Origin of the sequence: Pseudoalteromonas sp. Z1A2 (genome assembly GCF_011378755.1) — a bacterium.
GTDB lineage: Bacteria > Pseudomonadota > Gammaproteobacteria > Enterobacterales > Alteromonadaceae > Pseudoalteromonas > Pseudoalteromonas distincta.
Genome location: NZ_WTKX01000001.1, coordinates 230686 through 331947 on the forward strand (window position 1 = coordinate 230686; position 101262 = coordinate 331947).

Genomic DNA, 101262 nt, shown 5'->3' on the forward strand with positions numbered 1-101262 from the left:
CTAACACTTACGTTTTCGCCTGATTTATGATTAATTAAAATGCTCATAATTAGTTACTCTTTTGATCAAGTACAGCCTGCATAATGGCTTTAATTTTACTATTAGGTGCATACAACGCAGCAATCGACTTTTTATATTCAGCAGTAAACGTTTCGTTATGCTCAAGCTTACCAAACAAGCTCGTTAACTTTAAAAATGCAATTGGGCTAGTTTGAGTCTCTTGCGCGTAAGAATTAAGCTCTTTGTGCATCGCATCTTGAATTTCAAGTTGCTCGCCGTTTTCACTTAAACCTTTATCGCTGTACAAACACCAAGTAGCAATAACAAGCGTTGCCAGTGATACATCTCGACCTTGTACTAGGTTTTCGTTAATTGTGGCAATTAAAAACTTAGGCAGTTTAGCTGAGCTTTCACTACAGATACGCGCTAGGCTGTCTTTAATATTAGGATTAGCAAAACGCTCTATTAACGTATCTTTGTAGCTTTCAAGGTCAATGCCTTCAAGTGGTTCAAGATTTGGCGTTACTTCTTTATCCATAAAAGCACGTAGGTATGTGGCAAATAATTCATCCGATACCGTTTCGTCAATAGTGCCATAGCCATGGATTGAACCTAATAAACCAAGCACAGAATGCCCTGCATTAAGTAAACGTATTTTCATGGTTTCATAAGGCGTTACATCAGTAACAAACTGAGCACCAACAACATCCCAATTTGGACGAGAGTCACTAAATGTGTCCTCTATTACCCATTGTGTAAACGACTCACAGGTAATTGGCCACTCGTCGCTAACACCATATGCATCAACCACGTAATCAATATCACTCTTTTTAGATACCGGTGTAATACGGTCAACCATCGCATTTGGAAACGATACGTTTTGCTCAATCCACTCACTTAGGTCTTTGTCTTGCTCTGTAGCAAAGGCTAAAAGCATTTTGCGTGTTACGTTACCGTTGTGCTGAATGTTATCGCACGACTGTACTGTAAACGCGCCTAGGCCTTGATCTTTACGAAGTTTTAACGCAGCAGTAATGTAGCCAAACGCTGTAATTGGGTCGTTCGGGTTATTAATGTCGTTAATAATATCTGGATTACTGTAATCAAACTCGCCCGTTGCAGGGTTAAAGTTGTAACCGCCTTCAGTAATAGTAAGCGACACAATTTTAGTATCGCTGTGCGCTAGCTTATTAATTACCGCTTGTTTGTCCTCTGGAGCAAACAAAAAGTCGATCATTGAGCCAATTACTTTGTTATCTATTGTACCGTCTGGGTGTCTAACAGTAAGCGTGTAAAGGTAATCTTGCTGCTTTAAAATATCACGCAGACCACGGTTACCCTCTAAAAGACCAACACCACATATACCCCATTGCTCAGAGCCCGGAGTTTTTAAAAGCTCGTTGACATACACTGCTTGGTGAGCACGATGAAAACCGCCCACACCAATATGTACAATACCGGCTTTAACTGCGCTACGGTCGTAGGTTGGTGTATCAACATGGCTTGGTAATTGAGCCAAGCTCTGTTGGTTTAGCCCTGTAACTAGAGCGTCAGTGTGTTGGTATTGTGTCATGGTGTGACCTTACTAAACAAAGATAAAATATAAATTACGATACTGTATTACGATAAGTAATTACGATGCTGTATTGAGTACTTTATGGCGTTTTAACGACCAGTACGCAGTAACAAAATAAATAACAGTACAAATAAAACAGGCTATTTCGAATTGCGATTTATTAGCGCTGTACATACTCATAGTTTCACTGAAAAACATCACTTGGCTGGCAAATATAAAAATAATAACCAACGAAACAGTAGAAACCGCGTTAAGTACTTTGGTAAATACAGAGCTGTCAATTACTGGCTTTGGAATGTCTTTAGCCTCAGCTGCTTGATATTCTTTAATATCACGTTGCTCTTGCTTTTCTGCTGCAATCTCTTGTGTGTAATCGTCACCAGCGCCGTATTTTTTAGCTAAAAGCGTGTAAACAGCAATGGTGAAAATCCATGTAGGAATAAATAAGTAGTAAAACGACATTACATCAATTGCGTTTAAGCCAAAGCCAAACACAAGTGCTAACGCCCAAGATGCTATAGCCGGTACGCTGCGGGTAATATTTTTATATTTAGCCCAGTAACGTGTTAGGCCAATTTTAGGAAATAACACATGCTCAGCAAACACAATACCGCCCACAGGCACAACTAATAAGCCGGCGTAAGTAAGTAGCGGTAGCATTTGTGAAAATACAAACGGGAAACACGCAATAATCACGGTTACAACACCTACAATAGCGGTTGTACGCTCACGTGACTGATTTACAAATATAGATTGTGCAGCAAGACCTGCGCGGTAAAGGTTTGCGTTAGCTGTAGTCCAGCCCGCTATAATTACAATAACAAATCCAGTCCAACCTAATGCATGGTATGCAACATCGCCCGGATCAAGTGATGAAATAGTTGTTTTAAGTAATACCGCAACACCTGCGCCCATAATACCGGCAGAGATCCACGCTAAGTAATGACCAAAAAACATGCCCACACCAGAAAACAAACCATAGCTTTTGCGTTTAGCAAATCTAAAAATAGCCATGTCGATTAAACCAAAGTGAGTTATTGAGTTAGCAGCCCATGCAAAGCCAATCACTTCTAATAGGCCAATGCCCTTTTCACCATCGGCATTGGTGCCCGTCCATATGGAGGAGTCACCTATGGTCATAAAGTCGCTAAAGCTAGTTAAAGAGGTAGAACCTAATACGTGATTTGAAAGCTCAGGGAATAACGCAAACGAGCCTGCAATAAATATAACAAATAGCCACGGCGCACACAGCTTTGAAAAGTCAGCAACCGTAGAAAAGCCATACATCGCAACAAATACAACAATGGAGCCAACAGCTAAAACAATGGCTACAAACCAAAAGCTATTTGGATACCAATCAAGTTGCGCAGGTATATCAAACAAAAACCGCACGGCGGTGGAGGATACCGTGATCATCGCGGCCGATATAACACTAAAAATAACCACGTTAGCCCAGTTATAGAGCTTGGTCATTGAGTTACCAGCAATTTTGTTTAAGTAGTTATATAAACTTAAGCGGGTTTCTACTGCAATGGGTGCAGTAATCAGCCACCAAGAACACATTGCTAACAGGTTACCTATTAATAAACCCAGTAGAATGTCGATGGTTGAAGCGCCTAATGCAACAAACGTTGCACCAATAACAAATTCAGTAGCCGCAACATGTTCGCCGGCGTATAGCCCTGCAAAATGCTTCCAGCCGTGAAGCTTATTATTAGCAACAGGAAGTTGCTCTTCGTTTACATCTTTAAATGTTTGTGTGTGTGGACTCGTTGCCATGGTATTTCCTATTGTTAACAGCAAAGCATTTGATACCAATCTGCATAACTATTTGAATAATTTAACGAGTTAAATTACCCCATAACGTCGTTAAAAATTTTATATTTAGAACAACTAGATATAAAAATTTTTGCCTAGTTACAGTGCAATTTTCTTATCGTTAAATAAACCCCATATTCAAGCAGATTGGTATAGTACCTAAATACTTTGCCTTTTATAATTTGGCTTATAAACGCATGATGTTTTGCCATGTTTTGTTTTATTTTTAGTAAAGCAAAACCATCTACATTTATATTTTGCGTTTGCTTGCCTGTCAGTGTGTAAGGCGAGCAAATCGCGTTTAAAACTTTGTTTATTTAAAAAGCTGCGTGTTTACTGCTTTTTAAGTGCAGGGTATGCACTTAAAAAATCTTGCCAATGCGTTAAATGATCAACATTTGGGTAAGCACTGTGTACATGATTAACAGAGCCTTGCATATGTTGCCCACCGCTGTAATGCAGTACTTGCATATTGGCGTCAATTCCTGCATTTACGCCGGCTTTACTGTCTTCAATTACTAAGCAATGCTCTGGCTTTACACCCATTTGCTTAGCTGCATGTAAAAATAAATCAGGCGCCGGTTTACCACGCTTAACTTCGCTGCTGGTAAAAACCGTATCGCTAAAGTACTTACTTAAACTCACTACGCTCAACGCTTTTGCGGTGCGTGCTGGGCTACTGCTTGTAGCTATACAAATAGGCACAGCTAAATTGTTAAGTACGTCTTCTATACCATCAGTCGTGGTTAGTCCGGTTTCAAATTCGTTTAATAGTGCCTCGCGGTAGTCACCTTCAAAGCTTTCAGGAAGAGTGACATTAAATGCATCCGCTATTTTTTGGCTTACTGTTTTAAAGTTGCAGCCTAAAAAGTGTTGCTGTACATAAGCGCGGTCAATCTCAACGCCTTTTTCAACAAGCATATTAATGAGTACTTGTGCGCTTAAAATTTCGCTATCAATAACAACGCCATCACAATCAAATATCACTAGCTCAATATTAGTATTCATCTTGTCACCTTATTAACACTGTTTGGTTTAGCTAATTTAAGTATAACGAGTTAAGCGCGATTAATATTGTGCAACTTTTTAGTGCAACTCAGTAATGGGCATAAGCTCACTGGTTGAGCATATTCCCTTTATTGTGCGAATATGTCAACACACTGTAAGTATAAAACGCACCAGCTTGGTGAAAATACCGCCAGATAAAACTAAAAACCTTTGTATTTAATAAATTTTATAAAAGCATATTGCGACTAAGGTCGTAGTAAAAAAAATTACATTAATGTAAAAAGTGTATCTGCAAATTCATCTCATCTGTTTTACAAATCACATCAATCTAATTAATCAGTTTTACCGAAGTTAATAAAATTAATACTATCGTTAACAGATTAACAGCCTGCACCACTGCCGGCACTTTTAAATAGATGAGGTCGACAATGAATACTCAAATAAACAAAACAAAATTAACACTAACTGCACTGGCACTTGCAATGGCATTATCGGCAAGCGCAGCAACAACTCTTACTAAAGATAACGGCGCAGCTGTTGGCGACAACCAAAATTCAATTACTGCTGGCGAACGTGGCAGTGTATTACTAGAAGACGTGCAACTAATTCAAAAACTGCAACGCTTTGCACGTGAGCGTATTCCTGAGCGTGTTGTGCATGCTCGTGGTACCGGCGCACACGGTGTGTTTGTAGCATCAAAAGAGCTAGACGATTTAACAATTGCAGCACCGTTTGCACAAGCTGGTAAAGAAACAGACGTATTTGTTCGTTTTTCATCGGTAATTCACTCAAAAGGCAGCCCAGAAACACTGCGTGACCCACGTGGCTTTGCAACTAAGTTTTACACAGACCAAGGTAACTGGGATTTAGTAGGTAACAACTTACCGGTGTTCTTTATTCGCGATGCGATTAAATTTCCAGACATGGTTCACTCGTTAAAGCCATCACCGGTTGATAACATTCAAGATCCTAACCGCGTATTTGACTTTTTCTCGCACGAACCAGGTTCTACACAAATGCTAACGTGGGTTTACAGCGACTACGGTACACCAGCAAGTCTTCGTAAAATGGACGGTTGGGGTGTACATGCATACAAAATGATTAACAAATCGGGCGATGTTAAATACGTTAAGTTTCATTGGGTAAGCCAACAAGGTATTGATAACCTTGACGCAAAAGAAGTAGCTAAAGTGCAAAGCCAAGACTTCCAACACTTAACACGCGACCTTTACAGCGAAATTGGCAAAGGCAATTTCCCTAAATGGGATCTGTACATTAAAACGCTTGATCCATCGCAGCTTGATGACTTTGATTACAACCCGTTAGATGCAACAAAAATGTGGTTAGACATTAAAGAAACTAAAGTAGGAACAATGACCCTAAACCGTATGCCAACTAACTTCTTCCAATCTACGGAACAAGTAGCAATGGCACCGGCAAACATTATTCCAGGTATTGAGCCATCAGAAGACAGACTATTACAAGGTCGTATGTTTTCTTACGCTGATACACAAATGTACCGCCTAGGTGCTAACCACCAGCAACTGCCAATTAACCGTGCAAAAGTTGAAGTGGTTAACTACAACCAAGACGGCGCAATGAATATTGGTAACACTACAAGCAATGTGAACTACCAGCCAAGCCAAGAAAACGTAGCTGAAAACCCAATTGCACGTAGAAGTAACACAGAGCTAAAAGGCTTTGTACAACAAGCTGCGATTAAAAAACAGCAAAACTTCGCGCAAGCTGGTGTTATATACCGTGGTTTTAGCAAGCAAGAACGTACAAACCTAATTAATAACCTAGCAGGCGATTTAGGCAAAGTGCAAAACAGCAGTGTTAAACACAAAATGCTTAGCCACTTTTACAAAGCTGATAGTGAGTACGGTACACGCTTAACTAAAGCTGTAAACGGCGACCTTAAAATGGTTAAACAACTAGCCGCTAACTTATAAGCAACTAGTTAAAAGCAATTAGTCCCAACTAAATAGCTATTTAAACCACAATCATGAGGAAGGAATAAACCCTTCCTCTTTTATAAGAGACAATTATTATGCGTAATTTATTAATTATAGTCGCTCTATTTCTGAGCTTTACCAGTAGCGTTTACGCTCAAAATACATCAGATACACAAACACCCAGTACGCAATCTGAAACCCAACATTCTGCAAAAACTCAATACGATAGTTTATTTGCTTATTACTTTGCCGCAGCACGCACAAACGACACAGCTGTAATAGAGCAATTTGTAGATGCCGGTATTCCTATCGACAGCTACAACAATAAAGGCTACACCGCGTTAATGATTGCTACTTACCATGGTAATAAAAACACGGTTAACACACTTTTACACTTAGGCGCTAATGCCTGTCTAGAAGATAACCGTGGCAACACAGCGCTAATGGCCGCTATTTTTAGAGGTGAATTTAGTATAGCTAAAACACTCGTATCACTTGATTGCGACAACGCGCATCAAAACAAAGCCGGTCAAACAGCAGAGCAATTTGCACAAACATTTGGTCAACAAAAAGTTATAGAGTTACTAGCGCAGGTAAATAATGCAAAATAATCTGCACGCAACAAAAAGCCCTAAAATAATAGGGCTTATTTTTAATAAAATTAGTCTTATGTTGCAGACGCTATTTGAGGTTGTTTAGGCTTTTCTCGCGTTACAAAGTAGCAAATTAGCGAGCCCACTGTTACCAGTACAACCCCCTGCCAAAACGAAGCACTCAGCGTAATAGATAAATACAACGCCGAAATAATAGTAGAAAACACCGGTGTAAAGTACGAAAGTGTTCCCAAAAGCATTAAGTTACCGCCAATAATAGCTTGATTCCACAGTGCATAACCGCTCCCCACTACTACACCAGCTAATAGCAACGTTATGCTTGAGCTGAGTGAAAACGTTAATGGTGCTTCATTACTAAAACCATATTGCGCCCACAAACTCATTGCCGTGACAGTAAAAAATAACGTAATAGCATTTTTACCATTACTCAGCTTTTGCGTAACTACGCAATAAATAGCCCATATAAACGCTGCAGCTAATGCCATTAAGTAAGTAGCAGGATTATCAGCAAAGTTAGTAACAAGCGTATCGAGTGACATTTTTTGATCGCCTGTAATACACCAAGCAACGCCTAAAAAAGCAATGATCATGCTTGGGTAAACCCAGAAACTTACTTTTTTACGACCAATAATAATAGAGAGCAGTATAGTCAGCGTGGGCCATAAATAATTAATAACCGCCATTTCCATTGCCTGATGACGGCTATTTGCCATACCAATAGAAAGCGCCAAGCAAATTTCGTACGATACAAATAATAAAGTACCTATTACCAAGTAACGTTTCGAAAAACCACTAAACTTGGGCACTCCCATAACCAAAATTAAAAATATCGCACTGACAGAATACATAGCCGCCGCACCACCAATGGGGCTAAACAACTCAGAAATATCCCGTAGTAATGCAACTAAGCAACTCCACAGTAATATGGCCGCGACTCCATAAAGCGTGTATTTATTTTTGCTTATAAAATCCATTTGCCAATCCAAAAGTACTACTCGTAAATTTGAAACTAAACTAACAGTAATTATTTAATTAAACAATAAGGGTCTGTTGTTCTTTCAAGGTTGAATTTGCAGCAGTCTGTTTGGTATTTAGGCAAGGCAGAGCCTATATAGTGTGGTTATTCCCCATTAATGGGCGATAACGTAGCATTAATGCCAAACAGGCGCTGCCCAAAGGGTTCTTCCTAGGGGCTACTTACTCTTTGTTGCTCGGTTTTTACTTAGCCCACTAGGTTACAAATCTCGCGCCGCGATTAAATAGCCCCTAGTTTGAACAAATTTTAATCCGCAAAGATCAACAGACCCTAAAGTTAATAGCTTAAACCTCTCATTTGTTTTGAGCATTCACCCTTTTTAGTAATTGACCTTTTGGTCAGTAAAGCTACAATCAATCAATACGTTAAACACGCAAACTTTATAATGACCACACAAATAAAGCCAAATAAAAAAGAAGTCACACGCGAGAAAAACCAAAAACTAATTTTAGATGCCGCCGAGCAATTGTTTTCGCAATTAGGTTACGACGGAGCAAGTATGAGCATGGTTGCTAAAGAAGCGCAGGTGCCAAAAGCTAATATTTTGTATTACTTTAAAAGTAAGGATGGTCTGTACGAGTCTGTGATTGACCGCATAATAGCTAATTGGAACTTAGGGCTCGATAACGTCACAATTAACGACGATCCAGCTACCGTGCTTTATAACTATATTAAAAGCAAAGTAATACTGGCCGTAAATCAGCCAATGCAATCTCGCTTATTTGCCAGTGAAATACTGCGCGGTGCACCCTATTTACAAAACTACTTTAGAACCAATACCCGCCCTTGGGTTAAACAAAAGGTTGATGTACTTCAAGCATGGATGGACGCTGATAAAATGGATAAGGTTGATCCCTACCATTTGCTCTTTACTATTTGGTCTACCACGCAATATTACGCCGACTTTCAGGCTGAGGTTTTACTCGTAATGAACAAATTAGAGTACGACGAAACCGATGTGGCACAAATTACGCAATCAATTGCCCACATAATTTTAAAAGGTATTGGTCTTAAAATACCTGAGCAAAGTGAGACTTAACCCATGACATCCTTTACTACACCCGATTTATTTGACGATCATCGCGATAACGTGCAAGTAGCAGACAGCGGCCTTTATCACTTTGGTAAAAAAACCACGTTTTATGGCAAAGTAGTTACCGTTACCTGCCCAGAAGACAACTCTTTTGCCGCCGATATATTGCATGAAAATGGTGAAGGTAAAGTATTGGTTATAAACGGGTTTGCGAGCAAACGCTTTGCGTTTATAGGCGATATTATGGCTGAGCGTGCCCTAAATAATGGCTGGGAAGGCGTAATAATAAATGGCTGTTGCCGAGATATAGAAATACTCGCCACGATGAACTTACCTGTAATGGCGCTAGGCTCTACACCGCGTAGTACCTTAAAGCGCGGCTTTGGTGATAAAAACCAAGCAGTTACTATGCTTAGCACTACTATTGAACCTAACGATTGGGTTTTCGCCGATATTAACGGTTTAATCATCAGTAAAACGCCCCTTATTTAGCACTCAAAACCATATAAATAGAGACCAACTTGGTGCATCTGCGCACCAAGTTGGTTTGTTTTAGCTCATTTTAATCTCACTATTTCTACAGCCCACATTTACAAATCTCATACAACCCAACAAAACCTGACCAGTTGGACAGGATTTTAATTTATGGCATTCCTCTTGCTTAGTCTAAGCACTATAAAATCAAAACTACCGATTAAAAAGCGGAGCCTTAGCAATTGCATTAAATTAGTGATCTATTATAACGCGAAGAAAATGACGCAGTGAGTGCGCTATTTAATCCGATAAAATGATCATGTTTTTAATAAAATTGGTATTCATAATAATAATAACCAGCCCGCTTTTTAATCACTCTTAACTTAATAAGTAAGTACTTGGTCAGTTTTATAATAATGAGCTGCAAATGAGTGATAAAAAAAACAACAAAGGTATATTTTGCAATCACGGTCCTACCCTGTGGCAAACAAACCACTCTGGAGTGCTTGCAAACAATCGCTTAGCTGTAAAAGATGTATTTGCAGTAAAGGGCGAGCGTAACAGCGCAGGCAACCCACACTGGTTTAAAACAGCTAAACCGGCTCAAAATACGGCAAGCTCGGTTAATAAGCTCATGACCGCTGGTTGTAACTTTATAGGCTTTACCCATACTGACGAGCTGGCTTATAGCTTAGAGGGTAATAACATACATTATGGCGCTGCGCAAAATCCTAAATTAAAAGGGCATGCTTGCGGTGGTTCGAGTATGGGGTCTGCTGCTGCAGTTGCTGCTAACTTAGCTGATATTGGCTTAGGCACCGACACCGGCGGCTCAATTAGAATACCCGCCAGCTACTGTGGTTTATATGGCATAAGGCCAAGCCATAACGTGATTGAAAAAGACGGCCTAATACCGTTGGCTCCGCCTTTTGATACCATAGGTTGGCTTACCCAAAGCGCCGAGCTATTAAGCGATGTAGGTAATGTACTGCTACCAAATCAAGCTATTAATAACGTTGATACCTTAGTTATTTGCGAGCCGTTATTTGAACTCGTTGACCCTGTTTTACAAGCCCCACTTAAACAATTGCTTGAAAAAACCAAGCCTAATTTTAAGCACCATAAAGAATTTGAACTACCTAACAGCAGCTTATTAAATGAACTTGCTGATAGTTTTAGAGTACTGCAAGGGCGAGCAATCGCAAAAACGCATAAAGACTGGCTTCAATTGCCGGGGCAACTTCCCCAGTTTGCTCCAGCAATTGCGGCACGTTTTAATATGGCGCTTGCCCTAACTGTTCAAGAAGAACAAGAAGCACTAAAAGTACAAACCCAATGGCAAACACTAATAGCTAAAAACCTAAATACAAACAGCTGTTTATTTTTGCCAACCACCCCCACAACCGCACCTAAATTAGGCGCCGACACAAGCGCCTTACGCATGCAAATTATTACGCTTTCGGCAATTGCAGGGCTTAGTGGCTCAGCGCAAGTGCATTTACCGCTGGCTGATTTAGCAAATGATCATCCGTATGGTTTTTCATTAATGATGAGCCACGGTAACGATAAAAGCCTACTTGCTTGCGTTAAGCACCTAGCTGCACACTTTAAACAGGACACACCGGCATGACCACACACAACATTGCATTTACCGCGTCTCATTTTTCGGCCACTGAGGCGGGTATAAATATACTAAAACAAGGCGGTACAGCTACCGAGGCTATGGTAGCGGCTGCCGCTGCTATTAGCGTTGTATATCCACATATGAACTCAATTGGTGGCGACAGCTTTTGGCTTATCGATAACCCAAACCAAAAAACGCCTACCGCTATTGACGCCTGCGGCCGTGCAGCAACTAATACAACGCCCTATAACTCGCTCGCGCAAATACCAGAGCGCGGCGGGTTAAGCGCACTGACTCAAGCGGGTACAATTCGCGGTTGGCAAAAGGCGCTTGAACTAGATGAGCACGCAGCACTACCACTGTCACAAATTTTAGCACCCGCTATTGAGCTTGCGCGCGAGGGCTTTACCGTTACAAAAAGCTTGCAAGCAGGCTGCGAAAAACTAGCCATTGCTAACAATACCAATGAGGCGTTTAAAAGCCTCTACATACCCAATGGCAAGCCCTTACAAGCAGGCCAGCATTTTAAAAACCCTAAACTTGCAGCAACGTTTGAATACCTAGCAAAACATGGCTTAAACGCATTTTATGAAGGCGCACTTGCCAACTCATTTGCCGCCGACTTAGCAAAAGCAGGCAGCTCAATTACCGCAGGTGACATTGCAAATACTAAAGCCGAGGTAGTTACTGCGCTAAATGCAAACCTCAGTGGTATTGATTGCTACAACTTACCCGCGCCAACACAGGGCGTGCATTCACTACAAATAATTGGTGCCGTAAATAAGTTAAAGCATTTAGCTAAAACCGATGCCGACTGGACACATTTAATTGTTGAGGCAACTAAACAAAGCTTTACCCATCGCCCTACCCTTTGGGCTGACCCTGAAGCATTAGGAGACGATTATAAAAACGCACTAACCGATAATCGCTTAAGCGAACTTGCTAACAATATTGATATGGCCAAAGCCAAAAAATGGCCATTTAACGCAGAGCCTGGCGATACTGTGTGGATGGCAGCCAGAGATAAAAACGGGCAATTAGTCAGCTTTATTCAAAGCATTTACTGGGAATTTGGCAGCGGAATATTAATGAGTGAAGGCGGCTTTGTGTGGAATAACCGTGGTTTAAGCTTTAGTTTAAACAATGAAGATATTGATGCGAGTAATAATACCAACGCCCTTGCCCCAAATAAAAAGCCCGCTCATACACTTAACCCAGCACTGGCAAAGTTTAGCGATGGTCGTCGACTTGCTTACGGAACAATGGGCGGTGAAGGGCAGCCACAAACTCAAGCCGCTGTTTTTGCAGGCTACGCGTGGCGAAATAAATCTATAAAACAAGCAATTAGCGACCCTCGTTGGTTACTTGGACGAACATGGGGCGATACGAGTACAAATTTAAAAATTGAAAAAGAGTTAGTTTTTCATATAGAACATGAATTAAATCAACGTGACCACGATTGGGTAAGCGTTGATAATAATAACGAAATGATGGGGCACGCTGGGGCTATTTTAGATACACCTACAAGCCTTGAAGCTGCAACAGATCCTCGTTCAGATGGACGTGCAACAGTAACTACAGCAGGAACACAATGTCAGAAATAATAAATCAATGGCCAATTATAGTAGCCTTAATAGCAACCGGTATTTTTGCCGGTATTTTAGCAGGACTTTTTGGTGTAGGCGGCGGTATTGTTATCGTCCCTGTGCTGTATTTTTTACTGCAAGGTTTTGGCGTAAGCCCAGAGTCGGCAATGATGATAGCCACCGCTACATCACTTGCAACCATAGTACCTACTTCGCTTTCATCTATTCGCTCGCATCATAGCAAAGGGAATATTGACCTTGCGCTAATAAAATACTGGGCACCATTTATTTTAGTTATGGCCGTTGTAGGCAGCTACTTAGCGCACTCAATACGCGGTAATGCACTGGTACTTATGTTTGCCTGTATTGCTATTTTAGTCAGTTTAAACATGCTATTTAGAGCCGGCGCACCCGCGCTTGTAAAACAACTGCCAGGAAAATTTGGTCAAGGGGTTATGGCAAGTATTGTAGGTGGTTTGTCGGTAATGATTGGCATAGGTGGCGGCACTATTGGCGTACCTATGCTAAACGCATTTAATGTACGCGCCCATGTTGCAGTAGGTACTGCGGCCGTTTTTGGTTTATTGATTGCACTACCAGGCGTTATTACCTTATTAAGTATTAGCACAACGCCAACCGATGCTCCCCTAGGTACGTGGGGGTTGGTTAACCTCCCTGCCTTTTTTCTTATTATTCCGTTGACTATTTTATTTGCGCCTATTGGCGTAAAAATTGGTAGCAAGCTGGATCAAAAACAACTAAAACGCGCCTTTGCCGTTGTCTTAATGATAACCGGCATACGCATGCTTATTCAGACTCTGGGAGCCTAAAATATGTTTAATAACACGCAAGTTCAAACCTTAAACCCACCACAGCGTTTATTAATGGGACCAGGCCCAATTAATGCCGACCCTCGTGTTTTACGTGCTATGTCGGCGCAGCTTATAGGCCAATACGACCCAGTAATGACCGGTTTTATGAACGAAACCATGGCACGTTACCGCGAAATTTTTAAAACCAAAAACGAATGGACCATGCTAATAGATGGCACATCGCGCGCAGGGATTGAAGCCGTATTATGCTCAATTTTACGCCCAGGCGATAAAGTCCTTGTGCCAATTATGGGGCGCTTTGGCCACCTACTTGCTGAAATAGCAGAACGCGTTGGCGCAAAGGTGCACACAATAGAAGTACCGTGGGGCGAAGTGTTTACGCCAGAACAAATCGAAAAAGCCATTGTTGATGTAAAACCCCATGTACTTGCTATGGTACAAGGCGATACATCCACCACCATGAACCAACCTCTTGAGCATATTGGCGATATTTGCCAAAAGCACGATGTACTATTTTATTGTGATGCTACCGCCTCCATTGTGGGTAACGAACTTCCTGCCGATGAATGGAAACTCGATGCACTTTCTGTTGGTCTGCAAAAGTGTTTAGGCGGACCTTCTGGATCAGCGCCATTAACACTGAGCGACAAATGCGCTGATTGGATCCAAAAACGTAAAAAAGTAGAGGCGGGTATTCGTACAGCGGAGCATACCGACGGCACCGAGCCCTTTGTACGCTCAAACTACTTTGATTTAGGTATGATCATGAATTACTGGGGGGAAGAGCGCCTTAATCATCATACCGAAGCCACCAGCATGCTGTATTGCGCCTCAGAATGCGCCCGCATTGTTATTGAAGAAGGCGTGGATAACTGCGTAGCGCGCCACAAATTACATGGCGATGCCATGCTAACAGGCATTCAAGCACTGGGCTTAAATGTATTTGGCGATTTAACGCATAAAATGAACAACGTACTGGGTGTGTATATACCCGAGGGCATTAATGCCGATCACGTACGCGGGCAAATGCTAACCGATTTTGGAATAGAAATTGGCACCTCGTTTGGCCCGCTGCATGGCAAAATTTGGCGTATTGGCACCATGGGTTACAACGCCCGTAAAGATGCCGTATTACAAACATTGGCAAGCCTAGATGCCTGCTTACATGCCAACGGTTACAAAGGCCCTAAAGGCGAAGCCGCCATTGCCGCCCTTGCTCACTATAAATAAAAAAAGGATTTAGCATGACGATTGTAAGCCCACAACACAGCCCTTTATTAGACAAAGAACTTGCTGATGAATACGCAACACGCGCTTTATCTCGCTGTAAAACCCTCAGCGCACTATCGCAAATGCAAGGCGGTATTCACCGCGTGTACTTATCAAAAGAGCACAAAGAGTGTAACGCCGTTACTGCATCGTGGATGGTTGAGGCAGGCATGCAATCGTGGCAAGACGAAGTGGGCAACCTTTGGGGGCGACTAAAATCATCAAACCCACATGCTAAACGTTTAATTATAGGATCGCACCTCGACACCGTACCAAACGCAGGTGCGTTTGATGGTATTTTAGGTGTACTACTGGGGATAGAAATTGCAGCGCTTGCACATAAGTTAAAGCTCGACCTGCCCTTCCATTTAGATGTAGTGGGCTTTTGCGATGAAGAAGGCACCCGCTTTGCCACAACTTTAATTGGCTCAAAAGCCCTCGCTAACGAATTTGACCCACAGTGGCTAAACATTGAAGACACAAACGGCATAACTATGCGCCAAGGCATGCTCGACTTTGGTTTAAACCCCAACGACTATGCAAAGGCCGCACTAAACAAAAACGAATTACTAGGTTACTGGGAAACTCATATTGAACAAGGTCCTGTACTCGAATCGGTTAATCAGGCGTTAGGCGTTGTAACTGCAATCGCAGGAGCAAAGCGCGCCATGCTTACCCTAACAGGCCAAAGCGGTCATGCGGGTACAACCCCAATGAACTTGAGGCAGGATTCACTAGCAGGCTGCGCTGAATTAGTAACCGAAATTGAAAAACTAGCAAGTAATGCTAAAAATGGCGAAGTTGCCACCGTAGGGCAAATACAGTCTCGCCCTGGGGCTACAAACGTGATTGCAGGCAAAACAACCATAAGCCTAGACGCACGCGCACAAAGCGACACCGATCTCGCTAACTTACTAAGCGTCATACAAAACAGCGCTCAATCTATAGCAAGCAAACGCAATTTAACGCTTGATTGGCAATGGACGCATGCCGCCGATGCCGTTGCGTGCGACACCACTATTCAGCATTTGTTTTCAAGCGCATGTAAACTCAATAACCAAGCATCGCCTTCACTTGCCTCAGGCGCAGGGCACGATGCAATGGCAATCGCTCCAATTTGCCCCGTTGGCATGTTGTTTATACGCAGCCCTGGCGGTATAAGCCATCACCCAGCAGAAGCGGTTATAGACGGCGATGTAACAAAGGCACTCAGTGTAATGTACAGCGCGCTTTTACTTTATGTGAAAGAGTGTGAGTGATTTAAGGTAATCGAGTAAACCAAGTATATTAACTTGGTATGCTTAGGGGCTTAAACCTCCTCAAAGTCATTTGGAGGTTATTACTGAAGGCAGGTAAATGCAGGAATATACGTTATTTAAAGTAGCTTTATCGGGCTGCCCTTTGCTCTTTTAGGCTAAGGCGTTTATGTGAGCTATATACATGTTGAATGTTTGTACCATTAACCAAATATGCATCCATTTCGACGGTAATTAAACCCGATAATGGCTTGATTTCTAGAACACCCAACTCACCTAAATTTGCAGATAGTAAAGTATTATTTCTAATAGCTAACAAAGTTTTGTCAGTATCTCGTAAGTCACCATTCACATATAATTTAGCACCACTAAACCAAGTGTTAATTATTTTAACTTTGATTGACTTAACAGTAAATTCAAAGGATTTTCTCATCAGATCTCCATACCCAGAAATGTAATTATTATACTTTATGTTTTTATGTGTTTGGCGAACAAGCACTTTCTTTTAATACCCGTTTAGTCAATGCTGGGTAATTTTTTAGTGCAGCCAAAGGGCGAATTGGCCGCTGAACCAAATTACCTGAGCAGTTTGGGCACACGTTATTTAATAACGTTTGAGCACAGCCAGAACAAAATGTGCATTCAAATGAACAAATAAAAGCCTCTGTGGACTTTGCAGGTAGATTCTTATCACAACATTCACAATTAGGTCTTAAATCTAGCATTTAGCGCTCCCTTTTATCCACCCAATGCTGAGTAAATATCTATTACCTTTTATAACTTTTGATACCTGATGCTCACTTACATCAGGGCGGAATAGCTTAACCCGCTTTGTTTCAAATATCGAATTACTACAAATAAACTCACCACCCAAATCTGCTTTTTTAAGCACTATATTCAACCGATAGTGTTTACCAGATTCAACTTTGTCTGTGTGTGGTGCTATTTCACTTCCTTGTGGGAATTTAAGCAAATATGTATCAAATTTAATTGGCCACGTAGCACCACAAATCAACATTTTATCGTAGCCTGATTTTTGTCGGCCTCGCTCCCAACAAAATAATTTACTCAAAAAAAACATACAATCCCTCGAAACAGCTAATAAGCTGCAGGTTAACTCGTTTTTTTATATTTATTGATAAACAAACCATAGCCGAGTTCATATTTTGATTCAATCGATTACTGTATTTTACGTGGGATATAAAAGGGAGTTTTAATGGTGTTTTGATTGGCGTTTTAATAGACATTATGGTGGCTATAATTGACAGAAAATCAAAATATAGCCACCCGTTTTACTTTAATGCTTATTTAAGGTCTTATTTAATCGTTACCTTTGCATCACTTACCCATGTTTCAGTTATAGCTTCATCATTTTTATCAACTAAATACGCGCGTATGTTCACCGGATTGTTGTTAGCTTGTTTGTAGTCAAACGCTAATCGCCATTGGTTTGTACCAACTACCGGATAAACTCCAATAGGTTCTAATATTTCACCGTTGCTGGCTTCAACAATCGGCTTTATACCACTTTTGTTATCTAAGCCTTTAAATACTGGACCTTCAAAATCAATCACCATCTTGTTAACGCCTTCAGGAATAGGCTGGCCGGGAATTCCGCCTAAGCCTTGGCGAGTATTTACAACGCTTGCAAGCGTTTTTGATTTTGGATCGAGTGGACGCCATTCAATATCATAAGAAAAGGTAAACTCGTCGCCTTTGCGCGCCTCTTTTTCGGGCACCCAGTAGGCAACAATATTGTCGAACGTTTCATCTTTTGTAGGAATTTCGATTAACTGAACTGCGCCTTTGCCCCAATCGCCAGTAGGTTTAATCCACGCTGATGAACGCTTATTGTAAAATACGCCGTCGTCTTGGTAGTTATTAAAGTCACGATCTCTTTGGATTAAACCAAACCCTTTTGGGTTCTCATCAATAAAGCTATTGGTTGACACCGACTGAGGATTATTTAATGGGCGCCAAACGTATTGACCCGATCCTGTGTGAATCGCAAGGCCATCGCTATCGTGAATTTCTGGGCGCCAATCTTTAGCTTCTGTTTTATCTTTTTGTGAGTACCAATACATACTGGTTAACGGTGCTACGCCTAAGCGTTCAACATCGGCGCGCATATACAAATTAGCCGTTACAGAGGTAATATGGCCTTTGGCTTCTTTGTTATCTTTACTTAAACCAAATCGATAAGCACCAGTGATAGAAGGCCCTTCAAGCAATGCCCAAACAGACACACTTTCACCTTTTTTCTCTGCGGGGCCAATCCAAAATGCAGAAAAACGCGGAAATTCTTCTGGCTGATTCATGCCCGTATTAATCGCGATACCTCGGGCCGAGAGTCCATATTGCCCCTCTGGGCCGTCGGTACGAAAATAAGACGCGCCTAAAAAAGATATCCAATCGGGTTTCATATCTGGGCGCATTATTCTAAAGCCTGCAAATCCAAACCCTTCTGGGAGATCGTGAGCTGGGCTATTATCGGGCATATCAAAAACGTCATTACTAAAAGGTACATTTTGAACCTGATTTTTATCATCTCTGATGTAAATACTTACTGGCTCAGGAAAATATCGGCCAGGGTAAAATAATTGTACGGGCGCCTTTTTTCCACTTGGGTATAAGGTTTCATCTTCTTTAAAGCGTATTTTCCAGTGTTCGTCATACGTAATTTTATCGATTAACTCCGGCGCTGGCACCTTAGTTGGCGTATAGGGCTTTTCGGCTGAGGCTTTTGCCAGCGCTTTTAAGTCTTCGAATGAAAACTCCGTTTTATCTACTGCTTCTGTCGCGTAAGACGACATCGAAGTGCTAAAAATAATTGCGATAAATAACTTTAACTTCATAAAAAGAATATCCAATAAATTGAGTCAAATAAAAATGGGAATGCTGCACGAGCGTATGTTTAACTTAAAGTTCTGTATGGATATTACGTGACGTAATATGAACTAGCGTTTACTAAAGTATCGTTATTTGACTACAGAACCTCCCATAATTAATTTGTTTTTACGAGAATTGGTTTTAAGGGATTCGCGCGCGTTTGATGATATCGCTGAAGTGAAAATAAGTGGGATAGCCCAATTTATTATTAGATCGCTGGTATTCAAATGGATAAGGGTTGTATTTAGGTGGTGGAAAACGAAGAGGCTCACCCCTTTTAAAACTTGCAATTAATGGCTGAGTTTTATTTGGCCCTCACTTCAGGGCATGTTTTTATGTTTTTGAAGTTAATTTTTCAATAGCATCTTTAGCTTCTTTCAAACTTACACCATGAACAGATCTATAATATTTTATTGCTCTAACTTTATGACCTGATTTTAAAGCAACAATAACATCACCTTCGGTTACGCTGCCATGCTTAGGTATTGAGTTACCAAATATTAATATAAATAAAACTGCAATAACCGCTAAAACACCCCAAATATATTCAATTTCCATAAATATCCTCGATGTTCGAAAAATAATGAGCCTGTAGGTTAACTCGTTTTTTATTTATTTTTATTGATAAACAAACCATAGCTGAGTTCCTCTTTTGTTTGTAATAATGTTCACCAAGAGCAAAATGTATTTTTATTTTATCTTATTTTAATTATTCTTATTGGCTACTGGTTAAATAGCCTTTCGCATTTTATTTAATAACTCGTAGCATGCTTTATACAACAGTATTTCCATGTCTTCGTTATGGTACAAAGGACCCCAACGAAAAAAGCCTCTTAAGCTAAATTTTTTAGCTATGAATTCGCGCCACGTAACAGATTTAGAAACGCTGAACGTTTTAATCGTCTTATTGTGTTTAATATTATACAAGCGCGATACTAACTTAACTTTTGGTCGCCAAAATAGCGGAATAATAGCTGTATCAAAATCTATAGTGAATGCATCACCACCATGCAAAGTAACTATAACAACATCTAAACCAATATCTGACTTTTTAGGCTCTTTAATAGACGAAATACTGTGAAGACAAAAAATATCTTCAAGCTTCTTGTGCATATGATCTTGTAGTGAATCGCCCGTTATATAAAAAAACGACTCTACCTTAGAAAAATGGCTGTTATTAGCTACAGCTAACGATCCCAAATAAACATTTGGCTTTTCAGAGCTAAACCAATCGAATAGCAAATTTAAATTCCTTTTTTACTTATGCCGAATAAATAGGCCGTAAGGTTGTTATCTAAGGTTAGGGCGAAAAAGCAAAAACCAGCTGTTTTTGCTCTGCTTTACGATTTGTTTATTTACGCTCAACTATTTTCGACGTAATTGAATACCAAGTAATGTACCTAATAAAACAGCAATAACATGCAGCAAAGCTGAAATTAAATATATCAGAGGATCCATTGATATTTCTAATAAAATGTATAGTAAGGCACCGACACTTAGATCAATAAACCAATAAACCGCCGCAACTAAAAAGGCTTGTTTATACGGACTCACTGTTTGCTTATAGCCTAGGTAACAATAAACGATTAAAGAGGTTACAAATCCGAGGACGTAATAAGTAAAAGTTAATGAGGTACTTTGAGTCATTTCATCAAAGCCAACAATCTTTGTTGCTATTGTTGATAAAGCAACTGGCAATAAATACAAGCCTACTGAAAAGAGTACAATCCTAGAGCATTTCACGATAATCCTTTAGCAATACAACGAGGCTGTAGAATAACTTCTATAGCCAAATTCAATTAATTAGTTTCTTTAATTAACTCTAAGCATTTTAAAGCAATGTGTAATAAATGTATTACCCATTAAACAGGCTGTTTTCATAAAAAGAGTAATTCTACAATCTCAACGCCTCAATTAAACAGCGTAAAATAGCTGGTTACAATAAGCTAGGTACGAACAAAAAACTAACTATTAGAAGTCCGTTTAAGCAACTATTAGAGTTCAGTAGCTTGTACATATTTACAGCACTCTCTTAACAAGGTCTCTGCGGCCTCTTTGTTAGACTGATCATGTTTACTCGAACCTAGTTCAACACCCATTGCCGTATAAACACTGCTATTTAATTGTAAATATTTAGTTTGATTAGGTGCAATTATTAGCTGTTTTGTATTACTCCACACTCCTGTGAGTGGGCTCCAGCTAATTTTTAAATCGTAATTACCCGCAGGTAATTTTATGTAAGAGAAAGTATTGTTTGGTAGTGCTACAATTTTTTTATCATTTATACTTACACGCATATCTGATGCCGCTGGTGGGGTTAACAACCTATGGAATACTAAAACACTTTGCTCTTCATTTGGTTGAGGTAGCTGTACCTGGTCAAAAGTTAAAGCATCTCTTGGGGCTGAAGCACAACCACTTAAAAATAATAGTAAGAAAAAATATATATAACGCATAAACACCTATCAGATTTGAATTATAACGAGCCTGTAGATTAACTCGTTTTTTATTTTTTTTGATAAACAAACCATAGCTGAGTTCCTATTTTGGTTCAATCGTTATTGCATTTCACGTGGAATATAAAAAGAGGACTAGGTGTTGTTTTAATTGACGTTTTGGAAGGTATTACTGGAAATTTAGTATGCTAACTGTTTGTTATTATCCTAACTTGCCGTATTTCAGAGTACTCGGACTGAATTAACCCAAAGCATTTAAGATCGTGAAACTGATTTTTCCAGTAACCACTTTGACGCCTTATACCTTCCTCTTTGAACCCAACTTTTAAAAGGAGTGACTCAGATGCAGAGTTTCCAAGAACAGTATCGCCTTGAATACGATTAAGTTTACCGCAAGATAAGTCACCTGAAAATGCGGCTTTAACTATTCGATGAACTGCTTCAGTGGAAAAACCCTTACCCCAATATTTAGGTAGTAAATCATATCCAATAACAGCATTTTTCATTTTAGGACTCCAAGTATTAAAGCCGCAAGTACCTATAAGTTGATCTGTTTCTTTTAGGCGAATAGCCCAACGAATACCTGAGTTTTCTTTAAAACGAGCGTTAAAAAACTCAATTAAATGGCTGGCTTGTGACAGTTCAGTAAACGCCTCTAAATCATAATATTCTACAACTGAATTGTCCGAGAACAACTCAAACAAACTATTTGAATCTTCTTTTGATAATTGATCTAACCTTAAGCGATTTGTCTCTAAAGTTGGAAATGACAACCTAAATCCTCCGTGAAATATAACAAGCCTGTAGATTAACTCGTTTTTTAATTTTTTATTGATAAACAAACCATAGCTGAGTTCCTATTTTGGTTCAATCGGTTACTTCACTTCACGTGGAATATAATAAGAGGACTAGGTGTTGTTTTAATTGATGTTTTGGAGGGTATTACTGGATAATTTAGTGTGAGTGTCTTTTTACTCTTTCTTTCATTTCAGCTCAGCTTTTTGCGTGATTTATTTTTATAAAACCCACTTAACCCGCTGCTTTAATTTATTATTTATGTAAAAGCTAGAATGAATCTCATCCTAACTCTTTAGCTTTTGTTTAACTCTATTTTTGAAACGTAAAATACAATACCAGCAACAAGGCCTACTATAGAAAATAAAAATAATTGTAAAAAGCTATATCCATAACCTATTAACGTAATTGAACCATTTTCGACCAATACCTTACCATTAATGATTGAGCTATCTAAACCTGAAGGGAAAACAAAAAAGAAAGAAACTAAGCAAGTAGATATAACTGAAGATTTGAGCACTGTATTTAGCGAATAACCACAGCTTTTAGTGATAAATTTATAAATGGGAAATGCTGTTACTGGAACCAAAATTAGAACAACTATTAACGTCCAAATAAATATACCAAAAGGCATAATAGTAAATTTCCTTTCAATTGCCATTGGCGCTAAAAATGCAACAATTAAAGAGGCTAAAATAAAGCTAAATATTGTTCTCAACTCGAAACCTTCTTAGAAAGCTAACGCCTACCATAACCGATTTGTGGCGCTCTTGCACAAATCCGGTTAATGGCTTTGTTATGTGAGGTCACCGTCAAGTCCAAATTTTTCCCTGTTCAAAACTAGCGCTGCCAGCACAGTTACTCCTAACACTGTACCAACAGGGAACATGAAGAGTAACAATGTTGAATATATTATTAGTGCCCAAAAAAGCCACTTAGTTCGATAGTTTAAGCCCACAACGGAAAATGTTAAAAAGCAAAGTGCAACTAAAAATAAGATGAACCCTGTTACTGTAGACAAAGCTGTTGATGACATTTCTTCTTGTGATATTTTAGGTTCATTACTTCCAAACAGCGTTATCTCTTGAAATGAAGAGGACATAATTAAATACGAATCAACAATTCCCCAAAGAGGTGCCCAGAAAAGCAATAATCCCAGAACTGCGACGTATTTCCCTATAGTTTCCTTGTTCATCATCTCTCCTCACGTAGTTATATAAAGAGCCTGTTAACAGGCAGAAAATAGTTAGTTAAATTAGCAACAAAGGAACAAAGCCAACTATTTTTATCCTTGTTTAACAGCCTGTTATGCATTGTTTACACTACAGTCAATTGTTGCGTTAATCTTTGGTGGGTAGACAGAACCAAACTGACTATGCGAGCCATAAGTACCCATTTTATATTTTTTTACGTATATATCACTAGATTTGCATAACTCTTTTCCTTTGAGCTCTACCAATTCGACCATATCTGTTTCATTAAGATCGGTATGACCAAGAACCTCAATTGAATACGTCCCATCAGAGTTTTTGCTTACATCGCTATATTGGACTATGACACCTTTATAAGTTTTCATACCAACACAACCAGAGATTATTAATATGATTAAAGGTAGATACTTTTTCATGCTTATCCTTAAACACCTAACAGCTTATTGAGCACCACTTTGGGGATTTATAGCACCCCAAAACGGCGTATATTACAGTGTTCAATAATTCCACTAAACAACTTCAGTGTAAACAAGTAATTAAATATGTTACAAAAAACCCTTTGTAATTTTTCACCAAAACGGTGTTTAATAATGTTATTGGACAAAACAAAAATAGAGCTTTATTTATGATAAAAACGAATGAGTGAGGCATTTACTTTACTTCAAAATTCACATGGTCAAAGTATGGGTTTTTCTCATGCGCTTTAAGTACGCTGATTGTAGTTAGCACAATGAGTTTCAACTCGCTATTTACATTAACAACTATGCATTCGTCTCTATTAGCATTGCGTTTTGTGTCAGTTGCTATCCCGCATACACCATCACCATTTTTTAATATAAGCTTAATGCTTAAATGGTGCATACAAGCAATTTCGATGTAGTCGTATTGGTTGCAACTGATCATAACGCTCTCTTTATTTAGTCGGCTTAAAAATCATTAAAAAAGCAATAACAACAAGGTTGCCTATATACCACAAATCTTTAATTACAAATTGCCCTAAACGATCCAATAAAGTGGATGAACTAAATGCACCGGTTGCGGTAATTAAGAATGTTTGGGTCATCATAAATACGCTTAAACACGCTAAGCCACTTACAATAATTAGCTTTTTATTATTTAAAAATAGCCCTAATCCCAATAACACAGCAAATAATACATCAAACCCGCCAATCACGTTAGACGCGCCTTGTACGCTAAATACCGTGTATAACCACGACATAAACGGTGAGGTTTCTACTAAACTTACAATGCCTTTTGCTTCAAACTCATAAAACTTCATGCCGCCAATCCATAATAAAACCATAGCAACAGGTATAAAGTTTAATAGTACGTGTTGTTTGTCGGTAAGTTTGTCTTTATAAAACAAAAACAAATACAAAGGCACTACAGCGAAGTATTTAATTATGCCCTGCCCGCTACCAATGATTGGAAAGCCACCAAGTTGCGCCATCCAACGGTTACTGGCAAACAAGGTAAGTAATGCTACTAAACTTATAATTGCTGCAAGTAAAAGTGCTGGTGTAGGTTTCATTAGTTTAAGGCGAGCGAGCACGGTGGCAAACGCTAAGGCAATCATAAATGAGCCACTAATTAAACCTAACGCAGATACAGACATTAGCGAATCAACGCCATAATAACTAAACGTAGCCGTTAACGTATTAGGGTTTGCTCCTAACGCAAACGACAAGCCAAGTAGTAAAAAGCTACTCGTTAATAAAAAAGTAATCACGTTATTGGTTAGTTTTAAGTTCATTGTATTTCCAAGTATTCGTTGAGGTTTATAAAGACCTTACGAACCTATAAAACAATTCAAGCTAACTCTTAAAAATCAGAGTTAATTAAGCACACTGTAAGCTCTTATCGGGTAATGTAATCAATCACTTTAGTTTATAGTTTATTTCCTCTTTATTAATAAAATTAAATAAGTCTAATATTCATATGATGTGCGTCATCTTTTTTATTATTAAATGAAGTAGAATAACGTCGCCTTTTCAATAAACAGAATGCATGCATTTCTAAAACTTAGGGACATTTTTAATGAAGGGTACTGATATTCGAGTTACCTCTGGACTGATTTCTATAGCCATTGTTTTACTACTTTGGTTTGCTGTACCGCCTCCGCAAGGTGTTACCGAAAACGCATGGCATTTGCTCGCTTTATTTATTGGTACTGTAGTTGCCATTATTGGTAAAGCAATGCCTATCGGCGCCATTGCTATTTTAGCTATTACTTCTGTTGCGTTAACCGGCGTAACTAATGACAGCCCATCTGGCGCTATTAAAGATGCATTAAGTGGCTTTTCTAACTCATTAATTTGGTTGATTGGTATTGCTATTATTATTTCTCGGGGTTTAGCTAAAACCGGTTTGGGAAATCGTATTGGCTATAATTTTATTTCTTTTTTTGGTAAAAAAACTATTGGTATTGGCTATGCCCTCGCGCTGTCTGAACTTGTTATAGCGCCTGTGACGCCAAGTAATACCGCGCGAGGCGGCGCTATTATTCACCCAATTATGAAGTCGATAGCAACAAGCTTTGGCTCGTCTCCTGAGGAAGGCACCTCTCGTAAAATTGGGCACTACCTTGCTTTAGTTAGCTACCATATAAACCCTATTACATCAGCTATGTTTATTACCGCCACGGCTCCTAACCCTCTAATTGTAAAGCTTATTGCAGATGCTACTGGTGCAAATATTAGTATTACTTGGGGTACGTGGGCGCTGGCAGCGCTTGTTCCTGGTTTGCTATGTATTGCCCTTGTGCCTTTGGTTGTTTATGCCATTTACCCACCTGAAGTTAAAAGTACGCCCGACGCTAAAACCTACGCAGAATCTAAATTAACTGAAATGGGCCCAATGAGTTATGGCGAAAAAATAATGGTGGGTGTTTTTGCTATGCTGCTTGTTTTATGGGCCGGCGTACCTGCAATGATTTTAGGGGCTGACTACGCAGTTAATACAACCGCAGTGGCTTTTTTAGGTTTGTCGGTTTTATTAGTGACTGGTGTATTAAGCTGGGACGATGTACTTAAAGAAAAGTCTGCGTGGGATACCGTTGTTTGGTTTTCAGCATTAGTAATGATGGCCACTTTTTTAAATAAACTAGGTTTGGTAACGTGGTTTTCAACACTTGTTGAGAGCAATATTGCGCAACTGGGCTTTGACTGGATTGTATCGGCTATTATATTGGTAGCTGTGTATTTTTATGCTCATTACTTTTTTGCCAGTACCACAGCACATATTACTGCTATGTTTGCCGCATTTTACGCCGCAGGTTTGGCGCTTGGCGCTCCGCCTTTATTTTTAGGTTTACTGTTAGCTGGCGCCTCATCACTCATGATGTCGTTAACGCATTACGCAACAGGCACATCACCCATAGTGTTTGGCTCAGGCTATGTATCGTTAAAAGACTGGTGGGTAATGGGCCTTATAATGAGCGTTATTAATTTAAGTGTATGGGGAGTTATTGGCGGGCTTTGGTGGAAAGCACTTGGGTATTGGTAATATTGCCTTGTTAGTTTGGCTTGCACATTTAATACTGCGCACTTGAGTTTAGAACAAGTTCAAGTGCTTCAGCCCTAAAAATATAAACATTGAGGCTGTTGCAAGGGAGCACTATGGTTTTTAAATTCATAAAGGCAGCATATTCAGACCGAGACTACTTATTAAGCCTCAGAAAACTAACTATGGTAGAACACTTAGAAAATGCCGGGTTATTTTTAACAGATCAACAGCATGTTTTAAGGCTTGATGATCAATATGACTGCTCCCATCTTATAGTTATAAATGAGGTACCAATTGGTACTTTAAAATACCAAACGCACGCTCAACACGTTGAAATAATGCAATTACAAATACATCCACTGCATCAAAATAAAGGGTATGGGAAAGCGGTTATTGAACAAGTTATTACAAATGCGCAGTCAAAACCCATTAAACTCACAGTGCTTAAAAACAACCCAGCATTAGGACTTTATAAGCGGCTGGGTTTTACTATAACGGATGAGGATAATTACGAGTACCACATGCAAACGCGGGCTATTCGTAGCTAAAATTAGTCGCTTTGATCTCTGAAGTCTTTTTTTCTGAAAATAGTTAAATGCCAACCCCAATGCAAAGAGCCTAATCTTAAAAAGATAGTCGTGAAAAATGAGCCTAAAATACACCAAATGTAATCTACATTAAGGCTAAATAAAGCAGCATAGACTGCACCACCCGCTAAACACGCAGAGGCGTAAGGTTCGCTGCGCATAACAGTTGGTACCTCACGGCAAATTACGTCACGTATTAAACCACCAAATATACCTGTAGTGATACCCATGGTAATTGCGACCACCATACCGGAGCCATTAATGAGTGCTTTTTCTATCCCCATAATATTAAATAGCGCCATACCCACAGCGTCTACCAATAAAAAGTAGTAGTTATTAACGCGCGGTAAATATCGAATAAATGCAATTGTTGCTATAACGGCCCCGTAGGTCGAATACAAATACTCCGGGGTAGCAATCCAAAATACCGGTTTGTTCAAAAGTATATCTCTGAGAGTACCGCCCCCTAGTGCAGTAACGGTTGCAACCACTACGACGCCAAAGCCACTAATGTTTTTTTCATACCCAAGCAATGCCCCTGCAACAGCAAAAAATGCAACACCGAGTAACCCTAGTACCATAAAGTATTCAGCAGTCATGGTAATTCCTTTTTAAAGTTTATTAGGAGCTGTATCAACTTACGTGCCAAAAAACTGAGTAAATATAAATAAACCCACAATTTAAGTGACTGAAATTTATAAGCTTATTTCATTTATTAAAAAACGTTAGCTATGTAATATTTAGTGAAGGATTAACAAGAGTAATTATTTTAATTATGGGTAGTTTTTACACGTTAAAGTACAGAGGGATTTTGTTACAGAGTTGCAGTCGAGCACTTTTAAATTTTAAGCAAAAATTAAATGAACAATAAAGCTATTACCAATATTACAAAAATAATAGGCAATATTGCATGTTGCCAGTTTTGTTCTTTATTTTGATTATAGAGTGTTTGCATTGAGCTTTTATCATTATTGGTAAAACTATGCTGGCACTGCATACAGTTTTGGGCTTTTATGCTCACCCAAGTACCACATTTAATACATGCGTAACACCTCGACAGTTTATCAAACTCGTTTGTGTTCCTAAATATTCTCATTTATCACCTCATTGATTTTCGCCGCAGTAAGAAAACCAATGAATAATATATGCTCTTTAAATTCATTGTTACTTCTTTACTTTATTCAATAATTTTTACATTTGGAATGTTTTGTAAAAGGTAGGATTTTAAAGATTCAAACGCATCTTTATTGAAAATAAACTCAGTTGTTTTACCATCAACTTGATTATACGGTAGTGCAAATACACCGTGCCTCTTAGTTTTGTCGATGACAACTTTGTTAATATCGTTAATATTAAACACTTGCTTATAAACGTATAATATTTGCCCCTCAACGCGTACAGCCTTTAACGGGCTTTGCTCAACATTGCGCGAACGAATAAACACAAAATATAAAATAACGGGAAATAAAAACAGGTTAAGCGCTTGCAAACTAAAAGGTTTATCTATCAATACAATATATGTTGAGTAACAAATTAAAGAGGCCGCTAGTGCTAAAATTAGTTGTGTGTTGTTTTTCATAATCATCCTTGGTTACTAGTCAAAAAAATCGGTAAGGTTTTTTAATTATATTACCAATTTAGTGAAATACGCCATTTTGTAACTTTTGCTAATCAAACTTAAATCCGGGCAAAGCTGCCATAATTAATATCCTGATTAATCTACATAACTCACTTTTGTTCCCGCTAAATGATCATGTAAACATCGTTTATCTTTTCCAAATATAAATAATGGATTAACAAAACCAGCTATAAACTGACCTACCGAAGGGACAAGTGATAATAGTTGCATACAAAGCATGCGTTTAAAGTAAATTGTAGTAAAGCTTGCTTGTGTACCATCTAAATTTTCAATACGGATAGACATTAAAGATTTACCAATTGTTTGTCCGCGTTGGTACATGAGGTAACCATGAAGCACTAACGTGCTTAATATGCCATAACCTAGCAAACCTGCAGATAAAGTAAGTGTTGGTTGGCTTAAATTATCAAACCCTAAGAGTATGAATACAGGTATAAAACAAACAACACCTAAAACGCCATCAATAATAGCAGCCACTAGCCTATCTGAGCGCGTTGCTTTTTCTCCTGCTACTTTTGATACAATATTTTCAGATGGGTTCTGTGCTTCTCGCGTTTTAATTAAGTCGTCTATTTCTTTTGCTCGATCTGGGTAGGCTTCGCGATCTATAGCTCTCGCTGATGAGTAAAGCTCATCTAAAGTGTAGGTAGAAAAATCAATTTCAGAATCCATGCAAAAAATCCATATAGTGTTATTAAAAAGTAATTTAACACAATTAATTTAAGCTATTCAATTATTTAAAATTATCAAATAAAAAAGCTACTAAAAAGTAGCCTTTAATTATTAATTAAATACCATTCAATTTGCTGTTAAAAATGCCATTTAACTAGCAAGTTTGGATTATGTTCGGTTTGCCCATCTACACCAAATTTATTTTTCCAATAAACATACTCAATACCCACATCAAGGCGGCCTGTATCTAAGCCGAGCATAGGGGCAATATTGTATTTAATCTGCGAGGTAAAGTTAAAGCCACCTTCACTTTTACCAAACATTGTGTCGGTGCTATCTACAATATCTAAAAAGCCATCGTATCTAAAGTTACCTTTGTTGTAGCCCCACGTGACTGTTATTTGGTTATTATCTTCACGTTGAATACCTATATCATCTTGAAAACGACGATAATAAGCCACATTAAAATATTGAAAGCCAGGTACATCAAGTGATACACCGCCCCCTAATAAATAGTTATTTTGATCCGTATCTCCCGAGCCATACTCTGTTTGTAGGCCTAAAAACACCTCTTTAACAAAGCTATTTTGTGGCTTGTAAAGAGTAGGGTTTATGTTTAGCTCACCGTACACTTCATCGGGATTACTTAGCCTATCCATAAAGAAGAACGTACTGCCCCAAGTATGCCCCGATGCATGCTCTATAGTAACAACACTTCTATCATCTTCCTCCCCTGAAAACGGCTCTAGGTAGTCGGCTCCTGTCATTGCGGTAATACTAAAATCAGACCAAAGCTCTTTAGCCGATACACCTGTTGAGCACATTGCAATTGCAGTTACTAATGCTAATTTTTTTATTGTTTTGATTTTCATTGTTAATCCCTTTTATGATTTTTATTAGTTTAGTTAAGATGATCCGTACTTGCTGAGTAATTTTCTGGTAGTACCAACGTCATTATTATTGCGGTGATACCCGACACCGTCACTGCGCTACCAAATATGGCAGTAACTAACTTAGGTGCGTTTGCAAACAACTCCGGTACAAAACTAACACCTAGCCCGAGCCCCAAACTCACCGCAATAATAAGTAAACTTCTGCGATTTATTTTTTCGCTGGCGAGTATTTTGACCCCAGCGGCTGCTACGGTGCCAAACATTACAAGCGTTGCACCGCCCAAAACAGGTTTAGGTATATTTTGTAATACAGCGCCAATCACAGGAAACAAACCAAGAATGATTAAAATACTGCCTATCCACAGGCCAATATATCTGCTGGCAACTCCAGTTAGCTGAATAACGCCGTTGTTTTGACTAAAAGTAGTATTAGGAAAAGTATTAAATAAAGCGGCAATCATCGAGTTAACACCATCACCTAAAATACCGCCGCGAATACGTGCTAAGTAACTAGGTCCTCTAACAGGTAACTTAGAAACCGCACAATTGGCAGTAATATCGCCTGTCGATTCAATTGCAGTAATAAGGTATAAAAAACCAAAGGCTATGAGTGCACCAAAATCAACATTAAAGCCGTATTTAAAAGGCAGTGGGATAGCAATTAGGTCAAATTCACCTAATTTAAAATTAGCGATACCTAATACAAACGCAAGTAACCAGCCAAGTATCATTGCAACTACCACAGCCGTTAGCCTCACCCATTGGTTTTTACTTGCATTAAGCAGCACCACTAAAGCAACAACCGAAAAACCAACAATTAAGTTGCTCGTTGAAGCAAATTTTTCAGGCATATTAGTAAGTAGCCATTGCCCGCCACCTATATCAGTCATACCTACTTTAATTAGGTAAATACCAATAGTAGTGATGACCACACCAGTAACTACTGGCTTAATTATTTTGCCTAATTTACTAATAAAAAAACTAATAAATACTTCAACAAAAGCGGCCAAAAAGCACACTGCAAATATAGTGGCAAGGACCTCGTCGTTATTGCCTCCGGTGGCTTTAACGGTAAAGCCTGTTGCTAAAATAGTCCCTAAAAAGGCAAAGCTTGTACCTTGCACACATATTAATCCTGAACCCACAGGGCCAACACGCCGCGCTTGTATAACCGTGCCCACACCAGATACAAATAATGCCATACTAATTAAATAAGGTATTTCAGCAGCTAAACCAAGCACACCACCAATAATAAGCGTGGGTGTAATAATACCTACAAAGCTTGCGAGTACGTGCTGTAGTGCGGCAAAAAATGATTCAGTTACGCCTGGTTTGTCATCAACTGCATATATAATATCGTCAGACGAGCTTGTATTTATTGACATATAAACCTCTACGTTTTGCGAGTTAGCCACTGTATTTGTCTAAGTGATTAACTCATTGTTATTGCGTTAACGGCTTATTTAAGCTGCCCTTCAACGCCCTCAACATAAAAGTCCATACCCAACAACGTTTTGTCGTCTATTGTTTTACCCGCATCAATAATCAGCTCACCTTGCTGATTTTTTATAGGGCCAGTAAATGGATGAAATTCACCTTTACCAATTTTCTCTGAAATAGCATTTACTTCACTCACTACATCACTTGGAATGTCTTTACTTAGCGGCGCTAAGCGAGTCATCCCTGAGCCTATCCCTTTCCATATATCTTGTGATTGCCATTTATCGTCAAGTACTTGCTGTACGCGATCTGCATAAAATTCATCCCAGTGATGAACCGCTGCCGTTAAATGTGCTTTTTTACCGTATCCGCTCATATCTGAGTGGTAGCCAATAGCGTAAATACCAGCGGCTTGCGCTGCTTGCAGTGGTGCAGGCGAATCAGTATGTTGGGTAATAATATCAACGCCTTGATCTATTAGGCTATCGGCAGCTTCGCGCTCTTTACCCGGATCAAACCAGCTATTAACCCACACTACTTTTACTTTTGCATTAGGCTTTACTGAGCGCAAGCCAAGCGTAAATGCATTTATACCGCGTATTACCTCCGGAATAGGAAACGCAGCAATATAACCAATACTGTCGGTTTTACTCATGTGCCCTGCAATAACACCTGTTAGGTAGCGTCCTTCGTAAATGCGATCAAAGTAAGTGCTTACGTTTTTTGCGCGTTTATAGCCTGTGGCATGCTCAAACTTTACATTAGGAAATCGTTTAGCCACTTTAAGTGTTGGGTTCATGTAGCCAAACGACGTGGTAAATATTAAATCGTGCCCGCTTTTAGCCAGTTGCGTAATAACACGCTCTGCATCCGCCCCTTCTGGTACGCTTTCGACAAAAGTGGTTTCTATTTTGTCGCCAAACTTTTCTTCAAGGTAGTGGCGGCTAGAGTCATGTGTATAAGTCCAACCGGCCTCACCTATGGGGGTTACATATACAAAGCCAACTTTTACGCTATCTTTTGCAATAGCAGATGCGCTTATGCCTAAGCTCAATGCAACCCCGAGTGCTGTTATAAGTTTTTTCATTGTTATTCTCCGTGTTATATTTTTAATATCCTGTTGAAGCAGGTGATTTACCTTATTGATTTTGTAATTAATTTAATGACCCTTGTGCCAAGGCTTACCTAGCCACATGGGTTCGTACATTTTTAATTTTTGTTTATTTTTGCTGAGCATAATCAGTACTATAAGCGTTGCACCATAAGGCAACATGGCCAGTAAGTTAGACTCCACAGCCCACCCAAAAGCCTGTGCCACTAAGTGCATAATGCTGGCAAAGCCAAATAAATAAGCGCCAAGCATTACGCGCTCAATACGCCAGCTTGCAAACACCACTAAAGCAAGGGCTATCCAACCTCGCCCTGCCGTCATGTTTTGAGTCCAAAGTGGTGTATAAGCCAACGACAAATATGCGCCCGCAATGCCAGCCAGTGCGCCGCCAAACATTACGGCTAAATAACGTGTACGCATTACAGGTAATCCTAAGTTATTGCCTACACTTGGGTTTTCGCCAATAGCTCGTACTGCAAGCCCTGCTCTGTGATATTTAAAAAACAAATACGCACCAAGCACTAAACCCCAACTTAAATACACAATGGCGTCTTGCGAAAATAGCGCTTTGCCTAAAACCGGAATATGCTCAAACCCTGCAATTGCTAAAGTAGGTAACGCGTTAATGGTTTTTCCCTCATAGTCAGCACCTAAAAATGCAGATAAGCCTGTACCAAAAATAGTCAGCGCTAAACCTGCCGCTACTTGGCTAGCATTTAAATTAAGTGCTACAAAAGCAAAAATAAGTGAGGCCATAACCCCGACCAAAGCTGCTACCGTAAAACCAATAAATAGGTTGTCGCATTGGTACATAGTTATAAACCCTGCCACAGCGCCTAAAAGCATCATGCCTTCTTGCCCTAAATTTAAGGTGCCGCTTTTTTCGCATACCATTTCACCCAGCGCCACCAGCAATAAGGGGGTGCCTGTACGAATAGTGGCGTATAAAATATTAGTAATTACATCTAATTCCATGATTTAAGACTCCTGTGCAATATGTATTGGCTGCGCTTTTTGTTGTTTAAATGGCAGCGAAAATCTAAGGCGATAAGTAATAAGCACATCGCACGAGAGTAAATAAAACAGCATTAACCCCTGAAAAATACCGGTTATAGCGTTAGGTAATCCCATGTTAATTTGCGCAAGTTCACCTCCCATATAAATAAGCCCCATTAGTAAGCCCGCAAACGTAATTCCTACTGGGTGGAGTCGCCCTAAAAAAGCAACAATAATGGCGGCATAGCCATAACCGGGTGATATTTGCGGAACCAGCTGCCCAATAGGCCCAGCTACTTCGCCCGCTCCAGCAAGCCCCGCCAAGCCCCCGCTAATAACTAGCACTCCGGCAATTAATAATGCTCGCTTGTAACCCGCCATTTTGGCCGCGGATGCATCAAGCCCAAGTACTTGTATTTGAAAGCCTATAAAGGTTTTACTAATAAAAACCCATGTGGCGCATAGCGCTAATAACGCAAACGCCAGGCCTAAGTGCAATCGAGTACCGTCGAATAAAACAGGCAATAACGTGCTATCGCCAAACAATGCACTTTCAGGAAAGTTATAACCGTGAGGATCTTTGAGTGGCCCATGAACAGCCCACAGCAATATATTTACTGCTATGTAGTTGAGCATTATGGTGACTAAAATTTCATTGGTGTTTAAACGCAGCTTCATAAAAGCAGCAAGCCCCGCCCACAACATGCCACCAGCAATACCAGCGAATAATGTAAGTGGCATTGCAAAAGCACTTGTTGAGTCAACAAAGTTAACGGCTACAGCACTTGCACATACACCACCAATAAGCAGTTGCCCTTCTGCGCCTATATTCCAAACCGATGCTCTATAACAAAGCGCTAAGCCATAGGCGCATAGCAAAATAGGAATGGTCATTACAAGTAGCTCTGTTACACCATACCAATCGGCAACAGGTGCTATAAGCAATGTATACAAGGCATTTAGAGGATCATGCCCTAATAAGGCAAACACCACGTAACCGGTTATTAATGTGAGTAAAATAGCTAAAACAGGAGAGAGATAGCTCCACGCTGGTGAGCGTTCAACACGTGGTTCTAACTTAATCATACGAGTGCCCCTTGTGGTGTGTGTACTTTAGGCTGGTTATTAAAAACATCGCTAAAGTCGCCAGCCATCCACTGCCCTAACTGCACAAGCGGTACGGTATCTGTATTTAAAATAGGAGACAGTTTGCCATCACAAATTGCGCCAATGCGGTCGCAAATTTTATAAAGTTCGTCTAAATCTTCTGAAATAACGAGTACCGCACACCCTTCGTCGCGAAGCTTTAAAATAGCTTCATGTATCGCCACCTGTGCACCTATATCTACACCCCAAGTAGGGTGCGACATAACGAGTAGTTTTGGACTTTGCTCTACCTCGCGACCAATAATAAATTTTTGTAAATTACCACCTGAAAGGCTAGCTGCATGAGTGCGAAAACTTGGCGTTTTAACCTTGTATTTTGTAATGATTTTATTAGCAAGCTCAGTAATTTTTTGTTTTACTAAAAAGCCATTTTTAACCAGCCCATTATCAAAACTAGTAAGCAATGCATTTTGTGCCAAATCCATAGTGGGCACGGCTCCTCGCCCAAGCCTATCCTCTGGCACACATGCAAGCCCAAGGCGGCGCCTTTTTAGCGGGCACAGTGCATCAACTACGGTATTTTTAAATTTAATGGCGCTACTACTAGCTTGAATTTGTTCCCCCGAAAGCACTTTTAATAACTCTTCTTGTCCGTTGCCTGCAACACCCGCAATCCCCACTATTTCGCCTTGCTGTACTGCAAAGTTAATGTTTTTAAGGGGTGTTTCAAATAATGCTTGTGCGGCGGTGGTTAGATTATTAACGGTTAAAAAATCCGCAGTACCCAAAGCTCTGCGAGTTTGGTTACTAATTGGCGTGTTGTCGCCTACCATCAGCCTAGCAATTGACTCACTAGTTTCGTTTTTAGGAATACAATGCCCGCTTACTTTCCCGCCTCTCAAAATGGTCGCACTGTCACATAGCTCAATCACTTCGTGCAGTTTATGGCTAATAAACAGCACAGAGCAGCCTTCTTTTTTAAGTGACTTTAGGGTTTTAAATAATGCATCGACTTCTTGTGGAGTCAGTACTGAAGTGGGTTCGTCTAAAATAAGTAACTGAATATCTAATAATAAGCATCTAACAATTTCTACTCGTTGGCGCTCGCCAGTTGAAAGTGTTGATACCAGTCTATGGGGGTCTAATGGCATACCATAACGTGTTGATGTTTTCGTAATTCGACCCGCAAGCGTGCTGCTATGCCCTGCTAAATCACCTAGCGCTAGTTCAATATTTTGGGCGACCGTAAGTGTTTCAAATAACGAAAAGTGCTGAAACACCATTCCAATGCCTAAATCACGCGCATCAGCAGGCTCTTTTATATTCATTATGCGGCCATTAAAAAACATGTCCCCTTGGTCAGGTTTAACCACACCATAAAGCATTTTCATTAATGTGCTTTTACCCGCACCGTTTTCACCTAATAAGGCATGCACTTCACCATGCTTAATTTTTAAGGTTACGTCATTATTGGCTATACATCCGGGATACTGCTTTGTCATTCCCTGCATAGTAAGGCGGTATTTATTATTCATTATTAGGGCCTATTTGTACTTAATGAGCAATTTAGCCTACTCAAAACACCAACTGACCAACCGGTCAACAATGGCATGGTAACTGCAATATACTTACCAAGATGAAAAAGTATTTTTCTTACCCGTGCGCAAACAACAAGAAAAAACATACGCCAAGCCTTTATGTATCAGGGCTTTATAAAAATTAAGGGGGTCTGTGTGATTCAATTTTTATTAAATAACACGCCAATTGAAGTACAAGAATGTTCGCCAAGTCTCACCATTTTGGACTGGCTACGCACCAAAAAAGGGAAAGTGGGCACCAAAGAAGGGTGTGCAACTGGCGACTGTGGCGCGTGCACAATTTTAGTGGGTGAAGAGCGTATAAATGCAAACGGGCAAACTAGTTGGCAATACAAAACAATGAACAGCTGTTTATTGTTATTAGGTAATGCGCATGCAAAACATATAGTAACGGTAGAGGCTGTGACTACTGGCTTATACCCAAACTTAACCGATTTACACCCCGTACAACGTGCACTGGTGGAGTGCCATGGTTCGCAGTGTGGTTTTTGTACGCCTGGTATAATAATGAGCTTGTTGGCTCTTTATATTAATGAACCAACGTACCCTGGTAAAAAAGCGGTTATTCATGCACTTGGTGGTAACTTATGCCGTTGTACAGGTTATAGCCCTATATTACTTGCAACCGAAAAAGCCTATAGCTATGAGCGTAAAGCTGAACCGTACTCAGCAATGGCCGCTCAATTTAAAGCATCACTTAATACGCAATATGATGACGATATTCCATTTTTAAAAAATGGTCCTCGCAAATTTTACTTACCACAAACTGCCCCGCAACTTGTTGAGCTAAAAGCGCTTTATCCTTATGCACATTTAGTTGCTGGTGGCACCGACTTTGCCATTGAGCTTAGCCAAAACATGCTCTTACCGGATGTAATTATCTCCCTTAGCCAAGTAAAGGAGTTTTGCACCTTGGCAGATAATAACGGTGAGTTACACATTGGTGCAGCACTACCTTATAGCCAATTTGTTGAGGTATTTTATAACCATTACCCAGAGTCAAAAGAGCTATTTGAACGCTTAGGATCAAGCCAAGTACGTAACAGCGGCACGCTTGGTGGCAGCATAGGGAATGCCTCTCCTATTGGCGATCCCGCTCCCCTTTTAATCGCTCTTAATGCATCAATGGATTTATTAAGCAGCGCTGGTACGCGCACTATTAAAGTTGCCGACTACTTCATTGATTACAAAAAAACAGCTCTTAAAAGCGATGAAGTAATTAGTAAGTTCACCATTCCAAAGCGCCCAGAGTCGCTAAAACTGGCATGTCATAAAATATCAAAACGCTTTGAAGACGATATATCTACCGTTTGTTTGGTGCTTGCTATAGAGCATTCAAAAAACATGATTACTCAAGCCCGCTGCGCTATGGGCGGTATGGCTGCTATTCCTAAGCGCGCACATCATATTGAGCAAAAGCTGATATCTCAATCATTACAAGTAAGTAGTTTTATAGACGCAGCAACGGCTATTAACGATGACTTTACGCCCATGAGCGATGTAAGAAGCAGTGCGCATTACCGCACCACGGTAAGCAAAAACTTATTACAACGCATTGGTATTGAGTTTTGTGAGCCACAAGCACGCAACAATAACAACATTGCCATTACGAGGATCTCACATGCGTCACTTTGAAATGGATAAACTAAAAGCGCAAGGTGGTAGCGTTGGGCAATCTAAATATCACGAAAGCGCTATTAAACAAGTTTGTGGCAGTGCAAATTTTGCCGACGATAACCCTGAGCCTTACGGTTGCCTGCATGCCTACCCAGTGCTCGCCCCTGTTACAAGCGGCTTTATTAAATCAATTGATACAAGTCTCGCACTGGCAGTTGAAGGCGTTAAACGTATTTTATCGGCCGAAGATGTTCCGGGTAAATTAGATATTGGCCCGGTATTTCCTGGTGATGTACTGCTGACCAGCCATGAAATTCAATACCACGGGCAACCTGTATTAATTGTCGTTGCCGACACATATGAAATAGCGCGCCGCGCGGCACGTTTAGTGGTTATAGAGTGCGAGCAAACTACTCCAATACTTGATATTAAAGAAGCCATTAGCAAAGAGCATTGGGTAAGGCCGCCCCATTCACTTAACCGTGGTAACAGCGAAAACGCCATTAATGACGCAACCCACCAGCTTAAAGGCGAAATAAACATAGGCGGGCAAGAACACTTTTATTTAGAAGGCCAAATAGCGCTGGCGCAACCTGATAACGACGGGGGCATTCATGTTCAGTGTTCTACGCAACACCCTACTGAGGTGCAGCACTTAGTTGCTAAAATTTTAAAAAAGCCATTTAGCTTTGTAAACGTAGAAACCCGCCGTATGGGCGGTGCTTTTGGCGGCAAAGAAACCCAAGGCGCACCATGGGCATGCCTTGCAGCTCTTGCGGTTTACCACCTTGGCTGCGCAGTAAAAATGCGCCTAGCCCGTAGCGACGATTTTAAATTAACCGGTAAGCGCCACCCGTTTTATAATCACTATCATGTTGGTTTTGACGAAAATGGTTTAATAGAAGGTGCCGACATTACCGTAAACGGATTTTGTGGCTACTCGCCTGATTTATCAGATGCAATTGTAGACCGCGCCATGTTTCATGTCGATAACGCCTACTACTACCAAGCCGCCACAATTAAGGGTAATCGCTGTAAAGTAAATACCGTAAGCCATACCGCATTTAGAGGATTTGGTGGCCCGCAAGGCATGATTATGGGCGAGCTAATAATGGACGATATAGCCGCCAAATTAGGTAAAGATCCGCTTGAGATCCGAAAACTTAATTTATACAAAAAAGGCCGCGATACCACGCCGTACCATCAAACCGTAGAGCAACATATTTTAATAGATATGATTGCTCAGCTTGAGGAGTCGGGTGACTACTGGGCACGTAAAGAGGCTATTAAAGCATTTAACGTATCGTCACCTATTATCAAAAAAGGCCTTGCGATGACGCCGGTTAAATACGGTATTTCGTTTACGGTACAACATTTAAACCAAGCCGGTGCATTAGTGCATGTATATAGCGATGGCTCTATACATTTAAACCACGGCGGCACCGAAATGGGCCAAGGGCTAAACACCAAAATTGCTCAAATTGTGGCCCATGGCTTTGGGGTCGATTTTAACGCGGTAAGTATTAGTGCTACGCGTACCGACAAGGTGCCAAACACTTCACCAACAGCGGCCTCAAGCGGTACCGACTTAAACGGTATGGCGGCGCTAAATGCAGTAAACACAATAAAAGAGCGCTTAATTGATTTTATTACCGAGCACTTTGAAGTAGACAGCCAAAGTATTACATTTAAAGATAACCTCATTACTTTTAGTAAAGGGGAAATTAGCTTTAGCGAACTTGCAAATCTTGCTTACATGAATCGTATATCGCTTTCATCTACCGGTTATTACGCCACACCCAAAATTCATTACGACAGAGCCAAAGGCGAAGGCCGCCCATTTTTTTACTACGCACACGGCGTTGCACTCAGCGAAGTAGAAGTAGATACCCTAACTGGTGAAAACACGGTAACTCGCGTTGATATACTGCATGATGTAGGCAGCTCAATTAACCCAGCACTTGATATAGGGCAAATTGAAGGCGCCTTTGTACAAGGTATGGGCTGGCTAACAACCGAAGACTTACAATGGAATGATAAAGGCCAGCTTGCAAGCTTTGGCCCAGCCAACTACAAAATACCAGCCATTGGCGATACCCCTGCCGAATTTAACGTCAATCTTTATAACTCAGCAAATCCAGAAACCACCGTGTTTAGATCAAAAGCCGTAGGCGAGCCGCCATTTATGCTGGCCTTTAGTGTATGGAGCGCTATTCGTAATGCAATAAGTAGTGTGGCTGATTATAAATACACCGCCCCACTGGATACACCCGCAACCCCAGAGCGAGTATTGAGTGCAATTGAGCAAACCGCTAGCTGGTTTAAGGAGCATCAACATGACTAATTTAAATGAGTCGTTTCAGGGTTTTCATACGCAAAATTGGGCGCAGGCTATAAACGAGCACGAACAAAGCGGCACTAACTATGTAATTGCCACGGTACTTGGCACCAATGGCTCAACCCCACGCGGCACAGGCTCTAAAATGGTAATAAGCGGCGAGCATATTTACGACACCCTTGGCGGTGGCCATCTTGAGTATGTAGTAATAGAAAAAGCCCGCGAACTACTTTCCAAAGGCGAAGCCGCCCAAGTAATTGAGCAATTTAACCTAGGTGCAAATTTAGGCCAGTGCTGCGGCGGGGCTGCCACCGTTATGCTTGAATGCATGCAATGCGAGCGCTTTACCTTAGACATTTATGGCGCAGGCCACGTAGCACAGGCGCTTATTGGTATATTGGCACAACTACCTATGCGCATACGCTGGATAGATAGCCGCGCCGATGTATTCCCACAGGCTATTCCAAATAACGTAGTAAAAGTGGTTGATGAAGAACCAACAGAGCAAGTAAAACGTGCGCCTAAAGCTAACAACTACTTAATATTGACCCATAACCACCAGCTCGACTTTGCACTCACCCAAGCCATTATTAAACGCGCCGATGCCAATTGGCTTGGTGTAATTGGCTCTGACACTAAAGCCAAACGCTTTAAGCAGCGCCTAGCACATCGCGATTTTACAGCCGTTCAAATACAGCAAATGACCTGCCCTGTTGGGCTTAATAACATTTCGGGCAAATTACCAATGGAAGTGGCTATTTCGATTAGTGGACAGCTAATTGGCCTTTATCAGGCTATGCAAACCCAAGAGCCAAAACGCCAAGGCTTGCAATGGCGTACACTAAAAAATGCCTTAATTAGCACCACGCAAGAGGAAGTAAACGCATGAGTAGTTTACAAATAAATACGCTAAATGATGCACAAGCAAAACAAGCACTTGAGCATTGCTGCGCGGCCCCTAACTGGGTGGCGGGCATGGTAAAAGCAATGCCATTTAAAAGTGCTCAGCAGCTGTTTGAATGCGCACAAAGCATATGGGATAGCCTTGGCGAAAGCGACTATTTAGCTGCCTTTGAAGGCCACCCGCAAATAGGCGACTTATCAACCCTTAGCAAAAAATACGCTGCTACCGCACAAAAAGCGGGGCATGAGCAATCGGGTATGAGCAAAGCAAACGAAGCCGTACTTACCAAAATGATTGCCCTCAATAAAGAGTACCTGAACAAGTTTGGCTTTATTTTTATTGTGTGCGCCACCGGTAAAACGGCCGAACAAATGCTCGAACTCATAGAGCAGCGCATACACAACACCCGCAGTACAGAGCTAAATATAGCCGCGGGCGAACAAGCCAAAATAACAAAAATAAGATTGGAGTCACTGCTATGAGCAAAAGCCCTATAACTACCCATATACTTGATACAAGCACCGGAAAACCAGCAGCAAACGTTGCTGTTAAGCTATTTAAACTTACAAATAACGAATGGGTACAACTAACCCAAGGCAAAACAGATTCCGATGGGCGTATTACCGACTGGCTAAATACAGAATTAGAATTTGCAACTTATAAGCTAGTATTTGATTTAGATAGTTATTACCAAAACCAACCTACCCCTGCGTTTTACCCAGAGGCGCAAATAACGTTTAGATTACAAGATACTAAACATCATCATATCCCATTGTTGCTTAGCCCGTTTGGCTACTCTACATACAGAGGTAGCTAACTATGAGCACACAAAACAATAATGACTTAACAGTAGTTTGTGCCGATATACTCGACTTTGTTGACGACCCTGCCATTGCTGGCGAAAACGCCCATCGTTTTTTTGAAAAAGGCGCATTAGTTATCAAGCACGGCAAAGTAGTTAAACTTGGCTATGAGCAAGACATATTACCTACAATTGATAAATCAGCGCGTGTTATCCGCCACGATGGCAAACTCGTTATGCCTGGTATGATTGACACACACATACATTTGCCGCAAACCGAAATGGTAGGCGCGTATGGCGAGCAGCTTTTAAGTTGGCTCACCGAATACGCCTTCCCAACCGAAAAAAAGTTTACCTGTGAGCATTATTCAAAAGAGATATCTAACCGCTTTTTAGACGAGCTGCTGCGCAATGGCACAACCACTGCCCTTGTATTTGGCACTGTGCATCCGCAATCGGTTGATGCGTTTTTTAAAGAATCACAAAAACGCAATTTACGCATGATTGCCGGTAAAGTAATGATGGACCGTAACTGCCCTGACGACTTATCTGATTGCGCGCAAACAAGTTATGACGAATCTAAAGCCCTCATCGAAAAATGGCACAATATTGATAGGTTAAGCTACGCAGTTACACCGCGTTTTGCCCCCACATCAACCCCTGAGCAACTTCAAAAATGTACTCAGTTGCTTGAAGAATACCCAGACACCTACCTGCATACACACTTATCTGAAAACAAAGACGAGTGCGAATGGGTAAAAGGACTATTTCCAGAAGCCGAAGATTACTTAGGCGTGTACGAGCAAGCAAAAATGGTACGTAAACGCTCAGTATTTGCCCATAGTATTCATTTATCTGAGCGCGAGCTATGCTGCCTTGCAGATAACAATGCGGCAATATCGCACTGCCCTACCTCAAACCTATTTTTAGGATCAGGACTTTTAAATTTAAAAGCCTGTGAAGAGCACGGCATAAACGTAGGCATGGGTACCGATGTAGGCGCGGGAACAAGCTTTTCTATGCTACAAACAGGTAACGAAGCGTACAAAATTCAGCAATTACAAGGTCAAAAGTTTTCAGCATTTAAAGGGTTGTATTTAGCAACACTCGGCGGTGCTAGAACGCTCGATTTAGAAGGGACAATTGGTAATTTTGAAGCCGGTTGTGAAGCCGATTTTATTGTAATGGATTGTTCAGCAACCCCATTTTTAAAATTTAGAATACAGCATGCCAAAACCCTGCATGAAAAATTATTTGCAATGATGATGTTAGGCGACGACCGCTGCGTTGAGCAAACCTACATTATGGGTAAAAGTGTGTACAAGCGCGATGATAACAATCAATTTTCAGACACCCGCTCACCGGTATTAGAAGAGGCTTAACCGTTATGGAAAACTATTTATTTGAGCTTGCTCATTTAGTACTGCGTTATTTTCATGTTATTGCTGGTATAGCATGGATTGGCGCTTCATTTTATTTTGCATGGCTTGATAACAACCTACAAACACCACCGCAGTGGAAAATAGATAAAGGCATAAAAGGCGATTTATGGGCCGTGCATGGTGGTGGCTTTTACGAAGTGGCTAAGTATCAAAATGGCCCTGAACAAATGCCGCATACTTTGCACTGGTTTAAGTGGGAAGCCTACACAACGTGGATCACCGGTATATTACTATTTAGCTTACTTTATTATGTTGGCGCCGATGTGTATTTAATTGATAACAGTAAAAGTGAGCTAAGTAAATTTGCAGCTATTGGCGCATCCCTTGGTTTTATTGGCTTAGGTTATGGTGTTTATCGTTTATTGTGTAAAACCTCACTGGTCGAAAACGGCAAAGTGTTTATTGCTGTAGTTATTGGTTTATTAGCTCTGTGGACTTTTGGGGTTGATCAATTATTTAGCGACCGCGCTGTGTATATTCATGTAGGTGCACTTATTGGCACGTGTATGGTGGGTAATGTGTATCACATTATTATGCCAGGGCAACGCTATATGGTAAGTGAAGTAGAAGCCGGTAGAATCCCTGATTCAGCGCCAGGTTTAAAGGCAAAGCTGTGTTCTATTCATAATAACTACGCCACGTTACCCGTGGTATTTATAATGCTGAGCAACCACTTTCCTTACACGTATAGCCACAACTTTGGCTGGCTTATTTTAATTGCGCTGTTTGGTATTGGTATGTGGATACGCCATTATTTTAACTTAAAACATCAAGGTATTAATAAACCCTCAGTACTTGTAAGCGGTATTGCCGCCTTTTTTGCTCTTATGCTCGCCATAGCCCCTTGGCCCAGTACACCAACAAATGCAGGCGAAAGCGCGCCTTTACAAACAAGTATTACCGACGCACAAGCGTGGGATATAATTAGCAAACACTGTACTGGGTGTCACAGCGAAACACCCACCTCTGAGCTTTTTCAAGCAGCGCCACTTGGCTTTAAGCTCGACTCTATTAATGATGTAAAAAAGGCCAGCACGCTTATTCATACCCGCGCGGTTATAACCAAAGACATGCCACTGGCCAATATGACCAAAATGACTGACGCAGAGCGCGAAACGCTAGGCTCTTGGCTCAGCGCACTTAAAAAGGAGCAATAACATGAGCGAGCAATTTAAAAACTACCCGCGCGATTTAATTGGTTATGGCCCTGATGTACCACATGCAAATTGGCCCAATAAAGCCCGTATAGCTGTACAAGTGGTATTAAATTACGAAGAAGGCGGCGAAAACTGTGTATTGCATGGTGATGCAGCAGCCGAAACATTTTTATCTGAAATAGTCAGTGCCCCGCATGTAGAAGACCGCCATATAAGCATGGAATCTATTTACGAATATGGCTCGCGAGCAGGTGTATGGCGTTTACTTAAACTCTTTAAAAAATACGATATACCGGTCACCATTTTTGCAGTGGCGATGGCCCTTGAGCGCCACCCCGATGTAGCTAAAGCCTTTGTTAAAGCGGGCCACGAAATTGCAAGCCATGGCCTGCGCTGGATTAATTATCAAAACATTGATAAACAAACTGAGCGCGAGCATATGCAACAAGCCATTGATGTCATTAAAACGCTTACAGGTAAAAAGCCCAAAGGCTGGTATACCGGCCGAACTAGCCCAAATACCGCAGGCCTTGTTGTTGAGAATGGCACATTTTTATATGACGCCGACGATTACAGTGACGATTTACCTTTTTATAGTATTAAAGAAGGTAAGCCACAGTTAATAGTGCCCTACACGCTTGATGTAAACGACATGCGCTTTGCTGCCGTGCAGGGTTTTAATGCCGGGGATCAGTTTTATAATTACTTAAAAGATGCATTCGATACACTATACGAGGAAGGCGACCCACAAGGTGAAAACGCCCCAAAGATGATGTCGATAGGTTTGCATTGCCGCCTAATTGGCAGACCAGGAAGAATAAAAGCATTAGCACGGTTTTTAGAATATGCTCGCTCGCATGATCAGGTTTGGTTTGCCACACGTGAGCAAATAGCCGAGCACTGGCTTAAAACCCATCCGTATAAAAAAGCATAGTTTATATTTTTTTAAAACATAAAAAAAGCCCAGCAATGCTGGGCTTAAAGTCACTTTAGGAGTAGTTAGTTAAATGAAACCGTAATGATGTTAGAACATACATTTTCAGTTACACATAATTGGTAATCGTACGATGGTAATGTAGCACCACGTACGTAGTCGCGGTAACGACCTCGGTCAGCAGTAGTATCTACAAGCTCACCATTACGGTAAACACTTAGTGATTCAGCGCCAACACTTTCCCAACTAAGCTCTACACGCATAGTATCAAGGCGAGACTTATTAGCACGTTTTAAGGTGATTTCTAGCTCTACATCACTTACAACAACCGTTTGAGTTGATGTACTTGTATTGCCTTCACTGTCTGTTACCGTTAGTTCTACATCGTAATTACCTGATGCTGCATACACATGCATAGGGTTTTGATCAGATGATGTTGCACCATCGCCAAAGCTCCAGCTCCACTGTGTAATATCGTTATTTGAATCAGTGCTTGAATCAATAAAGTTAACTGTTAAGCCTTGTGTCTCAACGTCAAAACTAGCACGTGGTGGTTGTGGGCTAACTTCGCCAATAGCGCTTAGCGTTAATGACCAGCCATTAATTGTGCCGGTATCGGCTGCAGCAGTATCTTCTACTTGTAGTGTCCAATCGCCTGTAGCAACTTCGCCGTTAAATGATTCAGAAGTAAAGCTTCTAACTATGTCGTCGTTTGAACCACCCACATTGCTTTGTAGCGTTACTTGTGTGCCTTGAGCAGATACTAACTTAACCACTAAGTCGCCTGAGTAAGTATGCGAAATATCTACATCAGCAGTAGTACCAAATACTGTTAAGTCATCAGGAACATTAATTACTGACACTGCACCTACTGGCGAGTTATCAGGAATATCAACACTTGTGTTACTGCTGTAAGTAAAGTCGTTTAAGCCAACAGGTTGAACCATTAATTTAACTGACTGCTCTTTAACAATATCACCAGCTGTAGCTGTTACAGTAAGCTCGTATTCGCCCCACTGAGTGTTAGTATCGGTTTCAACATTTAGCATTACTTCATCGCCTGGGCGCGCTGTAAGCGATGATAAATAAGCGCCGCCTAATGTTGTTGATAACTCAAGCGTTACTTCTTCATCCCATTCGGCAATTGAACCAATTGTAAATGTGTAGTTAGTAGCTTGGCCTGCTTCAATTTGTTGCGTAAGTGGATCGGCTGATATTTTAAAGCCAGGTGTAGGGTCTGCATCAATAAGCGCTTGGTTAACATTAAGACGAGTACCTGCAACCGTTACACCTTGTAGCGCAGCATTTGCATCGCCAGAGTTCATTAGTAAATCTTTCAGCTCTTGAGTGCTAAGCTCAGGATTAATTGACAATACTAACGCTGCAGCACCTGCTACATGTGGCGTTGCCATAGATGTGCCTGAGTAAGATGCATAGCTCTCACCTGGTGTAGTTGATAAAATAGCACTACCCGGCGCGCCCATATCAACGCTTGTTAAACCATAATGTGAAAACCATGAAATACCATCGGTTTGATCCGTACTTGCAACCGATAATACACTTGCGTTTTCGTAGTTAGATGGGTAATGCGGGTTAACATCGTTATCAATAGTATCGTTACCAGCTGCGGCTACAAAGAGTAAATCCGCCGCTTCGCTTGATGCAATTGCATCTGCTAGTGCTTGGCTGTAACCGCCACCACCCCAGCTATTATTTAATACGCGTAAGTTAACGCCTGAGTTTTTAAGGCTAACCATGTAATCAATACACTTAATAGCGTCTGATGTTGAGCCATTACCCGCAGCATCTAAAAACTTACAACCAACAAGTGATACTTCATGGTTAACACCTACAACACCAATACCATTGCCACCACTTGCGCCAATAGTACCTGAAACGTGTGTACCATGGCCTTCGTCATCCATAGGGTCGCCACTGTCAGTAATGGCATTTATACCATGCACGTCATCTATAAAACCGTTACCATCATTATCAATACCATCTCCTGGTATTTCGCTGCTATTTACCCACATATTGCTAGCTAAATCACTGTGGCTGTAATCAATACCCGTATCGATTACACCTACCACTACATCGCGGCTACCTGTCGAAATATCCCATGCTTCTACTGCATCAATATCAGCGTCTGCTGTACCACCCGTTTGGCCATCATTATTTAAGCCCCAAAGCTCATCAAAACGAGGATCATCTGGCGTACGTGCAATGCTTACTTGGTAATCAGGCTCTACATATTCAATAGCTTGATGAGACTTTAAAAGCGCAATTGCGTCTTTAGTGCTCATTCCCGACACTTTAAACTTAGCTAAGCGACCTGAAAGTAAAGACGTATAGCTGTCATCAAGTTCATCTTTATTTAGATCAGTAATTTTAGCTTTAACTAATGAACGAGCCTGCTTACGCATTTCTTTCGTTGCATTACTTTTATATTTAACAATTATAGAATCACTGCTAGCAGTTACAGATTGCTTTACACCCACATCAGGAACTTTTGCAGCTGCTAAGCACGGAAGTAAGGCAAGAGTAATAATAGATAATTTTGTTTTCATTGTTCTATCCATAGTTTTTTTTGGGTTAGCTTAGATGCTCTAAGCACGTTCTTTCACTATTTCGAGTACAAGGGATCACATGGCATACCCTAAGGAAACAACCAAACTAATCATTTAACAAGTTAAAAAATAAAAACGTTGTTAAAACCAACAATTTTGACCAGTTAAAGTATAAAAAAAACACTAAAGACAGACCTTTTAATGAAATTCACGCAAAGCCATTTACCTAATAAAGGGTCGGATATTTTTACTGCTTTTAGATTGAATTAATAAAAAACCTCAACAACCGCACCATAACCCACTGAAAAATAAAAATTAAAAAATTGGTAAAAAATGATGATTTCAGAAAATACATTTGAGGAATACAGTAATTGGGTACTTAATAATTAACAGTTATTAAACGTAAGTTAAAAATAATGACAAAGCGTTTAGTGATAATTATTAACTACATCGAAAAATTTTACTTTAAGAGCTTTTCAAGCGGATCACAAAACATTATATCGGCACGGCATGCTGACACAGCAAATACCTTATAAAACCTATAAAATTTAAGGTGTTTGGTTTTAATATTTCAAGGAGAAAATAATGAAGTTGAACAAATCACTTTTAAGCTGCGCAGTTGCAATTGCAATGGGTACTAGCTTTGCTTCTTATGCAGATACTAACAACAAATCAGCATCAAGCTCAGAACTTGCTACCAACGTTTCTGTAGCAAGTGTTGAAAACTCAATGACTCTTATCCAAACTTTTAATGAAAATACTGCACTACTTACACAAGATGGTGATAGCAACACCATGCTTGTAACAACAACCGGTAATAATAACGAAACTGAAGTTGTGCAGAGCCAATTTGGTAATTATGCTGAAGTAATCACCACAGGTGACAACAACTTACAAGTATACAGCCAAGATGGCGTTGCTAATGGTTTTATCTCTGAAGTGACTGGTAATAATAATATGTTATTTGTTTCACAATTTGGCCAAGGCTTTTTTGTAAATAATGAAGCGATTAATATTGTAACTGGTGATGATAATATCATTGATGTTGAACAAGGCACTGGTGGTCACTGGTTCTACAACATGGATATGCAAGGTAACGCAAATGAAATTACCTCACTGCAAACCGGTGAATGGCATGAAGCAGAAATTACGATGCTTACAGGCGACGAAAATACTCTTGATTTAGTTCAAGACGGTTATTGGAGTACCTTTAAAGTAAGTAGTTTACAAGGCAATGACAACGAGCTTGAAGTTGAACAAGTAGGTGATCGTAACGCTGTAGCATTTAGTGCAATTTCTGGTGATGCAAATGAAATTGAAATTGAGCAAGATGGCTTAACTAATGCGGTAACGTTTGCAACTGTAATTGGGGACGACAACCAAATAGATTTAGATCAAGAAGGTTCACTTAACACAATTGAATCAAACTTATTTGAAGGTTCTAATAATGAGGTTTCAGCAACACAAGTTGGCGCTGAAAACTTAATGACAGCCGATTTAATTGGTGACAACAACGAACTAACTTCAATGCAAAACGGTGATTTAAACGAAGCCTACATGGGTGTAATTGGTTCAGACAATGAATTTACATCAGCCCAAATAGGTGATTTAAACTCGATTCACTTAGCTAACTTTAACGGCTCTGGCAATGATGTTGATTTAGTACAAGCTGGCGATGAAAATGCCGTACTTGTTCAATCTTCATACCCAGATGTAACGCTTACATCTAACGATAATGACATCGATATTGCTCAAGACGGCTCTCAAAATGAAGCAATTGTTACCCTTGCTGGCATTTTAGATAGTAATAATAACCAAATTGATATTGCACAAAGTGGCACGTTAAACCTTATTGATATGATGGTTGAAGGCAATAACCACAGCATTGATATTTCACAAACAGGTGAAGGTAACTGGGTTACTGGCGTTGAACAATCAGCATTTTTAGTTGGTGGTGAAAACGTATCGTTTAGTGTTACTCAAATTGGTAACGACAATATTGTTGAAGGCTCAGTAATTGGCTTTGACAGCACTGTATCTGTTACCCAAATTGGTGATGGAAACGCAGCAACAATTACTCAAATGTAATTGTTGAGGTGGGGAGAGCGATCCTCTCCCCTTTTTAAATTATGAAAAAAAATATTAACTTTAATCGTTACCTACTCACACTTTTCCTATGTTTTTCTGGGGCAACTCATGCTGCGGATGAACTAGAAATAGATGGCTTATTACTTGATAGAAGTATTAGCCGCTTTGGTCATCAATTTTATTATGAATTTTCAAACTACTGGCGAGATCTCCCTTCAACAGCTGGTTTTAATATTGAAATAAAAGAAACCGTAATACCAAAAGCGGGTACACAACTTTCTTTAATAATGAATAACCAACTTGTTTACGCGACTTATTTAGGTCGCAGATTAGAACCCCTCGATGAACGTGTTGAGCAAGCTGTTTATACAGTAATAGATGCAATGGCTCGCTCAAACATGGCTGCATCAACACCAGATATGGCTAAAGATGGATGGTAAAATGAAAAAAATAGCCCTTATAATAATAACAATATTAAGCTTTTCAGCTTCCGCGACTGAAATAATTTACACCCCAATAAATCCAAGCTTTGGTGGTAATCCACTCAATGCAAATATGCTGCTGAGCAAAGCACAGGCTCAAAATAAGCACAAGGCTCCGGTAATCGAAAAAGGTTACGCTGAACAATTTCAAGACTCTTTAGAGCGCACTTACTTAAACCGCATGGTAAGAGAAATTACCGATATGGCTTTTGGTGAGGATATTGAAGATAGTATTTTTAATCAGGACTCAATTTTTATGAGTGGTGATTATCAAATTGAAGTTATAACCAGCACAACCGATTCTATTACAGTAAAAATAACAAACATATTAGATGACTCTGTTGTGATCATTGAAGTACCGAGGTTTGGATAATGTATAAACTACTAATAACAATAACATTACTGGGTTTGAGCGGCTGTACAAGTTTAGGTAAGCTTATTCCACCATCACAGCAAAAAGCAATTAGCCTAGAGCCAACTGAATTATTTGCAGACTTAAAAAACTTACCAAAACCTGTTGGCAGCATTCCGGTATCGGTCTACTCATTTAGAGACCAAACAGGTCAATACAAACCACAAACTAACGTTAGTTCGTTTTCGACTGCCGTTACTCAAGGTGCTAATTCAATACTCGTACAAGCACTGCATGAATCTGATTGGTTTACACCTGTTGAGCGTGAAGGTTTACAAAACATTTTAACTGAGCGAAAAATTATTCGTGCAGGCCAAACTGATAACCCTAACCAGACTGAGTTACCTCCACTTACCACAGCTAAAATCATTTTAGAGGGCGGTATTATAAGCTATGACACCAATGTAAAAACGGGTGGGTTAGGTATGGAATACTTTGGTATAGGCGCATCTGAGCTTTACCGTGAAGATGCTATTTCAATTTATCTACGCGCTGTGGATGTTCGTACAGGCCAAGTGTTGCTTAGTGTGGCCACCAGCAAAAAAGTATTAAGCCAAGAGATGCGTGCAGGCTTTTTTAGATACGTAAGCTACAAACGTCTAGCTGAAGCTGAAGCCGGCTTTAGTGACAACGAACCTATGAGTATTTGTGTAACTCAGGCAATAGAAAAAGCACTGACAGACCTTATAACAAAAGGCATTGATAAAGGCTTATGGGCTAAAAAAGTGAGCTAATTACACAGGCCGTCATAACAAATAAAAAAGGCTACTAACAGTAGCCTTTTTTATGGGAGAAATTGAGATTATATATGCTATTTATTTAGCCATTGGTAATAAAACAGAAACGTAGCGCTGAGCCCAATTCGCAAGCTCCACCCTGTTACGTGAGTTAGTTTTTTTAAACGCACTGTACAAATGTGTTTTTACAGTGTGGTCGCTAATGTTGAGCTTATCAGCAATTGTATTGTTACTCGCACCTTGTGCAATTAAATGAATAACGGACTTTTCTCGCTTTGTTAAATGATCGTAATCGTCCTGCTTTAATTCAATGTCGTCATGTAGGTTATTAAATGATGATGCCACGGCTAAAATGTCGTTAAAAGCTTTTGAAATCACTTTACGCGTAAACCAAAGCTCGCCAGTATCAACACGAACTAACCCTTTAAAAATATCTTCTGGCGCATCAGATTTATAAAAAACACCATTAAAATGGTTAAGCAATAAGTTTTGCTCGCACACATCTTCTTTATCAACATTAAAGATAACAACACTATGGTGTTTAGCTAAACAAATAAGGTCTGCGGGAATGAGATCTTGCCATTTGCTTTTAGCACCATCTATTAAAAACAAATCATAATTTGCACGCTGCTCAGCTTTAGGAATAACATCGTCCATTTTAATATCACCAAACAAGGCCTGTAGTGTTCTTAAAATAGCTGTGTAGTTGTGTGAATGAAAAGATGATTGAAATGTAGTTTTTACGAATACTGAGTTTTTATGGGGCATAAATTTCGTCCTTGAAACATTTACACTACATTACCTAAATCAAATACAACTTACAATGAGATTTTGGTATTAAAATAAAGTTATCGTTTCTCATCCTAAAACAGATAAAAACCTATTAAATCAATACATAACCTGCATTACTTTTGTTTTAACAATTTTTTGTAAGATAAATAACAGATCGGATTAGTAGCTTAGTAATTATTAAAACCTTAAATATACATTATCGTAAACTAAGCTTTAGGGGTAATTATTCTATCGTCTCTTTTAATTTATTCAGCGCATCAACCGAAAAACCTCGATCATAAAAATATAAAATTTCGCCGCTGCTATTTATAAGTACCACACGAGAGTTATTTGGGCTTTGATTACCTGTAAACTTTTGAACTGTCTCGCCATCTTTATAAATAGTGATTACCCCACCCCATAATTCTTTAGGGATGCCTTTGCGCATACCGCTGTCTATAAATGCGCTAAACATACGTGGTGCCATGCCGGCAATGGTTGGTAGTTCGTATGTAGGGAGCGTTACGCCCGCCATATCTAAACCAATTAACCAACGGTCTATATCAAACTGGCTGTCTTGCTTGTACCCAATGAGCAGTAGTGTTTTATCTGCTTTAAAATCACTAGGTATAGTCACCATAGTTTGCTCTAAGCTTTCACCACTAATGCTTGGGAACTGCTTACCTGTTAATTGCTGGTTTGGGTACTGTGTTGTACATGCGCTAAGTAATAAAAGTGCAAAAGCACTTAATGTTAATTTGATCATAATAAACCTAATATTTATAAATTTCATACCGATACGTTTAGTATGGCAGCTGAGATCTAAAAATGCTGATTAGTTATATAATTTTTAAATTTAGACGCAGTCATGGGCTTACCGTACTTCCAGCCTTGTCCGTAATGCACACCCGCTGTTTTTAAAATGGCTTCTTGCTCAGTGGTTTCAATTCCTTCTGCTACACAGGTATAATTAAACTTATGCACAAGTTCCATAATATTTGGGATCATAGAGGCTTTTAAGCCCTCAGTTGTTATATCTTGAACAAACGTACGATCAATTTTAAGTTGATGAAAGCTCAAATTTTGTAAATTTCTTAAATTCGAATAACCCGTACCAAAGTCATCTAATGATAAGTTAAATCCCGATTCAACCAAGGTTCTAAAATGAGCATGCGCGATGCTTGTATCAAGGTATTCGTCTTCCGTTATCTCTAAACAAATAATAAAGCGTGAATTGGTAAGCTCTGTAATTTGTGGCAGCAACGACACGTTACCCAGCTCTACATCACACGGAAATATATTAAGCGACACTTTGAAGCCTTCAGGCAATACCTCTATAGAGGTTAGCTCTTTGATTGTAGTGGCAATCATGGCCTCAGTAAAAGTCCAGGTTAAATTGTTTTTTCTAATAACCGGAATAAACTCATCTGGAAATAAAACACCGTACTTATCTTCAAAACGTGCAAGTACCTCGCAACCAATCAGCTTGCCACTTTGCAAACAAATAATAGGCTGGTAAGTCCAATAAAATGATCCCTTTTTGAGTCCTTTACGAATACGCTGATTAATAGAGCGACGTGCAGCAATTCTTGCATCAACTATTAACGCACTCGATATTCCCGCTAAACAGGTTAAAATTAACGAAATTATTAGTAATAAGTGGTTATTAGAAAAAAACAGACTCCAAGGTAAGTGCACTACCACACAATATTGGCTACTTGCAGAACTGCAAACTAAATTAGTTTCGTAAGGAAAGAAAACATTGTTTTTTACTTGAAGGTAGAGATCCTCTTTACCTGCTAAATGATGCAAAGTATTTGGTGTTTTATAAACAACTTCCCAATCTGGCACAGTAATGCCAATGTTGGTAAAGGGAGTACTCTGCATAATTAAATTATAGTCCCCTTGTCTGACTATAATTACCTCCATAGGGCGCTCACTAAATAATAATAGATAAAGCTCTGGCTCAAAACGAACCCTCACCTGTTCATCATCTCGAATAAAGTCAGGCTGTTTGTCGTTAATTGGTTTACTTAATAAGCCTGCACCCGTAGTACAAACTAGCTGATTATCTTTAAAAAAACCTATATCAATTACATATTTTGCGTCAAATAAAGCTCGGCGCATCTCAAGAAGAGTTGTGTTGTCACACTGTTTAAACGCAAGCTTATTTAATGGGGTAAGTATTCGACGCCGCTCTGCAATTGCACCTTCTACATGAGTGAGAATATACTCAGCATCTGACTTTGTTTGTGCTGTTAATTGCTGCGCTGCAAAATTGAGTAAAATTATACAGCCAGTTATAAAAACTAACACTCCGGTTAGAACGGCTATAATAGATTTTTGTTGGTACTTTTTCATAGCATCTCGAAGTTGTTAATTTATATCACTACTTTATAAGATGATTGCATAAGTCGCATTAAATTCACACAGATAGATTTAACAATTATTGAGTGAGTTTTGAACCAATTGCGCTATTTTAAAGCCTATTGCCAAATGTTGGATATCATCAAAATGAATCCCATCACCATCTGTTATGTTAATGAACGAGTTAAAATCAATAAAAGCGCACTTATTATTAGCTGCAACGCTTTTAAATGCACTAGAGAGCTTTGTTACTTTTGTATCAGCCTCTTCATAAATACGTGAATACTGCTCGGTAATTCTTATTTTAGGTGGGCTAGCAATAATAATCTTAGGAGATTTTAAAGTACTACCTTGCTGATAATAAATGTGTATTGAGTTAATTAAATCATTCAAGCCATCTGCTATTAAAGTAGGTGTTAAATTAAAACGTTTTTTAAGATCGTTTGTACCAAGAGCTATAATAATAAAGTCGAGATCATGCTTATCCAAATAAGGCTTTAAATAGCTAACACCATTAAGCACACCGTCAAACGGGGGATTATGCACTAACGTGCGATTAGGTTGCCCTGCCTCTATTACGTTAAAACCACACCCTAAGTTTTTATTTAAAAGTGATGTCCAACGGGTATTTTCATCAAAACGTTTACCCGTTACAGGGTTTAAGCCCCATGTATTTGAATCCCCAAAGCAGAGAATATTTTTTATTATTTGAGTCATTAAAATGGGTTGAGCGTATAGCCTTGCTGTTGAAGTTGTGCGTGAGCGGTCATAGCTGAAAGCGACATTTTTACACCCTCAATTAAAAGCGCTGGCGTTACTTTAAAGTGAGTAGCAGATTGCCCGCAAACATACACTTTAGTGTTGTTTGCTAGTAGCTGCTCAATTAACGCTTGGTTTTTATTGTCAGCGTTAAAGCGTTTTTTATATTCGCTATTAGCTAACACATCAACACTTGCGCTGCCGTGCACAACTAATGCAAGTTGTATGTTTTCAGGCTTTACGCCATGCGCCACATGCATGTTAATAAAACGCGCTAGCGAATTTATTGAATTATTTTGCGCGCCTTTTTCAGCGCCATCAGCAACATCAAATGCTATTTTAAATACCGTAGCGTCATTAATTTCATCATGCTCGGGTACATTGTAATAATTACCATATCCCTTAATTGGTTGCTCTGTTGCATATATTAAAGGGCTAAAAAGCAGCACTAACAATAGTAAATATTTCATAAAACAGTCCTGTGTTTTTTAAGATTATTACTAAAATACCAGAGACAACCAAAAAAGGCTGCAATTTAAGCAACCTTTTGGGTACTTTTATGGCTGTGGTTAATAAACTGCATACCTAAATAACTAAACGTATTTTTAAACTGCTCTACAAAACAGGCGGGGGCTTCACTTGATGACGCATTAGAAAGCACTGAAAAATGCTTACTACGTAAACTACGAAGCTTAGGTTTTAATACTTCATCGTCCATATAATCGGTTATTCTATCGATAAATAATTTCATTTGTACCGTGGTGCTGTACCAATAAACAGGAGACGCAAACACCCAATGATCATATTTTAAAAGTGCTTCAAACACAGCGTAAAAATCATCATTTTTATAGTTTTTGTTATAGCAATACGGCGCAATTTTATAATCATCTAAGCATATTACACGCACATTATTTTGCTCTGCAAATCCATTAACGTGCGCCTGTGTATTACCATTTTTGCGTGCGCTTGAATAAATAATAACAGTGCTACGCACAAGTTTTTGTTGCATTTAGTTAGCTCCTTTTTTAATGTTGAAAGAAGCTTAAAACCTCAAGTTATATTGAGGTCAAACGGAAATTAAAAATAATGCCAATAGATCAAAAAAAACTAACAGAGGCCAACTTAACCGTGGGTTATGTAGCAAAGCGTAGCGGCGTAAAAGTATCAACCCTGCATTTTTATGAAACCAAAGGACTAATACGTAGCTGGCGAAATGGCGGCAATCAACGCCGCTATAAAAAAGATGTACTGCGCCGTATAGCGGTAATAAAAGCCGCACAAGCAATGGGAATAACCCTTGATGAAATTAAACAAACACTGGCAACATTACCTGATCAGCGCACACCTACGCAAAAAGACTGGGCAGCCCTTTCAAAGCAATGGCAAGCACAGCTGGACGAGCGAATAGCATATATGCAGCGTTTGCGCGATCGCGTTGATGGATGTATTGGCTGTGGGTGCTTATCTATGAGTAAATGCCCTATTTATAACAAAAACGACCACTTAGGCGAAAACCAAAGTGGTGCTATTTTGTTAGAGCGAGATTGAGGGCTAGATTAAAGTTAATCTAAGCCGCTTAGCCCCTCTCTCGCCGCTCGGTATAGAGCGCCTAGGGTTGAGTCGAATACAGATTTTATAAAGCTATATGTAAGCTCCACCGCTTTACTAATTACTTTGCCTGCAAACACTAACATATGCCCTAGTAAACCTAAGGTTTGTGTTGCAAACGAGGCTGACGCTTTAGCTATTTTATCTAAAGTACGCGCCAACATATCGTAAAAAGTGAGCCCAGTACCAATAGCAGCTTGAGCTGCTACTGCACTGTAATAGCCCGCATCTTTTAAAAGTGTGACTAACGCAGCCCCTAGCTTATCAGCCCAGTGAGAAGTAAAAGAGGCTTGATTTCTATCTTCAAATTTTAGACGCACAGGGGTACTCAAAAAATGATTAGCTTGAATGGTTAAGTTGTTCCAATTATTACTATTGGCTGTGTTTATATAGCCAGGCGTACCATTGAGGGTATGGGCAGCACCTTTTAAACCTTGCCCATTATCTAAGCGTATTTCTTGACCGCTATAAGGTGCATGCGAGAACGGCCACAAAGGTACCTTAGCAACTGGGTCTGCACCATGAGTACAGCGATAAATTTTATCAATTCTCGATGTCGCAGCCCGAGAGAAGTTTTCAAGCCCAACGCGCGGTGAGCCAAACGTATATAGCTTTACAGGTATTGAATATTCAGCTCTAATCCAATCGGCAGAAAGCGTCGCTAACGCACCACCCAAGCTATGGCCAACTAAATGAACGCAACCAGTCACTTTATCTTGAATATTCGCTGCTATAAACTCTTGCAGCGCAGGCTTCATACTATAAAAGGTCTTATTAAAACCAGCATGCACCATACTGCCATTTGACCCACCACTCACACCAAAGTGCCCATCGGTTAATCCATCTCTTAGCGAGTTAGTACCTCGAATTGTTATAACCGAATCACCCTGATAATCGCCAAGCCCATGCCCTACTAAAGCAAAACCCGTACTTAAATTAAATAAATGGGAGAAAAAACCGCCCGTTACCCCTTGTACTGCGCCAGGGTTAACTGAAAAGTTAAAATTGTCGCGCAAAGATGCATGAAGTGAACGATGAAGTAAGTTAGTGGTTTTAATGCTTTTTGCTTTATAAGCAAGGTTAGCTAACTGTACCGCTTGGGTTGGCGTCAAAGTATTCATATAAGTTCCCTTTAAATTAATAGTTAAAGTTTACATGATGTGTAAATCGCAAAAGCGTGGCTGGTATCTTCTTTAATTGGAATATCGTATGTTTGCGGCTCTTTAGAAATATCGCACTTCAAGTGTGCAAGAAGCTCTTTAAGTGTGTCACTTTTTTCATGAATTGAAACAAGCGTGTACCATAAAACAATTCCTTCTGGCGTGCCGTTTTCTAAATAAATATGCTGAACCAACGAGTCGTTATCAAACATATTAGAGGGCTTACCTGTTTTTATTGTTTTTTCTGTAAAAGTAAAATAACCGTGTTCGTCTGTTGTGGTTTCGTCAACGTATTCATCGCCATAGGTGAGTGAGCGCATTACTTTAGTGTTTGCAACTGGCTGCTCATTATCTAATAACTGCCCCTTTACTGGAGCCGATAAATAAAATTCTTGTTTATTAAAAAAGCCAAACATATCCGCACAAGCCTGTGATGTAGTAAAAAAAACAACAGTAATAGAGACTATTACCAACACAAAAATTTTTAAACGCGATAAAAACAAAGCAAACACTCTCCCAAGACCTAGCTATAAGCTACTAAATGTTTATGGCCAATTAATTACACCAACCATATTTATATTAAAAAAAAGTAGGGGAACATACTAATTAGGTACAATTATACTGCATGTTTTTTAATCAAAAAACAATCCTAATTTAATTATAAAATAGCGTATATATTAATTTACCAATACTACTAAACGCGATACCGCCCACAAGCAAAAAACCATATATAAAACTAATAGCACCAGCGGAAGGATCGCTCCTTTTATCAATTTCTATACATGCCGTGCACACAACAAAAAATATAAAAAAGTTAGCGATAACGCCTAAAATAAAAGCATGCCCAAATAACGGTGATACACCTGCCAAAACTGCGCCCAATATTAAGAGCGAGCCTGAAAATGAATGTTTATTAAACCGGCTCTCAATCATTTTTATAACTAATGTTGCTAACATAAAGAGTAAAAAGTATAGCGTTGGCCAAAACTGATAATATAAATACCCCCAGTTTAAAAGCTCACCTGTAGTTGATGAATAAGTTTGTTCACCTATGACAGGCGCTGAAGCATTCGCGGCATTTTCGCTAAAAAAATATCCTAACCCACCAATAATTAATTTTATAATCCCAAAAAATAAAAAACTGGCAATAGTAAACCCGATAGCGTCATCTCTTGTTAATCGCTTTTTAGCTTTGCTTTTTACAATAATGGCAAGCATTAAACCTAGTAGGCATACACTTCCTAAATAAAGTAACGCCTGCCAAAAGTTATCAGAATAAAATACAGCTAACCCTGGTGCTATAAAAAGATACATAGCATCTTCGTTATCTAATGAACGGCTTGGAGTACTCCGATCTGACTCTTTAAAAAGAGCTAAATATACAAATAAAGGCTGTAAAAACAGCATTAAAATACTCGTGGTAATAAGGCTCATAGATCATCCTTGATGAGAAAAAATTAATGCAGCACAAGTGCTGCATTAATATTAAAAATTGAGTGTGTAATTATGATGGGGGTTATAGGTTTATTTTTTGAAAATATGTTTTAAGTTTTAAAAGCCCCGACTCAAGTTCGAATTTTTGTATTTTAGGATTTTTGAATTTAAACCCATTAGAAATATGAGTATTAATCATTGTCGCCATACCCTCAAACCCAGCTGGCGCACTAGCAACTAAATCGCTCAACAAAGGGTTTATAAGCACTTGATGCTCTTCTATTAAAGCTGGGTCTTCATATATATCGTAAACAAGGTTAGTTAGTGTTTGTTGGCTTTGTTGTTCCATATCATTTCTATAGCGCCTTAGCTTAGGCGTTCATAGCTCCTTTATATTTCTAGGTAAATACATTTAAAGTTTAATTTTCAGCTAACGAGGCTTTGGCTTGCTTTTGTATATATTTAGCGCGATGCTCCCAATCAGCTCTGTTTGCATAATTTATAACGTAATCAGTATGGGTAATCACTTTATTCCACATACCAAGTCTTTGGTAAATAGTGGATAGTTCAAAATGTGCCGAAACAGTTTGAAAGTTTATTTCATTATCATGCAGTAAATACAATTCATATAATCGTGCAGATTCTCTTAAATCCTTTTTTACAAAGTGGCCACTTCGGTAAATCCAAGCAAGTTTTTTTAAAGCACTATACTCGTTATTTGCAATACGAGAGTTAATTTCCTCTAAATAACGAGTACCATCTCCGGTGTGTACGCCTATGTAATATAAAGCCTCCCAATCACCAAGACTATATGCTTTTTCACACCATGCTTCTAATTGTTCAGGTGCATGCATTAAGCTTTTTTGGCATTGCTTAGCGGCCTTCTCTACAGTTAGGTTTGGGGAGTTAATATCTATATTAGGAAAAAGTGATGCTCTCAAAACCGAAGAAAATACAAAACACCAAGTAAAGATAATTATTGATATTATTTTTACCATTGTAGTGAACCATCACTATTCACACGCTTTTCAGGTATGTGCACTTGAAAAGATTTAACAGATGATTCGTACGGGTAGCCTTCTCGATAAAAATAAAGCTCTTTTAGGGGGTTATCCTGATTCGAGTCACCTGAGCAACGTCTATCACTTATGCAACTTAACCCTCCAATAAAGTCGATAAAGCGTACATTGAAAATATTGTGATCTTTAAGAAATACATCAACACCAGGCTGGTCTGCTGCATTTAGTACAGCATGAAAACGATGCATAAAAGCAACAACTCTATTCTGACTTGAACGGTTTAATATAGTAGCTAAATTAACTGCCCAAAGTGCGTTTCTATAAGTATGAGTATCAAAGCAATCGCCTCCTATACCCTTCTGTGAAGAGCATACACTATCCATTATATCCATTGTTTCAACTAACACGTCGAGCGCGACTATTTTCATTCCAATATCGCGCGCAGCCTTAACAAGTTCACCATACGCATGAGGTGTTAAATAGCCATGGGTCCAATACTTATTAAAATACTGCTGTATAACTTCAAAGCCTTTACCTGTGCGCTGATAAAAGTCTATTTTCTCTTGCATAGCTCTTGGTAGCATTTCGATTGCAAAATGTGTAAAACCAGCAGCTTTTAGCTGTTTGATTGCCTTTATTGCTTCATACTTATAACCAGCAGTGCTATGGCTTGATTCACCGAGCATCACTAAGCGCGCATTACCGGCCATTGTTTTATAATTTACATCCGTGTTTATTTTATTCACTGTATTTCCTTATGTTTAATAACTTCGAAGGGCTTTTAAACTAGATATTTTACATTTACTAATTGTGGCCCGCTTTATAAAAATGGCTCAGTAGTTACCTGAGCCTTAATTTAATTACTAACCAATACCCAAATGTGGTGAAACCTTAACCGCAGCAATTACAACTCTACTTAGCTTTTCTAGCATCCAATATAATATTTTTTTCGCTTGAGCGTATGTAAAGTCAGCAGCTATCACTCCAGGCTTACCGACAAAGTTTAATATGTGTCCTAGTAAACCTTGGCAATCATCAGCGTACTTTGCGGACATTTTGGATATTTCAACCAGGCTGCGAGCTAATGCATCATAGATAGTTAGCGTTCCTGCTACTACACCTTGTGCTAGAATGCTTGTTATTTTACCACTTTCTCTTAGTAGTGTTAGTAAGGCACTAGTTATCTTCTCTGCCCAATGAGCATTAAATGATGCATGATGGCTATTACTATATTTTAGGCGTGTCATGGTTAGATTAGATAAAGACCCCTTTTGCATACTCTTATAATCAGGGTAACGAGAAGCAGTATTAATATATCCAGGTGAATCGCCTGCCATTTTATGAGCTGCACCCGTTAGTGAAACACACGTACTTAGCCTATATTCGCTCCCTCCATGTACAAACGGCCAAACAGGTACCATAGGTACAGGATCGCTGCGATGAACAGCCCTATAAATTCCATCTAAACTCGTCTCACTTTGCATCGCAAAAGGCCCATGGCCTACTCTAGGAGATCCAAAAGTATATAACTTAACGGGCACTTTAAATCTTGCTTTTATCCAGCACGCAGCCAAAGTAGCTAACGCACCACCAAGACTATGACCAACGCAGTGAACTGGTCGACCGCCAACCTTACTCAATATTGCTGCTAATTGTGGTTTAATAGACTCAAAAGTTCGATTAAATCCCGCATGAACAGCTTTATAATTTGGTCCAACAGTTAAACCACAGTGCAGATCTGTTAGGGTATCAGCAATACCAGCAGTGCCACGAAAAGTAAGAACAACTTCCCCTTTGTGATCCCCTTCTTTTGAGCCAATACCAAAAAAGCCAAAACCTGTTGAATGATTTAAAACATGCTCAGCTACAGTACCTGATACACCAGTAAAAGCAGACTTTTTTGCATCAAAAACAAAATGTTTACTTATGACTCTACCTGGCTCTATATTTGAGGAGCGATCAGACACAACGCCAATACTATCGTATGCAAATTCAGCTAATTGTGATGCAACACTAGGTGATAAAATATTCATATAAATTCCCTTTTATCTAAAATCTTTAAAATAATCTTCGCTATCTTCTATCTCATATATTTCAAAATCATGTTCCCATCTACATATACTAGAAGCATCAAATTCCAAATTTGGATTATCATAATTAGGAAAAGTAAAGTTTACTTCTGTAGATTCTAAGTCAGCATTTAAGCTACTTAACTTGTATTTATATTCACTTCGCTCTTTTATGCCATTGAGCTTTGAGCTCCAAAGCTCATATTCTTCACCGCCATGAATTGCAGTAATAAGTTGATAAGTAACTTCATGGGAGAACATATCACCGGGTATTTTTGACTCAACAACAACTTCTGGCATATTAAAGGTGCCATCGGAAGCTGTAATGACCTGATCTTCTTTTTCAATTTTATGTGCAAATTTAAGGCTGCGATTAATTAAAACACCTTCAACGGGATTGCCGTTTAAAGTAATAATCCCTTTAACTTCAGAGCACATATGTACGTCATATTTTTTTATTAAACCAAACATAGTGGTTAGGGCCTCCTTACCTATATCTCTAATTATTTAAAATAAGTACCATTAATCAAAAACGTGAAAGTAAATGACTTTCAACCGATACCTCATTAGCCATATCATGTTGAATGCGCGCCATACACGCAGCAAAGTGCTGCTTCATCTAATAGTGCTTGCTATTTGAATTGGCTTCAAAAGAAACCTGTAAAGTCACCTTTTTTCTATTCTCTTGTTTTTATTAAATAAATGCATAAAACAGATAATACCTCTCAGTTGCTCGCGATACTGTTTGACCGTTCAATTTAAAAATAGATTCAGCTTTACTTAGCTCTTCACCTTGTATGACCTTTTGCGTAAGTCCGGTGCCTTTACACAGCTTATGCCAGCGAAAAACAATCGCTTTGTCGTTTAATCGATTCGCTTTTTTATCATCTACATACAGCACTAAATGGGCGTAGTTACTAATTACTGCATAAGCACACACGCCAATACAAAACACTTTGGCAAGCAGAAGTAACTTTTCTTCAACACAGCCTCTTCGATGCACGTAAGACTTGCCAGTAAAATGGTCTTCGCCACATAAAAATACACGCCGAACACAACGCGAGATACAGGGGGTAATATTTTGTATCCACCAAACTTACTTGACGCTTACTTGGGTAATGCCATAAAACACCCTGCTAATTTTTCACAATAATTAAACAGTAGCCACTACTTAAAGAGCAAAATTTAGGATGGGTGTCTTGTTTATTTTACAACATCCATATTTTTAGGGTGGATGTCTTGATTATTTTTTTCAGATAGGAGTTAATGATAATAAAAAAAGATCAAAGGAATCAGTAATTAACTCGACATTACTAAAATTCACTTCTTCTTGTGATTGTGCTTCACCATCTTTGTTCCAAAAATAAACTTTTCCAAAAAACTCCCCTTCAACACCCAAGCAAATTTCATTACCAATTCCATCTCCTGCTATCGGTAATAATTGATTTGGTAAACTTCCACTCAGAAAACCTCTTCTAGCAAAGATAGAAATGCTTGTATCAGTGTCACTTATACCGTAAAAACAATCCAATGGTATTGTATATTCGTCATCCTCCTTGTCTACATACTCACATTCAACCTCCGGATATCCTCCATTATACTTTTCTAAAAAGTTTGTGTATTCTTTAGGCGGTGTTAATCCGTATAGAGAAAACTTCTCAAGAATTTTTTTAGTCGATAGCTTTGGGTAACTGTTTCGGATTTCCATTTGATTAAGCCTCAAAATTATAAGTTGACCGACCACCATTATGCCGTACTGCACCATGAAGGTCTGTAGGAATTAGAATTAATTTTGTTGAATTTTCTACGTGATGCCATGTGTAATTATCAGGTTTTCTCCAGCCTTTCACCCTCTTTTTCATTAAATTATTAGCATCTTTCATATCAATAGCAGAGCCATGCCTTTTATTACCGTTTTTAGTCAAACTGTCTGGATTAAGTTTCGGTAACTCTACAGTGACCAATTCATTATTAATCTTGTATCCATATGGTGAAAAATCAGGGAAACCTGAATCACTAAAAACCACCCCTTTTGGGTACTTACTCGCCAATATCTTTAAATCTTTTTCCCGACTAATTCTATCAATATTGTTTTCTTTTGCTAATCTATCTTTCATAATTGGATTCTTTGATATATCAAAACTAAAAACATCACCCGCAAACTCCGAATTTATTGGAGGCTTACCATTGATCATTTGTAATTTATTACTAACTTCAATATCACGCGTTACTTTTATCGGTAAAGGATTTGAGTTCAATACCCCAGCCTCTGGAGTATTCAGTTCAACCTTCAGACCTTTAGCCCCATTCAAAACAGTCTTACCGCCAGCTAACGTAGCAGCAATTTCAACTGACTTGTGGGCTATTGTAGCAAGTGCTGGTGAACCTGTCGCCTCAAGCGTCGCATCACCAAGCGCTGCCATATTGTCTTCATAATACTCTTGTACAATCGGAGCTAACTTCTCGGAAACGGCTTGTCCTGCATCAGTAAATGGGCCTATTTGATTGGACTGTACACTTTCAATTGTATGAACCGCTGCATCTACATCACCTCCTGACATCGCGAGAGTAACAATACCTGCACCACCTGCTACAACATCAACTACTGTGTTTAGTAATCCAGAAACAAATAAATCAAGTCCGCCTGTAACTGCATCAAAAGCATTAATCTGCTCAACCATCTCGTCAGCTGTGCATCCTGATTGCTCTTGCTTACAAATATTTTCTATTTGGTTTCTAAGGTCAGCTGATATCTCTGGTTTTGCATCAAGCGCTGCTTTTACCTTTGCCTGCCCTTCTTTACACAACAACCCAAACGGATCTACCCAATTAACCGGATTTGGCGCATATTGATAATGGTTTATGCCACCCACTAGACCAATCGGGTCTTGGTTTATAAAGCGTTGCTGTTTGGGGCTGTAATAGCGATAACGGTTGTAATGTAGGCCGCTCTCTTCATCTAAATATTGCCCTTGAAAGCGAATTGGCTGAGTGAAGGTGTTTTCTTTATTAGTGTCAGGCTCGGCTTCTGGCTCTTCATAACCATACGCATCGGCTTGGTTTTCCCATACGACTTCTGCTTTGCTGTTGGTTACAAACCGCGGCGTATTAAGCTGGTCTAGGTGGTAGTAATACACCTCATCTTTTTTAATCAACGCAACAGGATGAAATTGATTTGGCAGGTTGATATACCACGTATATTCACCGTGTTGGCACTCGCCAATTAGCTGATCGTTATCCCAAATGTAGTCAATTTTACCGTGCTCGGTGTGCTTGGCAATACGACGACCGAGTGGATCGTAGTCGTATTGCGTGAGCGTGCCGTTGTTGTTAAAACAGCTTAACTGGTTAAACGCGTTGTATTCACGGCGGGTTTTAATGCCTTTGCCGGTTTCGCGTATTTGGTTACCGAACTCGTCGTAGTAAAAGTCGCTGTCGCCAAATTGTGTTAGGCGGTCGGCGTCGGTTGCACTGTTTATTGTACTGTTGTAAGTGCCTTCATTATTTACTACTGAGTCTACGTTGCTACTACTTTCACTATTACTTTCACTACTACTTTCACTACTACTTTCACTACTATTTAGCGCTAACTCATTGTATTCGCTATGCGTGGCGCGTGTTAAATCAATAGAAGAGCTGACTGTATGCTCAGCATTTGCAGCCTTATGTTTTGCACCTTGGTCGCTGTTAGCTGTATCGCTAGCTTCTTTATCACACGTGCTTATATCTCTAGTGTCTGCATCGCTTGTGTTTGATTTTACTGTTTGGCTTTGTGGGTTACCAAAGCTATCCCACTGGTAGTGTGTGGTTGTATCAGCACCCGTTCTTGCCAGTGTTTGTTGTATTAACTGCCCCAAGCTGTTGTATTCAAAATTGATATTTTGGCTGCTTACGCCTTCGTTTTTACGGGCAATCAGCTGGTTTACGCTGTCGTAATTGTACGTACAGGTATCAAATAATGCTTGCGCTGGGTGTGTAAGCTGTTGCTGCGTTAAACGGTTAAATACATCAAACTGCTGAGTAAGGGTAGTGCTGTTACCAAACTGCTGGGTTTTAATATTACCTTGGCTGTCGTAGCCTAATGTTACAAGCGGCTTTGCAAGTTCTACCTCTTTGCTGTTGGTTTGCAGTAAGTTAATGCCGCTTAGCTGGCCAAACTGGTTGTAGCTGTATTTAAGCGTGGTTGAATCTGGCAGGGTAAGGGTTTGCCTTCTGCCGTATTCGTCGTAGCTGTACTTTAGGGTATGCGCTTGTTGCTGGTTATTAACTTGCTCAGCACACAATAATCGCCCGCCTTTATCAAAGCGTTGTTTAAGTGTTGATTGCGCATTATGTGCACGCGCAATGTTACCTTGCTTTGTGTAGCTGTAGTAATTGGCGTTATTAATGATATGTGAGTCACTGGCAAGGCTTGCATGCTGCGCAGTTACACGGCCAAGGCTGTCGCGCTCTATTTTTACATGGCGTTTGTTGCTTTGCGTTACTGAGGCTAAACGGTTACAGGCATCGTATTTATACTGCTGGAGCGTGCCATCAAACCCGGTTATTTGTGTTGGGTTTTCGTTCGCGTCGTAACTTATGCGGTATACGTGACCGTCGCTTCGCTCGATGGCTGTTAAGTTTCGCTCTTTGTCGTATGTTAAATGCAGTGCGCTGCCATCGGGCTGAATAACACAATGTGGTTGGCTTAGCCCTTCAAAATGTTGCTCTGTGGTGTCGCCTTTGCTGTTTTGCGAGCTAATTAATCGCCCTGCTTCGTCGTAGCTAAAATATTGATGCTGTTTATTTTCAGGCTCGTTTTCATCAAAGGCAATGGTTTGTGTAAGCTGGCCGTGCTCATTGTATTTATATTGAGTGAGTAAGCCTGCGTTATTCAGTGTGGCATTTACGCGACCTAGGCTGTCGTAGCTGTAACGTATTAACTCATCGTTATGGTGTTTTGCTAAAAGCTCGCCTTGCTCGTTCCAAATGAATTTGGTGATTTGACCATTTTTATTAATATGCTGGGTTAACTGGCCGAGCTTATCGTAGCTGTATAATGTGGTGCGGCCATCACCAAAGGTTTCACTTTGTAATAAGCCAGCCACACTGTATTTACGCGTAATGGTTTGCCCATCAGGTAGGGTAGTTAATACACGTTGCCCAAGTTGATTGTAGGCAAAATGCGTTTGGCTACCATCTGGCTGCGTTAATGTTTCTAACTGGCCGAAAGGTGTGTAGCTATAGCGCGTTGTGCTGCTATCAGGCTTAATTTCACTGAACTTTTGTCCTTGCGCATTGTATGTATATTGCCAAACGTTGCCGTTAGGGTCGGTATGTTTTACCAATTTACCTTGTGCGTTATGTACAAAGTGCTCTTTGTGGCCTCGAGAGTCTATACAAGTTGTTTCACCGCGCTCAAGGTTGTATTCAAACTGGTAGGTATAGGTATTGTTATCGCCCCACTGCTTTATACATTTAGCACTAGGTGAGTAGCTATCCCACTCAAAATGATGGCTAAAGCCGCTGGCTCGGGTACGCTTTGTTAATAAATTAGCGGCGTTATACGCGTAGCGCTCAGTTTCGTTTTGCTGATTAGTAGACTGAACAAGGTTTTTGTTTTCGTCGTACTCATAGCTAGCAAGCAATGGTGATAGCAATTGCTTTTTGTTGTTTTTATCGGTGTAGTACGCTGCTATTTTGCTTAATAAACCTTGCGCGTTGTAGCTAATTATACAGCCACGTACTTTGTTTACTTCTATACGATGGAGGCGCTCTTTAGCATCGTAATAAAACGCGATGCTTTGGCCTTTTTCGTTAATTATTTTTTCAAGCAGCCACGCGCTTTCGCCTGGTTTAAACGTAAGGTGTTGGTCATCTGGTGTTACAAGTACTTGCTTACCATTTGTTTGGTAATGTAGCGCAAGGTTACTACTTAACTGATAGCTCGATTGGCCAGGCTTTACCTTTTCAAATTTATGTTTAGCGCCGTGCTCGTCTTGGTACTCTAACCAGTAAGTCCCTTTTTGCTTAGGGCCCACTTTTGGCGGTGGCAAGTAATGCTCTGTAAGGCTTGCCATAAAGTCATGGCGCCAACCATTACCCATTGTTGTACACACATCAGCATGAGATGAGCGATACAAACGTCGCCACACTAATTGCCGACTCCCTGCCAATGTAAAGTCGATGAGCGGGAGAATTTCTTCGCCCGACAGCATTGATACCGGATCTGAACGGCACTCTTGATTTGTAATGGGCTCTTCGCTTGCGGTGTTATTACTTGCACCGCCAGTGTTTTTAGCGGGTGCTTGCGATGCGCTTTTCCCTGATGCTGTTGAGCTTGATTTTTTGCTCGACTTTTTGCCAGCTGCTCCACTATTGGTGTTATCACTAACTTGAATAGATGGCTTTGCTTTTTGGTGATAACACGTTACAGCGCCAGCTATTAAAGCTTGGGTAAGTGCACTTGCGGTTTCGCGGGCAGAGGCGCTGCGTGGGCAGCTAACGCCAGCGCTATTTAATAAGTTAATTACGTCGAGGCGTTTGGCAGCATCGCCAGTTAGCGCACCACCAATTTCAGCTATTTGCTGTTTAGCACTTTGTGCCGTGTTTGCTACTGCAGGTGCATAGCCAGAGGGCGTTTGGCCTTTACCAGCAACGAGGCAAATGGGGTAACTTGTTCCTTGTAAAACAACTGTATTACTTTGCATTAGTTGTGTACTTCCTCACTTATCCATAAGTATGATGCTGCGGCCTGGTATTTTGATTGTTCTTGAGAAATCACTAACGCGTGTTTAAAGTGATTTACAATAGCCGGGCTTGAGGTCAATTGATATAAATTGACGAGTCCTTCAAGCGCACCAATTTTACCTAATTTGTAATTAGGTAATTCATAATGTGTATGCTCACTAATTAAATTACTGAGCAATTGTAAATTTGTTAACCACACATCGCTTTCGTGGTTTACGCCATTACCTGGCGCACATATAAAATCTATTTGTTTTTTACTATTAAGCGCAATGTTAGAAAAAATCCCACTTAATTGGTTATGTTTTATAAAATCTACAGATGGAGCCAGTTCGTGGCTTTGTTGCATCCAACCAGTTTTAACCGCTGTAACAGTTGCAAATGCACCTCCAACACCTTGATAAGTATATTCACCGTTTATATTTACTTTGTATGTTGCATCTACTGCAAGTACGTTAACCTTTTTCCACTGATTTTTTTGCACAAGTTCAATCATTGCATTAGCGCCTGTAGCACCATAAAACAAAATATGACTTACATGCTGTGGAAATAACTGTTTTAAACTATTTGCCAAAAGTTGCTTAAGCTCGCCTTGGTATTCAAGCGCAGGAAGCAACCAAACTAAAGGCGCTTGTAAGTCTTCAACTTTTGCAAATAATTCTTTTGCTTTTAATATGCAATCGTAAATGCATGCATTCCACGATTGCCATTCTTTAAACTCATTTGATGCAGACTCTTCGCCGTATAAAAGCTCATCTATGTCTTGTGAAAATGGCGCTAAAAAACACCCCATATTAATATTAAAAGCACTCACAACACGGCCTCCGCAGCTAACTTTTTAGCAGTAGCGTGTTGGTAGTAGTTATATAAGTTAAATACAGCTTGGCTATAGCTATCCATAGCAGACATTTCTATCGCATTTAACTTAATATTTAATGCCTTTCCAGCTATTAAGCGCAAAGGTGAAAGCTCACTTTCGTACTTTGGCCAGTTAGTTTGTAACTGGCGTTTAAATTCACTGCACGATAGCGCATCACCTTGCCACGCATGTAATTGCGTCTCAAAACTCACCAATAAATCAAGCTTATCGCCAAGCAAGCGTCTTATTAAAGCAATAATGGTATGTGGTTCTTCAACTTTATTTAAAAAAGTATTAGCTAATGGAATTAATTTTGCAAAGCTACTTTGCAGTAATACCTGCATGGTTTGGTCAACCGTTAAAATGTTGCTTGCATGGTTGCCAACTACATTCACCTGTTCCCAACTGAGTGATAATAAAAAAAGCGACATTAACGGAGAATTAATAAGCCCAGCATTGCATAAGTGTTTAAACGTATTTATTACTTCGGTATTTTTGGCTTGGCTACTTATTAATAAATTTTGCTCCAACGCTGGCTGTAAATGCTCAAGTGACTCTTTGTCAGTGGTTAATGCAAAGCACAAAGTTTTTAAGTCAATATAAGCGATTAAATTCAAGCTATGCTGTTGTAACAAAACTTTATAAATAATTAATTTAGTTAGGCTATGTAAGGTAGGCTCGTTCATTAAAGCGTTAATAAACGCTAAGTTAATGTTTTGAGGCAAATTAGCCATTACCTCAACGCATGCTTGTGCAGCGGAATCAATATTGGGGTCACTTTGTAAAAAAGTGATTAATTGCACTAGATCTGGCTGGCTAAATTTTTGTGTTACGTTATTTTTTTTCGCCGTTAACCAACATGCTTCTAATAGCTTTGTTTTAAGCGTTTTAATAAAACCTACGCATGTAAAAGGGCAATATTGTGCTTCACTAATTGCTAGCAGTTGCGCTTTATGATTACTTAGGTATGTAGATAGCAAGGTTAGCCACCTATTAATACTGTAGGGTTGCCAACAACAATTTTACCGCCATGGGAGCTGTCATCACCCATTCTAGCTGCAGGCTTACCGTTAATTTTAACCGAGCCAGAACCCGATTTAATACTATCTGGTGGGCCAATACACACCATCATGTCGCCTTTACGCGCAGCGGGCATACCACCAATTAACACATTAGTTGAGCCAATAACTACAGGGCCGCCTACATGCGGCACTGTGCCGGTTGTTTTAGGGCACACATGCATGTGACCAATTGTAGCTGCGGGCTTACCCATAAAGACTCCTTGTCTGTTTATATTTTTATAATAAACTAATCAAATAAAGGGATTATTAATAACTTACTGTGCGCCACTAAAAGCGATAAACACTCTATTAATTCACTTTGAGAGTAATCTGAAAGTGCAACTGGGCTTTGCATAGCATATTGATATAATCCCGACACAATATCTTCACTATTTAATGCTGGGTGTAAATTATTTAAAAACTGGCTAGCGTAATAACCATTCATTGCTTTTAAGTGACTTAATGCTGGATTTAGCAATGGATCGTCGGGTCTATTAATTGGTAAGCATATTAAATATGCCAACCCATAACGGCAATATACAACATATCCGTTATTATTAATCCCGTTTCTTAGCCCTGTGTAATAACTGTTTATTATTTCCATATTTGCACTAATTTAATTTAATTATTCCGGCTGATAAAGTTATAGCACTGCCGTCAACTTTAACATTACTACCTTTAATATTTATATTAGTGCCTTCAATAGTTATATTACCATTACTGCTCATTTTAATTTGTGCAGAGCCTGTTTTAATAACTATTTCATCACCCGCTTCTATATTTAATGTTTTGCCTACTTTTAAAGTATCGTTTTCACCCATTTCGACAATACGATTTTTAGCAACATTAAGGGTGTCGTTGTTAGCAATATCTGTTTTTCTGTCGTTGCCAATTTCAATGTTGTGGTCGTGATCTGTCTTATCGTTTTGATCGTTTTTAACATAGAGCTGCTTGTCTTTTTCTGCTTGAAGATAAACCAGCTCACTGCCTTTTTTATCTTCAAACCTAAGCTCGTTAAAATTATCTGCTCCGCCTTCTTTTGTAGAACGCGTTTTTATGCCGCTTTGCGTTTTTTCTGCCGGTAATGCATACGGAGGCATTAAGTCTGCGTTATACACGGCCCCACTTATTATAGGTTGATCTGGGTCGCCATTTATAAAATCCACAAGTACTTCTTGGCCAACGCGAGGGAAGAAAAAAGCCCCCCACTTTTTACCAGCCCAGTTTTGGGCAACGCGGATCCAACACGAACTTTTAGAATCTTTTTTGCCTTCTCTGTCCCAATCAAATTGCACTTTTACACGACCATATTGGTCAATCATAATTTCATCAGCGCTATCGCCAGTTACGATTGCCGTTTGGACCCCATTTATTACAGGCTTTTTCTTATTTATTTGTGCTCTGTAAGGGATTTCTTTTGGTACACATTCAAAGTGATTTGAATAAACTTCTTCTACCGATGACTGCTGCGAACCTGATTGGTTGGGTACTGTAATTGAAGTCATCATAGAGGTAATAACAAATGTTTTACCTTCAAGACGAGGGTCTTCGTGCTTTTTAAAACTAAATAACTTACCTACAGTAAATGAGCGGCAATCACTGCGCCCACTAGAAAGCTTCATGTCTCTTTGCAGTGACTCTAGCTGCACAGACGCTAGATTAGCAGCGCGCGGGTGGCACTCTTGCTCGCCCGTGTATTCAAAAATTTCAGAGACCGATTGAGTAGGAAGTTCAGCGTTTGCTTGCTCGCCATCTGGGTATCGTGATGGCTGTTTAAAATCGTAACCAACACGTTTAAAACTACCAGGGGCAATGCTTAAGCCACCTTGCCAGCGCGATACGTGTGATTCGCTTAAATGGCCAGTTGAAAATACAACTTTGCCTTCATTACATACTTCATAAGCCGTAATATCATCAGCTAATACAAGCGTATGGTTACTGTTTGAGTGTTCAAAAAAGTAAAAAATACCTTCTTGTTGGAATAAGCGCTGAATAAAATCAAAATCAGACTCTTGATACTGAACACAATATTCATATTTAGGGTAGGTTTTACTGGTTTTATCGCTAAAGGCAACATTGTGTTGGCCAAATAAATCAGCAAATATTTCTTTAATTGTTTTCTTTTGAAAAATGCGGCTATTTTTACGATTGCGCATTGAAGCTGCGAATGGAACTATCGTCGCTTGATAATCTATATAATTTTTTTGCTCGTCAACATCAGCCGTACGGCTGCCATTTGAAACCAAATGACTAACAATGCCGTGGTAGTAACGCTCACCACCGCCATCTGCATTTTTTACTTTAATAGATACAGGTTTACCCACTAAGTCTTCGTGCGCGATTTGTTTACCAATAGTGTACATATTGGCAGACATAACAAACAAATCAGACATTGCCTCTTGGGCAACAAAACGAGTTAAATAGAGGGCATCTTTACCAACAGGGGTGCTAATTTGAATTACGTTTTTATCTTGTGTTGCTTTTTGCATTCCTTGCTTTTCCCGTCCTAAAGATCAAAAAAAGCTCTGAGCAATGCCCAGAGCCATTATAAGGTAACAAATATTACATTTGTTGACCTTTAACACCGCTGTAACCGTATACGAGAGGAGCAGTAATGTTATTTTTGTCGTCTGTTGGAGTAACAGTCATCATCATTTCTGTGTAGCTGATAGTGATTGTTTCGATTGGACGATCGTTTTGTACTGAAACTGAGTAGCTAGAAATCATTGCATCTGTAAGTTCGATTTTCATGATTTCTTCAACCTTATCACCTTGCTTAGTGATATGGAAAACAGCTGGTAAACCTTTACCGATTGTCGCTTCTTTGAAAAGATCCGGAGATGCTTTATCTTGAAGTTTAGTGATTGTTACGTCACCAAGGCGAGTAGAGCTTGACTCACGGTCCATCGCTGTACCAGTAGCTGAGCTAATTTCGCGACTTACATTCCAATCAAGAGATAAAACTGTAATTAAATCTTTAAAAGACTCAGCAGTAGTTTCGCCTTTGATTGAACCGTATTTTAAATATGTATTTGCTTGCATTTGATAATGCTCCTTTTTATTAAACAATGTTATCCATTAATACTGGATTCTTTACTTTGGTATATACCAAAATTCCTTTGAAACCATTATCTTTAATACAGCAATGAAAAGGCCTTCTGATTCCTTTCCTTAGATGAAGACAATGTCTCAAAAATTCCATGTAGTGATATCAGGCACCAAAATTATAATGCCCTCAAACTAAAGAAACAACCTTAATAACAAGTTATTTCAAATTAACTTTAATTAACCTTTAATTCAGCTCTAGTTCAAATTCATTATCTTTTACTAATAGCGATATACTATTAATTTCTTTGTCGTCAATCATGCTAGAAAGTAAAACCTCAGACAACAATGGCAGCACTCTATTTTGAAGTATAGTGTGAATATTACGTGCACCTGAGCCTGCATTTTGGCAATTAGCAATAATATATTCAATTACATCGTCATTATAAATTAACTCTGCATTGTAGTGTTTTTTAACACGTTTAATTATTTTATTTATTTGAATAGCGGCAATCTCAGTAAGAATATCGTCACTTAATGGAATGTAAGGTATTACATTAATACGACCTAAAAATGCCGGTTTAAATGAAGCAAGTAAATCATCTTGTAATGCCTTTAATAAACCTTTGATGCTTGGTTTACTTTCTTCGTCTTCAAATAAGCTCATTGTGGTATCTGTGCCCACGTTTGAGGTCATAATAATGATTGTGTTTTTAAAGTCGATATCGCGACCTTCACCGTCTTTAATTGTACCTTTATCAAACACTTGATAAAAAATATCTTGTACGCCTGGGTGTGCTTTTTCCATCTCATCCAAAAGTACAACACTGTATGGCTTTCTTCTTACAGCCTCGGTTAATATTCCTCCCTCACCGTAACCTACATACCCTGGAGGAGAGCCAAGTAATAAAGAAACTTTATGTTCTTCTTTAAACTCTGACATGTTAATTACCGTGACGTTTTCTTCACTACCATACACTTCTTGGGCTAGCGAAAGTGCAGTTTCTGTTTTACCCACACCGCTTGGCCCTGCTAACATAAATATACCGTTAGGACGGCTTTCATCTGCTAGCTGAGCACGAGATGTTTGAACAACTTTAGCTATTAAATCAAGAGAGTGGTCTTGCCCTACAACTCGTTGCTTCATTTGCTGTGCTAAATTTAAAATGCCATGTATTTCATCTTCATGCATTTTGCCAACAGGTATCCCTGTCCAATCTGAAATAACTTGCGCTATAAGCTCTTCATTAACCTGCCAATGAACCATATTATGTTCAAAAGAGGCTAGCTTCTCTTTACTAAGTCTTAGCTTATCGAGTATTTCTTGTGATGACTCTTCATCTTGAGAGTTAATAAGCTCTAAAGCTTGATTAAGCTCAGCTACAATTTCTTTTTCAGCACTAAATTGCTCATTTAACGGCGCTAATCGCTCTTCAATTGTAATTAGCTCTGCTTTTAATGTGTCTAGTTGCTGTGAATGATCTAAACCCGTTTTTTGCTCTCTGTTAAGCATTTTTACTTGTGTTTCTATTTCGCTTAAGCGATTTACAAGCTGCTCTATAGTATTTGGAGTAGATGCTTGGCTCATTGCAACACGTGCACAAGCTGTATCTAGTAATGCAACGGCTTTGTCTGGGAGCTGCCTTGCAGTAATATATCGGTGTGATAAGTGCACTGCGCCTTCAAGTGCTTGCTCAGATATAAACACTTTGTGGTGTTTTTCCATTACAGGCACTAAGCCTCGTAACATTGCCACCGCTTTTTCAGGGGTTGGCTCTTCAACTTTTACAACTTGGAATCGGCGTGTTAATGCGGCGTCTTTCTCAAAAAACTTTTTGTATTCAGCCCAAGTAGTTGCAGCTATTGTGCGTAATTCACCACGCGCTAAAGCAGGCTTTAATAGATTTGCCGCATCATTTTGACCCGCTGCACCACCGCTACCAATCATGGTATGTGCTTCATCAATAAACAAAACAACCGGATTTACCGCATTTTTTACTTCATTGATAAGCGATTTAAGGCGATTTTCAAATTCCCCTTTCATACCTGCACCAGCTTGTAATAGTGCTAAATCTAAGCTGTGAATTTTTACATTTTGTAATACGGCTGGTACGTCTTTTTGAGCAATTCTTAATGCTAGCCCTTCAACAACAGCTGTTTTACCTACGCCCGCTTCACCAGTTAAAATTGGGTTGTTTTGGCGGCGTCTGGTTAAAATATCAACCATTTGACGAATTTCGAAATCACGACCAAGAATAGGGTCTATTTTTCCAGCGAGTGCTTGGGCAGTTAAATCAACAGTAAATTGATCTAAACTTGGAGTTTTAGAACCAACATTTGCTTGAGTTGACGCATTTTGTACTGAATGGTTGCGCTCTTGAGATTGCGCAACTATTTCAGGCCATGCATGAAGCAATTGACCAGGCTCTATTTTATTAAATAACTTACTACAACGTGTTACTAAGCTAGATAATGTATCGTCTTTAGTAAGGGTATAAATAACGTATGCACTACGAATTTGATTATCTGTAAACTCAATGCTGGTACTTAACCAAGATTGCTTAAGAAGACTCGTAACATGCACTGACAAACTAGGAGATGACTCACTACCCGTTTTAAACGACTCTAATGATTGATTTAAATCCTGTTGAACTTTATCAATATCTATATCGAACGAGCCAAAAATTAGTCTAACATCATCTAATTGCTGCTCAATCATTGCAAGTAACCAATGCTCAAGTTCAACCGTGAAATGACTGCGACTATTACATATAGCAACAGCACCTTCTAGGCTTTTTCTGCAATCAGGACTCAGTTTTTCAACTAGTTTATTCAGTGTCATCGAAGACATACTTTTTTCCTTTTAATTTTAATTATCCCTTAAACGATAACTTAGTAGGGTTAGATTTTAATTTGTTATCTTGTACAGATAAGAAGCTATTAGCGCCTAACTGACACTCATTTTTTGAAAGTTTAGCGGCACCTAAATTTTGAAAATTTGACTCAATGACTAAGCGAAAGTTAATAGCATTTCCTACATAGTCTTTTGTTATTTGATTCGCTATTTCGAAAAGCGGACCTTTGGGCAAAAGTTGTTTTGCTTTATCTGGATCATCTGATTTTATGTGGATTTCGATATTAGAAGATACGTCCCATACTTTATTTCCAATCATGGTATCAACACCTAAACGGGCGTGCTGGCCTTCATATAATGCCTGGCTTGCTAAACGGGTTTGTTCTTGCTCTTTTAACTCGTGCCATTGGCCAACCATTTGTTTGATTGATACATCACAACCTAGGTATGACGAAAGTACATTTTTTAAATCAAATGCATTTCTAATTTTACGGCTATATAAACCTGAAAAATGCAGTTGGTGCTCGTTATAGCCACCACTTAATAAACCAAGTATTTGTGTGTATGGGTCTTTGTTTTTTTCTTTATTAACGTGATTAAGCGAAGGCTTATATTTTTTCCAAGCGCGGTAATACAGTGAGACTAAACGATGATTAAACATGTCGTAAAAGTCACGCATGGTTGTATCTTTATAGCGCAAACGCTGCATCACAAGTTCGCTATAAAACTGGGGCAAAGCGCCTGAACAACCCGTCAGTCCCATAAAAGAAACCTGCATAGTTACTTTATGCATACCGTCTTCAAAACCAGTTTCTTCTAATTTGGTAATTGCATTACCTGGATAACCAAACTTTTGGGTAGCTGTAAACTTAATCAACTCTTGCTTTGGATTACTGTCGTAACCGACATGTCGATAATCTAAGCCACGCTTTTTTAGCTGATTTTCAATTATGAAAACAGCTTTATAAAAGTCAATTTGAGAAGCTTGTGAGATTATTTGCTTTATCATAATAACGGACAGTCACCCACTCTTGCAGGCCATTGATAATAAATTTGTTCTTGCTCTTTAAGCCTTAAACTTAAACGCGTGTAGCTATTTATTGCTGCAAATTGAGCAAAAAAGTGATCAAGTATTGATGCAAAGAAGAACATGCCGCTGCCAGAAAAATCATCGTTAGCAAATGTAATTTCAATTTCGCTGCCTGTTGCAAAGCTTACTTTACCTTTTTGAATCACACGGGCAGTTGAGGGCTCTATTACCACTCTATAAATATTATCTATCATGCCTTTAGTTTGTGGTGATGCTCTAAAATCGTATAAACGCAAAACTTCTTTAAGCTTATTACATGCGTCTTCACCACTAAAAGTATCAAGCGTTAAATGATTAACTAACTGCCACCGGGTTGCATCAGCTAATATAGGTCTCACTGCATGAGTAAATGGCGTTAAACATCTTATTTTTTTAATTACATCGCCGCGCTCAGGCATTAATAAACCAAGTTCGTCATCACCAAATGGCATGCTTGCTGGTAGGTTGCGATTACTACAATTTGCGCGCACAGTAAGTACAGAGTTTCCGTCACCATATTCCATCGCACTATTTTCAAAAGTAGCATCAACTAACGATAAAAATGTTTCGGTTCCTGACTCTACATAACCGCCAGCCCAAGAAGCAGTTTCTCGACGAATATGCCAAAACAAATCATCATGTCCATGATATTTAGGATGTGTTTGACCATAAAAAGGCGAAACAATTTGTTTATTGCCTTTATGATCAAATGCAATAACTTCCGATATACCAATTACTTCTGATATTTCCGAGTCCATATAACGCGGTGTTAACTGATATTCATATTCACTGATCTCAGGTCGTATTGGCTCAAGCTCTTGTTCAAATAAGTTTATTATTGGTGTACAGCCTAATAAGAACATATCTTTATCTACTTGCTTTTCAAGCTCAGCAGATTCAGTATCTAGGTAAATATAAATACTACATTTATTAGATTGCTTAGGCAGTGATGAAAGAATGCCTTCAAGCTCAAAAAACCTAAACTTCTCAGGAAAAGTAAAATTTTCGACGAGCAAACGATATCCGGCAGATGAGCGCTGCGAATAAGGAACCACAGCCTCGTTAGAATCAAAGCCCACTGCTTTTAATTGGTTTTTTGACAGATATCTAATACCTTCATCGCCATTGTCTATAGCAATACCAATACTATGTTTGAACAGTAGCTCGTAAACTTTAAGTGTATGATGCCATTGGCCATTGATAAAAATCCGTAATTTTTCAAGGCCGGTTTCTGCAAGCGAAACCCCTTTATACTCACCTGTTAATTCTATTTTGAAAATAGATTTTGCTTTTTCTTGCCAGCGAGGCTTAGGCGCTACAAATGGGCTATTATCAAATTGCACATTTGTTATTTCAACAGGCCAAAGGTAGGTTTCATAACACGTTTGAAATTTACATTGCTTCATTGAGTCAACGTTAGTTTCTACTTCACTTGCCTTTGGTATAACCACCCCTGCCGTAGATAAGTTCTCAGCTTCGAGCTTAACAACTGACATTGATGGGATTGGCGCTTGGTAATCTGGTAACATTTGCCCTAGCAAAGCATCCGTTAACTCCGGGAAACTATCGTCGAGCTTTTGCCTTATATTGGCAGTTAAAAATGCAAAAGATTCTATTAATCTTGAGACATGAGGGTCTTCAATATGATCTTCACTTAACTTTAAACGCCCTGCAACTTTTGGATATTTTTCAGCAAAGTCTTTACCTAAATGACGCACAAATGCTAATTCACGATTGTAATACTTCAATAACTCATCGTTCATAATGATGCCTCAATAATCTTCATACCCAAGTTCACGGGCTCTACTTCTGAATCAAAACTAATAAACTCTGGCTCAGGGTCGGCGTATAAAAGCGCATTTATTCTTAAATTTAACACTCTGTTTAAAGGCACTTCTTCATCTGTAAACACTTCTACTTCAAGAAACCGTGGCTCAAACTTTAAAATTGTATTTCTGACGGTTTCACACAGTAATGCGCGCCCTTCGTGAGAGCTTACAGACATACTCGAAAAGTCAGGTAAACCATAAGACAAACATGAAGTAGCCAGCTCGGTGTATTGAGTTGGCCATGTATGCCATTGAATTCGAGCATTTAGCAAAGCTTCAATATCTCTGCGCACGTTTTTTCTAAGCTCACTAATAGTGATGCCTTCGGTACGTGATGGCGCATCCTGGAAGTCGGGCTCATCGTCAATGAGCCTATCTATGATGGATGCTTGAAGCTGTTGTTTATGCTCTATCATGGTTGCTTAAGCTGAAATTATGCTGTTTCAAGTGAGCTTATTTTTAAATTTGGGATGGTGATAGCCTCATCATCAACAAACAGCATTTTCATGCCCTTACCAATAATAAATTCATCTTTTAACTCAACCCAATCAGACACTTGACCTAGCTTTTCAAGCTCCGATTCAGAGTTAATATAAACAAGTGGTAAATGAGCTGTACCTGATGGACCATCTTTAATTGTAATTTCAACACGTAACCAAATACTTTCTAATAAAGATTCTACAGGCTCCATTTTTAACGATTCAATTTCGTTAAAGTTTGCTAGATAAAACTCACCATTAGTACCTAAAACCTCTAGGTACGGGTTTAAGCAATCATCAAGATCTCTTGTTGATGCCTCGTCTGTGCTAACTCTTAAAGACTCCATCTCTTGAGCTAACTGAGCTGCTTCGTCGGTTGAGTCTTCTAACAGAGCAACATGCATTTTCAAAAATAGTGTGTCTAACTCATTCGCATCATGAAATAACTTAGGAATGCCTTTACCTTGATAAAAATCTACACGAGATTGCTGAGCACGAATTAAGTGCCTTAAATTTACTGCACCTACTGCAAATTCTGGATTTTTTTGTACCATGAAATCTAGCTGTTTATCGGCTTTTTCAAGTTCACCATTTATGCAAAGTAATTCGGCGTAAATACTTCTGATATCAAAGTTTAATGGCTCATCTTGAAGCTCTGTAGCACAACAAGATAATGCATCAGTAAGTTTCCCCTCGCGAATTAAGCTATGTATTTTTTTCATGACTATTCCTTTATTTTATGATGAGGACTGAGCTCTGTAATTAATTTAATACTGGAGATCATCTGATCTAATTGAAAATGTGGCTGTAATTGTAAAACAGAAAAGTAATGCCCTGGATTGGCTTTATTTTCACTGACTTTTATTCTGGCATTACTTAACGGGTACTTACTTCTTATATGCTCGGAGGAGGAATCTGAAGCCGTTGTATAATTATTTATCCACGCTTGTAGGTCTCGCTCACAAGCTTGTGCCGTGTTATAAGAGCCGACACGGTCTCGAGCTAATAGCTTTAAATAGTGAGCAAAACGAGATACACACAAAATATATTGCAGCATTGAAGATAAGCGCGCATTAATATTAGCGGCGCTTGATTCATAGTTTTTGGTTTTTTGAACCGATGCATTACTATAAAAAACAATGTGTTCTGTATTAGTCACTGATGATGCTGGAATAAAGCCAAGTTCAGAAAATTGCTTTTCAAATTTGCTTGTTACTAATAAGTTTAGTGGTGGCTTTGCTTCTTTTTGATAAGTGTCGTTTGCAAAACTGTCTCTCGCAAGCCCTGTAACCAGACCCTTTGAAATTTTACCCGGCTCAATACCGCGAATGTGCCCAAACCAGCCACTATCGCAATATGCTCTTATTAAGGTAGATACAAATTGATATGCTGCATTGCCCCAAAGCATATCGCTTTCAGGGTCTTTAATTTGTTCTTTAAAGTAAAAATCTTGATGACGTTTTCCATCATTGCTATATGGCGGTCTAACTAATATATGAGGAAGCGTAAGCCCAATAAAACGAGATTCTTCCATCGCTCGAAAGCTTTGCCATTTAGCGTATTCGGGTTGTTCAAACTGGTCAAATAAGTCTGCGTAATAGCCTAAATCAGAAAAGTTATCTGCACCAAATAAGTTAGGAGAAGCTGAGCAAATAAATGGAGAGAAAGCAGCGGCAGCGGTTCTAGATATTTCTTTTATTGTGTCTATGTCATTATAAATTGTGCCTGCTGAGCACATGTTACTAATTTCATAATCACCCACTACTACACCAAATGGCTCGCCACCTGCGCTATCAAACTCACTTTGATAAAGTAGTTGAAAAAATAGGCTTTGGTCAAAATCAATAGCTTTGTTTACATCTTTAGAGAGTGTTGCCCAATCGCAGTTCAATACTTTTATTTTTACTTTATTTTCTTTGTCGTATTGTTCGCTTTGAAGTATCAGCCACCAAAGATTACGCCAACTGGCTTCTAACTTTTGAAATCTATCATTATGAATTATGAGGTTTAATTGTTCTGAAATGAGTTGATCGAGTTCAACAATTACGCGCTGTAAATAAGGACCAAGTGATTCTTTAGTCCAAGATATAGGTGAATCTGAAGAGCCTTCAAGCCATAACAACAAGGCTTTATCTAGGTTTTTTTCGTTTAAAAACCTATCGAGTAAAGCCTCATTATCACTTATTCTAGACTGCGCTTTTTGTACAAAAGCGAAGTCTTGATTTATAAATGAAAACTCTTCGTGATTCATTCTACTGCATTATCCTTAACGCTCGAGATCAGTTAATTAACCGATCTCTGGAATTTTAGCTACAAGGCGTAAAGAAGAAGTAAGCTCTTCCATTTGTAGCCAAGGTCGTAACCATGCAACTGCATTATATGCACCTGGTTGACCTGGAATTTCCTTAACTGATACTTTTGCATCTGCTAGAGGATAACGTGCTCTGATATCTTGACCACCACCCTCAGTCGCATTTACATACGAAAGGATCCAGCGGTTTAACCAAGACTCAACGTCTTCAGCTTCCATAAAGCTACCAATTTTATCACGCGCCATTACTTTTAGGTAATGAGCAAAGCGAGACGTTGCCATAAGGTAAGGTAGACGTGCAGATATTGCCGCATTAGCTGTGGCATCTGGAGTTGAATAAATTTGTGGCTTTTGGCAGCTTTGTCCACCAAAAAATACTGCATAATCTGTATTTTTGTAATGACAAAGAGGCAAGAAACCTAACTTGCTTAATTCAGCTTCACGACGATCTGTAATGCCAATTTCAGTTGGGCATTTAAGATCTGGATCGCCATCATCACTTGTGAAGATATGCGTAGGAAGACCTTCTACTTTACCGCCGCCTTCAGCACCACGTATTGCAGTACAGAAACCGTATTGAGCAAATGCTTTGGTCATATTTGTTGCCATAGCGTAGGCTGCATTACTCCAACAGTAATCACTGTTATCAGTACTTACTGAACGGCCATCTTTTGGTTCAACTTCAAACTCTTCATAGTTAAATTCTTCAACTGGTTTAGAAGCCGCACCATAAGGTAGGCGAGATAAGAAACGAGGCATAGTTAATGAAACAAAACGCGAATCATCGCTGTCTCTGAATGAACGCCACTTAGTGTACTCTAGAGATTCAAATACTTTTTCTAAATCACGTGGTTTGGTTAGCTCTTCCCAGTTATCAAAACCAAATAATGATGGCGATGAAGCTGAAATAAATGGACAGAAACCAGCGGCTGCAACATTAGACATTAGACTTAATGTTTCAACATCTTCAGGGTGATTAGTAAACTCAAAGTCACCAACGATAGTACCGTATGGTTCGCCACCTGGAGTACCAAACTCAGACTCATAGATTTTTTTGAATGTTTGGCTTTGGTCAAACTCAACAGCTTTGCTCAAATCTTTATGAAGTTCTTTTTTCTTCATATTTAGCATACGAATTTTAAGTGTAGAGCTTGTCTCAGAATTCATTACTAAATGGTGCAATCCACGCCAAGAGCCTTCTAACTTTTGAAACTCTTCGCTGTGCATTACTACACTTAGCTGTTTTGAGATCTTTTGATCGATTAATTGAATTGCTTCATTAAACGTCACTGTCATGTTTTTGTTCCACTGAACAGTCCCTTTTAAGGCTTCTTCTGTCAGTGTTTTAAGTAACTCTTCTGCACGGCTTGCATCGGTTTGCTTAGTTGCGCCAATAGCTTGCTCTAATAGTGAAGACGTTGCTTCTGAGGTAGACTCTAATTCAGTACTTAGTTGCTCTGTACTCATTTTTCAGTCTCCTCTATTTTAAGCTCTTTTGCGATTGTATCTAAGCTTGCTGTGTTGCTTAGTACTTCTTCAAGCACGTTTTCTAATTCTTCAGAGCGGTCAATCTTAGTCATTAAATCGCGTAACTTGTTACGTGTTTCCATTAATTTACGTAATGGCTCAACCTGATTTACAACAGCTGCTGGTTCAAAGTCATCAATCGATTTAAAGTTAAGTTTTACTTCAAATTCAGAACCATCATCATTAAGCGTATTATCAACTAATAATTTTAGTGAAGGGCTCATGCGCTTTAAAACGTCATTAAAGTTTTCACGATCTATTTGCACAAATCGTCTATCTTTAAGTGGTTTTAATGCTTCTGTGTTATCACCAGAGAAGTCGCCCATAACACCAACAACAAATGGTAATTCTTTTTTTACTGCAGTGCCTTCAGTTTCCACATCATAAGTGATGTGTACGCGAGGCTTACGAACTCGTTTTAATTTATCATGGATACTCATAGAGAACTCCTTTTACTTATGTTTCAGTTTCGCTGATTTTAATGCCAGACAACTTAAAGTACCCAGTCCTAGCATCACTATCTGTAATTAATTCATTTAATAATTCAGGCAGCGACAATTCGCTCCATCGAATTACTTGTTCTATGGTGTAAGACATAGGTGAGTGCGGCTCTGTTTTTCTAAAAAAAGTAGCGATTTCTTTGAGTTTATTAATCGCACTTTCTCTTGAGTTAATTTCGTGATTAACTTTTACAACTTGCTCTGTAACACTTTGACCGTCGTCGTCTTCACTTTGAACCACTTCTTGCACTTCGTTTAATGCAGCTTTTGCCTTATCAGCAGCTTCAAGCTTATCTGCAGCAACATGCTCAACAGCAGCAAGACTAACTGCTAATGCTTGTTTTATATTTGATGTTGGCTGTGGCTGTCCAGTTACTCTATCCAATACTTCGCTTAATAAAGCAAATTGCTCAATCGCGTTTTCAATGTCTTGTTTTAAAGTAACAAAGAATTCAGTACTTGTTTCTGCAGCACTTCTTTCAATGAGCTCATAGTCAACAGCACCTAAATTAAGCTTTTTCTCTCTTTTCTCATCTGTTAAACGAGAAATATCATAGCCTTGCTGATATTCCCAAAAAGAATATGACTCCATACTGGCGCTATCGGTCAGATAGATACTTTTTATCGGGATTATTAATGTACCTTCGCCTGCTGAACCATTAAGGCCAACCAATGCAGATACTTTGTCTGACACTTCATCATCGTCATCGAGTGACGGGTATAATTCATCAAAATAATTGTCGAGCAAGTTATGAGCAACTTTAAAACCAAAAGCTAAGCCTTTGAAGCCATGAATTCGACAAAGTGCTTCAATAAACCAAGCTAAATATTCGATATCTTTGCTTTGTGTTTTTATTGCTTTGCTACATTGCTCTAATAAAGGAAGCCAATCTCTTGCTAGTGAGGAAATACCTTCTTCATCCACTAATGCATTTCTTTCTGCTGCGCGAAGCTGGTTTCTTAAATCTTTTAAGGCGTAATAAGTCGACGTAGGCGAGACATCTGAGCGAGGATCAATACCTGCAACCTCGGTGTCTGAAATAGGGGAAATATACTCTTCAAATAAAAACATTCCGTCGTCCTAATAATTATCCATAAAACTCCAATAAAGCGGAGCGGATTTCATATTACATTCTTTATAATAAATTACAAGCCTAGTTACAATTGAGTTTAAACCTTAATTATTGCCTTTATATAAACAATTAAAATTTAATATACTTATTAATTAATAGATGTAATTAAAGTAAAAACTCAAATATAAAATACAAACCAAATTTTTTAAATTAAAATCGTTATTTAGAAAAAAGCGGGATAGTAGCTTCATCTTGAATGTTGAATGTTTCTGATTTATGACCAGCGTATCCTTCATCGTACTTAATTAAAATACAGGTCACATTATCTCTTGCACCTCTAACTAATGATGAATGCATAAGCGCCATACCAGAATCAATAATGCTACTAGGCTCTAGTGATAAACATATGTCTTCATCAGACAACTCACCGGTGAGCCCATCTGAACAAAGTAAAAATATATCGCCCGTTTTTACTTCATTTTGAATAACGTCTACTTTTACATCCGCAGTTACACCCACAGCTCTTGTGATTACATTTGATAATGGATGTGTCTTGGCTTCTTCTACTGAAATAATCCCTTCATCAATTAAATCGTTTACTTGGCTGTGATCTCTCGATATCTGTTTAAGTTGACCATCTCGAAGCATATAAGCTCTGCTATCACCAACCCACAAAACATAGTACTTATTATTTTTAAGAAATAAGGCAGTAACTGTACTTCCTGCGGTTTTGCTACCTAAATATTGGGCGCTATATTCGTTTAATTGCCTATTCGCATCTTCAATGGCTTCAACTATGTGAGATACTTCAAGCTTCTCAAGTGGTAGCTCTTCAACTTTTGCTCTTATTACATCTACAACAAGCTGACTGGCAACTTCACCTGCTTCGTGACCTCCCATCCCATCTGCGACAACCCATAAGTTATGGTTATTTATCTCTACATGCGCATCTTCGTTAAGCTGCCTCACAGCGCCTCGGTGGGTAATTGCATAACTTGTACTAAACTTGCTAATCACTATTTTTTACCTGTGTAAAGTTCCATTCCCAGTGTTTCCACCTTCCATCTAACATTGCTGCAACTTGATTTACCGCAGGCAAGCCAGGCGTTATGAGTACCATAGGTTTTATATTATAAGAGCCATGTGTCCACCAAACGCTGTAATCACCGTGTTTTTTTAACAAAAGAGCATGCATTGCATCTTGGAGGGCTTGACTTGATAACTCATCACCTGAGAACTCAAATGCTTCTGCACTTTTATTTTTATCTACAGAATTTAAAAAACTAACCTGCTTTTTAACTCCTGCTATAGAGCTTAGAGACTTAGCAACCTCTTTACGCCAAGAAAATAAATCAACCGAACTATCAAGCACTTTTAATACAGTGTCTTCATACTCTAAAGAAAACACACCTGAGTTTAAAACATCAATAGGTGCAAATTCTAATGTGCTAGCAACTGTGAAGGGATAGTGCCTACCTACTGCGTCCATACTCGGTAATAGAGTCCCCATAACACCTTTGTCACCAACAATGTTTGGCGATAATGCAAAGTGCCATACTGGTCCAATTAAGTAATTATCTTGCCATACTTCACCTAGCTGTTCTTTACTCACTGCAATGGCTGCTTGCAGCCACTGCTCCCAATGCTCTGAAAATTCTTTCGAAACGCTATCTTGTACAAAATCACCTAAACTAGGTACCTTGCCAAGATAACCAATATTTATAATCGGGTCGGACATGAAAACTTCTCTACACTTTTATTCCAAAATGGATGCCTGATTGATTTAGGCAATAACTCGACTTTCGCATTGTTTCCCATGAGTGAAAAATGTAACTCTAAGTCTTCACGTGTTTTTGCTCTTTTAGCACTTAACTCGTCTAACATGCGATATAGCGACCATTCACCTTGGTAAGTTGTATTTATAGAACGACCACCATTTGGAGGAGTAAATACAATTCGTGTTTTACTCTGGCCACTTGCTCCAGGCCATACAAAATTTGTTACCCTAAGTGGACCATGCCTGTAAGTCATTGACTGACCGTCAATTTCGAGCATAAAGCTAGAGATGGTGCGGTCTAATTCTAATGGTTTTAAGCCAAACTCAATTCTTGGTGTTGCACTTCCGCCATCAAAAAAGACTGTTTGAATTTGATTTGCCAGTTCAAACATCGCTAATGTATCTCGGCTAATACCTATATCTTTTTCAAATTTCCATGGCGTTGAGCTCATATCTACACTTGGCGCAATATAATTGGTGAAAAAGCTATCAATTGTTCCACCTGGGCCGAAAAATCGAGTAAAATCTTTCATATTCACTTCTTTATCTGCGTATGGAGAAAACGGATAACGGCCAACAATTGCAGCGTTATATTCGCGTAGCACCTTACTTTTCCACATCTCGTTTAAATGTCTGTTGGCACTATTTTTAGTTATGTTACTAGTATCTCTACTTATATCTAACAGCCAACTATTAAACGGGTAAGGTAAATCTCGACTTTGAAACTCAAGCTGACGAATAAAGCTAGGCTTACTTTTACCGCTAATTTGGTCTTTAATTGACGACTTTAATTGATCGCCTCTATCAAGTTTGGTTAAGTAAACGTTTAACTCTCTTAGATTTTTCTGAATATTATCTAATTGTTGAGCATCAATTTTTATTACATCTTCAAAGGCTTCTTCAACTTGGTGACCCGGTAATTTAATATCAAATTTAGGGGCTTCGTCAGGTAAAAATCGCTTGATACGATTAGCTTTGGTTTGCATAGCTATTTCAGCAGCATTTGCTGCAACTTTACCTGCAGCCTTTTGGTTATCAGATACTGGTAATTTAGTTAGCTGCACATTTTTTTGTACTGCAGTGATAATATTTTTAATAGGCGCTTCAGAGCCTGCTAAGACATCAGTAATATTAACTCCCTCAGCCGGAGAGCTATATTGATTCAGGCTCAGATCATCAATAAATGATTGCCAATAATAAATATAATCTTGAAAGTATCGCTGCTCTAGCTTCTTCTCAATCTCATCTTTAGAAATATCGTAAGTGCCCGTTGCCTCTTCACCATACACCCAGCTACTTGCCATTAAATTGCCAAGCATTTTACTTTTCTCAACATTAAAAATGCCGTGAAAACCATTAAATGTATATAAGCCAGGGATACTTCGCGTAAGCTCACCGTCATTTCTAAAAGTAAATTTTTGCGCACTTTCAAAACTAATAATGTCTGTAAGCCTAAATGGCGGAATACTGCTATCTAGGAAGTCGGCTTGTAATCGTTGATATGCTCGCTCAGCAATTGGTAGCTTAGTTAGCTCAGCTCGCGCAACACGTACTGCTTGATTATCAATTTCAATTTGGCTAACACCGTTTTCAAGTAATGTAGCTACATGCTCCATCAGCTCTACTCTGGTTTGCATATTTTTATCGCCTGGTAAGTTACGCTCTAAATAAGCGTTAAACCAAACCGTTATATCTTCACTTTCAAAGTATTCAGGCTGAAACAACATGAGGTAACACTTAAGTGTTTCGTATAAATAACTTAAGTGCTCAGGATGAGCTTCCATTTCTTTAATTAAGGTACTTGCAATAAACGGTTCTAAATACGTTTGTAATGAACGGTCGTAGGCTTGTGTAGAAGCCATTTTTATTTCATTTAGTTTATCAAACCCAATTGATTTAGACTCTTGTGTATTAACAAGTTCAGGGTTGCTTGCAGGTAAGTTTCTAAGAGCCTTTAATCTATCGTTTAGTACTAGTAAGTTATTACGGTCAAATGAGGCTGTATCAAGTTCTTGGTACGTTGCAATCGCATCTTCAGTCTCTGAAATTAAGTTACTATTCCAAGCAAAACTAAAGTACCACGATGTTGAAAAACCAAGTAAAGCTATGCATGCAAGCGTTATGCTACCAACACGAAGCCATTTATTTTGCTTGTCATGATGTTTGTTAGTACTTGCTAAGTTTTGCTCTGGAAAAATTACACCTTCTAATACATTCTTTATAAAAAAGCTTTTAGATTGGTTAATGTATCCAGATTCGCCTGCGTTTGCTTCGTTTAAAAAACTAGATGGCGTACCTTCTTGCGTTGCACTTGTGAGGTAAACACCACGAAACATTGGTAGTTCTTCGTATGCATTAGGAGTGAATATTTCTTTTAAAAAAGCATCTCCTACACCTTGTAAAACACGAAGCTGCCTAGGGAATTCAAATATCTTAGCGCGAATTTCTTCGTTTCTTTCATTAATTAATCTACGATTTAACATTTCAGTTAATTTAGAAATTAATGAGTGAAATTCTTTGTTGAAAGCATCTACTTGCGTGTCTTTATCTAAATCAAGTTCAAAGGTTACGCCCCAAACCTGCTCACACTCTTCTTCTGTTAGTTCGCCAAAAAACTCTCTAAAACCTTCAATTAAATCAACTTTAGAAAAAATAACGTAAACAGGAAAGGTCATACCTAATTGGCTTTGCAGTTCTTGTAAGCGCTGTTTAATAGCGCGAGCATGTAGGTTTCTCTCAGTTTTGGTCTGGCTCATAAGCTCAGAAATACCCATACTGATCATTACACCATTAATAGGCCTAAGTGGACGGTACTTACGAAGTAATCCTAAAAAGCCTTCCCATGCACGTGAATCATGCTTTGCATGGCTGCTTTGCGTTGTGTAGCGCCCAGCTGTATCAATTAAAACTGCTTTATTGGTAAACCACCAATCACAATTACGAGTACCGCCAACACCATGAACCAAGTCAACACCTAGCTTGTCTTTTAGCGGGTAATCAAGTCCTGAGTTATGAATAACGGTAGTTTTACCAGCCCCTGGTGGGCCTATCATTATGTACCATGGCAACTGGTAAATATTTTTACCTTTGAACAGCTTTACGTCTTTTAAATGATCGATAGCTTCGTTCATTCGCGTTTTAAGCGTAGTAATTTCTTCATTTACTTCAGAGCTATTTGTATCGTTATTACTATCAATTAACTCATCAGCCATTTTTTCGTCTCGTTTGCTTTGTTGCACAAGACGATAAATTTTAGACACAGAGAAAACCAATAAAACCAATATAATAGTAAACAGTCTTGCTGCAATACTTTGTAGTGGTACATAGTCAGCTATCGCGATTAATGGGCCGCCAAACCAAATTAATAATGATAAAGCTAAAAAGCCGATAATTAGCATTGCCGTACGAGATGTAAGTGCGTAGGTCACTTTTTTTATTTTTTGTGAAAAACTCATTTCAGCCTCTTAAAATAATAAATCGATTTCAATTCGTCGGTTTAATGACCGAGAAGCTGAATCTGAATTACTGGCAATAGGCTCTGCTGCGCCCTTACCTTCGGGCCATAAACGCCCACTGAGGTTTGTACTTTTAGCCATAGAGTTTGCAACTTGCGTTGCGCGCGCTAAAGAAAGGTGCCAATTAGAAGGGTACTTATCAGTTCTAATTGGTGTGTCATCTGTATGGCCGGTTATTAAAATACGTCCTTTGGTTCCTTCAAGGCTTAACGCTAGTTTTTCTAAAATAGGCTGAAATGAAGGTAACAATTTAGAGTCACCTTGATTAAAAAGGCTCTCACTATTAATTGAGATTCTGATCCTATCGATATTTTTCTTTATCGTCACAATCCCCATTTGAATCTCAGTTTGTAATAGCTGCTCTAGTACAAGTAACTGCTGATCTTTTTTATCTACTGCTTGGTCTTCAGCTACAGGATGAATGATTGCAAGCTTGTCACTAACAGCCATAACATCATCATTTAGCTTCATATTTATAAATAAATAAACGGTAAGTAAAAGTAAGCCTAAAACAGAAAAAATAACCCATAATGGCACCTGATTTCTTAATTCTACGCCAGCGGCTACTCTTTGTTTCCAGTTAGGAGAAAGCTTATTATTGATTGGCCCATCTAATTGATTTAATAAGTGATACATTTGTGAGCGGTATTCTTCTACTTTATTGTCACCCACAGTATCTAGTCTGTACTTACCTTTAAAACCTAAATTTAAACAGTGGTATTGCAGCTCTAAAAAGGCTTTGTGTTGCTCAGGCTGGGCCAATGCATTATCAAGTAAAGTATAAAAGTACTCACCGCCAAAAGTTTCTTTATGAAATGTCGAAAGCAAGCTTTCGTCAGCCCATTCCATAGAACTCCATTTAGAGTTTAAAACTGATTCATCTAAAATTGCACATAAACAATAACGAGAGTTTTTGATTACATCTTTTGATAAATTTTGATTACGTAGTTCGACTTCAAAACGTTTGATAGCCTCTACACATCGATGCTTTAACGCAGCTAAGTTAGTCATCTCAACTGATTTTCTAATTGAAATAACCAAAGAGAAACAGTCTGTTGCGGCTTCCATTAATGGGTTTCTAAATATAGAAACCTTTGCATTACTAGGAATACTACTTGCAACAGGCTCAACAGACATGACTGTTTTGTCTGGATCATTATCTACTTGAGGATTATTTGAGGCATCACGCCCTAATCGACCAGGACGTGGTTTTATAATGGTTTCGTCCATTGAAACTCTTCCTTTTAAAAGTTAAGTTCTTATTGCCCACAGGCTTAGTTGTAACTCGGGGTAATTTCCTGACAAGTGAATAGCAATACCACCACTTGAATGAAGTTTTGCCCAATGCTCGCCATGTTTATTTAATTCAAAATAATGAAAACCTGCATGGTAAGGAATTTGACGCGGTGCCGTTGGTAAGTTACTGATTGTAATACCTGGGATTTGATTATTTACTAAATCTCGGATTGTCTCAACACTACCAATTTTAATTTGAGAAGGTAATATCTTACGAAGCTCCTCGTGAGGAACACTGGCTTTAATAGCCAATACAAATTGACCTGAGCTAAGTACTGATTTGTCTTTGAGCGCACCAAAAGAAATACCAAACTTGCTTTGCTCTAACTTTATTTCCGTAGCAGTTTGCTCAATTACATGACTTAAAGATTGGTATAAAAAGTTTATTACTTCACTAAATACCGGGCCTAAGTTTTTATGATCGTACTTAGGTAATTTAGGCACTCTTTTGTTTACGGTACTAAAAGTAGATAACTCACCAGCAAGCTCTATTAGACGAGTATAAAGAACGCTTGGATGAAGATTATTAACTGATAATAAGTTTTCAAAAACAGCGTCATACTTGTTTAATGTTTGCAGCATAATAAAATCAGCTACAGAGGTACTTCCCGCATAACCTTGGCACAATCTAACAGCAATACTCTCTGAGCGCTGCTTGATCATTGAGCCAATCTCTCTCACTAAACCAAGTAATGGCTTACACTGACCGACTTTTAACGATGCTGGTATATACTTTGGATCGAGCTTAATTTGACCTTCACTGCTAACTTCAACAATGCGTGCAAGTGGCAATAATATATAGCCTGCATGGTCGTCTGATGACAATACTAGCTTACTAAATACCTTAGCTACTTGAATAATTTCTTGAGCTTGTGCACCTAAAGAGTCATCACTTACAGATAAGTCGTTTAGTTTATAACGCGTAACAATATCCTCATCTAAAGATGAAATATTAATACCACTGGCTTTTAGTGCAGGAACCGCTAAATAAATTATTTCATCATAAACATCTTTGCCCACCACTAAAGGCTCAGGCAAAGAGGTAGATTGAGGCATATCGATAGGTAGCAAATCAGGGGTAATAGCTGACAATGACTCAATAGCAAATTGGCCTGAGCTTAATAGCTGAGTATCGATACTTATATCAAGTATGCCCCAAGGATCTGCTAAATTCCCATTACAAATTTGCTTAATTAAATGCGAAAAATGCTTATCTGACTGCTGAAAGTGTTGCGGCCTTAAGAACATTCCTTCGGTCCAAGCAACACGAGTGTTATCACTCATTGTACAAATCCTTTTTTACTGCTCTCTCATGTATGTAGCAATTGCTTCAACATTTACATCTATATCGTCATAGCCAGTTGGGTCAACTTCGATTACAGCTCTCCATCGTGCTTGATCGATATTTCTGTACGCGACAACAACACCAACATATCGTGTATTGCGGTTTAAGCTCATTTTATATTTTTGAACAGAGTTTGGCTGTAATTCTAATTCATCTTTTTTTAATAAGTCCGGGCCTAATAGTTTTTCAGGTGTTTCATACAGGCTAAAGAAATCCTGAGTATCAAAAATTGTTCTCGAGCTAAGCTCAAAAATTTTCATTACTACCGGTGAAGGTCTATCTGACGTGTCTGGATTTACATTTTTAGACACATTAATTTTTAGATCCGTAGAAGGAGGCACAAACTTATTAACAGTTGAACAACCCATGGCTAAAAACAGTAAACTGAAACTCATTAAAAAGAGCTTAAATTTGTTCATTATCTACTTTCCTTTCTAGAACGATTCTTTAATTCTATCGTTGTATGCTTTTAAGAAATCATCTGACAACGCCATAGCTCCCTTACTATTTACATCATGAGATAACTCATCATATAAATTTTTGTATAGCTTCCAGCACTTAGCCTCTGTTTGACCAGGGATGATTTTTAATACGTTAGAATTATCATTTATTTGTTGATTTATATGTTGGGGAGAAACTTGCTCTAACATCCCTTTTAATACGCCGTCAGCTCCTGCTAATAAAGCATGTTCATGTCTTCGCGTATCAACAAAGCTTTCTTTGATTGATTCTTGAGACGACAGGAAGCTTGCACTATTTCTGATGAATAAATTCTGAATAACGTCATCAATATCTGCCGAAAACTTAATTGGGTTATTTTGTTGAGTTTGAAACATCGTTTGGTTTAAACGTAATTGGTTTTTTACAAGCGCTCTTTGGCGAAGAGACTCCATCAACTCGGTCAGTAATAGATTTAACCCTTGGCCCATTTCAAACCAAAGTTCTTGTGAGTTTAATGAATTTTGTAACTCAGCTTTAACCCCCAGCCCGTTTAAAAAAGCATCAGTTAAAGCGGTATCTTCACTAAGCGATGTTGGATTTTTTTGCACTACTGGTTTAGGAGCAGGCTTTACTGCTTGAGGTTTAGTTACAGGCGTATCTAGTACTGGTGTATTAACTGAAGTTTGCTGCTCAACAGCTGGTTTTTGTTGTGGTTTACTTACAACAGGTGCTTGTTGAGTTACAGCTTCTGGGTTCATTAAGTGAGCAAGCTCATCCCAGTTTTCCGGTATTTGGTTAGCTGAATTAAGGTCACTGGCCTGAGTCATAGAAACTGCAGGCATAGACTCATCCATTATTGATTCATTAAAGTACTGTTCTGGCTCAGAAAAATGCTCCGTAGGATGCTGATAAGACCTTTCTGGCTCTTTGCTAATACTAGCTGCAGCGCTTAAATTACCATAATCGGTGTCAGCTGTTTTTTCATTAGTCGCTAATTTTACCTCTATCTGAAAATCACCCACAGTGATCGTATCACTATTTGACAAGCGTTGTTTATTGCCTTGACCTAATGGAGCCACACCAAAATTTACAAAAGTACCATTTGTAGATGTATCGTAAACATAAAAAGAGTCGCCCTCTTTAACTATGCGTCCGTGCTTACTAGAAATGATTTTTTCAGGATCAGGAAAATGCCAATCACATGCTTCTGAACGGCCAAATATTAGAGAGTCTTTTACTGTTTTAGTTGCTTCAATTTCTGGAGAGAGTCTATGATAACTAGTGATGTTTAGTATCAGTTCCATTTGATAAGTTAGTCCCATAAATCTACATTCCCATTAGGATAAAGTAGAAGAGAAACTATTGTCAACATTGAAATTAATATATAAAAATATACTCAACCATACAAAAGCTCAAATTTAAATAAATTAAATTAAACAAAACCTCTATAAAAAAGCCCTTTCAAAGCTTACAAAAGATATTTTGTATGTTCCCATTTAAAAAAATTGCTATTTAATAATTAGCATTACATTTTATTCATTTTAAGCCCCTAGAAGTGTTATAAAACAATGCCTGTAGGCTTACACTGTTTATAAAAATAAACAGTAAATAAACGATATTTCAATAATTAATATAAAAGCCCTTAATTTTTTAAAGTTTTGTACGAAAGTTCTGCTTTAGAAACATTGCTAAGTTGGCTAATTTTTGTAAAAATACAACGCTTATCAAAGGGAGAATTGATAAAAATAAAAAACTCACCTTTGCGATTATTTTAATATACACAATAAAAGGATTTATAATGAGCGGTGTCAACAGTTCTAATGATAAAACGCAGATAGCTTCGCTTGACTCAAATCTTCGCACGTCAAAAGCAATAAATAAATTAAACCTTATTGGTAAAAAAGTATCCGATCGCTACTTAGTTGAAGAACTTATTGGCCAAGGTGGCATGTGTTACATTTACCGAGCCAGAGATTTATTTTTAGAAAGTGCGAGTCGTCCTGAAGTTTTCGTAGCGATTAAAGTATTATTAGAAGAGTTTTCTCATTCTGAAGAAGCTATTTCACTTCTTAAGGATGAAACAACTAAAACACAACAGCTCTCCCATCCAAATATTGTAAAAGTATATTCTGCAGGTTCTGATAACGGTTTACATTACGTAACCATGGAATTAGTAGAAGGCGAAACGCTAGAGCAAATAATTAAACGCAACAAACCCTCTGGAATGGTTTTCAAAAAAGCGAGCGTGATTCTTAATCAACTTGCCGATGCTTTAATTTATGCCCATTCTCGTGGCGTCATTCATAACGATTTAAAGCCATCGAATATAATCTTCGATTCAAATGGTAGCCTCAAGGTACTTGACTTTGGTATTGCTAAACACAAAACCATTGAAGATGCCTATGCAGTTAATAGTGAATCAAGCCTAGGCACTGTAGGTGGTTATACGCCAACCTATGCAAGTCCTGAACAATTAAAAGGTGCTGCAGCATCCGTTAAAGATGACGTTTTTTCTTATGCGTGTATTGCCCTAGAGTTATTAAGTAGCAAACATCCATATAATCGTGTTGCAGCAGACACACTCCCTAAAGATACATCGGCAAAACGTCCTAGTAACTGCCCTTTATGGTTATGGGGCACACTTAATAAAGCAATTTCTTTAGATGCAGCAAAAAGAACTGATTCGTTAAAGCCTGTTTTAGATAAGCTTCAAAGTAACTTTAAACCGGCAATAGCACTTGCAGCCAGTACTGTTGTGTTAGCCCTTTTGGCTGGTCAGTACTATCTATCAAATACAAATAATATAAAGCAGCTTGAAGCAAAATTAGATAATGCAAAAGCAATTAACCAACAAGTAGAAACATGGATGTCTTGGGATGGGCCGGAGATTCTAAACAAGCTTGCAGAAATTCCACCTCAATACGAGGTATTAAAACAGGGATTATTAAGATCTAATCAAGCTAATATTCTACAAAGTTTTGATTACAGAGCGAATCAAATCAATACAAGCGCTAACAAGTTTAAAGACTTTGATGAAACAATTAATGTTTATAGTAAAGCCTTGGAGTATTACCCAGATTCAGAAAAGCTATCGGTACAACTCGAAAGCATTTTAAGAGAGCGTCAATCAATAATCTCAGATATTACTTCTCGTATTGATTTGTTACTTGAGCAATCTCGCTATAGTGAACTAGACAATAATAGTATTCCACAATTAATCAATGATTTAAGTGTAGTCGATAGCACCTACGTTTATCGCCCGTCTGAAGTGCATTTTGATAACTATAAACTTGCCTTAGATAAAGCGATTGAAGAAGATGATGTTATCACGCAAAAATCTTTACTTAATGTTGGTAAAGCTATTTTCACCAATAATCAAAAAAATGAACTTGGCTTTGCAGACCTTCTAAAAAGAGAGTCGGCGATAGATGCTTTAACGCTTTACCAAAAGAAAGTAAACCTAGGTGAACCAGCTGATTTTCCTACTGAAGATGCCGTCGTATTTTACGGTCCTAGATTTGATAGATACACACAAAAACTAGAGACGATTGAAGAGTACAGAGATTTATTAGATTTTGAAGAATTAATCAATACCGAGTCTGCAACATTACCTAAAGACTTTTCATTACTCGTTTCTTTAAAACAAGAATTATCTAGACGTTATATCACTATGGCAAATACGTTAATGAAAAGAAAGATGTACCGTACAGCAGAGCAACTAGTTGAAAGAAGCGAAGCTATTACTCAGTCTCTTGATAATGTAATGCTTTAAAAAGCTATTTATTGCGAGAGCATCACCAAATAACTAAAAATATATTAAACTAACAAACGTTTTGTTTTAACAAACGAAGGTCAAGGACGACGGGTTGAGCGATCATTTTGCATAAACTCCTCCAAGATTTTTCGTAATTATCACTATTTAAATGAGTTTATGGAGTACCTATGAAAAAGATAAGCGCACTAGCGGCATTACTAATACTAAGTGGTTGTTCAACTACATCGTCTGTAGATGAAACGCAGCAACTTGCAAAAGAAGAAGCAGTTCAAGTACAAGAAGAAATTGTCGAAGCTGTAGCACCTATTTCATTAACTGTAATCACTAACCCTAGTGATGCACGCGTACGCATTATGAACATTGCGCCTGTGTACCAAGATGCCATTGAACTTAAAGAAGGTAAGTACGACGTTGAAGTAAGCAAGCCAGGTTACTTAACTTACCGCAAGTGGGTTGTAGTCGATAAAAAGACAATTTTAACAGTAAATTTAGATGAAGTAGCAGCAACTGAAGCGGCTAACTAGTCCAGTATCTAAACTTTAATTATGCCTTTAAACATTTCACATGTATTAAAGGCATAATTTTAAACTACCCCAAATAATATAATAAACTCCCCACAGCCCCTACATTTATTAAAATACATAACCACAACACCACTATAAAACGCCGCTTTTGCGATTTATGACGAAGTAATTGTTGAGCAAGTAATGCCCCCGGCCATCCTCCAAATAATGCAAGTAGTTGCAGTGTGCGCTCTGGCGTGCGGTTTACTTTTTTATGTGAAGAGCGCTTAGCTTGTCGCTTATCCCACGCGTACATTAAAAAAGTGATAGCACTTAATACACTTATATAACCAGGTACATATATAGGTATATAAACAGGTAAGTATTGCAGTAGGTAAGCCTGCCAAATGGCGGCTAAATAAAGTAATGAGAATGTGATTAATATTTTCTTTATCAATTATCGCCTATACTTGGCATTGGTATTACAAAAACAAGAGCCAAATTATGACATATTTTAAAGCGATATTCTTAGTGTTATGCTTATTAACATTTAGTAGCTATGCATCCGATACATCCACCAACCTTGATAAAGAACTTGCCGTATTTAAGCCCTATTTAGGAACTTGGCAGGCTGACTTTAAAGTACCTGAAGGTGCTAAAAAAATACAAGATGTTGGCCGTTGGGAGCGTGCTTTAAACGGTAAAGCGATACATACCAAGCACTCTATTAATGAAGGTGAGTATGGCGGCGAGTCGATGATTTTTTACGACAGTAAAAAAGAGTCTTTGGTATTTTACTATTTCACAACAGCAGGGTTTTATACAAAAGGGACTATGAAAGTCCTCAGCCCCACTCAATTTGTAGCTTATGAAGATGTAACTGGTAGCCAAGATGGTATTACAAAGGTTAAATCGATGAGTGAACTAAAAGACGATAAATTTATTGTATCGACCTCTTATTTAAAAAAGGGTGAGTGGACAAAGCCCGAACAACGTATTTATACACGCAGTACAAAAACGGTTAAGTTTAAATAGCTGTGATTTAAAAGTACAAAAAAGGCAGCCTAGGCTGCCTTTTGTCATTTATAAAACCGTATTTATTTTACGTATTTTTTAAATGCAGCGTCTACTGGTGTATCAGCAAGGTGATTAGTGTAGTTGCTCATTACTTTTTGAGACAAGCCTACAATAATTTCAAGTAGCTGTTGCTTAGCGTAACCTGCGGCAAAGAATTTTTCGATTTGCTCATCGCTGATCACGCCACGTTCACGTGTCATTGCAAGTGTAGTTTCACGAAGAGTTTCTAGCTTAGGGTTTTCAAGTGGTGTTTTGTTAACAAGTGCGTCAACAATACCTTGATCAACCTTCATTGCCGCTGCAATGCCACTGTGAGCAGGAACACAGTAATGACAGTCGTGCTCTACGTTAATTGATTGCCATACTACTGTTAGCTCTTCTGCGTTGAATGATGTTTTTTGAAACAACTCATGCAGTACTTGGTAACCTTTAAGTAATGTTGGTGCTTCAGCCATTACTGCTGCATATTCTCATGCATCGCGATCACCTAATACTATCTAAGCTGATCACCTAATACCATCCATCAAGATCACTCAATACCATCGATGCC

95 protein-coding genes and 2 pseudogenes (1 of these 97 only partly in view) are annotated in these 101262 nt (G+C 39.0%); 27 read left to right on the plus strand and 70 right to left on the minus strand.

Features of this window, described 5'->3' with window-relative positions; translation table 11 throughout:
• From GQR47_RS00945 to GQR47_RS00960, 4 genes are all read right to left on the minus strand, one after another.
• On the minus strand, positions 1-47 hold the 5' end (the start) of the coding sequence (locus tag GQR47_RS00945) for a carbohydrate kinase (protein ID WP_165723385.1). Its footprint begins 871 nt before the window's first position; the window shows 47 of its 918 coding nt (coding positions 1-47); its start codon is at positions 45-47; its stop codon lies beyond the left edge, outside the window.
• Between the two features lie 2 nt (positions 48-49).
• Positions 50-1573: a mannitol dehydrogenase family protein gene (locus GQR47_RS00950; protein ID WP_165723386.1), complete on the minus strand. Its 1524-nt coding sequence runs from the start codon at positions 1571-1573 to the stop codon at positions 50-52.
• A gap of 60 nt (positions 1574-1633) precedes the next feature.
• A complete protein-coding gene (locus tag GQR47_RS00955) occupies positions 1634-3355 on the minus strand; it encodes a hypothetical protein (protein ID WP_165723387.1) in 1722 nt (573 codons plus the stop codon).
• A gap of 372 nt (positions 3356-3727) precedes the next feature.
• The gene (locus tag GQR47_RS00960; RefSeq protein WP_024595735.1) at positions 3728-4402 is read right to left on the minus strand and encodes an HAD family hydrolase; all 675 of its coding nucleotides are present in this window, start codon (positions 4400-4402) and stop codon (positions 3728-3730) included.
• Between the two features lie 428 nt (positions 4403-4830).
• Between GQR47_RS00960 and GQR47_RS00965 the strand changes: the two genes are divergently transcribed.
• On the plus strand, positions 4831-6357 hold the full coding sequence (locus GQR47_RS00965; protein ID WP_024595736.1) for a catalase: 1527 nt from the start codon (positions 4831-4833) through the stop codon (positions 6355-6357).
• A 98-nt stretch (positions 6358-6455) separates the two neighbouring features.
• Positions 6456-6971: an ankyrin repeat domain-containing protein gene (locus GQR47_RS00970; RefSeq protein WP_004334678.1), complete on the plus strand. Its 516-nt coding sequence runs from the start codon at positions 6456-6458 to the stop codon at positions 6969-6971.
• A gap of 56 nt (positions 6972-7027) precedes the next feature.
• Here GQR47_RS00970 and yddG read toward each other — a convergent pair whose 3' ends face one another.
• Complete coding sequence (yddG, locus tag GQR47_RS00975; RefSeq protein ID WP_024595737.1) at positions 7028-7948, minus strand: aromatic amino acid DMT transporter YddG; 921 nt, start codon at positions 7946-7948, stop codon at positions 7028-7030.
• 447 nt (positions 7949-8395) lie between these two features.
• Between yddG and GQR47_RS00980 the strand changes: the two genes are divergently transcribed.
• From GQR47_RS00980 to GQR47_RS01010, 7 genes are all read left to right on the plus strand, one after another.
• Entirely contained in the window at positions 8396-9049 is a 654-nt protein-coding gene (locus GQR47_RS00980; protein WP_004334664.1) for a TetR/AcrR family transcriptional regulator, read from the plus strand.
• A gap of 3 nt (positions 9050-9052) precedes the next feature.
• Positions 9053-9535, plus strand: a complete 483-nt coding sequence (locus GQR47_RS00985) for a putative 4-hydroxy-4-methyl-2-oxoglutarate aldolase (RefSeq protein WP_024595738.1) — start codon at positions 9053-9055, stop codon at positions 9533-9535.
• Positions 9536-9944: 409 nt separating this feature from the next.
• A complete protein-coding gene (locus GQR47_RS00990) occupies positions 9945-11147 on the plus strand; it encodes an amidase family protein (protein ID WP_154902964.1) in 1203 nt (400 codons plus the stop codon).
• Positions 11144-12745, plus strand: a complete 1602-nt coding sequence (locus GQR47_RS00995; RefSeq protein ID WP_154902965.1) for a gamma-glutamyltransferase — start codon at positions 11144-11146, stop codon at positions 12743-12745. Before GQR47_RS00990 ends, GQR47_RS00995 begins: the two co-directional genes overlap by 4 nt.
• A complete protein-coding gene (locus GQR47_RS01000) occupies positions 12733-13557 on the plus strand; it encodes a sulfite exporter TauE/SafE family protein (RefSeq protein ID WP_024596151.1) in 825 nt (274 codons plus the stop codon). Before GQR47_RS00995 ends, GQR47_RS01000 begins: the two co-directional genes overlap by 13 nt.
• 3 nt (positions 13558-13560) lie before the next feature.
• Complete coding sequence (locus GQR47_RS01005) at positions 13561-14790, plus strand: alanine--glyoxylate aminotransferase family protein (RefSeq protein WP_024596152.1); 1230 nt, start codon at positions 13561-13563, stop codon at positions 14788-14790.
• A gap of 14 nt (positions 14791-14804) precedes the next feature.
• Positions 14805-16088 carry an allantoate amidohydrolase gene (locus GQR47_RS01010; protein ID WP_024596153.1) on the plus strand — a complete coding sequence of 428 codons (1284 nt, stop codon included), beginning with the start codon at positions 14805-14807 and terminating at the stop codon, positions 16086-16088.
• 127 nt (positions 16089-16215) lie between these two features.
• Here the strand turns inward: GQR47_RS01010 and GQR47_RS01015 are convergent, their stop codons facing one another.
• The 14 genes from GQR47_RS01015 to GQR47_RS01080 all read right to left on the minus strand — a co-directional run bounded on the left by GQR47_RS01015 (position 16216) and on the right by GQR47_RS01080 (position 25189).
• Complete coding sequence (locus GQR47_RS01015) at positions 16216-16518, minus strand: hypothetical protein (protein WP_024596154.1); 303 nt, start codon at positions 16516-16518, stop codon at positions 16216-16218.
• A gap of 43 nt (positions 16519-16561) precedes the next feature.
• Positions 16562-16810, minus strand: coding sequence for a DUF1272 domain-containing protein (locus GQR47_RS01020; RefSeq protein ID WP_076914914.1), 249 nt, complete (start codon positions 16808-16810; stop codon positions 16562-16564).
• Positions 16804-17166, minus strand: coding sequence for a 2OG-Fe(II) oxygenase (locus tag GQR47_RS01025; protein WP_024596155.1), 363 nt, complete (start codon positions 17164-17166; stop codon positions 16804-16806). The genes GQR47_RS01020 and GQR47_RS01025 overlap by 7 nt, the downstream gene beginning before the upstream one ends.
• 235 nt (positions 17167-17401) lie before the next feature.
• Positions 17402-18940 (minus strand): glucan biosynthesis protein, encoded by a 1539-nt coding sequence (locus GQR47_RS01030; protein WP_024596156.1) that lies wholly within the window; start codon positions 18938-18940, stop codon positions 17402-17404.
• 367 nt (positions 18941-19307) lie between these two features.
• A complete protein-coding gene (locus GQR47_RS01035) occupies positions 19308-19532 on the minus strand; it encodes a ribosomal protein L7/L12 (protein WP_007378552.1) in 225 nt (74 codons plus the stop codon).
• A gap of 171 nt (positions 19533-19703) precedes the next feature.
• Positions 19704-20216 (minus strand): hypothetical protein, encoded by a 513-nt coding sequence (locus GQR47_RS01040; protein ID WP_024596157.1) that lies wholly within the window; start codon positions 20214-20216, stop codon positions 19704-19706.
• 123 nt (positions 20217-20339) lie between these two features.
• Complete coding sequence (locus GQR47_RS01045) at positions 20340-20672, minus strand: hypothetical protein (protein ID WP_029753257.1); 333 nt, start codon at positions 20670-20672, stop codon at positions 20340-20342.
• Positions 20673-20968: 296 nt separating this feature from the next.
• Positions 20969-21430 carry a DUF2846 domain-containing protein gene (locus GQR47_RS01050; protein ID WP_024596158.1) on the minus strand — a complete coding sequence of 154 codons (462 nt, stop codon included), beginning with the start codon at positions 21428-21430 and terminating at the stop codon, positions 20969-20971.
• A 188-nt stretch (positions 21431-21618) separates the two neighbouring features.
• A complete protein-coding gene (locus GQR47_RS01055; protein ID WP_024596159.1) occupies positions 21619-22203 on the minus strand; it encodes a GNAT family protein in 585 nt (194 codons plus the stop codon).
• A gap of 317 nt (positions 22204-22520) precedes the next feature.
• Positions 22521-22943: a hypothetical protein gene (locus tag GQR47_RS01060; protein WP_024596160.1), complete on the minus strand. Its 423-nt coding sequence runs from the start codon at positions 22941-22943 to the stop codon at positions 22521-22523.
• 78 nt (positions 22944-23021) lie between these two features.
• On the minus strand, positions 23022-23420 hold the full coding sequence (locus tag GQR47_RS01065; RefSeq protein ID WP_024593234.1) for a hypothetical protein: 399 nt from the start codon (positions 23418-23420) through the stop codon (positions 23022-23024).
• A gap of 111 nt (positions 23421-23531) precedes the next feature.
• Positions 23532-23852 carry a hypothetical protein gene (locus tag GQR47_RS01070; protein WP_024596161.1) on the minus strand — a complete coding sequence of 107 codons (321 nt, stop codon included), beginning with the start codon at positions 23850-23852 and terminating at the stop codon, positions 23532-23534.
• Between the two features lie 235 nt (positions 23853-24087).
• Complete coding sequence (locus tag GQR47_RS01075; protein WP_024596162.1) at positions 24088-24339, minus strand: Rho-binding antiterminator; 252 nt, start codon at positions 24337-24339, stop codon at positions 24088-24090.
• 10 nt (positions 24340-24349) lie between these two features.
• On the minus strand, positions 24350-25189 hold the full coding sequence (locus tag GQR47_RS01080) for a DUF417 family protein (protein ID WP_024596163.1): 840 nt from the start codon (positions 25187-25189) through the stop codon (positions 24350-24352).
• A gap of 284 nt (positions 25190-25473) precedes the next feature.
• On the opposite strand from GQR47_RS01080, the gene GQR47_RS01085 reads away from it, so the two are divergent.
• Positions 25474-26940: a DASS family sodium-coupled anion symporter gene (locus GQR47_RS01085; RefSeq protein WP_154902966.1), complete on the plus strand. Its 1467-nt coding sequence runs from the start codon at positions 25474-25476 to the stop codon at positions 26938-26940.
• 113 nt (positions 26941-27053) lie between these two features.
• Entirely contained in the window at positions 27054-27488 is a 435-nt protein-coding gene (locus tag GQR47_RS01090; protein ID WP_165723388.1) for a GNAT family N-acetyltransferase, read from the plus strand.
• Positions 27489-27490: 2 nt separating this feature from the next.
• On the opposite strand, the gene GQR47_RS01095 is transcribed toward GQR47_RS01090, so the two are convergent.
• From GQR47_RS01095 to GQR47_RS01135, 9 genes are all read right to left on the minus strand, one after another.
• Positions 27491-28126 (minus strand): trimeric intracellular cation channel family protein, encoded by a 636-nt coding sequence (locus GQR47_RS01095; RefSeq protein WP_004334621.1) that lies wholly within the window; start codon positions 28124-28126, stop codon positions 27491-27493.
• A gap of 578 nt (positions 28127-28704) precedes the next feature.
• Positions 28705-29106: a hypothetical protein gene (locus tag GQR47_RS01100; RefSeq protein ID WP_024595034.1), complete on the minus strand. Its 402-nt coding sequence runs from the start codon at positions 29104-29106 to the stop codon at positions 28705-28707.
• A 135-nt stretch (positions 29107-29241) separates the two neighbouring features.
• Positions 29242-29838, minus strand: a complete 597-nt coding sequence (locus tag GQR47_RS01105; RefSeq protein WP_024595033.1) for an RDD family protein — start codon at positions 29836-29838, stop codon at positions 29242-29244.
• 137 nt (positions 29839-29975) lie between these two features.
• Positions 29976-30710 (minus strand): DUF5020 family protein, encoded by a 735-nt coding sequence (locus GQR47_RS01110; RefSeq protein ID WP_154902967.1) that lies wholly within the window; start codon positions 30708-30710, stop codon positions 29976-29978.
• Positions 30711-30739: 29 nt separating this feature from the next.
• Entirely contained in the window at positions 30740-32116 is a 1377-nt protein-coding gene (locus GQR47_RS01115) for a nucleobase:cation symporter-2 family protein (protein WP_029770108.1), read from the minus strand.
• Positions 32117-32190: 74 nt separating this feature from the next.
• The gene (locus tag GQR47_RS01120) at positions 32191-33258 is read right to left on the minus strand and encodes a BMP family ABC transporter substrate-binding protein (RefSeq protein ID WP_165723389.1); all 1068 of its coding nucleotides are present in this window, start codon (positions 33256-33258) and stop codon (positions 32191-32193) included.
• Positions 33259-33330: 72 nt separating this feature from the next.
• Positions 33331-34257: an ABC transporter permease gene (locus GQR47_RS01125; RefSeq protein WP_024591976.1), complete on the minus strand. Its 927-nt coding sequence runs from the start codon at positions 34255-34257 to the stop codon at positions 33331-33333.
• Between the two features lie 3 nt (positions 34258-34260).
• Positions 34261-35364, minus strand: a complete 1104-nt coding sequence (locus tag GQR47_RS01130) for an ABC transporter permease (protein WP_165723390.1) — start codon at positions 35362-35364, stop codon at positions 34261-34263.
• Positions 35361-36920, minus strand: a complete 1560-nt coding sequence (locus tag GQR47_RS01135) for an ABC transporter ATP-binding protein (RefSeq protein WP_024595656.1) — start codon at positions 36918-36920, stop codon at positions 35361-35363. The genes GQR47_RS01130 and GQR47_RS01135 overlap by 4 nt, the downstream gene beginning before the upstream one ends.
• A 198-nt stretch (positions 36921-37118) precedes the next feature.
• On the opposite strand from GQR47_RS01135, the gene xdhA reads away from it, so the two are divergent.
• The 8 genes from xdhA to puuE are packed head-to-tail and all read left to right on the plus strand — an operon-like array spanning position 37119 to position 46177.
• On the plus strand, positions 37119-38618 hold the full coding sequence (gene xdhA, locus GQR47_RS01140; protein WP_165723391.1) for a xanthine dehydrogenase small subunit: 1500 nt from the start codon (positions 37119-37121) through the stop codon (positions 38616-38618).
• Complete coding sequence (xdhB, locus tag GQR47_RS01145; RefSeq protein WP_165723392.1) at positions 38605-40944, plus strand: xanthine dehydrogenase molybdopterin binding subunit; 2340 nt, start codon at positions 38605-38607, stop codon at positions 40942-40944. The genes xdhA and xdhB overlap by 14 nt, the downstream gene beginning before the upstream one ends.
• Positions 40937-41827 carry a xanthine dehydrogenase accessory protein XdhC gene (gene xdhC, locus GQR47_RS01150; protein WP_165723393.1) on the plus strand — a complete coding sequence of 297 codons (891 nt, stop codon included), beginning with the start codon at positions 40937-40939 and terminating at the stop codon, positions 41825-41827. Before xdhB ends, xdhC begins: the two co-directional genes overlap by 8 nt.
• Positions 41824-42324, plus strand: a complete 501-nt coding sequence (gene uraD / locus GQR47_RS01155) for a 2-oxo-4-hydroxy-4-carboxy-5-ureidoimidazoline decarboxylase (RefSeq protein WP_165723394.1) — start codon at positions 41824-41826, stop codon at positions 42322-42324. Before xdhC ends, uraD begins: the two co-directional genes overlap by 4 nt.
• Positions 42321-42659: a hydroxyisourate hydrolase gene (gene uraH / locus GQR47_RS01160; RefSeq protein ID WP_165723395.1), complete on the plus strand. Its 339-nt coding sequence runs from the start codon at positions 42321-42323 to the stop codon at positions 42657-42659. The genes uraD and uraH overlap by 4 nt, the downstream gene beginning before the upstream one ends.
• Before the next feature lie 2 nt (positions 42660-42661).
• Entirely contained in the window at positions 42662-44026 is a 1365-nt protein-coding gene (gene guaD / locus GQR47_RS01165) for a guanine deaminase (protein ID WP_165723396.1), read from the plus strand.
• Positions 44027-44031: 5 nt separating this feature from the next.
• Positions 44032-45243 carry a urate hydroxylase PuuD gene (locus tag GQR47_RS01170; RefSeq protein WP_024595280.1) on the plus strand — a complete coding sequence of 404 codons (1212 nt, stop codon included), beginning with the start codon at positions 44032-44034 and terminating at the stop codon, positions 45241-45243.
• A 1-nt stretch (position 45244) separates the two neighbouring features.
• Positions 45245-46177 (plus strand): allantoinase PuuE, encoded by a 933-nt coding sequence (gene puuE, locus GQR47_RS01175; protein ID WP_154902976.1) that lies wholly within the window; start codon positions 45245-45247, stop codon positions 46175-46177.
• A gap of 65 nt (positions 46178-46242) precedes the next feature.
• Here the strand turns inward: puuE and GQR47_RS01180 are convergent, their stop codons facing one another.
• Positions 46243-48744: a S8 family serine peptidase gene (locus tag GQR47_RS01180; RefSeq protein WP_154902977.1), complete on the minus strand. Its 2502-nt coding sequence runs from the start codon at positions 48742-48744 to the stop codon at positions 46243-46245.
• 585 nt (positions 48745-49329) lie between these two features.
• Between GQR47_RS01180 and GQR47_RS01185 the strand changes: the two genes are divergently transcribed.
• The 4 genes from GQR47_RS01185 to GQR47_RS01200 are packed head-to-tail and all read left to right on the plus strand — an operon-like array spanning position 49330 to position 52460.
• Complete coding sequence (locus tag GQR47_RS01185; RefSeq protein ID WP_024595595.1) at positions 49330-50832, plus strand: curlin; 1503 nt, start codon at positions 49330-49332, stop codon at positions 50830-50832.
• Between the two features lie 41 nt (positions 50833-50873).
• On the plus strand, positions 50874-51272 hold the full coding sequence (locus GQR47_RS01190; protein ID WP_024595596.1) for a curli production assembly/transport protein CsgE: 399 nt from the start codon (positions 50874-50876) through the stop codon (positions 51270-51272).
• On the plus strand, positions 51262-51687 hold the full coding sequence (locus GQR47_RS01195; protein WP_024595597.1) for a curli assembly protein CsgF: 426 nt from the start codon (positions 51262-51264) through the stop codon (positions 51685-51687). The genes GQR47_RS01190 and GQR47_RS01195 overlap by 11 nt, the downstream gene beginning before the upstream one ends.
• Entirely contained in the window at positions 51687-52460 is a 774-nt protein-coding gene (locus GQR47_RS01200; protein WP_024595598.1) for a CsgG/HfaB family protein, read from the plus strand. The genes GQR47_RS01195 and GQR47_RS01200 overlap by 1 nt, the downstream gene beginning before the upstream one ends.
• Positions 52461-52541: 81 nt before the next feature.
• On the opposite strand, the gene GQR47_RS01205 is transcribed toward GQR47_RS01200, so the two are convergent.
• From GQR47_RS01205 to GQR47_RS01230, 6 genes are all read right to left on the minus strand, one after another.
• Positions 52542-53231, minus strand: a complete 690-nt coding sequence (locus GQR47_RS01205; RefSeq protein WP_024595599.1) for a LuxR C-terminal-related transcriptional regulator — start codon at positions 53229-53231, stop codon at positions 52542-52544.
• Between the two features lie 247 nt (positions 53232-53478).
• A complete protein-coding gene (locus GQR47_RS01210) occupies positions 53479-54000 on the minus strand; it encodes a hypothetical protein (RefSeq protein ID WP_024595600.1) in 522 nt (173 codons plus the stop codon).
• A gap of 56 nt (positions 54001-54056) precedes the next feature.
• Positions 54057-55595, minus strand: coding sequence for an EAL domain-containing protein (locus GQR47_RS01215; protein WP_024595601.1), 1539 nt, complete (start codon positions 55593-55595; stop codon positions 54057-54059).
• A 78-nt stretch (positions 55596-55673) separates the two neighbouring features.
• The gene (locus GQR47_RS01220) at positions 55674-56309 is read right to left on the minus strand and encodes an SGNH/GDSL hydrolase family protein (protein ID WP_024595602.1); all 636 of its coding nucleotides are present in this window, start codon (positions 56307-56309) and stop codon (positions 55674-55676) included.
• A gap of 8 nt (positions 56310-56317) precedes the next feature.
• Positions 56318-56830: a DsrE family protein gene (locus GQR47_RS01225; RefSeq protein WP_024595603.1), complete on the minus strand. Its 513-nt coding sequence runs from the start codon at positions 56828-56830 to the stop codon at positions 56318-56320.
• 65 nt (positions 56831-56895) lie between these two features.
• Positions 56896-57369: a flavodoxin family protein gene (locus tag GQR47_RS01230; protein WP_024595604.1), complete on the minus strand. Its 474-nt coding sequence runs from the start codon at positions 57367-57369 to the stop codon at positions 56896-56898.
• Positions 57370-57446: 77 nt separating this feature from the next.
• On the opposite strand from GQR47_RS01230, the gene soxR reads away from it, so the two are divergent.
• On the plus strand, positions 57447-57908 hold the full coding sequence (gene soxR / locus GQR47_RS01235; RefSeq protein ID WP_024595605.1) for a redox-sensitive transcriptional activator SoxR: 462 nt from the start codon (positions 57447-57449) through the stop codon (positions 57906-57908).
• A gap of 14 nt (positions 57909-57922) precedes the next feature.
• Here the strand turns inward: soxR and GQR47_RS01240 are convergent, their stop codons facing one another.
• The 33 genes and pseudogenes from GQR47_RS01240 to tagH form a co-directional block, all read right to left on the minus strand.
• The gene (locus GQR47_RS01240) at positions 57923-59089 is read right to left on the minus strand and encodes a lipase family protein (protein WP_024595606.1); all 1167 of its coding nucleotides are present in this window, start codon (positions 59087-59089) and stop codon (positions 57923-57925) included.
• Between the two features lie 23 nt (positions 59090-59112).
• A complete protein-coding gene (locus GQR47_RS01245) occupies positions 59113-59544 on the minus strand; it encodes a transthyretin-like family protein (protein WP_240915842.1) in 432 nt (143 codons plus the stop codon).
• 238 nt (positions 59545-59782) lie between these two features.
• The gene (locus tag GQR47_RS01250; RefSeq protein WP_024595608.1) at positions 59783-60562 is read right to left on the minus strand and encodes a hypothetical protein; all 780 of its coding nucleotides are present in this window, start codon (positions 60560-60562) and stop codon (positions 59783-59785) included.
• 82 nt (positions 60563-60644) lie between these two features.
• Entirely contained in the window at positions 60645-60911 is a 267-nt protein-coding gene (locus GQR47_RS01255) for a hypothetical protein (protein WP_024595609.1), read from the minus strand.
• Positions 60912-60981: 70 nt separating this feature from the next.
• Positions 60982-61560, minus strand: a complete 579-nt coding sequence (locus GQR47_RS01260; protein WP_024595610.1) for a hypothetical protein — start codon at positions 61558-61560, stop codon at positions 60982-60984.
• Positions 61554-62327 (minus strand): ChaN family lipoprotein, encoded by a 774-nt coding sequence (locus tag GQR47_RS01265; protein ID WP_024595611.1) that lies wholly within the window; start codon positions 62325-62327, stop codon positions 61554-61556. The genes GQR47_RS01260 and GQR47_RS01265 overlap by 7 nt, the downstream gene beginning before the upstream one ends.
• A 117-nt stretch (positions 62328-62444) precedes the next feature.
• The gene (locus GQR47_RS01270; protein WP_024595612.1) at positions 62445-63614 is read right to left on the minus strand and encodes a lipase family protein; all 1170 of its coding nucleotides are present in this window, start codon (positions 63612-63614) and stop codon (positions 62445-62447) included.
• A gap of 12 nt (positions 63615-63626) precedes the next feature.
• On the minus strand, positions 63627-64121 hold the full coding sequence (locus GQR47_RS01275) for a DUF6795 domain-containing protein (protein WP_024595613.1): 495 nt from the start codon (positions 64119-64121) through the stop codon (positions 63627-63629).
• A gap of 209 nt (positions 64122-64330) precedes the next feature.
• Positions 64331-64744: pseudogene (locus GQR47_RS01280) on the minus strand (hypothetical protein); the annotation flags it as partial.
• A gap of 158 nt (positions 64745-64902) precedes the next feature.
• Positions 64903-65358 (minus strand): SMI1/KNR4 family protein, encoded by a 456-nt coding sequence (locus GQR47_RS01285; RefSeq protein ID WP_024595615.1) that lies wholly within the window; start codon positions 65356-65358, stop codon positions 64903-64905.
• A 4-nt stretch (positions 65359-65362) separates the two neighbouring features.
• Positions 65363-70339 carry an RHS repeat-associated core domain-containing protein gene (locus tag GQR47_RS01290; RefSeq protein ID WP_165723397.1) on the minus strand — a complete coding sequence of 1659 codons (4977 nt, stop codon included), beginning with the start codon at positions 70337-70339 and terminating at the stop codon, positions 65363-65365.
• Entirely contained in the window at positions 70339-71190 is an 852-nt protein-coding gene (locus GQR47_RS01295) for a hypothetical protein (protein WP_165723398.1), read from the minus strand. The genes GQR47_RS01290 and GQR47_RS01295 overlap by 1 nt, the downstream gene beginning before the upstream one ends.
• A complete protein-coding gene (locus tag GQR47_RS01300; RefSeq protein WP_165723399.1) occupies positions 71187-72215 on the minus strand; it encodes a hypothetical protein in 1029 nt (342 codons plus the stop codon). Before GQR47_RS01300 ends, GQR47_RS01295 begins: the two co-directional genes overlap by 4 nt.
• A 2-nt stretch (positions 72216-72217) precedes the next feature.
• Complete coding sequence (locus GQR47_RS01305) at positions 72218-72508, minus strand: PAAR domain-containing protein (protein ID WP_024595244.1); 291 nt, start codon at positions 72506-72508, stop codon at positions 72218-72220.
• Positions 72509-72543: 35 nt separating this feature from the next.
• Positions 72544-72900 carry a hypothetical protein gene (locus GQR47_RS01310; protein WP_024598499.1) on the minus strand — a complete coding sequence of 119 codons (357 nt, stop codon included), beginning with the start codon at positions 72898-72900 and terminating at the stop codon, positions 72544-72546.
• Positions 72901-72907: 7 nt separating this feature from the next.
• Positions 72908-74785 carry a type VI secretion system tip protein TssI/VgrG gene (gene tssI, locus GQR47_RS01315; RefSeq protein WP_165723400.1) on the minus strand — a complete coding sequence of 626 codons (1878 nt, stop codon included), beginning with the start codon at positions 74783-74785 and terminating at the stop codon, positions 72908-72910.
• 73 nt (positions 74786-74858) lie between these two features.
• On the minus strand, positions 74859-75338 hold the full coding sequence (locus GQR47_RS01320) for a type VI secretion system tube protein Hcp (protein ID WP_024594574.1): 480 nt from the start codon (positions 75336-75338) through the stop codon (positions 74859-74861).
• Positions 75339-75588: 250 nt separating this feature from the next.
• Positions 75589-78192, minus strand: a complete 2604-nt coding sequence (gene tssH, locus GQR47_RS01325) for a type VI secretion system ATPase TssH (protein WP_024594573.1) — start codon at positions 78190-78192, stop codon at positions 75589-75591.
• 22 nt (positions 78193-78214) lie between these two features.
• Positions 78215-79204 carry a type VI secretion system baseplate subunit TssG gene (gene tssG / locus GQR47_RS01330; RefSeq protein WP_024594572.1) on the minus strand — a complete coding sequence of 330 codons (990 nt, stop codon included), beginning with the start codon at positions 79202-79204 and terminating at the stop codon, positions 78215-78217.
• Positions 79201-81027 carry a type VI secretion system baseplate subunit TssF gene (tssF, locus tag GQR47_RS01335; RefSeq protein WP_024594571.1) on the minus strand — a complete coding sequence of 609 codons (1827 nt, stop codon included), beginning with the start codon at positions 81025-81027 and terminating at the stop codon, positions 79201-79203. The genes tssG and tssF overlap by 4 nt, the downstream gene beginning before the upstream one ends.
• Positions 81024-81509 carry a type VI secretion system baseplate subunit TssE gene (gene tssE, locus GQR47_RS01340; protein ID WP_024594570.1) on the minus strand — a complete coding sequence of 162 codons (486 nt, stop codon included), beginning with the start codon at positions 81507-81509 and terminating at the stop codon, positions 81024-81026. Before tssE ends, tssF begins: the two co-directional genes overlap by 4 nt.
• 17 nt (positions 81510-81526) lie before the next feature.
• Positions 81527-82294 carry a type VI secretion system accessory protein TagJ gene (locus GQR47_RS01345; protein ID WP_024594569.1) on the minus strand — a complete coding sequence of 256 codons (768 nt, stop codon included), beginning with the start codon at positions 82292-82294 and terminating at the stop codon, positions 81527-81529.
• 2 nt (positions 82295-82296) lie between these two features.
• Positions 82297-83823 (minus strand): type VI secretion system contractile sheath large subunit, encoded by a 1527-nt coding sequence (gene tssC / locus GQR47_RS01350; RefSeq protein WP_024594568.1) that lies wholly within the window; start codon positions 83821-83823, stop codon positions 82297-82299.
• Positions 83824-83859: 36 nt separating this feature from the next.
• Positions 83860-85350 carry a type VI secretion system contractile sheath large subunit gene (tssC, locus tag GQR47_RS01355; protein WP_024594567.1) on the minus strand — a complete coding sequence of 497 codons (1491 nt, stop codon included), beginning with the start codon at positions 85348-85350 and terminating at the stop codon, positions 83860-83862.
• Entirely contained in the window at positions 85347-85850 is a 504-nt protein-coding gene (gene tssB, locus GQR47_RS01360) for a type VI secretion system contractile sheath small subunit (protein ID WP_024594566.1), read from the minus strand. Before tssB ends, tssC (GQR47_RS01355) begins: the two co-directional genes overlap by 4 nt.
• A gap of 16 nt (positions 85851-85866) precedes the next feature.
• Positions 85867-86982: a type VI secretion system protein TssA gene (tssA, locus tag GQR47_RS01365; protein WP_154902980.1), complete on the minus strand. Its 1116-nt coding sequence runs from the start codon at positions 86980-86982 to the stop codon at positions 85867-85869.
• 220 nt (positions 86983-87202) lie between these two features.
• Positions 87203-88000: a protein phosphatase 2C domain-containing protein gene (locus GQR47_RS01370; RefSeq protein WP_024595081.1), complete on the minus strand. Its 798-nt coding sequence runs from the start codon at positions 87998-88000 to the stop codon at positions 87203-87205.
• Positions 87993-88721 (minus strand): type VI secretion system-associated protein TagF, encoded by a 729-nt coding sequence (gene tagF / locus GQR47_RS01375; protein ID WP_024595080.1) that lies wholly within the window; start codon positions 88719-88721, stop codon positions 87993-87995. The genes GQR47_RS01370 and tagF overlap by 8 nt, the downstream gene beginning before the upstream one ends.
• Entirely contained in the window at positions 88703-92215 is a 3513-nt protein-coding gene (gene tssM, locus GQR47_RS01380; RefSeq protein WP_165723401.1) for a type VI secretion system membrane subunit TssM, read from the minus strand. The genes tagF and tssM overlap by 19 nt, the downstream gene beginning before the upstream one ends.
• Before the next feature lie 9 nt (positions 92216-92224).
• Positions 92225-93505, minus strand: coding sequence for a type VI secretion system protein TssL, long form (gene tssL / locus GQR47_RS01385; protein WP_024603626.1), 1281 nt, complete (start codon positions 93503-93505; stop codon positions 92225-92227).
• 21 nt (positions 93506-93526) lie between these two features.
• Positions 93527-94855 (minus strand): type VI secretion system baseplate subunit TssK, encoded by a 1329-nt coding sequence (tssK, locus tag GQR47_RS01390; protein ID WP_024595399.1) that lies wholly within the window; start codon positions 94853-94855, stop codon positions 93527-93529.
• 15 nt (positions 94856-94870) lie between these two features.
• The gene (gene tssJ, locus GQR47_RS01395; protein WP_024595400.1) at positions 94871-95335 is read right to left on the minus strand and encodes a type VI secretion system lipoprotein TssJ; all 465 of its coding nucleotides are present in this window, start codon (positions 95333-95335) and stop codon (positions 94871-94873) included.
• 15 nt (positions 95336-95350) lie between these two features.
• Positions 95351-96679, minus strand: a complete 1329-nt coding sequence (gene tagH / locus GQR47_RS01400; protein WP_240915844.1) for a type VI secretion system-associated FHA domain protein TagH — start codon at positions 96677-96679, stop codon at positions 95351-95353.
• 476 nt (positions 96680-97155) lie between these two features.
• On the opposite strand from tagH, the gene GQR47_RS01405 reads away from it, so the two are divergent.
• Positions 97156-99129, plus strand: a complete 1974-nt coding sequence (locus GQR47_RS01405) for a serine/threonine-protein kinase (protein WP_024595402.1) — start codon at positions 97156-97158, stop codon at positions 99127-99129.
• A 170-nt stretch (positions 99130-99299) separates the two neighbouring features.
• Positions 99300-99656, plus strand: coding sequence for a PEGA domain-containing protein (locus tag GQR47_RS01410; protein ID WP_024595403.1), 357 nt, complete (start codon positions 99300-99302; stop codon positions 99654-99656).
• A 64-nt stretch (positions 99657-99720) separates the two neighbouring features.
• Here the strand turns inward: GQR47_RS01410 and GQR47_RS01415 are convergent, their stop codons facing one another.
• The gene (locus GQR47_RS01415; protein WP_024595404.1) at positions 99721-100092 is read right to left on the minus strand and encodes a DUF1294 domain-containing protein; all 372 of its coding nucleotides are present in this window, start codon (positions 100090-100092) and stop codon (positions 99721-99723) included.
• A gap of 47 nt (positions 100093-100139) precedes the next feature.
• Between GQR47_RS01415 and GQR47_RS01420 the strand changes: the two genes are divergently transcribed.
• Entirely contained in the window at positions 100140-100670 is a 531-nt protein-coding gene (locus tag GQR47_RS01420; protein ID WP_024595405.1) for a hypothetical protein, read from the plus strand.
• 62 nt (positions 100671-100732) lie between these two features.
• Here the strand turns inward: GQR47_RS01420 and GQR47_RS01425 are convergent.
• Positions 100733-101173 (minus strand): annotated as a pseudogene (locus GQR47_RS01425) (carboxymuconolactone decarboxylase family protein); the annotation flags it as partial.
• Positions 101174-101262 lie beyond the last annotated feature (89 nt).

Coding starts and splice junctions, on each gene's coding strand:
- GQR47_RS01260 (WP_024595610.1), bottom strand. CDS start 61,560: ATGGTAAAAATAATATCAATAATTATCTTTACTTGGTGTTTTGTATTT.
- GQR47_RS01345 (WP_024594569.1), bottom strand. CDS start 82,294: ATGAAAAAAATACATAGCTTAATTCGCGAGGGGAAACTTACTGATGCA.
- GQR47_RS01020 (WP_076914914.1), bottom strand. CDS start 16,810: ATGCTAGATTTAAGACCTAATTGTGAATGTTGTGATAAGAATCTACCT.
- GQR47_RS00980 (WP_004334664.1), top strand. CDS start 8,396: ATGACCACACAAATAAAGCCAAATAAAAAAGAAGTCACACGCGAGAAA.
- puuE (WP_154902976.1), top strand. CDS start 45,245: ATGAGCGAGCAATTTAAAAACTACCCGCGCGATTTAATTGGTTATGGC.
- GQR47_RS01005 (WP_024596152.1), top strand. CDS start 13,561: ATGTTTAATAACACGCAAGTTCAAACCTTAAACCCACCACAGCGTTTA.
- tssL (WP_024603626.1), bottom strand. CDS start 93,505: ATGGACGAAACCATTATAAAACCACGTCCTGGTCGATTAGGGCGTGAT.
- GQR47_RS01310 (WP_024598499.1), bottom strand. CDS start 72,900: ATGGAAATAATAAACAGTTATTACACAGGGCTAAGAAACGGGATTAAT.
- GQR47_RS00950 (WP_165723386.1), bottom strand. CDS start 1,573: ATGACACAATACCAACACACTGACGCTCTAGTTACAGGGCTAAACCAA.
- GQR47_RS01080 (WP_024596163.1), bottom strand. CDS start 25,189: ATGAACTTAAAACTAACCAATAACGTGATTACTTTTTTATTAACGAGT.
- tssM (WP_165723401.1), bottom strand. CDS start 92,215: ATGAGTTTTTCACAAAAAATAAAAAAAGTGACCTACGCACTTACATCT.
- uraD (WP_165723394.1), top strand. CDS start 41,824: ATGAGTAGTTTACAAATAAATACGCTAAATGATGCACAAGCAAAACAA.
- GQR47_RS01225 (WP_024595603.1), bottom strand. CDS start 56,830: ATGAAATATTTACTATTGTTAGTGCTGCTTTTTAGCCCTTTAATATAT.
- GQR47_RS01230 (WP_024595604.1), bottom strand. CDS start 57,369: ATGCAACAAAAACTTGTGCGTAGCACTGTTATTATTTATTCAAGCGCA.
- GQR47_RS01250 (WP_024595608.1), bottom strand. CDS start 60,562: ATGAGCCTTATTACCACGAGTATTTTAATGCTGTTTTTACAGCCTTTA.
- GQR47_RS01015 (WP_024596154.1), bottom strand. CDS start 16,518: ATGAGAAAATCCTTTGAATTTACTGTTAAGTCAATCAAAGTTAAAATA.
- tssK (WP_024595399.1), bottom strand. CDS start 94,855: ATGAGTGATAACACTCGTGTTGCTTGGACCGAAGGAATGTTCTTAAGG.
- tssA (WP_154902980.1), bottom strand. CDS start 86,982: ATGTTTTTATTTGAAGAGTATATTTCCCCTATTTCAGACACCGAGGTT.
- guaD (WP_165723396.1), top strand. CDS start 42,662: ATGAGCACACAAAACAATAATGACTTAACAGTAGTTTGTGCCGATATA.
- GQR47_RS01305 (WP_024595244.1), bottom strand. CDS start 72,508: ATGGGTAAGCCCGCAGCTACAATTGGTCACATGCATGTGTGCCCTAAA.
- GQR47_RS00970 (WP_004334678.1), top strand. CDS start 6,456: ATGCGTAATTTATTAATTATAGTCGCTCTATTTCTGAGCTTTACCAGT.
- yddG (WP_024595737.1), bottom strand. CDS start 7,948: ATGGATTTTATAAGCAAAAATAAATACACGCTTTATGGAGTCGCGGCC.
- GQR47_RS01050 (WP_024596158.1), bottom strand. CDS start 21,430: ATGCGTTATATATATTTTTTCTTACTATTATTTTTAAGTGGTTGTGCT.
- GQR47_RS00990 (WP_154902964.1), top strand. CDS start 9,945: ATGAGTGATAAAAAAAACAACAAAGGTATATTTTGCAATCACGGTCCT.
- GQR47_RS00985 (WP_024595738.1), top strand. CDS start 9,053: ATGACATCCTTTACTACACCCGATTTATTTGACGATCATCGCGATAAC.
- GQR47_RS00995 (WP_154902965.1), top strand. CDS start 11,144: ATGACCACACACAACATTGCATTTACCGCGTCTCATTTTTCGGCCACT.
- GQR47_RS01010 (WP_024596153.1), top strand. CDS start 14,805: ATGACGATTGTAAGCCCACAACACAGCCCTTTATTAGACAAAGAACTT.
- GQR47_RS01245 (WP_240915842.1), bottom strand. CDS start 59,544: ATGTTTGGCTTTTTTAATAAACAAGAATTTTATTTATCGGCTCCAGTA.
- tssC (WP_024594567.1), bottom strand. CDS start 85,350: ATGAGTACAGAGCAACTAAGTACTGAATTAGAGTCTACCTCAGAAGCA.
- GQR47_RS01180 (WP_154902977.1), bottom strand. CDS start 48,744: ATGAAAACAAAATTATCTATTATTACTCTTGCCTTACTTCCGTGCTTA.
- GQR47_RS00965 (WP_024595736.1), top strand. CDS start 4,831: ATGAATACTCAAATAAACAAAACAAAATTAACACTAACTGCACTGGCA.
- GQR47_RS01125 (WP_024591976.1), bottom strand. CDS start 34,257: ATGGAATTAGATGTAATTACTAATATTTTATACGCCACTATTCGTACA.
- GQR47_RS01115 (WP_029770108.1), bottom strand. CDS start 32,116: ATGTCAATAAATACAAGCTCGTCTGACGATATTATATATGCAGTTGAT.
- GQR47_RS01090 (WP_165723388.1), top strand. CDS start 27,054: ATGGTTTTTAAATTCATAAAGGCAGCATATTCAGACCGAGACTACTTA.
- GQR47_RS01105 (WP_024595033.1), bottom strand. CDS start 29,838: ATGGATTCTGAAATTGATTTTTCTACCTACACTTTAGATGAGCTTTAC.
- GQR47_RS01075 (WP_024596162.1), bottom strand. CDS start 24,339: ATGATCAGTTGCAACCAATACGACTACATCGAAATTGCTTGTATGCAC.
- GQR47_RS01030 (WP_024596156.1), bottom strand. CDS start 18,940: ATGAAGTTAAAGTTATTTATCGCAATTATTTTTAGCACTTCGATGTCG.
- tssI (WP_165723400.1), bottom strand. CDS start 74,785: ATGCAAAAAGCAACACAAGATAAAAACGTAATTCAAATTAGCACCCCT.
- GQR47_RS01000 (WP_024596151.1), top strand. CDS start 12,733: ATGTCAGAAATAATAAATCAATGGCCAATTATAGTAGCCTTAATAGCA.
- xdhB (WP_165723392.1), top strand. CDS start 38,605: ATGCGTCACTTTGAAATGGATAAACTAAAAGCGCAAGGTGGTAGCGTT.
- GQR47_RS01170 (WP_024595280.1), top strand. CDS start 44,032: ATGGAAAACTATTTATTTGAGCTTGCTCATTTAGTACTGCGTTATTTT.
- GQR47_RS01270 (WP_024595612.1), bottom strand. CDS start 63,614: ATGAATATTTTATCACCTAGTGTTGCATCACAATTAGCTGAATTTGCA.
- tagF (WP_024595080.1), bottom strand. CDS start 88,721: ATGTCCGACCCGATTATAAATATTGGTTATCTTGGCAAGGTACCTAGT.
- GQR47_RS01100 (WP_024595034.1), bottom strand. CDS start 29,106: ATGAAAAACAACACACAACTAATTTTAGCACTAGCGGCCTCTTTAATT.
- GQR47_RS01410 (WP_024595403.1), top strand. CDS start 99,300: ATGAAAAAGATAAGCGCACTAGCGGCATTACTAATACTAAGTGGTTGT.
- GQR47_RS01130 (WP_165723390.1), bottom strand. CDS start 35,364: ATGATTAAGTTAGAACCACGTGTTGAACGCTCACCAGCGTGGAGCTAT.
- GQR47_RS01025 (WP_024596155.1), bottom strand. CDS start 17,166: ATGTTTTTTTTGAGTAAATTATTTTGTTGGGAGCGAGGCCGACAAAAA.
- soxR (WP_024595605.1), top strand. CDS start 57,447: ATGCCAATAGATCAAAAAAAACTAACAGAGGCCAACTTAACCGTGGGT.
- GQR47_RS01095 (WP_004334621.1), bottom strand. CDS start 28,126: ATGACTGCTGAATACTTTATGGTACTAGGGTTACTCGGTGTTGCATTT.
- tssC (WP_024594568.1), bottom strand. CDS start 83,823: ATGAATCACGAAGAGTTTTCATTTATAAATCAAGACTTCGCTTTTGTA.
- GQR47_RS01290 (WP_165723397.1), bottom strand. CDS start 70,339: ATGCAAAGTAATACAGTTGTTTTACAAGGAACAAGTTACCCCATTTGC.
- GQR47_RS01320 (WP_024594574.1), bottom strand. CDS start 75,338: ATGCAAGCAAATACATATTTAAAATACGGTTCAATCAAAGGCGAAACT.
- tssE (WP_024594570.1), bottom strand. CDS start 81,509: ATGATAGAGCATAAACAACAGCTTCAAGCATCCATCATAGATAGGCTC.
- GQR47_RS01135 (WP_024595656.1), bottom strand. CDS start 36,920: ATGAATAATAAATACCGCCTTACTATGCAGGGAATGACAAAGCAGTAT.
- tssJ (WP_024595400.1), bottom strand. CDS start 95,335: ATGAACAAATTTAAGCTCTTTTTAATGAGTTTCAGTTTACTGTTTTTA.
- GQR47_RS01405 (WP_024595402.1), top strand. CDS start 97,156: ATGAGCGGTGTCAACAGTTCTAATGATAAAACGCAGATAGCTTCGCTT.
- tssG (WP_024594572.1), bottom strand. CDS start 79,204: ATGATAAAGCAAATAATCTCACAAGCTTCTCAAATTGACTTTTATAAA.
- GQR47_RS01120 (WP_165723389.1), bottom strand. CDS start 33,258: ATGAAAAAACTTATAACAGCACTCGGGGTTGCATTGAGCTTAGGCATA.
- GQR47_RS01190 (WP_024595596.1), top strand. CDS start 50,874: ATGAAAAAAAATATTAACTTTAATCGTTACCTACTCACACTTTTCCTA.
- GQR47_RS01070 (WP_024596161.1), bottom strand. CDS start 23,852: ATGAAAAAGTATCTACCTTTAATCATATTAATAATCTCTGGTTGTGTT.
- GQR47_RS01275 (WP_024595613.1), bottom strand. CDS start 64,121: ATGTTTGGTTTAATAAAAAAATATGACGTACATATGTGCTCTGAAGTT.
- GQR47_RS01195 (WP_024595597.1), top strand. CDS start 51,262: ATGGATGGTAAAATGAAAAAAATAGCCCTTATAATAATAACAATATTA.
- xdhC (WP_165723393.1), top strand. CDS start 40,937: ATGACTAATTTAAATGAGTCGTTTCAGGGTTTTCATACGCAAAATTGG.
- GQR47_RS01215 (WP_024595601.1), bottom strand. CDS start 55,595: ATGAAAAAGTACCAACAAAAATCTATTATAGCCGTTCTAACCGGAGTG.
- GQR47_RS01240 (WP_024595606.1), bottom strand. CDS start 59,089: ATGAATACTTTGACGCCAACCCAAGCGGTACAGTTAGCTAACCTTGCT.
- GQR47_RS01185 (WP_024595595.1), top strand. CDS start 49,330: ATGAAGTTGAACAAATCACTTTTAAGCTGCGCAGTTGCAATTGCAATG.
- GQR47_RS01035 (WP_007378552.1), bottom strand. CDS start 19,532: ATGGAAATTGAATATATTTGGGGTGTTTTAGCGGTTATTGCAGTTTTA.
- GQR47_RS01085 (WP_154902966.1), top strand. CDS start 25,474: ATGAAGGGTACTGATATTCGAGTTACCTCTGGACTGATTTCTATAGCC.
- GQR47_RS00960 (WP_024595735.1), bottom strand. CDS start 4,402: ATGAATACTAATATTGAGCTAGTGATATTTGATTGTGATGGCGTTGTT.
- GQR47_RS00955 (WP_165723387.1), bottom strand. CDS start 3,355: ATGGCAACGAGTCCACACACACAAACATTTAAAGATGTAAACGAAGAG.
- GQR47_RS01205 (WP_024595599.1), bottom strand. CDS start 53,231: ATGCCCCATAAAAACTCAGTATTCGTAAAAACTACATTTCAATCATCT.
- GQR47_RS01065 (WP_024593234.1), bottom strand. CDS start 23,420: ATGAACAAGGAAACTATAGGGAAATACGTCGCAGTTCTGGGATTATTG.
- GQR47_RS01420 (WP_024595405.1), top strand. CDS start 100,140: ATGACATATTTTAAAGCGATATTCTTAGTGTTATGCTTATTAACATTT.
- GQR47_RS01200 (WP_024595598.1), top strand. CDS start 51,687: ATGTATAAACTACTAATAACAATAACATTACTGGGTTTGAGCGGCTGT.
- tssH (WP_024594573.1), bottom strand. CDS start 78,192: ATGTCTTCGATGACACTGAATAAACTAGTTGAAAAACTGAGTCCTGAT.
- uraH (WP_165723395.1), top strand. CDS start 42,321: ATGAGCAAAAGCCCTATAACTACCCATATACTTGATACAAGCACCGGA.
- tssB (WP_024594566.1), bottom strand. CDS start 85,850: ATGAGTATCCATGATAAATTAAAACGAGTTCGTAAGCCTCGCGTACAC.
- GQR47_RS01210 (WP_024595600.1), bottom strand. CDS start 54,000: ATGATCAAATTAACATTAAGTGCTTTTGCACTTTTATTACTTAGCGCA.
- tagH (WP_240915844.1), bottom strand. CDS start 96,679: ATGGGACTAACTTATCAAATGGAACTGATACTAAACATCACTAGTTAT.
- tssF (WP_024594571.1), bottom strand. CDS start 81,027: ATGAACGATGAGTTATTGAAGTATTACAATCGTGAATTAGCATTTGTG.
- GQR47_RS01255 (WP_024595609.1), bottom strand. CDS start 60,911: ATGGAACAACAAAGCCAACAAACACTAACTAACCTTGTTTACGATATA.
- GQR47_RS01110 (WP_154902967.1), bottom strand. CDS start 30,710: ATGAAAATCAAAACAATAAAAAAATTAGCATTAGTAACTGCAATTGCA.
- GQR47_RS01285 (WP_024595615.1), bottom strand. CDS start 65,358: ATGGAAATCCGAAACAGTTACCCAAAGCTATCGACTAAAAAAATTCTT.